Raw genomic sequence first — 114,107 nt, 5'->3', positions numbered from 1 at the left:
AGCCCAATTCACGGAAATAGGTCTAGAAAGTAGACTTATTATAGGCGCTCAACCCGCCAATTGGGCTTCCGGGCACTCCGCCAGCGATAATAGATCTAGAAACTAGATCTATTCCTCACCAACTAGCCCAATTCACGGAAATAGGTCTAGAAAGTAGACTTATTATAGGCGCTCAACCCGCCAATTGGGCTTCCGGGCACTACGCCAGCGATAATAGATCTAGAAACTAGATCTATTCTTCACCAACTAGCCCAATTCACGGAAATAAGTCTAGAAAGTAGACCTATTATAGGCGCTCAACCAGCCAAATGGGCTTCTGGATACCCCGCTAGCGATAATAGATCTAGAAACTAGATCTATTTCTCACCAACTAGTCCAATTCACGGAAATAGGTCTAGAAAGTAGACCTATTATAGCCGCGCAGCCCGCCAAATGGGCCTCCGGGCACTCCGCCAGCTGAAATAGATCTAGAAACAATGAGATCAAAGGTAGTATAAGTTTGGCGGTTGCAAAAGCGCGCATTCTCCGCCAAAATTAACCTATTAAGGAGGCGAGATCATGCTTCATATCGTTAACGGAGATTCGGTTGGCACAAAGCTCAAGGAGGGCGGCGCTTTAGGGGATATTCTCGTTTGGCGGGAAATCTATACGGTCGGACCCGTATTTGAACAGCCGAGCTTGCCGGCAAATCGAGCTGCCAGAGGGCAATATTTGGAGCAAGCGCTAGGCATTCCGCAGCAGCTTTGGCACGAAGGATTGGAAGCGCAGGAAAAAATGCTGGCAAGCTTCCAACAGCACGATGATATCGTGCTATGGTTCGAGCATGATCTATTCGATCAAACGATACTTTGCTGCTTGCTGCATGGGTTCGCGGGACAAGCCTTGGGCCATACGAGGCTGCATCTGCTAAGCATCAATCAATACCCCGGCATTCCATTATTTCATGGCCTCGGTCAGCTATCCGCGGAGCAGCTGTCCGGTTTGGTCGGTACATGGCATGAAATAAGCAAGGAGCAGCTCCTTTTAGGCAAAAAAGCATGGGAAGCGTATACGTCCCCGACTCCAGAGCCGATTGCTCGGCTGCTTCAGGAGGACACATCCGCCCTTCCGTACCTGCACGATGCTCTCGAGCTTCATTTAGCGCGTTTCCCATCCGTTCGGAACGGCCTAGGCATCGTGGAGCAAACTACGCTAGAGCTGCTATTGAGCGGCGTCGATACGCCCATGCAGCTCTTCTCTCAGGCAACCGACAAGCTTCATGTGCTCGGAATGGGCGATATTGAATATTGGCTTTGTCTGCGGCGCCTCTCGCAAGGCTCGCACCCGCTCATTACGATTGAGGGCAGCGAAAAGATCCCGACACTGAACGACTCGCCCCATGCCTTCTTGCACGTTAAGGTCGGCTTAACCGAATTAGGCGCTGAGGTTGCGGGTTATAAAGCCGATTGGATCAAGCTAAACGGCATTCATGAATGGTACGGCGGCGTGCTCCTCGAGGGCAGCACGCCGCCGTGGCGCTGGGACCGACAGCGCTCTGCTATCTCTCGACTATAACAACAGCCTGCCGGATTTATCCGGCAGGCTGTTCTGTTCTTGCCTAATATCGATTACCGCCACCAAGGCGAGGAAGGATACGCGGCAGCTTGAATGAATACGGTCTCGCCTATTTTCGGAGTGGAAATGCTCGCATTTCTCTCCTTCGCAGCTTTCACGGCGCGTTCCACCGGGTCGGTCCAATCATGCATGGCCAGCGTAAAGGCGCCCCAATGAATCGGAATCATAACCTTTCCCCGTACGTCCAAGTGAGCCTGAACCGTCTCTTCGGGCATCATATGGATCGCGGCCCAGCGCTCATCGTACTGCCCGCATTCCATTAAGGTCAGATCAAACGGACCGTATTTATCGCCGATTTCCTTGAAGTGTGAACCATAACCGCTGTCGCCGCTAAAAAAGATTTTGGTCCCGCGCCCCTGTATAACCCACGAGCACCAAAGCGTAGCGTCACGATCCGTAAGGCTTCTTCCCGAGAAATGTCTAGCAGGCGTACAAGCCAGCTGAAGCCCCTCGTAGGAAAACTCTTCCCACCAGTCATGCTCATCTATTTTTGAGGGATCGACACCCCATTTCACCAAATGCGGCGCAACGCCAAGCGGCACAATAAACTGTTTCACTTTGTCCTTTAGCTTCACAATTGAACCGTAGTCCAGATGATCGTAATGGTCATGGGAAATGAGCACGGCATCGATCATCGGCAGCTGCTCGATTTCGAAGGGAAGCTTGTCGCTGTATCTTTTTCCGCCAAAGAGAGGAAATGGAGAAGGCACGCTGCCAAACATCGGATCAAGCAATATGTTTTTGCCTTCAAGCTGAAGCAGTGAAGCAGAATGGCCGAACCAAGTCAGCTTAGGCTGCGGCTCCTTACCGAAATAAACCTCGCTAAGCGGCTCAATTACAACGGGCTTGCCCGGTCTAGCCTTCGGATTTCCCTTCACGAACTGGACGAGCATTTTCAGCTTCTCGGCTGTCGTTGTCTCCATCGTCGTCGGAACAGGGTTAATAAACTTTTTGCTGGCATATTGCCTCGAGCGGCTAAGCTTCTCTCTCCGCTCCTTTGACTGGCTTGCGCCAAGAGCAGGATAATAGCGCAGCATCAGGAAAATGAAAATGGCGAGAGCAGCGATGAGACCAATGATTATAAGCATTTCTTTCAACCTCTTTCATCTCAGCTTTTGAACGCAGAAAAACCGCTATTGAAGTATACGATACACCTTCAACAACGGTTTTATCAAGTTTACTTTGCGTAAAGCTTTAGGCTATGCCCTTCTTACTCCACGCATAATGGCGCTCAGCAGAAGCACAACTACTACGGCTCCAATAATCGCTTGAATAACGGCAAAGCCGCCGATTTCCGGACCCCATGAGCCTAGAAGAAGCGTACCCAGCCAAGCTCCGATGAAGCCGGCGATTATGTTCCCGATAATGCCTCCCGGAATGTCACGCCCTGCAATCAATCCGCCTAACCATCCTATAATACCGCCAACGATTAATGTCCATAATAAACTCATATTTATCTTCCCCTCTCTGAACTGTTATATAGCTATAATTAACCTCTTATGCCCTCTTTGAATCATTGCGGCGAGGTGTAATTTGTGGAAAGGGAGGGAAAGGTCACTGTTTTCTTTAAACGCTGTCGCTTGGCTGCGCCATAAAATGCGGCAAAACCACCTCGAAAGTCGAACCCTCTTGCAGCCGGCTCTCTACTCGTATTTCGCCATGATGCAGCTCGACAATTTTTTTCACAATCGACAAGCCAAGCCCGCTTCCGTCAGCCGTCCGCGTACGCTGCTTATCACCCTTATAGAAGCGCTCGAACATCCGAAGCTGATCCTCAGGCGCAATGCCGATGCCGGTATCCATGATCAGCACCTTTATTTCATTCTCCGCTCGCTTAAGCACGACCTTCACACTGCCGCGGGCAGGCGTAAACTTAATCGCATTATGAATGAGATTGACCCAAACCTGGCTAAGCATCTCCTCATTGGCCACGATTTCCGTTTCTTCCAGCGCGAGCTCCAGCTCCAGCTCCTTCTCCAGCCACTGCGGCTCGCAGGCCAGAACGATGCTCTCCAGCTGCGCATCAAGGCGGTAACGCCTCGGGTCAAGCTGCTGCTGCTCGGATTCGAGCGTCGTCAGCTTGAGCAGGTTATCGCTTATTTTGGATAGCCGTGTCGTTTCCTTCTCAATAATCGACAAATAATGCCTTTGCTCCTCCGGACTCAGATCCTCGCGCTGCAAGGTGCTCGCAAAGCCGCGAATCGATGTCAATGGCGATTGAATCTCATGCGATACGTTGGAGATAAACTCCTGACGAAGCAGCTCTACCTGCTTTAGCTCATGAGCCATATCATTTATGGACTCGATGAAAGCGCCGATTTGGCCATGATACTTTTTGTCGCGGTCGAGCGAGACATTGAAATCGCCTTTAGCCATCCGCTTCAGCGCATCCATCATTTCGGTCCAAACCGCCCTCTGCTTCGGACGAGTCAGCAAATTAATGACCGCAATCAGCATGAATAATAAAAAAATGCCCAATCCCCAGTTGATCAACTGCAGGGCATACTCTGGCAAACTCACTTCATGCCTTGCATAAAACCATTTCGTGAGCCAATAAGCCAGCGAAAAAGCGAGTCCGCTAATTACAAATACCATGGACACCGACCCTGCGAAGCGCAGCGCAATCTCGAATTTCGATAAGCGCCGCTTCATAGGAGCGCCTCCAGCCGGTAGCCGAGCCCGCGTATCGTACTGATCTTAATCGAAACATGCCATGCCTCAAACCGCTCACGCAAGCGGTTGATGTGAACATCAAGCGTCCTCTCGTTGCCGTCAAAATCATAGCCCCAGATCGCCTCGATCAACTGATTCCGCGTTAACGTGCGGCCCAGATGGCTAACGAGCATGAACAGCAGCTCGAATTCCTTCGGAGGAAGCGTCATATATTCCGCATGAACCTTCACTTCATACGTCTGGCGATCCAGCATCAGCTCCGCTACGGATACCTGCTGGGACACCGCGATCCGGTAACGTTTCAGCAGCGCCTTAACCCGAACGGTCAGCTCGGCGGGATCGAACGGCTTCACCAAATAGTCGTCCGTTCCCAGATTGAAGCCGCGCACCTTATCGCCCATCTCGCCCTTGGCTGTCAGCATGAGCAGCGGAATATCGTAATGCTTGCGAAGCTCCTGGCACAGCTGCCAGCCGTCCATGTGCGGCATCATAATGTCCAATATAACCATGTCAGCAGGCGAAGCTTCCATCCGGGCAAGCGCCGCTTGACCGTCCGGCGCTTCCTGCACGCTTAGGCCTTCCTTCTGCAAAATAACGCAGACAAGCTCCCGTATATGCGGATCATCGTCCACAACTAGCACATAGCCCATCTCTCTACCTTCTTCCCCTGGTTAAGAAGCCGTTCTATTCATTCGAAGCTGACCATTGGCGAATTCGCGATACATCGTATGGCTCGCATACAGCTGCTCATGCGTTCCGACGCCGGTGATGACGCCCTTCTCTAGAAATACGATCGAATCGGCATCTACCACGGTCGACAAGCGGTGTGCGATCACGACCGTTGTGCGGCCGACCATCAGGTTTTTCAGCGCGTCCTGCACCACTTCCTCCGACTTGCTGTCTAGGTTCGACGTTGCTTCGTCAAGCATCAGAATATGCGGGTCGCGCAGCAGCGCCCTTGCAATGGCAATCCGCTGCCGCTGACCGCCAGAGAGCTTAATGCCGCGCTCCCCGACCTCCGTTTCGTAGCTTTCCGGCAAATCCTCAATAAAGCCATCTGCATAAGCCATTCGAGCAGCCTGCTCGATCTCCTGCTGTGATACCTCGCGGTCCAGCCCGTAGCATAGATTTTCTTTGATGGTTCCCGCTATAATCGGACTCTCTTGCGAGACGTAGCCGATCTGGCTTCTCCACGAGCGGAGTGAAGCGTCCTTAATGTCCGTCTTGCCAAGCCTTATCGCGCCTGAGGTCGGATCGTAGAATCGCTCCAGCAGCGAGAACAGCGTTGTTTTGCCGCTTCCGCTCGGGCCTACGAGCGCCGTTACTTTGCCCGCTTCAATCGTGAGACTCACATCCCGAAGAATCGGCTCCTCCGGCTTGTAGGCGAACGATACGTTTTCTACCTGCAGCGTCTGATTCATTTCCGTAACCGCTTTGCCGCTATCCTGATCTTCCTCTTTCGCTTCCAATATTCCAATAATGCTGTCGGTCGCTCCCATCGCCTTCTGAAATTGCGTAAAGAACTGGGCAATTTGCGTAATCGGCAGCATGATCTGGAACAGGTACATGATGAATGCGACCAATTCACCCGCCGTCATCGCCCCTGAGGATACCTGCACGCCGCCAAAGCCGATCAAGCAAACGAGCAGCAGTATAATAATAAACGATACGAGCGGTGAAATAAGCGCCTGCATGCGGGCTTCCTTCAAGCCAAAGCCAAACAAATTTTGAATGCCCGTACGGCCTTGTTCATATTCGACAGGCTCGGAGCCGGATGCCTTCACAAGGCGAATCTCCGATACAACACGATTCACGACAGAGGTAAAGCGCGCATTCTCCGCCTGCGTCTCCTTGGAGATGCCGTACATTTTACGGCCGATCGGCACCATAATCAATGCGGCAACCGGGAACACGGTAAGCATAATAAGCGTCATTTGCCAGTTCATGTAGAACAAAATCGACAATGCGCCAAGAATGGACAAAATGCCTGTAAAAAATCCGGTCACATGCTCGGTAATAAGGCCCTTGAGCAGCGCTGTGTCATTCGTCAGTCGGCTAATGGTATCGCCTGATGCCTTGTTGTCATAATACGGAACCGGCAAGCGCAGCATCTTGCTCCACAGCCTCTCGCGAATGGACGATACGATCTTATTGCCGCTGTAGTGCAGCAGATAGACCGACACGCCGCCAGACACCACTTGAGCAATAAAAGCAACCGCCATCCCTACGATCTGCGCCGTGCTTAACGAACCAAGCGAGAATCCATTCACCATATTTTTTGTAAATAGGGGGATGGTTAGTCCTACGAGCGTCGTAATGACGCTAAGGACAATAGCTATCGTTAACATAACCTTCGGAGGATTCGTCTCCATGATTAGTGCAATGAACCGCTTAACATTGCTATTTTGTTTATCTTTCATCGGTTTTCACTCCTATTTCTCTATTCTCTATTCTCTCCGCCACGTTTTCTACTTTACCTTGCCTTTTTAAACGCAGTTTAAACGATGGGGAGAAATGAACGCCGCTCTTGTTTCATCACTTGGGAATAAACAATGATACCACCTAACAAAGCATCTATTTTCATTTGGTAAATTGAGGTAAAATATAGCAGTTACGGATTAACGGTTTGTTTGATTGCGTTCCATCATACCACCAGTGGGAGGGCTTCACATGAATGCGGAGCATGTTGTAATTGGAATAGACGGCGGCGGGACGCACACCCGCGTCATGGTCTGCGACCTTTGGGGCCATGTGCTTGCCTACGCGGAACGAGGCTCTGCCTCCTTTTATAAAGACGAGCAGGCTTCCCAAAACGTACAAGGAGCAATAGCAGAAGCACTGCGCCTGGCAGGCAGAACGACCGAGCACGTACTGGCGCTTGTTGCCGGAATAGCCGGGTTCGATAAGCCGTCCGATCTCGAATGGATCGCTCCCTTAACCGAGCTGCCAGGGCTCACATGTCCAAAGTGGCATGTGAATGATGCTGTATCTGCACACTCCGGCGCTTTGATGGGGAGAACCGGCATTATTGTCATAGCAGGAACCGGTTCAATCATCGTGGGGATCACAGAGGACGGGCAATTCATACGCAATTATGATTTTCATCATTATGCAGCCAGCGCAGCAAGGTTTATCGCTTACGATGCCGTATATGAAATGCTGGCAGGCAGCTTTGGCGATACGGATGATAAGCTTCTTCATGCCATGCTGAAGCATTGGGGCGTCTCTTCCATCAGTGAGCTGGCAGCCGCAGCCAAAAAAGGGTTCGCCGAGGATCGCAGAGAACGCGATAAGCAATTTGGCGAGTTTGCCCCTGCCATTACAGAAGCGGCTGAGCAAGGAAGCTCCGCGGCGATCCGCGTTTGCAATCGCGCCATCGATCAAATCAAGGTCGGCATCGAGCTGCTTGCTGCCTCCTTCGCTAGCGATGAGGTGGAAGTCGCCTTCATAGGCAGCGTCGCCAACAGCCCTTACTTCTCGAAAGAGCTAAGCATGCAACTTCTGCATGGAAACAATAAGCGTTATTCCGTCGTGCAACCGCAATTCCCCCCCGTTATCGGCTCTGTATTGCTAGCGTTAAAACATATCGAAATTCCCATAGATGATGCTCTTATCGAGAATCTTTATGCTTACAATCATCAGCGTCAACATTAGCCAAGCTCTGATCTCTACACCTAAAAGCCTGTTGCATCCACCGTATTGGTGGATGCAACAGCTTTTTTTCTGTTTTAATGCCTGCCAATTACGAATTTTTCTAATAAACGATTTAATTATATTGACTTGATATATATCGAAGTGATATATTGTGAATCGAGTTATTAATTTGGAAAAAAATACCGGAGGACGCCCATCCTTAGGAAACCGACACGGAGGATGCTTCAATGAACAGTCAAGATGTTATTTTAGGCATGCTTATGAAACGCTCGTTATCAGGTTACGAGATAAAACAGTTGTTCGAGGATATATTCTCTTATTTCTATAGCTCCAGCTATGGAACGATTTATCCTATGCTGCACCGGTTGGAAAAGGAGGAGCTGATAACGAAGGAAAATGTGCTTCAAGAAGGCAAGCCTAACAAGAATGTATTTACGATAACGGAGAAAGGCAAAAGCCAGTTTAGCAACTACTTGCATAGCCCTGTAGAACCCGATGCGATCAAGTCTGATTTTCTGATGCGGCTTTATTTTGGCCAATTTGTAGAGCCTGACGTCGTTATTCATTGGTTGAATAAGGCGCAGGAGCAGACACAGAAGCAATTGGATGAGCTGAGCGAGAAGTACGCCATTTATAAAGACGACATGCATCCGGCACATATGATTTGCATAGAAATTGGGATCAAGGAGTATCGAGCCAAGTTGGATACGATTCAAGAAGGATTAACGCGTATTGAGAAACTATAATCGGGAGAGAAGGTTTGGCATGACTGGATCACGTTCTAATAATAAGCTCGTCATTCTTGCGATGGCGCTAGGGCTTCTGATGTCATCGCTGGATAATACGATTGTCGCTTCGTGCATCAATAAATTAAGCGAGGATTTTAACGTTTTCGATAAAGTAAGCTGGGTATTTACCGCCTATATGCTTGCGGCTACCAGCACCATGCTCGTCTTCGGCAAACTATCTGACTTATTCGGCAGAAAAATGTTCTATCTGATCGGAATCGGAATGTTTCTGCTTGGTTCTGCCTTATGCGGGCTTGCGCAAAGCGCCGACCAGCTCATTTGGTTCCGCGTCATTCAAGGCATAGGCTCGGGCGCTTTGATGCCAATCAGCTTCACTATTATCTATACCATCTTTAAAGATCCGAAGGATGCAGCAAAAATGTCAGGCGTATTCGGAGCGATCTTTGGCCTCTCCTCCGTTGCAGGCCCCCAACTTGGCAGCTTTATTGCCGAGCATCTCGGCTGGAGATGGAATTTCTATATCAATGTGCCCATCGGGCTAGCATCCATGATTGTATTAATGTTTGCCTTGAAGGAGACTCGTTCAGACCGCAAGCCGAAAATCGATTATTTGGGAACGTTATTTCTTATTATCACGACAGTTTCCTTAATGCTTGCGCTTGAATGGGGCGGTAAAACGTATGCTTGGAACTCATGGCAGGAAATTAGCTTATTCGCGACATCCTTAGTCGTTGGTACCTTATTTATTTTCGTTGAGCTGCGTGCTGCCGAGCCTGTGCTTCCCCTTAGCATTTTTAAAAATAAAATGGTTCTCGGAACAAGCATTATTTGTTTCTGCCAGGGCGTCATTATGTTCTCGGCGATTACGTACCTGCCCAGCTTTACTGTAGGCGTATTAGGCCATTCCAATTCCAACGGCGTGCTGACTCCTATGATGGCTTCACTCATTGCGGGTGCAATTCTATTCGGCTACTTACAGTCTAAATTCGCCTTCCGTACACTGATGCTGTTCACGATGCTGATGACCATTGTTGCCGCTTCGCTGCTGTCTGTCGTAAGCTCTCATGCTTCTAACGGGTATATGATTGCCCTTATGATTCTGCTTGGCTTAGGCGCGGTCGGGCCTTTAATGAGCGTAGCGCAGAGCGCGATTGCCGCAAACGTTGATCCCAAATACATGGGCGTTAGCTCCTCCATCGTAGGCTTCTGGCGCAACATTGGCGGTATAATGGGCGCTACCATCATGGCGACGATTGTGAACAACAATTTAAATCAATTAATTACGGAGGGAGCGGATAAGGCTGGGATTCCTTCTGATAAAATCAGCACGCTAGCGAACCCAGAGCTGCTCATGCGAGCAGGCGGTCAATTAGATCCCCAGATCCGCAGCTTCCTTCAAGAGGCGCTAGGTACAGCCATTAATCACGGTTTTATTCTCAGCATTTGCATCGGCGGCATTGGCCTCGTTACGGCGATGTTTGTAGGGGCAAGCAGGCTTGGCTCCACGAAGAAACAAGCCAGCGCTGCGCATATATAAATCGAATAAGGGAGGCAGCGCTCATATTAGTGCTGCCTCCCTCTTGCCTTGAAGTTGCAAGCCGATTACCGGCTCTTGCGTTGATCAGAAAGAACAAGCAAACTATCCCTACAGGTTTCGCCCCATTGCTTCATTTGGAGAATAAAAGGACCCCATTGGCCAGAGACTCTTGACCTTGCCGTTACGGATACCTTTATGCTAGTTGAGTGAATGAAAAACTTGAATAAGGAGGAAGTAACGATGCCGGATCATGATGCCATTTATGCCAATGAAGCAGAGCGTTACCATCAATTAATTGCGAAGCAGCCGGATTTAAAGGAAGTTATTGAAGAAATACGGCCCATTGAAGGGCTGGATGTGGTAGACCTTGGGGCAGGCTCGGGAAGGCTGACTTCCGTGCTGGCTGGGCTCGCCAGATCGATTATCGCGCTGGATGCGAATGAGCCCATGCTGCATCTTGCGGCCGAGCGGCTTACACAGGCTGGCCATACGAATTGGCGTACACAAGCAGCCGATCACCGGCAGCTGCCGCTTGCGGATCATAGCGCAGATTTAGTCGTGTCGGGCTGGAGCATTTGTTATTTGGCTAGCGACGAGCTTGCTGACTGGGAACAGAACATTCGGCAGGTCTTGGCTGAAATAAAGCGGGTTCTACGCCCTGACGGGACCGTAATCATCTTCGAGACGATGGGTACCGGCTATGAGACGCCTAATCCGCCCAGCTTCTTAAAGCCGTACTACGCTGCCTTAGCCGGGCAATACGGCTTCTCGCACAAATGGATACGAACCGACTATTCGTTTGACAGCGCAGAACAAGCCGAGCAGCTAGCCCGCTTCTTCTTCAGCGATGAATTGGCTGACAAGATCGCGCGGGATAAGCTCGCCCATCTTCCCGAATGCGCGGGCATATGGTGGCTGCATCTCCAAGAGGCATAGCAGCTAGTTCCCTTTTTGAATGCACCAGGTTGTCATGCAGCGCTTGCCGGACACGATGACGGTTTTGAGCGGCTCGAATAATTGGCCCTGAAGCCTCGCGGTAAGGGCCAAGAGCCGTTCGTCATCTACGAGAAAACGACTGCTTCCGTCAGGAAGCAGATAGCGCTCGTTCCCAAGCGGCTGTACGAGGGACTCCATTCCTGTCGAGGACGCAAGGCGAGCGAACAAGCGCCCGCCCGGCTTCAGCACGCGCCAAAGCTCTTGAACCATTTGGTCAAAATGCGCCTCATGCTCCGCGAAATGCAGCACCGCGCTGCTGATAATAAAGTCAAAGCTTTCGTCTGCGAAGCTCATTTGCTCAACAGCCTCCACACGTGCCTGCTCCTTGGACCAGACAGGCGCAATTGCTGCTGCTACACGCTGCACCTGCTGAACGGCAGCCTCTGAACGGTCAATGGCATACACCTTATAGCCGCTTCGCAGCATATAGGTTACATTCCGCCCCGAGCCGCAGCCTGCATCAAGGATTCGCATCTCCTTCGTGATACGTCCTTTCAACAGCTGGTCAAATAAGTAAATATCGATATCGCCAAACTGCTCCTTCAAATCTTCCATCATCAAGCCTCCCCCTATCCGCGAAGCCATTAGGCTGCATAAATATAAACCTTTGTCCGGTACATATCCCGGCACGTAATGACCTGCTCAGGCTCCCAATCCTGCAGCGCGAAGCAGACGCTTATAATGTGCGCACCAGGCGTGAGCTGGCTCCGCAAAATAATGCTTAAGCGCCGCATCGCCCCCGGATACAGATAACAGACGACTGTATCCACATCCCGGTAACAATATGTGTATAAATCGTCCTTAATGAACGATACATTCGTCTGATTATTAAGCTTTGCTGCGAGAAAAGATATCCACATGGGGATAACTGAATTTTCGATGCCAATAATTCGCCATCCCTTGCGGGCTCTTCCTGCCTGCAGCGCCAATGTCCCCCAGCCGGAGCCGGCTTCCACCATGATGCCGCGGCTTGGCAGCTTTCTCAGCGCAGCGACGACCGTTCGCCGCACGGACGCGGGAGAAGGCATCGGCGAGATGCCGTTGCGCCAGCTTGTATAAACGATCAAAAGGACGGCAACCAGCACGAATGCGGCAACCGCCATCAACATAATCTGATAGATGAGGCTTTCCATAATGCTTCCCTCACTTTTTTGCACGAGCTTGCTTCTGCTTTAAGCCTTGTTCCCTCTGCGAACCTTCAGCTGCTTGCCCTTAACGGTCGTATTCTTCATCACTTCAAGCACAAGCGACCCTTTGCCGTTCAAGATCTCTACATCCGTGACATTATCGAGTATCGTAATGATGCCGATATCATCAGCGGACACGCCTTCGATCTTCGCGATCGTACCGACAAAGTCGACGGCTCTAAGCTTCTTCTTCTTGCCGCCGTTGAAATTAAGCTTCATGATCTGCTTATTCAGCTGCTCCCGCTTGTCTTTTTTGAGAACGGGACCAACATTGATCTTTTGCTCAAATTGTTCCCTGCGCGCGTCAACCGCCTCTTCCGATGGAGCCTTCGATTTCTGAATAGCGAATCCGATATAGCTCTCGATTTCAGCAAGCCGTCTGCTGTCCTTTGGCGCTACGAAGGTGATCGCTTTGCCCGTCTTGCCTGCTCGTCCAGTTCTGCCCGTACGATGGACATAGCTTTCCTTCTCGAGCGGAATATCGAAGTTGATGACATGTGTAATATTCGTAATATCGATGCCTCTGGCTGCAACGTCCGTCGCTACTAAGTAGCGGAACTGCCCTCTGCGGAACGCATTCATCACTTCAAAGCGCTCGTCCTGCTCCATCCCGCCGTGAATGCGGTCGCATGGATATTCCTGCTCAGCCATTTGGCGGAACACCTGATCGACATTTTCCTGTGTTTTGCAAAAAATAATGCAGCTATCGGGATTTTCGACAATCATAACATCCTGAAGCAAAGCGAATTTGTCCGCTTCCTTCACTTCGATAACCGAATGCTCAATCGTTGCCGTCGTTAATCCTGCAGCCTTGATCTCCACATGAACCGGCTCATTCATATATTTCCGCGACAGCTTAGCCACGTCCTCCGGGAACGTAGCGGAAAACAGCATCGTCACCCTGTCCGTCGGAAGCTGCTGAATAATCGCCTGCACTTGCTCGATAAAGCCCATGTTCAGCATTTCATCAGCTTCATCGATCACCAAATATTTGATGCGCTCCAAAGCAAGCGTTCCCCGCTCAATATGGTCATGCACCCGTCCCGGCGTCCCTACGACCATATGCGTTCTTTGCTTCAGCTCTGCCTTCTGGATATGAAACGGCGCCTTTCCATAGACGGCCATTGATTTGATCCGCTTGAAACGGCCAATGTTCGTGATGTCCTCATTCACTTGCAGGGCAAGCTCCCTTGTTGGCGTGAGCACGAGCACCTGCGGCTTATTTTCATTCCAATCAACCAGCTCGCACAGCGGAATGCCGTAAGCCGCAGTCTTGCCGCTGCCGGTTTGCGATTTAACGACAAGATCCTTCTGCTCAAGCGCCACGGGGATCACCTCTCGCTGTACCTCGGTTGGCGTTTCGTAGGCTAGGCTTTCAAGTGCCCGTACGATTTCATTGCTTAAGGCATAATCCGAAAATGTTGTTTCACTCATCTATAGACCTCATTTGCGTTTTTATCGTTCATTTATTCGTACTCTTAAGAATAGCACACTACCTTGCCTTTTGATCTATAAACCTTATTATTTCGCTTCCGCACATGGTTAAACGATGAAACGGCGATTATTTTATATCCGCTTAACAAAGTGGAATTTGGGGTACAAGAGATAACAAACGGTACTACAAAAAGTGAGTACTAGTGGGCAATAGAATAGGTCATTATAATACAGACATACCAACATGAAAGGCATGTGAGTGCTATGCTTCGGTTAAACGTTACGCGTGTCGGCTTTCTAATGGGCGTGTCCCTGCTGCTTGCTGCCATCATCTACTTCTTCGCTGCCAACTGGGGCGGACTTGGCCGCGCCGATAAAATACTTGCCTCTGCAGGCATTATGGTGCTGTTCTACGGCGTAAGCTTCATTTTTTCCAAAATGAAAATCATGCTCGGCCATCACTCCTTTCTGTCCGCTATCTTTCTAGTGGGTGGCTGCATTTCGTTCGGCGCTGCCGTGGCGCTATTAAATCAAATCTATAATTCGCATGCCGACAATTACGAGCTTTTTCTCGTTTGGTCGATACCGGCACTGCTGCTTGCTTTTATAACCCGCTTCAATCCGTTCTACTTGCTCGCGTACGCATTGGTTCATCTCACCTTGTGGCAATATTTTTTCCCAACCTCCCTGCATGTCGTTCATACTGACAGGGAGATGCTGATGATCGGCTGCTTTTTTGCCCTAATCAATCTCCTCCTGTTCGTGCTCGTTGAAGCTAAGCTGATCCTATCGGCCCCGCTGAAGTACGCTAGCTTTATTGTGTTCCATATCGCCTTGCTCGTCTTGTCGAACTCCACCCTGTATGAGCTATATGGGCCATGGATGAATATCGCCTGCGTAGCTGCCATTGCGCTTGGATTCTACTATTTTACCCGCATTCATCTAAACAAAATCATGCTGACGCTTAATGCGCTTGCCGCATCCGCTTTCGCCGTATTCAAGTTTTTGGAGCTGATGTCGGAGCATGCGTCCACTACATTTTTTGTTTTTGGACTGGTCTTTGTTACGTTATTGCTTACAGGAAACGTCTTTTTCTTCCGTTACTTGAACAAGCTGGGCACGCATGCTGCAAAAACCGAGGAGCAAGAAGCCGGCAAGGAAGCAGAAGAGCATAAAAGCGCACTCGTTGGCAAAATTGTTTCCACCATCGTCACGATAATTGGCGTATTAATCGGCAGCATTTCTTTAATCGGCTTAGTCTTTATGGCATCCGATTCGGTGCCGCCAGAGAACGTGCTGCTTATTATCGCCTTCGCGTTCATTATTCCCGTTCTATTGCTGCGCCGCCTAAATGCCGTCGTTCGCTATACGGTGCTTACAATCGGATACGCTGCGGGAATGATTGCTATCGCTTGGATCGATTTAGCGGGCCTAACCTTGCTTTTCTTGGCCGTGACGATTGCCGGCTGGTTCAGCCTGCAAGGACGCGCACAGCATTTCTTCATCTATTCATTGATCAATATCAATATCGCCATTCTTCTGTTCCAGCTGTTCGAGTCGGCTTATCAAGCCGCTTCCTTCATCGTGTTCATCATGGCGAGCCTGAATGCGGTCATCTACGCTAGCCACCTTCTGATTAGGGAAGGCGCGCTAAGGCAAAATATAAGAGAATGCGGACTGTTCTTTACGCTGCTGCTTCTGTTCTGGCTTACGTTTATGGAAGATATTTTCCCTTATTCATACGAGCTGTTCAATATCGCGAACTTCATTGTCGTGACAGCGTTAGCCTTCGTGTATGTCCGAAGCAACCGCGTGCTCGAGGCTGCTGTGAGCTTAGTCTTCTGGTTCGTATTTCTCGCTTTCAAATATTACGACTTGTTCTGGACGCTGCTGCATAAGTCGATCACGCTTGCTCTGCTTGGACTAATCGCGATTGCGGTCACCTATGTTTTTGCCTACCGTACAAGGGCTGCTGTCCCTGAAGAGACCGATGCGTACAGCCGATTGCTGCGCAAAAGCCCCATTCTGATTGGCATTGTCATAGTGCTGCAGCTGGGTTATGTGGGCTATCATGCAGCTACTAGCGAGGCGTTGCTCTCGAATGGCACCTCGATTAAGCTGGCGATCGAGCCGATTGATCCGAGGTCCATCCTGCAGGGGGATTACGTAAGGCTGGGCTACAGCATTTCAACCCCTCCGGTTAATGTCGCTAAAGAAATCGAATCGCGCCGAAGCCTCAGCCGGATCAAGGTCGTGCTTCGTCCAGGTGATAGCGGGGTTTACGTATTTGATCGACTCTATACGAGCGGAGAAGCGCTTGCGGACAAGGAGATCGTCATCAATGGCACTTCGAGCGGCTGGCAAACCATTAATTACGGTATTGAAACGTATTTTGTTCCCGAGGGAACCGGCACCGAAACCGAGCAAAATGCTCGCTTTGCTTACGTAAAGGTAGGCAAGAGCGGCGATGCGATACTGGAGCGATTAAGCAAGGAGTAACCGTAAGCCTCTTGATAACAAAAAATAGCAGGATGAATGCCGCTAACCAAGCTGCATACATCCTGCTATTTTGATTAATTTGCCAACTTGCTGAGCTCGGGAAAATCCTCTAGATAACCGTTTCGCTCCAGCTCCATCAATGCCTTCCGAATGCTTTGCTCGTCTTCGCCGGATTGGTCAGAGAGCGCCAGAAGCTCGGACAGACTGATATCCTTATGCTCCTTGCAATAGGTTAACAGCCCTTTCGCTGCCCATGACAGACGATCATCCTGGAACTCACCGATCATTTTGCGGAACAATTTATGTGGGATTAGCTGCTCATCAACTAAGGCTTGCATTGCTTTAATGGCATATTTCGTTGTCATGCGGCCTTTCTTGGCAACCTCATCTATGGTGAGTGATGCTGAATCCGCGGTGCTTGAGCTAAGCACGATATAAATCATTTGCGAATAGATGTCCAAGCTCTGATTATAAAAAATTTCAGTGGAAACGGTAAAATTGCGTACATTGCTTGGTGAAAGTTCTGTTGTCATGATGATGCTCTCCCTTCCAATTGGTCTATACCATAATAAAGGTTCGGATACGGGGTTTCAAATAAGGCTTTATTAAAAAAAGTTAATTTCCTCAAAATCCAATTCCACCCATTCGCCACATTTTCCCTTTTACATCCGTCTTCCTTGTAAGTAGCTGCTGCGCGCATGCTCTACAAGACTAGAAAGGATGTTGCTCGATTGATAACCATTCAAAACTTATCCCATCAGTTCCATATCGGAAAGTCAGGCACCGAAAGGATCGTTCCCGTTTTAAGCCATGTCAATCTCGAGGTTGCCAAAGGGGAGATCGTGTCCGTTCTAGGCCGAAGCGGCTCAGGCAAATCAACGCTGCTTAATCTTGCAGCTGGCTATATAAAGCCGACTAGCGGCAGCATTAGCATCAACGGAACCAATGTTACCGCTTATTCAGAGGCGCAATGGGCAAAATTCCGTTTAGCCCATATGGGCTTTATTTTTCAAAGCTTTCAGCTGATGCCAGGCATGACCGCATTCCAGAACATCGAGCTTCCGCTTACTCTCAAGGGGATCGATGAGAAGGAGCGCGGAAAGCTGGTGAAGGAAACGATGGAGCTCGTCGGCATGAGTGAATATGAGCAATATTATCCAAGCGAGCTGTCCGGCGGCCAGCAGCAGCGGATAGGTATTGCCCGGGCAATGGTGCTCCGGCCGTCCATCATTCTCGCAGATGAGCCTACAGGAAGCCTCGACAGCGAGACGGAGCAGACGGTGCTGGCCTTTATCCGGCAATTAAATCAGCAGTGGGGCACAACATTTCTGATGATTACGCATGACGCCGAGGTGGCTTCGATCGCACATCGGTCGGTGACCATTCATAACGGACAATTGGTTATATAGGAGCGAGGGATACGCGTGAAGTGGAATGATAAGTATCGTTTTGTGAAGCAAAATATGAAAAAAAATAAATCGCGGCTGTTCATGACGATTTTAGCTACGGCTATGGGCTGCTGCTTCCTCGTCGTGCTTGCTTCAATCGGTTTCGGCTTTCAGAAGAGCTTGACTGAGCAAATTACGTCCTTTGGCAAAATTACTGAAATATCGATTTATGGTAAAAAAAATCAGACAGAAGCGACAACCGATTACACGTCTTCGCTCTATTCGATGGATCAGATCCATTTTTTTGAGGGCCTTCCTCATGTGAAAGCGGTAGTCCGGCAAAACGCGGTCAATCTCGCGTCTAAGTACGCTATAGGAGATTATGTTGCCGAAACCGATCGCTCGCCTGTTTTTACTTTCATGGAGACAGAAAAAAATGGAAAGCTTGAGCTGGCTGAAGGCCGATTCCCGGAAAAAGCGAATGAGATCATTGTCGGCTACAACTTTGCAGAAACCCTCCATCTGCCTTCAAAGCCTGAGCAAGCCTATAAAGGGAGCTTACTGAATGAAAAGATTAACATCACACTGCTTCAGCCTAGCGATCCGCAGCGAAAGACAAAGCAGCAATCGGTCGAGATCCAAGCAACCATTGTAGGCGTACTAAAGCAGCCGCCCAAAGAATGGCTGAAGGACAGCACCGTCGTCATGGATGAGCAAGCGCTCAAATGGGCAGCCTCCATCTTATCCGAGGAGGATCAGCTACTAATCGACCGCTACCAGAACGTTTTGGTGTACGCCGATGATATGCAAAATGTGAGCGGAATTGCAGACAAAATTAGAAATGCCGGCTACAATGTCTATTCCGTCGTCAATGAACTGAACAAAGTGGACGCCATCTTCTTGTTCGTGAAGCTTGGGCTGTTATTCGTAGGAGCAATAGCGGTGTTGATTGCGGCAATCGGCATTTATAATACGATGACGATGGCGGTAACAGAGCGTACCCAGGACATCGGCATAATGAAGGCCATTGGGGCGTCTCCCTCCTCGATTCGCAGCATCTTTCTTATGGAGAGCAGCTTTATTGGCGTGGTCGGCACGCTTATCGGCACGTTAGTTGCCTTTCTCGTGAGTCTAGCCGCTAATAAAATCATCCCTCTTATCCTAAGCAATCAAAATGAGAACAAAGAAGAAGCATTCGACTTCGTTTTCAGCTATATCCCTTTTACGCTGATCTGGGTATCGGCAGCGATCAGTGTCGGCATCGCTATTCTATCCGGCATGCGGCCGGCGCGCCGCGCAACGGAGATCGACGTCCTTCAAGCGCTTCGCAGAGATATCTAATTGCCTTTATGCATAACAAACCAGCCGATCCCTTATAAGAGGTCGGCTGATTCCTTTTTTACAACTATTGCTTAGGTGCTGCTGCATTATCTTCGGAAGTGACGATCACAATTTCAGCATTTGTAATGGCTGGCAGCGATTTCGTCATCATTTTGGAATGATAAGCGACAATTTTGGTTCCTTCTCTAAGTACGGTTTCTCCGGCAAGCAGCGGAATCACGGTTGTATCCTCGGAGATGTTCAAAATGATATCATTGTCTGTTGATTGGTCAGAGCCTACGTTGACATATACTTGGCCTTCCGTTGTACGGTCCGAAGTGACGACGGTGCCTTCAATTTTGCTCGTTTCCGTTTCTTTCACAACAATTTTGTCAGCCTTTGTTTGAGCCGGGTAGATCATCGTCATCACTTCACCGTAGCTCACTTCAACGCGAACATCATTTTTCAATGCATCCTTCGTTAAAGGGCTGCCGTCAAGACCGACAATTTGCGTCTTCTCATCCACGGTTAGAATGACATGATTCACTCCGCCCTTTGCCATCGGCTTGCCAATTACCGTATATTTATTATCCGTAATGCTCGTAATAATTCCGTCCGTGCCCACTGCATCTTGCTCGTTCTCGCCAGCCGTAGTGTCCACCACCACATATTTTGTAGTTGATTGAGGCGGAATGCTCATCGTAACGGCAGGCCCGTAAAATGCTTTGACGCTCATGCCTGGCTCGATTGCGCTAGCCTCAATCGTCTTGCCATTTTGGTCCAAAAGCTGAGCTTTGTCGGCAAAATGCAAAACGATAGTATCCTCGATCGAAGTATAAATATCTTTACCTTTTACGACGATCCCGTTTTCTTTCACTTCCGATACGGTGCCGTCAATTGCGGTAAAGTTTTGGTCTTGAACGACAAGCGTCAATGCAGTTCCTTGAGCTGGAATGCTTTTTGTAATCGCTCCGCCGTAAAACGCTTTAACAATCTTTTTCTCATCAATAATCGTTTTTAATGGAACTCTTTTCCCTTTTGCGTCAACAATCTTTGTATCCTTGGTAATGGCTAGAATGATTTCACTCTGATCGCCCACTGCAAGAGCGCGGCCAGTAACGGTTATGAATTTACCTGTTTTATCGTTCACGAAATTCGTAATTTGACCCATTGTCCCGGGAACAATCTTAAGCTGATTCTGAATATTGCCTTGCCCGTTATGGATCGTCTGCGGCGGAACGTCCTGTGCGCTTGCTGCCAGTGGCATAGCTGCCAACGCAAAAATAGACGCTGTTGCTAATACTTTGTACATCTTGTTCATTTGTCATTCCTCCAATTCTGAATCATGCTTCATGTTCGTTTATCGAATGGCCTACTCGATTTTAGACGAGGAGGTTTTTGGAATGTTGCACAAGCTTCATTTATGCATGGAAAATATTTACTTAGTTGTGTGCATTGTGTGAACATGCAATCTCATTCAAACGGGTAAAAATGTCCATCTCCTGCCTCGCAGCGGTGTCGATATTTGTCCAAATCGACATGTCCATCCTCGCTTGTTTCCACACCTTCTTGGTTTAAGTAGAACACCTGCATATCACGTGCTTCCTCATCCCGAATTGCGATTTCGCCCTTTGCATTAACGACCCTGTGCCACGGAAGCTGATGAATATCGCTTAGCGAATGAAGGATCCGTACGACCTGACGCGCTCCTCTGCGGCTTCCCGCCTGCTCCGCAATTTGTCCATAGGTCATGACCGTGCCTTCCGGGATGGCTTTAATGATGTTAATAACCCTATGAGTAAAGGGTTGCATATGTATCACCCACTCTCTAATGGAATTTGTAATCTCGCAAAGCATTAGGGATAATTCGCGTAAATTAGACAAAAATATAGTACTATCCGTCCATGATAACGCAACGCAATATTTTTTTGAAAAAAGTTATAAATTTCTTTTTAACTTTTGCCGAAAACGATGTAGAATAGAAGCAAAGGGTTCAAATCCGATTACGTCTACTCGCTATTGCATCTCCCTTCTTGAAGTGGGGATTAGACTGTTACGTGCACTCAAGCATTTTTTCGAAAAACTATGTGAAAAGTGTAACAATCTTCGACGGTGTATCCTTACCTTTAGCGGCTGACACAATTGAGACTAAAACTTACTTTCAACTTTACGTAAAGGAGGACATTCTATTATGTCACAACCATCTGCAGGACAAGAGATCGCAGCAAGCCTAGTCGATGAAAAACAATCGTTAGATGTACTTGATCAGTTAATGAAGCCGGAGGTTCAACAGTCGTTGACTGTGCTCGTGGACAATCTTCCGAAACTAGCTGAAATGGTCACGCTTATGACCAAAGCTTATGATTTTGCACAAAACATCGCTACAGACAAAGTTTTGATCAACGATTTCGCTCAAGGTATCGGTGAATTCGTCAAACCGGTCCAAGAGAAAGCAAAAGGTATCGCATCTGCAGCTATTGAAGCTGGCGAGCGCTCCCAAGAAGCTGCCGGTTCTACCGTTGGCCTATTCGCTATGTTGAAAATGCTGAAGGATCCGGAAGTTCAAAAAACGCTGCGCTTTGCGCAAGCTTTCCTTAGCGTGTTGTCTGAACGCAAAAACGAAAACGCATAATACACTGATTACGCATAGAACGAACGGAGGATGAACATGTCGAAGCAAATTTTAATTCTTGGTGGCGGTTATGGCGGTTTGCTTACTGCTCTAACAGCACGCAAACACTTGTCAGCAGCAGAAGCTAGCATCACAATCGTGAACCGGTTCCCCACTCACCAAATCATTACTGAGCTGCACAGACTTGCAGGAGACACCATTGCTGAGCAAGCGGTTGCTCTTCCACTTAGCAAGCTTCTAGGCGACAAACATGTCAATATCATCGTTGATTCGGTGAAAGAAATTAAACCAAACGAGAAGCAAGTTGTTCTTGCAAGCGGCCAAGTACAGAAGTACGATACGCTTGTTGTGGCGCTTGGAAGCGAAACGAACTACTTCGGTATCCCTGGTCTCGAAGAGAACAGCCTTGTCCTTAAATCTGTTGCTGATGCTAACCGCATCCGTAAGCATGTTGAGGATCGCCTTGACGCTTACAAAAAATCAGGCAACAAAGCTGACGCAACGATCGTTGTGGGCGGCGGCGGCTTGACTGGCGTTGAGCTTGTAGGCGAATTCGCTGACAGACTTCCTGAGATTTGCCGCAGCAAAGGAATCGACTTCAATGATATTTCGTTATATTGCGTAGAGGCTGGTCCAGCCGTTCTGCCAATCTTCCCGAAAGTATTGATCGATCGTGCTGTTTCCAGCCTTGAGAAACGCGGCGTTAACTTCATTACTAGCGTTGCGATTACAGAAGCTACAAAAAGCTCCGTATCGCTTAAAGACGGACGCACAATCGAGTCCAGCACAATTATCTGGACTGGCGGCGTAAAAGGCAACCCTGTTGTCGGCAGCAGCGGCCTTGCAGAAGACCGCGGCCGTTCACTCGTTACGCCAACGCTGCAATCAACATCGCATGCTGATGTATTCCTTGCTGGCGACTGCGCAGTTGTATTCCCAGAAGGCAGCGAGCGTCCTTACCCGCCAACAGCACAGCTTGCTTGGCAAATGGGCGAAACGGTAGGCTACAACCTAGCGGTTCAAATCAAAGGCGGCGTTATGGATAAGTTCGTACCGGTATTCTCCGGAACGCTTGGCAGCCTTGGACGCAAAGACGGCGTAGGTACGATCGGCGGAAACGCGACACAATTGAAGGGCTTGCCTGCATCCCTGATGAAGGAAGCGAGCAACGTTCGTTACCTTTCGCATATCCACGGTCTATTCGCACTTGCGTACTAATATACGGAAATAGGAAGAAGGAGGGCAAGCTGCCCTCCTTCTTTCTGTTTACATACTCGTTATCGTCTTAATCAATGGATGCGGCACTCGTAATTTTGTTCTTGCCTGAATTTTTCGATACATATAATGCTTTGTCCGCAAGCTGAAATAGCTCTTCAAAGGTCATTTCGCTTCTTTCCGAGTAAACGAGTCCGCCACTGGTCGTGACCGAAATGGACTTCTCCTCGGTTATCCACGTTTCGCTGCTTTCTATCATTTTTCGCAGCCGCTCGGCACGCTCTTGGCTATCTCTCTCGCTGCTGGTCCTTAGGAACACCGCAAATTCCTCGCCGCCTACTCTACCTACAAGGCCGCTATCTGCATATGCCTTAAGCAACAGGCTCGAGAAGGCCATCAATACCTTGTCTCCAGCCAAATGTCCATGTATATCGTTAACCTTCTTAAAATCATCGACATCCAGCAGCAGCAAGGAGCAGCCCGGGGTTGTCTCGTTCAGCTGCTCCCTTACTCTCTCTACAAAATGTCTGCGGTTGAATACGCCTGTCAGATCGTCAACTGTCGCTTGCGCGTACAACTTCTGCCCCGTTACTCTGGCAAGATTTGCTTCCTTTATTTTATAATCCATCGCTTGCCTTAGTCTATGAAAGACATATACGATTGCGATTAAGCTGGACATAAACAGCAGCAATACAAAGGTGTGTATGAGCATCGTTGTCGTAAATTGGTTATATGCAGCTTCGCCTGCCTCCAGCCTGTCTATATGAATGAGCTTATTCGCAATATATAATCCGTTCAGCAATAAAATAAGGGTACAAACGATGATCATAAACCAACGGTCGACGTAAAGGCAAAATAACGTCACAAGCGGGAACACGAAGGTAAAGGTCACCGATGTTGTAGCCGACAATAAGGTGAACACATACATCAAGAAGAAGCCGCTAAAGGTCGTGTATCGTACATATCTGGTGAGCGGATTTATTTTATAGAAGATCGTACCTGCAATAACAGACACCATTCCTCCCGTCAAAATAGACACCACAAATGCTATCGAACGAGTCCCCTTTACAAATTCGATCAAAAAGCCAGCCGATAGGATTAAGACCATAACCCAGCAAATGATGATTACTATAAAGTTTACAGCGCTTTCATAATAAAAAGCTTTCTGCTCTTTTATCTCGGATGCTCCTCTCTGCCGAATCCATCTATACGTATATCGTATAAGGAAATGGAGGCCTTGTCACTGAAAATTATTGGTCCGTAAACGGTGAATAGGTAGTGTTATATGCTCATCATAACACAAAACAATGCCAAGCACGGTAAAGCCATGCTTGGCATTGTTTTGTGTTATTGGGTATTTCTTGATAGTACTGAATGTCACTAGGTATTACTAAGTATGTCCTAAATAGCCTGTTATACGGTACTAGCTCCAAGCTTCAATATCATCATCATCTATTTCTTCTTCGGCCACCGGCTCAGGAGTAGACGCCGAAGGAGCTTTTTCGACTGCTACCGCTTCTTCCGAAGCTGCCGCCATTTGCTCTATGCCTGCAGCATAAGGCCGATATTCGCTTGCTGCTTGCTGCGCGGCAGAAGTGCCCTGCAGCATATTTCTCTCCATTGGTACGAATGCCTGCAGGTTGCGAACACCATTCAAAGAGATTTCATTCTCGACCAAATATCGTAGAGAATCCATCAGATTGGACTGCGAATTCAGCCATTGCATCACCAATGGATCCTCTGTTTTTTTGGTTTTCAAGCTAATGTTGTCGCCAGGAAGCTTCGTTTTTTTCATAACAATCACCTACCAGAATCCATTAGATTATGCCCAAGCTTGCATGATGAAAGCTTATGCAGGCTGAACCGCTTTATTTTTGAGCGCCTCGTAAATTTTGCCGCGCACAAAAGCGTCGAGCCCCATTGCATTCAGAAGCACGGCATAATCAGCCGGAATGTACAGCAGCTGCATTTCTCTTTCCGTGCACAGTTCCTTAAGCTGCGGATATAGGACCGAACGCATTAGAATGCTGCCGCCGCCATATACACAGATGAGATCGATCTCATTACGAGCCTTCGTGAGCTGTTTTTTGACATGCTGCACAATTTGTCTAACTTGGCTTTCAAGCGGCCTTTTTAATGTTTTCAATGCCCTTGCATGGTATTTATGCTTCGGATTTTTGATAACATCACTGAAAAACTGCCTTGGGCTATCCGGCAAATGAATGAGTCGGTTGAACTCCTGCAATGCTTCCTCAATCGCATATCCAGCGCCATGGTGGCTGCCGTGAACGAATTGACGCAAAAACTTATTGCCCTCGGTAATCGGATACTCCGTAGAGCCATCTCCGATATCGATATGAAGAATGCGCTTGTCTTTAAAATAACTGCCGTTAAATTTCTTCTCGATCCCATAGGATTGCAGGAAATCATCAAAGATTTCTCCTTCTCTCCAGCCACCAGCGGAATCCTTCTGCAATGTGAAAATAACCGGCGTCGCCTCTGGGACGACCTTAGCGAAAGGGAATACGATTTTTACGGCTACGCGCTGGATACCCAAATGTACGGTTACGTGATGCGTACCGGATGTAAACCGTTTCTCAAATTTGGCCGACGTCTCATCCGTATGCTGTGTCACCGGCAGCGCCGTTGCCATATCAACCTCTACGTCGATTTGCTCAGGTATTTTCTTCTCTTCCTCAAATGCCTTCTGAACGGCCATCGCTGCGATTTGTGCCAGCGTATTAATAATCGGCAAATCCATATCACTTTTTTGATCGATGCCGATTTGAAGGTTGTCCAATATTTCTCCGCTCTCAAGAGCAAACTTCCCAACATAGTACATGCCCGGTCTTGCGGCTGGCGAATCGATCGTGACGACCAGCTGGTCCTGTAAGTTTTTCACAAAACTTTCCGGCGATTGCTCTTCGCTCCATGGAAGCTCGTCCACCGTACAATTCACATTCGGCTGCTGAATCAGTTTACCGTCAATAATAAGATCATGCTCACTGTTTCCGTTATCGTTGCCTACAAAGAAATGATAATTCATAATTGCTCTCCTCCTAGAAAAGGTTTTAGGAAACAAACTAGCTGATGGCATATGTGTATAAACGTAAAACATTCCTTGGTATTACTTTGCCATACAAAGTGTTAGTATACATCAAGCTAGAGTCCCATACCCCATTAAACTTTTCTCATCTCTTTTTGTCGGAAAATGTGCATATGAAGCGGTTGGAAGGCGATGCTGTCGGATTTATATATTTTAGCAGCAAAAAAAAGCTAACCCGTCGTCAACGGATTAGCTCATGAGATGTCTATTCAACTATTGAAATGTTTTCGGAAATTGCTTGATAATCCCATCCGAGAGGATGTCCGCAAACATAATCATATGATCCAGGCCCTTATCGAAGGCAACAACATCAGCTTTCCAGTCCTTAGTAAGCCTTGCCATGACAGCATCGGTAATGAACTGCAAATGAACATATAACATCTCTTTTAGCTGCTTATCCGTCCAGTTCGGGTTGGCGCTGCTAAGAAAAGCCGCGATATCATCGGCATTTCTATGCCACTCTTTATTGTATTTATCTGCGTCTGCTTGATTTCCACTCTTCATCGCCGTTAATACTTGGCCTGCAATCGAAATATGCTCCTTCAAGAGCTCAGCCAGCTTATTGCCTGCTGCCTCGCCATAAAACGGCTTAACCGCATCCCCAATATCCTGCTGGTTTTTTAGCAGTCTATCCAGTACGGTCTGCTGATCCTCCAGCCCTGCAATCGCACTCACTATGTAGCTTTTTGTCCATACGACATGATCGATCCATAGCTTTCTCATATCTTCCTTCAGCTTTACGGCAGCAGGGCTCACATAGCCCTCATGACCATTTCGGTGATGTTTGCCGTTTGCTTCCGCGCTTAGCGGGGCAGCACTAAAAGCCATCATCATACATACTAGCGCAACGATAAGCAATCTGCTCTTCATGGATACCTTCTCCTTTAATGACATGAATGGAATAACGAATAGCCTGTCATAGTGTTTGCTATTCCTTTCATTTCATTCATAGAAGTTGGCTAAGCGGTGTAGGCATTCCATCAATACTTTTCGAATTTTTCTCTTTTCGATATTCCTTTAAGCCTTCTTCGCCTTTTAGAGCCGCCCAGCGCTGCAGCGTATCTCTTTCACCCTCGTAGGACATGAACGGGATCGAGTAGCCGCAGGAGGTCTGCACCTTGTGAACTTCGATGTCAATGATTTGCCTAGCGCCCGGAATCGGCGCGAACAGCGGATACAAGGCATCCCATTCCGCGGAGCCAGGAAGCACAACCGTACCTATACCGTACAATCTCAAGATGTTGGGCGCTCCTTCAAATGCGCAAAACATGATGGTAACTCTCCCATTCTCATCAAGATGCGCGCTTGTTTCATTTCCGCTGCCTGTCAGGTCTAAATAGGCAACGCGATTAGGGGATAAAATGGCGAAGGAGTCATGTCCTTTCGGAGAAATATTGACATGTCCCTCTTCCGACAACGGCGCCGATCCTACGAAAAAAATGTGCTGCTGGCGGATAAATGCTTCGTGCTGCGGCAGCATCGCATCAAATTGTTTTCCCATAATGCCCTCACCCTTCTTATTCCAAAATCAAATGCTTTATCCTATGCACTTCTGTCGTTAGCTATTAATGTATAAGCAACCTTCCCCTTTTGTCAATTCGTTCCAAAAGTAATATGGCGGCACTCGTAAAAAATTGTTTTTTATGTGCAATACGTATGCGGGGTTATATTGCAGAGGTGGATGAGGCTGCGTTCGAGGCTTATGCGATGCTTGTTCGATGCTGATGGGAGCTCATGGACGCAAGTGGCAAGAGTTAACGGGAAAAACTCCCGTTATTTCAAGCCATTTTGGGTAGAAATCAGATATAGATGGATTTTCTCCCGTTATTTTTTCCTTTTTGAGCGGATTGGTGGGATTGTGCCAGTATTAACGGGAGATTTTCCAGTTAAACGGTCTAAATCGTCTCATTTCGAGAAAATAGCAGGAGCTTTTCCTGTTGTTTTATTCGATTGTAAAGTTTTGAATTGGTTTGAGGAAGGTTTGAGGAAGGTTTGAGGAAGGTTTGATGGGTTGGGGTTGGGGTTGGGGTTGGGGTTGGGGTTGGGGTTGGGGTTGGGGTTGGGGTTGGGGTTGGGGTTGATGGTTGGTGATTGGTGATTGGTTATTGGTGATTAGTCGGAGTTGGTGATTAATGGTTGGTGATTGGTCGGTGATCGGTGATCGGAGATTGGTGGTTGGTGGTTGGTGGTTGGTGGTTGGTGGTTGGTGGTTGGTGGTTGGTGGTTGGTGGTTGGTCGGTGGTCGGTGGTGGTTGGTGGTTGGTCGGTGCTTGGTCGGTGCTTGGTCGGTGCTTGGTCGGTGGTGGTTGGGAGTCTGAGCAAGCTCGACTTGACCCGCAGGTGTAACAGTCGAGTGCCGCAAAGCCTTTATTGGGATACGTATGTATCGACATATGGCTCTCTGACAATAAATTTATTTAATTTCTAACGGTAATAGAATGAATGGGTAGCTTCAGGAAGAAAATCAGGAGGATGGCTTAACGGTGATGCATAAAAAAAACTGCAGCAGCTTAGTCAATTTCGACTTGGCCGCAGCAGCCCGGATTCGTGGAAGAATGATTACGTCGCTTTAATTTCAAGAAGCTCGTATTTAATAACGCCCATCGGCGCGTTAACGCTCACGATGCTTCCAACCTCTTTACCTAGCAGCTCCTTACCAAGCGGGCTCTCGTAGGAGATTTTATTTTCCGCTACGTCAGCCTCTTCCGTACCCACGATTTTATACTCAATCTTCTCTTTGAATTCAATGTCGTTGAGGATAACCGTCAAGCCAATGCTGACCTTCGATAGATCCAGCGCAGCCGATTCGATAACGCGAGCCTTCTTAAGCATTTTATCCAAAATAAGAATGCGCGTCTCCATAAACGATTGATCGTTTTTGGCGGAATGATACTCGCTGTTTTCCTTTAAATCACCGTAGCTGATCGCCAGTTTAATCCGTGCGGCAAGCTCCTTGCGCTTTACATATTTAAGATCGTCCAGCTCGGCCTGCAGCTGCGCCAAGCCTTCTTTAGTCAAAATCACTTCGTCTTTCGACATTTAAACAACTCCTATTTGCTTTCTTCCTTTAATCTTACCCTATATTCCAAAAATAAGCGAAAAGCGATCACTTCCAGCATCATCGGCTATCGGCTATTATACCGATCAAGCGCAGCCTTCTGAATTTCAATGGCGCGATGAATCTTCAGCGCCTTGATCTGAGCGACATAATCGTCGAAGCTGTCCACTGGCTCGATGCCCAAAATGATTTTCAAAGACATCTCGTCTACAAGCGTCGTGACGTCCAGCATAATCGCCGACAGCTCCGTACTCTCCTGCTCTGTCTTCGGAATTTGCGGCAGCATATGGGTATCGGCATCGGTGTTCGACCAAATTCGGACCGCATCTTTCTGCTCCTGCAGCAAATAGTATTGCTCAATGTAACGGGTGTCCTGGACGAAGGAACCAAAATAGCTGGCACGGCTATACATCGCAAGCGCCTGTGATGGAGCAAGCTTGTCAGGATTGCGCATAATCAAGTCGGTATAGGTGGGATAGCCATCGACCATGTCGTAGCTGACGCCTTCAATGCCGAAGTTAAAGAAGAGATGCCCCTCGGGACTATAGCCAAAATCAAGCATACGCGCCGCTTCTTCTACATTCTTGCTCTTGCTCGAAATCGCAACGCCGCCGCTTCCCATATACTTATAGCTTCTTTGCCCGAATTTCGGCCTCTCGCCCTTGTGCAAGACCGGATACGGAGCCGGTACGAACTGCGCTTGCGGCACCTTCTCCTTAACGACAGGCTGCCATGTGCCGATGCCCGCGCCGGCATTCCATATGCTCGCTCCGCTTCTGCCAGAAATCATATTGGAATCCAGCGTTTTCGTATCGACTGTCGCGATATTTTTATCGATCAGCCCTTCGGCATACCATTTGCGGAACAAAGCAAGAAACGCCTTATAGCCCGCTTCCAGAGGACCGTATTTAACCTCGCCCTGGTCGAGATAAAACCATTTTTTGATCCCGTAGGCACCGACGAAGCCCCCGCTTTCAATCCCAAATAACGGGTTAGGCACGCCAAGAAAGGTCAGCGGCGCTTCAATGCCCTTCTTCTCCTTGAATGCCTTAAGTACGGTATACCAATCATCAATCGTCACCGGCACCTCAAGCCCCAGCTCATCCAGCCAATCCTTGCGGACAATCGGGCCTTGGTAGGTGCGCAGCAGATCATCACCTTGTATGAACGGAAAAACATAATAGCTGCCGGCATCCGTTTTAATTTGTTTGTCGATCTCGGGATGCTCGCTCAAATATTTTTTCAAATGCGGCGCATACCGGTCAATCGCGTCATTCAGGCGCAAAATATAACCATCGCTAATCGCCTTCTCCGGACCGCCCGGGAAGCTTGCCCAATCGTATTCCAGCATATCCGGCAGCTCGCCAGACGCGAGTAGAACGTTGATCGCTTCTCGAGCCTGGTTCGCCGGCGGCTGAATGAAATCAAGCTTCACGCCTGTACGGCGCTGCCACTCCTGGAAGAAAGGAACCTCTTGAAAGCTCGGCTTAATGCTGCCGGCATTGCCGTTCAGCTCAGCCCAATACGTCAGTGTCTGATCTGTCTGAATTGGATATCCGTTGGCAGCTTGACTGCCCTTTGACTCTTCCGGCTGCTGCTTAATAGGCGCTTCCACTTCCGGGCGATTCGTATTTGATTTGGCACATGCGGAGCATAGAAGCGCTGCGATCAACAGCAGCCATAAGCCGGAAGCGAGCGTGCTCTTCGTTCTCATCGCCATGACCTCCTTCAATCTTTGATCGATTAATTCATTTCTTTGAATTTGCCTGGGGTAATCCCCTCGTATTTCTTAAATACACGGATGAAGGTAGCGACCTCATTATAGCCGACTTGCCTTGCGATGTCGGAGATGGAGTCCTGCTTCGACTTCATCATTCGCTTGGCTTGCTCGATGCGGTATTTATTGATGCAGTCCAGCAATCCTTCACCCGTCTGATTTTTGAACAGCTTCGATAAATAACTGCCCTTCAGGTCAAAATGCTCTCCGATCGTATTCACGTTCAGATTCGAATCCCGGTACTGCTCCTCGATATGGCTCGTAACCTTGAGTACGAGGTCGCGAAGCGATTCTGCGCGCTCTTGCGAGACGTTGCTCTCCAGCTTCGCAGCCGCGAAGGCGCAAACCTCCTTCAGAAGCGTTTGCAGCTCCTGCTTCATCTCCAGTATCGTATCGCATGCAATGATTTTGTCCATCCAAAGAGGGTTGTCCCCCAAAATGCTGCTTTCGCCGTCGCCAAGCTCGTTAATCGCCTTGACCATCGTGCCGACCAAATTAAAGATCAAGCATCTAGCAAGCGTCAGCGACATAATCGGCTTATTGAAGTTGCGGTCTGTGACATCCTCCATAAACTTGGAGGCCTGTTCATAGTCGCCAACCTTTATTAAATTGATTATCTGCTGCTCCACCTGCAGCGGATAATAGTAGCCAAACGCAAGATTGTCCGCCGAATCTCTGCGAATCTCGTCATACGTTATAATTTCCTGCTTGCCGAGCACCATCTTGTATGCCATCGCATCCACCGCCTCGCGGTAAGCCTCGGCAATGCCCGGCAGCGAAGCGTGGATGCCTCCGATAGAGACGGTCAAATCCATCTGGAAGCGGAGCAGAAACCGCTGCGCCTCCGTGGCTATCGCATGCAGCTCCTCCTTCAAACGAGCAGAGTCCGTCTCGCCAAAGTTGACCAGACATACCATCATATCATCGACCTCGGCCACATAGCCGGCATGGTGATAATGGCTGACGAGCTCCTCGACAACATTCGTAATAATAAATTGCAGAAGCTTGCGCCTCTCATTATCGTCGATGCCCGGCAATTTGGAGGAAAGGCTCTCATCATTTTCCACCACAAATAAAATAACGGCAAAATGATCCGAAAGCAGCTTCATATTAAACGACTTAAACGCCTCTTCATATGGGATAACGGTATCCAGCTTCCCTTTTAACAACCGATTGAGCATATTGGAGCGCAGCACGTTTTGATGGATTTGAAATTGCAGCGCGATTTTTTCTTTTTCGCTTCTCGTATTCGATATCGCCCGTTGGATAAAGCTCAGCTCATTCCAATCGTTCTGCTCCTCGTAGCTGTTTTTGTCGGAGAGCGACTGCACGAGCTGCTGGATCGGCGAATAGTTGCGGCGCATGAAAAACCAAGTCAGCACGCCCGCTCCCACTAGGCTGATTAGAATGCTGATATAGGTAAATCTCCGAACGTACTCCGCCTTCTCCCAATAAATGCTGCTGGGGATGACGAGCATGTACTTTAACTCGGATACGGAGGATTGGACATAGAACAGCTCCGAATCGCCGTCCCTCGTAGGCGTGTACATGACCTGATTGCCTTCTCTCAGCCGCTTCAATAAGAGATCCTGGTTGATCGACACCGGCAAATTGGACAGCAGCACTTGATTGTCCTCATTCAGAATAAGCACCTGCCCGCCGCTAAAGCCGGAAATGCTCTCAATCGCCTTTTGGAATCTGACCATGTCAGCCATGACCACGACCGTGCCTGTTTCCTTCCCGTTCAAATCCTTAGGCAGATGGGTCAAATAGGCAATCGACGTCTGGGGCTTAGCCGAATCCACATGAGGGAGCAGCAAAAAACGGTTATGCGGCGTATGGTGAATCGTGTCCGTCCATTGCTCATAATTCATCGTTCCGGTATCATGCATCGTCTTGAAAGCGGTTTCCACATCGCGCACGTTGCCAGAACGGAGCACGGCAGCCTCCTGATCCCATGTCACGTAAAACTCATCGATAGAAGCGTATGAGGTCTGATACATACGGAATTCCTTCACTAATTGGTAAGCGGTGAACTGGGCATCGCCTGCCGACTTGCTTGAATACATCAAATCCTGCAGCTTCGCATTCCACGTAATTTCCATCGTAAGACGCTTCATCAAATCGATTTGCGTATCAATCGTATATCGAACCTGCCTCAGCATCGAGTCGTTGGCACGATGAATCTCGCTCTTCAGCGCTGCGCTGGATTGCGAGTAGACAATTAAGCTGATAATCATAGGAACAAACAAGACGGCGCTGTAGGAGAGAAGCCATGTAAAAATAATGCTTTTTCGTTTTTGCCACAAAGAGTTGAACTTCAAACGGATCCCCTCATATCTGATTATGTTTTGAACGAATAGGGAATTGTCTTCACCGTATCCTTATTATAACCATCATGGCAAGCGGATGAATGTTCAAAAAGTTCAAAACGATTGACAAAAAAGCGATTTAGCATCATATTGCGCATGGAGGCAACGAAAATAGCCCGAATAGACAGCGTCCATTCGGGTGGGGAGAGTATTTATTAAAAAATACGATGCTTCCAGCCTGCAAGCTTCGCAATCGCTTCGACAAAGAAATAGTCGCCGTAAATTAACGACACATCTACATTTTGCCCGGCGGGCTTATGGCCTGTCCCATGAAGTAAAATCGCCTCATGCGCTTCGTTCTCCCAAGTTCCGTAATGCTCATAAAGGGATAACAGCACGCGCTTGGCCGCTTCCCGGTAGATTCTCCCTTCGGCATCCGGCAGGCTATCGGCAAGCTCCAGAAGACCAGATGCCGCGCATGCGCCTGCAGAAGTATCGCGCGGCTCGTCAGCGAGGCTCGCTCCTGCCCGGAAATCCCAATGAGGCACATGGTCCTCCGGCAAATGCGCGATGAAGAAATGCGCGACGCGCTGTGCGGCATGCAGGTATGCGATTTCGCCTGTATGGCGATACGTATTCGCCATGCCGTACAAGGCCCACGCAGCCCCCCTGCTCCAGCCGGAGTTCGGCGCGTAGCCTTGACCGCCCAACACCTCTAGCTTCTCGCCCGTGCTAGGATCGAAGTTTACAATATGATTAACGGACCCATCCTCGCGGATAAAATGCTTCAGCACCGTATCCGCATGCGCCCTTGCTACCTGTTCAAACCGCGGATCGCCAGACTGCTGGGTCGCCCAAAACAATAGCGACAAATTCATCGACGTATCGATGATCGACCACCCATGCTTATCGCTGTTCCACGCCCGGATGAACCTGCCCGCCAGGTTAAACCGCCCAGCTAGAAAGTTCGCCGCGAACAAGCCTCGGCGTGCCGCATCCCCATCCTGCGTCAGCATATGCTTCATGACGGCGGTCGGCAGAAACTGAAAGCCTACGTCATGGTCGAAGGAATTCGGCTCCAGCATCCGCTTCTCCATCCGCTCGTCCCAGCTCCAAGCCGCCTCCTTATAATGCGCCTTGCCCGTCATGTCATGCAGCAGCCACAGCATGCCCGGCCAGAAGCCGGAGGTCCACCAATCGATGCGCTGATCATCGTATATCCCATCAGCCTTAGCCACATGCGGCGATTTGTCGCCTATGAGAGCGATCATTCGGTTTACCTTGCATTCGATTTGCTCCCAGATCAAAGGAACATCCAGCTTTTTTTGCGATACAGTCATCATCGTTCTCCTTCCCCTTATCGAATTACCCTTTCAAAGAGCCTACCATTACGCCCTTCACGAAGAAGCGCTGAACGAATGGATAGATGCATAGGATCGGTACCGTCGCGACCATAATCGTCGCATACTTGATCGTCTCGCCGATTTGATGGCGATCTCCGGCGCTTGCGCCAGCAGACATACTCTCCGTCGAATTGGCGATTAGAATCTCTCTAAGCACAAGCTGCAGCGGGTAGAGTTCCCTGCTCTTAATAAACACCGAGGCATAAAACCAGCCATTCCATTTATCAACCGCATAATAAAGGATCATAACGGCGATAACCGGCATGGAGAGCGGAATGATAATGCGGAACAAGATCGTGAAATGATTCGCGCCGTCGATCTTCGCGGATTCCTCCAAGCTCTCGGGTATACCCATAAAGGCGGTACGCATAATGATCAGGTTGAACGTGCTGATCGCGAACGGAATGATCGTCGACCAGAGCGAATCGAGCAGCCCTACCCCTTTGACAACAAGATACATAGGAATAAGTCCACCATGGAAGAACATCGTGAAAATAATAAATACCATAAAGCCATTGTTAAGCAGCACGTTTCTGCGGGACAGCACATAGGCGCCCAGCGCAGTCATGACCAAGTTGACGGACAAGCCGGCAATCACGATAAACAGCGTATTGCGGTAACCGATCATAATGCCGGGGTTCGCGATGACGCTCTTGTAAGCCTCGAGGCTAAAGCCAAGCGGCTTCCACAAAATCCCCTTATGGACAATGAGCTGCCCCGCGTCGCTAAAGGATGCGAAGAGCACATAGAGCAAGGGATACAACGTGACTACCACAAGAAAGATGAGAACCGCATAAATGCCGCCATCGAAAATTTTATCGAATACCGTGGACTTCTGTTTCATTTGCTTCACCTCACCATAAGCTGCTTTTGTTAACCTTGCGGCTGATATAATTTGCAGTAATCAACAGAACCAGATTGATTACGGAGTTAAACAGGCCTACTGCCGAGCTGTAGCTCCAGCCAAATTCGAGGAGCCCCTTGCGGTATACGAAGGACGATATGACGTCTGCCGTCTCGTATGTGATCGGATTGTACAGCAATATAATTTTCTCAAAGCCGACATTGAGCAGATTGCCCATACGAAGAATGAGCATGATTGCGATCGTAGGCATAATGCCCGGCAGCGTAATATAGAACATTTGCTTGATACGACTGGCGCCATCCATGCGCGCAGCCTCGTACTGCTCCACATCAATGCTCATTAACGCCGCGATATAGATGATGGACTCCCAGCCGATGCGCTGCCAAATTTCAGATAAAATATAGATCGGACGGAATAGCTCCGGCTTCTGCAGCATCGCTTGACCATCATAGCCAAAGAGCATAAGCAATCTATTGATAACGCCGTCAGCATTCGTAAAGTCGGTAATAATTCCGCAAATGACGACGAGCGAAATAAAATACGGCATATACGTAATCGTCTGCGCCACGCGCTTGAACGATTTGCTGCGAACCTCATTTATTAGCAGAGCCAATATAATCGGTGCGGGAAATTCAAAGATCAAGGAATAGAGGCTGATGACGATCGTATTTTTAAGAATCCGCCAAAAGTAATAGCTTTGAAAAAAATCGGAAAAATGCTTTAAGCCTACCCAATCGCTCCCCAAAATCCCTTTCATCGGGGAATACTCCTTAAAGGCTATCAATGCCCCATACATAGGCGCATAGTGGAAAATAAGATAATACGCGATAACGGGCAGCATCATCATATAGAGGTACTTATTCAACATGAAATCGCGGACGTATCGGTTTGCAATTTTTTGCGTATTCGCCATATGGTTCTCACCTCAATCCAAATTGAGAAAGAGGGCTTGTATTCAAGCCCTCTCTCCTGAGCTCTTATCCCTTACCGTTTGTTGTAGCGATCCAAAGCGGCTTGCTGAATTTCAATCGCGCGGTCCAGCTTGAGCGATTTCATTTTTTCAACGTAGCTTTCGTACTGATCAACAGGCTCCGAGCCTAAAATAATTTTTAAAGTCATTTCATCAACGAGCGTGTTGATATCATTCATGATCGTTGCGTATTCCGAGCTCTCCTCCGGCGTTGGCGTAATCGGCGGCAAGCTGTATTTGTCCGCATCCGTCTTCTGCCAAATGCCCACTGCGTCGCGCTGCGTTTGCAGAGCAAAGAACTGCTCGGCGTAACGTTTGTCTTGAATAAACGGCCCGTTGTAGCTGCCGCGAGCGTAAAGCGAAATCGCTTGTGCCGGTGCCAGCTTATCAGGGTTTTTCAGAAGCAAATCCGTATATTTCGGATATCCGTCCTCCAGGTTGTAGCTGACGCCCTCCGTACCGAAGTTAAAGAACATTCTGCCTTCCTCGCTATAGCCGTAATCCAGCATTTTCACTGCGAGAACAGGGTCCTTTGCCGTTGCAGAAATCGCCACCGTACCCTCTGATGCGTAAGCTTTATGCTTTTGCCCGAATTTAGGCGTTTCCCCTTTGTTCAAAACCGGGTAAGGCGCAGCTACCAATACCGCTTTCGGGTCATTGCCCTCAACGAGCGGCTGCCACTTGCCGATACCGCCGCCGGCATTGCCGACCGACGCGCCTGTCGCTCCTGATGCCATATTGCCATCCAATGATTTGGTATCCGCCGTAGCGATGTTTTTGTCCAGCAGGCCGTCGCCGTACCACTGGCTGAACAAGCTCAAATAATCTTTAAAGCCGCTTTCGGCAGGGCCGAATTTGACCGTTCCGTCCTCCAAATAGAAGCCGCGCGTAACGCCAAATGCTCCAATAAAGGCACCGTTGCCGGATTCATTAAAGAAACGCGGCTTGCTCACGACTGCGAAAGGCGCTGCTGCCCCCTTCTTCTCCTTAAACGCCGTAAGCGTTTTTGTCCAGTCCTCAATCGTCTCCGGTACCGGCAGTCCTAGCTCATCGAGCCAATCCTTACGAATGATCGGACCTTGGAATACGCGCAAATACTCGTCTCCTCTAATGAACGGGAACGCATAGTAGCTGCCGCTGTCGGTTTTGACCATTTTGTCGATGTCGGGATTTTCTTGTAAAAACTTCTTCAAGTTAGGCGCATGCTTGTCTATCAAATCATTCAGCTTCAAAATGTAGCCGTCTTTAATCGCTTTCTCAGGCCCCCCTGGGAAGTCGCCCAAATAGTTGTACTCAATCATATCCGGCAAATCGCCGGAGGCCAGCATGACGTTAAGCGCTTCTTTCGTTTGACCGGTTGGCGGCGCCGTAAATTCGAGCGGCACGCCGGTTTTCTTTTGCCAATCCTGGAAAAAAGGAATTTCGTCGTGTGTCGGCTTTATTCCAATCAGGTTGCCGTTAATTTCTCCCCAATAAGAAAGCTTCTTATCGGTCTTGATCGGATATACGGTCGCTTCCGTGCTTGCTTCTGTGTTATTAGTCGTACCAGCGTTCGTATTGCCGCCTGCCTTATCCCCTTGTGAAGAACAAGCGATCAACGACGTGCCTATCATCGTAAAGATTAAAGCAGAAGTTAGCATTCTCTTCATTTCGTAACCTCCGTAAATATTATGGTGAGATGCATCTCTTCCACAGATTAACGAAAACGCCAGGCTGCCGATATGAGCAAAATCAGAGATTGCGTAGCGATTTCTTGCTCGGGACGTAACGATTTATCCAAAGCAATAGACAAAATCGCAAATTCCGGTCATTTTCGCATAAAAAAGGCCCCTTGATCGCGGAAGGATCAAGGAGCCGAAGCTCATTTATGCTATTTTGGATTATTTCGAAATATCGATAAAGCCTTCGCCAAACACGTCCCGCACATCATGGATCGTTATAAAGGCATTTTTATCGACGGACTTCACAATTTTCTTCAGCTGGCTCAGCTCCTGCTTGCTAATGACAATATAAAGAATCTCCTTCGGCTTTTGCGTATAATGCCCGCGCCCGTAAATGACCGTAACCCCACGATCCATCACCACCGTAACCTGCTCAGCGATTTTGGCCTGTTCCTCGGAAATAATCGTAACCGCTTTTTTCGGATTCACGCCTTCAATGATGAAGTCCATCGTCTTCGTTCCAATATAGAGCATGACGATCGTGAGCATAAGCGCCTCCGACCCGATAATGAAATAAGAGGAGAATGCGACAATCAAGTCAAAAAACAGAAGCGCATAGCTAATGTTCCAGTCCAAAAACTTATTCGCGATTCTAGCCAAAATCGTCGTGCCAGCAGTCGTTCCGCCGACTCTTATAATCATGCCTATCCCAATTCCTCCGAACAAGCCTCCGAATACGGCATTTACCGTTCTTTCATCCGATGCAACGCTCCAGTCCACGGTTAAATGAAGGAACAGGGAATGAAACATAACGGCCGCAACGGTATAAATAATCGCTTTCTTATCCAAGAAGCGATAGCCCACAATAAGCAGGAACGAGTTGAAGATCAAGCTCATCAGCCACGGCGCCCATCCGAACACATAATATAAAATAATCGTTATCCCGGTAACCCCGCCTTCGCCAAGCTCGTTCGGAATAACAAATAAATTGATTGATAATGCAAAAATAAACGCCCCTACCATAATCATGAGCATATCCAGTGATATCTTCTTCATATTCAAACACCCTTCTTAACAATAAATGTAACTTACAGCAAATCCATCTTATCAGATAATGTATAGAAGCAGAAGGCTATCACGTTAACGCAAAAAAGGACATATCCCGATTGGGAGATGTCCTTTGTATGCTAGAGCTATCCAAGCCTATCCGATTTGGAGCTCCTTGGATTTTTTGATTTGCTTGCTTCTCAGCTGCCCGCAGGCTGCGTCGATATCCGTACCGTGCTCGAGGCGTACGCTGCAGCTGACGCCTTGCTTCTTCAGCGTATCATAAAATGCCCGTATCGTTTCGCGATCGGTTCTTTGGTACTGGCTATGCTCATCAACCGGATTGTAAGGAATTAGGTTGACGTTAGCCAGACTGCGCCGGTCGCCAATCAGCTCTGCAAGCTCCAGAGCATGCTCCCGCTGATCGTTAACATCCTTCAGCAATATATATTCGAGCGTAATTCTGCGATTGGTTTTCTCCAAATAATAATCGATCGATTCCATCAATTTCTCGATTGGAATGGCCCGGTTGATTTTCATAATTCGCGTTCTCAGCTCATTGTTCGGCGCGTGAAGGGAAACCGCAAGGTTAACCTGCAAATCGGAATCGGCGAACTCTTCGATTTTTTTCGCAAGTCCGCTAGTTGATACCGTAATATGCCTAGCTGCGATAGCAAGCCCCTTCTGGCTCTTGATAATGCTGATAAAATCGGACAGGTTCTCGAAATTATCGAACGGCTCGCCGATGCCCATAACGACAACGTGACTGACATGCTCATCCTGCTGCGCCTGATCCAGATGGATCTGCACCTTCATAATCTGCTCGACAATCTCGCCGCCTGTTAAATCACGGCTCTTGGCAAGCAAGCCGCTTGCGCAAAAGCTGCAGCCAATGTTGCAGCCAACCTGGGTGGTGACGCAAACGGACAAACCAAATTTATGTCTCATCAATACCGTCTCAATTAAATTGCCATCGCTCAGCTTGAACAAAAACTTATTCGTTCCGTCCGCTGATTGCTGCCTAGTATGCTCGCTAAGCGTTTGAATGACAAAATGGTCGGACAGCAATTGAATGCACTCTTCCTTCACATCGATCATATCTGTAAATGCCGTTACCCGCTTCCGGTACAGCCAATCCCATACCTGCGATGCCCGAAATTTCGTATATCCATGTCCAATTAGCCATTCCGTCAGCTGATCAAACGTTAATCCATATATGGACGCTTTATTCATGTCTTACCCTCTTTTCAAAACTTCAATATGCCATGCTGCTCTGCCTTACTAGCCGAAACAAACAATCTGCTTATTATTGTCCCAAAATTGCCTCATTAAAACAAGGGGAGATAGGCAGTTATTTAGCCAATACGCCAAAAAAACGGCTGACAAACGTATATCAGCCGCCTTCTATGGGATTTTAGGCTATTACTTGGACTCATCAAAAATAATGACCATCTTTTTGCTCGATTCATATTCCACCGATGAATCGAGCTGCTCGGATATAAAGCGAATCGGCAGGAAGGTGCTTCCCTTCTTCAATCGCATAGGCGCATCGTAAGCGACCGTTTTTCCATTGGCTGCCACTTTTTTCTCGCCTACGACCCATTTTATCGTTTTGCTCTTTTTGATAATCGTCACTTCCTGCTTGCCCTGGTTCCAGCTTACCGCTGCGCCTAGCTGCGTAGCGATAAATCGAATCGGCATATACGTGCGGCTGGCTGAAATAAACGGCGCATTCGTGAGTCTGTAGCTCTTTTCGCCAACAAATGCAGTAGCGCTCCCTACGACAAGCCGCTGCGTCGGTTTTTGCGGAGCCAAATAATCAGGGTTTAGTTTTTGGACTATTTTTGAAGTAACCGTTCCGGCGCGATCATCCAAGTAGTTATCATTCAAAATCAAGCCATGCCTTGGCGCGCCGGTATCAAAATGGAAATCGAACTTAAGATTCTGAATCGGCGACAGATCCCACACCCGGTTGCTGTACAAATACAAATAATTGAGCTCGGTCATCCCGCTTAGCGCCTCTAAGTTATAGACGAGGTTCTCATTCAAATCAATCGAATACAGCTTCGTCAGTTTTTTCAGAGGGGTTATATCTTTAATCTGATTATTCGCCGCTTGTATCGATCTCAAGTTCGTTATATTTTTAATTGGGCTAATGTCACGAATTTGATTCCCTTCAATATTGAGATGGCCAAGGCCCGTTAGTGCGCGAAGCGGCGCCAATTGGCTAATCCGATTATGGGATAGATCCAGAAGCTGTATCTTCACAAGCTTGCCAATAGCATCAATATTAGTAACGGCGTTTACATTTATTTTTAGGAAAAGCATATTTGTAGCAGCCGAAAGCGCATCGATATTGGATATTTTGTTATCCGTAACCGAAAGCGTATGCAGCCTCGGGAAGTTCCGCACAACGTCCAGCGACGTTATTTGATTGCTGCTAACCAAGAGCTCTACCATATCCTTCATCGCCGCTAAGCCTTGAATGCTCGCAATGCTGTTGCCCGATAGATTCAAACCGCGCATGCTTGTCATTTGCTGCAAGGGCGATACGTCCGATATTTTATTATTCGATAGGTTCAAGTGAGTCAGATTGCTTGCGTGCTCCAGCCCGCTTAGATCAGAAATTCCTTTGTTCGACAAATCGACCACGGTGAGCTTTTGCAGATCCTCGGCGGTGAGCGATTCCCCGTTTTCTTTCTTTACGATTCCTTTCAGGCTATCCTCTAATAGCTTATCCTTAAAAACGACATCGGTTCCCGATGGCTCCATAAGAGCGTGTGGGGTATAGGCTAGGCATACCGCAAGAAGAACAATAACGCCTGTGAGAAAAAGCCTGCCGATTCTGTTCAATGTTCCAACCACCTTATACTTTATATGGATATAATCTTATATTTTCAGATATAAAAAGGCTACCATAGGCTGGAGCTGCAAACGAATTAGTATTTTCTCATGATTAGGCGTTATCCAAGCAAAAAAGCCTTCAAAACCGCCTCGATGAGCGGCTTTGAAGGCTATGTATTTCTAAAGGCTCTGCTTCTCCAAGTTCAGCTCGAGCCGTACCGTTAGATCGTTTTCGGTATCCAATACGACAGTATGCGGATTTTCCATGCCAAAATCAGAAAATTGCACGGTGGTTGTCCCCGATAGCTTGAGCGTATTATCGCTGTACAAAGCCTGTGAGGCAAACGTAACATCCTTAGTCTGCCCTTTCACCTCCAAAGTACCGGCAATCGTAAGCGGAACCGTCTCTCCTTCCTTCCAATCGCTCTTTACATTTTCGAATGACTTGACCTTAAAGGAAGCATCCGGGTAATTTGCGACGTCAAGAAACTTTGCTTCCTTTATATGTGAATCCCTAGTCGGGTTGTCAGAGGTAACGGACGCCAGATCAACGACCCCCTCCCCACTCATCACGCTCGGATTTTCGAGATCGACCAGCCAAGAGCCTTCCACGGCATTCATAGAGAAGTTGACTTCTTCCTTAGAGGTTTTGACGGAAAAATACACGTTAGATGGCTGTGCAATGGACCAGGTTCCATTTAATGCATCCGCAGATACGTCTACGCTTGCAGCTTGTGCTGGTGCACTAGCCGGTATGACCTCCTGAATCTCGACTCGGTTGCCGACAAAATAATCATACGCTATAAATCCCCCAATAAGCGCAACTACCCCAATGCTTGATGCAATAAGGACAATCCCTTTCTTCTTCAATTCTTCCACTCTCCTCCTCGTTTTTATCTTTCGACTGGCTCAGTATAGCAGAGCAATATGTCGATAACGTGTCCAAAAATTAGGCGAATTTTTCACTGTAAGCCGCATTATTTCCATTGTATAATGGGCGTAGCTAGGTGAGAGGAAGGGAAATCATGAAGTCTATTCTGGTCGTTGAAGATGAAGCACCTATCTATCGCGTGCTTGCGGCATATTTAAAAAAAGCGGGCTTCGACGTCATCCATGCTACAGACGGTCAGGAAGCGCTTGATCTATTCGGGAGCGCACAGCCCCAGCTCGTTCTGCTTGATGTCATGATTCCGGTCCTCGACGGATGGAGCGTGCTGAGGCGCATTCGCGAGCAAAGCAGCTGCCCGATTATAATGCTGACGGCACGCGGCCATATCGATGAAAGGCTGAATGGGCTTAATGAAGGGGCTGACGATTATATGTCCAAGCCATTTGTGCCCGAGGAAGTCATCGCGCGCGTGCAGGCCGTGCTTCGCAGGCCATCGCGCTGGCTCGTCGCAGAGAGCAGCCGTCTGTTCGGCACGCTGCATGTGGACTTTGCTGCAAGGCGCGTATGCTTAACAGGCGTAGAGATCGCACTTATGCCAAGAGACTTGCAGGTGCTGCTATTCCTTGCGGAAAACCCCAACCGTTCCTTTTCCAGAGAGCAATTAATAGAACATATTTGGGGTATGGATTATGAAGGCAGCGATCGGGCCGTCGATCTTTCCATCAAACGATTGCGTCAGGCGCTTACCCATTGGCCGGAGTCCGAGGGGGAAATCCGAACGTTAAGAGGAACGGGGTACCAGTTTTGGATAAACGAATAAAACAAACCTCGATTCTTACCTATTGGACTTTACGGTACCTGATCATTCTGTTTCTAGGGCTGCTCTTTGTCGCTACGGTCTCCTTCTACCTGCTCCATCAGACGACCAAAATGAACAACCTTCAGATGACACGTCTGTTCGGACAAGCAATAGCGCTTCAGGCTGTTGGGCCTGAGGGCAATTTGCGGCTTTCCTCGGATATCGACCATGTCATTGATTACCGCAAGAAGAACTATAATTTGAATGAGTTAAATGTCATCCTAATAAATGCCGAAAATGACGTTTGCTTTACGCAGCCGAAGCTTAGCCCCTACGAGATCAAGAAGAAGCTCTCCGATGATCTTTTGTCGGCTAGGCAAGAGAGCTACTTTACGGTGGTCACGCCTATCATGTATGGCACAAAAGTGATTGGCCAGGTCATCATCCTTCAATCCCAGAAGGCTTTGTCCTTCTCCGCTAAGGAATATACGATGCTGGCAGCACTGCTCATTGGGCTAACTGCATTTGGGTGGCTGACGATCTACCTGCTCTCTCGAAAGCTGTCGCGCCCGATCCGGGAGGTTGCCGCTGCCGCTCGCCTTGTCAGCCATGGACAGTATGATATCCAACTGGATAATCGGGCCAAGGAAAAGGAAATATCCGATCTTATCGTTTCGTTTAAAGAAATGGCGGTTCGGCTCAAGCAGTTGGAGGAATGGAAGGCTCTTCTGCTCGCCGGAGTAACCCATGAGCTGAAAACACCGGTTACCTCGATTAAAGGCTTGCTCCATGCCGTTCGCGAGGAAGTCGTAGAGAAGAAGGAGTCCGAGGAATTTCTTGATATCGCTCTGCATGAAACCGAACGGATGCAGATTATGATTGAGGATTTGCTGGATTACAACGCATTTGCAACCGGCTCTATCGAAGTGCGCAGCGACGTCTTGAACGCCAATCAATTGATTACAGAGATTGCCTTCCAGTGGAAGATCGGACGGATGGAGGACGAGGTCGAGCTCGAGCTTGTCTTGCCGGAAAACGAGGTTTTTATAGTCGGAGACACCTCGCGCATTCAGCAGATTCTGATCAATTTGTTCAATAATAGCCTTCAAGCCAAAAAACCGAGCCTTCATGCGAGCATCCTTGTTACGCTTCGCGCGCATGGAACAGCTTGGGCTGAAGTGGAGGTTAAGGACAACGGAGTGGGCATCCCTCTCACGGAACAGCCCTTTGTATTCGAGCGTTATTTTCGAGGAGAGCTTAAGAAGCTCAAAACTCGCGGATTAGGACTCGGGCTGACCTTCAGCAATATTTTGGCGCATGCCCTTGGCGGTGAGATTCAGCTGAAGGAAAGCTCTGATGAGGGCACAACCTTTGTCTTGCGATTAAGGATGGACGATAGACAAGGAAAATAGGATGGGCATGGAGCAAAGCTCTGCTCTAGCTTCCCCCGAATAAAGAGGAGCGTCAAGGACCGGGTATGCGTCCTTGACGCTTTTTTTGTTTGATTACAGTTGCCGATGTGTATATTTTCAACCTGATAAAGTTGATTTTTTAACGTTTACGAAAGCGCTTTCGATTGCTATACTGTGGATGAAATTAACAAATATAGCGATTTAGGAGAAAAATCGAAAACCCATTTCCCGATTTATGAATACGCTTACAATGGAGGGAAACCCTTCTTTTGTAATAGACTATACCAAGCGAAGAGGAGGGGATTTATTTTTAGAATTGCGTGATGGAGCAAGAAAGAAACAAACTCCGTATTCTGCTGGCTTCTTTACGAATCACCATCATTCATTCAACTTAAGGAGTGACGATAACATGTTAACCTCATTCAAAAAAAGCTATGCCCTCGCTTTATTAGCTCTTATTATGGTTGTACAAATGACTCTGCTTCCCGCCGGCCGCGCCGAAGCCGCTGCTGATTACGCGCTTGCTTCCGACCGAGCCTATACTTGGCTGAAGGCGCAGCAGGATTTGACCGCGGGCTTTGCTGCTGACGGCATGGTTGACAGCTTCGACGATTGGTGGAATGCAAACGACCGCGTTCAGATCGTTTATACTTACGACCAAGCCGTTGCGGCAATTGCGTTCATGCTGAAGAATGACCGCGTGCGTGCAGAGAAGCTCTTGAACAAAATGGCCCAATTCCAAGATGCGGATGGCTCCTGGATTAATTCCTATTGGTGGAACGGCGCAGGCGAGGAAATCCGGAAGCATGTCGGACCCGTCGCTTGGATGGCAATGGCCTTTATGGCGCATGAGAAAAAATATGGCTCCACGACATACCGGCCTTATGTGAAGAAGGCGCTCGATTGGATCGTTACCTTCCAAAAGGCAAATGGAGGCATTTCCGGAGGCACGACGACATGGGATGTGCCAGGCACGGTGACAAACGAGGTATGGACCTCCACTGAGCACAATCAGGATGTATACAATTTGCTGAAATATTACGCGAACATATTCCCGGATCGTACGGCTTCTTACAACAATGCAGCGACTGGGGTCAAATCGTTTTTGGACAATGTCGTTTGGAATGACACGCTAAAGCGTTGGAATGGCGGCTGGAAAAACGATACGAACCTGATTGATCCTGCCGTTCCGATGGACGTAAACCCTTGGGGCGTACTCGCTTTGGGACTGTCGGGCACACGCGATTACAAGCAATCGCTTGCGTACGTTGACAATGCAAACGGAACGGGCACGACTTCAAGTCCAAAGTACGTGCAAACGCTGACTTATGACGATGCAGGCAACTTAATGACCGCTTATGATTTCGACTGGCAATATGACTGCGCGGCAGCAACTACGCAGACAGGCGCGCCTAACGGACAGAAATGCGCGGATATTTGGCTCGAAGGCTCCGCCTTTATGTCAACGGCGCACTTTATGAACGGCAATACAGCGAAAGCGGATTCGATTCTAGACGAGATGATCAAGAAGCAGGGCACGAGCGGTACGCTGCTTGGCGGCTTGCCCTATTCGCTTAAAGGATCTAACAATAACTACTGGAAAATGAGCCAGCAAAACTGCGTATCCAGCACAGGCTGGCTAATCCTTGCCATAGCACGCTTCAACCCATTCACGGGCGATACGATAACAGGCGGTGGTGGTGGCGGAGTCGTAACGCCAAGCATAAGCAATCTTAGCCCAGCATCGGGTGCTGCCGGAACGAGCGTGACGATAACTGGCTCAAACTTTGGCGCGACTAAAGGGACGTCAACTGTGAAATTCGGCGCAGCAACAGCGACAACAACAGCTTGGTCTGCGACATCCATTACCGCGACTGTACCGGCTGGTCTTGCCGCAGGCGCAGCTAACATCACGGTAACGGTTAACGGAACGGCAAGCAATGCTGCTGCTTTCACAGTGACGACCGGCTCAGGCGGCATTTCATCTAATGTACTGTATATTCGTTCAGGCGCAGCTCTTAGTTTTACTGCTGGCACAGGTACGGCTAATGATGCCATTACGAGCGCAGGCGGCACGAACCACGATGGCTCGCCGGCAAACGAGCGAACTTATACGATTAGCGGCATCAACGGAACTTACGATTCTTCCAAGTCGACCGCATTCGATTTGTTTGTAGATGCGGGCACGACAGTAGGCAACGGCGTACAAGTGCAGATCATTTTTGACTTCAACGGCAACGGGACAGCGCTTCGCACCGAGACCTACAACTATTTTGCGACCAATCCGGTAACCGACTGGGAGACTTACACGCAGACGAAAGGAATCAAAACGACATCCGGTTCATTCGCCAATATGGTAAACGGCAGGATTACGATTAAAGTATGGAACGCTATCGGCAATGGAGGCTCCTCCCTGCGCGTAGATGCATCGACAGCGAATGGACAGCAGTCTAAGCTCAGCATTCCGTTTCATTAATTTTTCTATATCGAATACAATCCAAACAAAATAAAGGCAGCCAACATCCACGCGGATGTTGGCTGCCTTTTATTTGCCTGCTGTACGATTAAACATCTCCGGCTATTTAGACGGGTTCGTTCTCTGATACACCCTCTCCGGCCTTCCGACTGTCCCGTATGAAATATCTGCGATCATTTCTCCTTTGCCTACAAAATATTCCAAGTAGCGCCTTGCGGTCGTACGGCTAAAGCCGGCCCTCTTGCCAAGCTCCTCCGCCGTCAGCACCTCGGGGCAGCTCTGAATGATGGCCAGGATCTTCTCGCTCGTTATTTTATCGATGCCTTTAGGAAGATACGCGTCCTTGTCGCCTCTCTCGTTCGTGCCCCATAGCAGCTGATCGATGCCTTCTTGATCCACTTGTTTATTGGCTCCTCCGAGAAGCTGCATCTGCTGATGGTATCGCTGATAGGTTTTAAGCTTCTCTTGAAACCGCTCGAAGACGACCGGCTTAATCATAAAATCGTACACGCCTCCGCGAATGGCTTCACGCACCGTATCGAATTCCTTCGCAGCCGTAATAATAATGACATCGGTTAGCGGATTATTCTGCTGAATATGCTGCAGCAGCTCAAGGCCATTCATATCGGGAAAATAAAGATCGAGCAGCACAAGATCCGGCTCCAAAATGTCCAAATGCTCATCCGCCTGCTGCTTATCCGTAGCAATGCCCACCACCTCGAAGCCCTCGATCTTTTCTACGAAACGGCGGTTAATTTGTGCAATGCGAAGATCATCCTCAATGATGAGTACTCGTATCATAGCTATCTCCCCCTATCTTAGGAATTACGACGATAAAAGCAGCGCCCCCCTCTGGGCGGTTGCGGAAGCCGATCGTTCCCCTTAACTGCTGCACCGACTGCTGCACATTCGATAAGCCAAAGCCGCGATGCGACTCCCGCTTCGTGGAAAATCCAACCTCGAAGAGGCGACCTGCATCCTCCTCCGCAATGCCAGTGCCATTGTCGGAGATTTCAATGGTCAAATGAAGGCCTGCATCGCTGAGCAGCACCGTAATCTGCTTCGCTTGAGCGCTGGAAGCAAGCACGGAATCAAACGCGTTATCGATTAGATTGCCGATAACCGTGACGAGCTGATTGCGGCTGACTGCGCTGGGAATCGATCTGAAGGAGCTCCTTCTGTCGATTTCTAGATTTACCTTCAGCTCATTGGCGCGGTTGAATTTGCCGATTAGAATGCCCCCAATAATGGGATCTGGAATTTCGTGAAGCAGAAATTGAATCAGATTCTGATGCACATCCGTTTCATGGGTAATGAGATCCATGGCCTCTTGATAGGATTCCAGCTGGATGAGCCCATAAATCGTATAGAGCTTATTGGAATATTCATGCGACTGTGCGCGCAGCGCCTCCGTATAGCGCTTCACTTGGGTCAGCTCCTCGGTTAAGCGAAGCAGCTCCGACTTATTGCGGAAGCTTGATACCGCCCCGACAACCTGCTGCTGATGATTAAATATCGGCAGTCGATTCACCACCACGATATTTTCATTAATGACCATCTCTTGATCTCTCTCCGCCTCGCCTGATTTGATCACCTCGAGCAGCCGCGACTCCGGTATGATGTCTTTCACATGCCGCCCGGTAATCTCCAGCCTTTCATCCGGATCGATGAGCTTTAATGCCGTTTGATTGACAAGCGTAACGGTTCCTTCCGTATTAACGGCGATAATGCCCTCGTGAATGGTTTCAAGAATAGCTCTTTTCTCCTGATACAGCATGCCGATCTCCTTGGGCTCAAGCCCATGAATGGATCGTTTCACGCTATTGGCAATCGCGATCGCGCCGCCGCAGCCAACCATCAGCGCGATAGCCGCAAATAAGATCATCGCGTTGCGATAGGCTTGTGCCGAAGCTTCTATGTCTTTGACTAGAATTCCCACCGATACGATTCCTATAATTTGATTTTGATCGTTATAGATCGGCGTCTTCCCTCGCAAGGAGGGCCCCATGGACCCTACTGCTTTGGAAATAATCGATTGGCCCTGCAGCACAGGCCCATTGTCCCCGCCAACCATTTCCTTGCCGATTCGATCCGGTATAGGGTGCGCATAACGGATGCCCTCCTTATTCCCGATTACGATGTACTCGGCATCGGTCTCCATCCGTATTTTTTCTACAATCGGTTGGATGGTCGCTGATGGGTTCTCATCCTCAAACGCATCCACAATGACATCCATTAACGCTACCGTCTTCGCTATTTTTAAGGCGGAGGAGCCTACACTCTTCTCCAAGTTATTCACGAGCATTCTTTCAAAGCTGAAGGTCAATGCGATAATAATGATGAATAACAGACTGCCTATCAGCAAAATAAGCCTTGTTTGTAATCGCATACATTTTCCTCCTTGGCAAAACATTTATCTGATCGAGGATTCAGTTTCTCTATTGTAAGCTACATGCTTGCCGGAATATAGACCTTAGTGTCCCTTGTGCCCATAATTTATATGAACAAAATTAACAATATAATTGTTTTTCAACTTATATCGTTATTCTTCTCAAGCCAAATACGCGATGCTAATATGAATGCATAGATCAGGTAAGCGCTTTCATAAATCTGGCGTTACCTGTTTGACTCCAAAGGAGGAATAGAAATGAGACTGAAATCTGCTCATTGGAAAACGATAGTAGCGTCCGCATTAGTCGCGGTTAGCCTTACAGCTTGCGCATCAAATGGCGGGGGCGGGAGCTCAGCTGATTATCCGAAAAAGCCATTTATTATAACAGCCCCTTCAGGAGCCGGCGGCGGATGGGACAAAACGGCAAGGTCTCTAGCCAAGGTGCTGGGCGAAACGAAGCTGATCGAACAGACAATAACGGTTGAGAACAAGCCCGGCGGCGGCGGCACCGTATTTCTCGGAGAATACGTGGCGAAAGACAGCGACGACCCTTACAAGCTGTTTGTAAGCTCGCCTCCGCTTCTCATCAACAATCTCAAAAAAGAAGGAAACAGTCCTTACGGATACAAGGATGTTACTCCTTTAGCGCAAATCACGAAGGACTTTGGCGCAATCGCGGTAAACGCTACTTCCAAATACAATGATCTAGCGGCGCTGATTGCCGATATCAAGGCAGATCCTACAAAGGTTACGCTTGCAGGCGGATCGGCTCCGGGCTCCATGGACCATTTGATCAGCGTGCTGCCAGCCTTCAAATCAGGCGTTGATCCGAAAACGGTGAAATACTTGTCCTATGACGGAGGCGGCGAAGCCATTGCCGCTTTGCTCGGCAACAATGCCGATGCGATCGGCACCGACATTTCCTCGCTCGGCAGCTACTTGAAGGCCGGCAAGATCAAAATTCTTGCGGTTACCTCCAACGAGCGATTGGGCGGCGACTTTAAAGATATTCCTACGCTAAAAGAGCAAGGGCTTGATGCGGAATTTACGATATGGCGCGGCGTATTTGGCCCGAAAAACATGACTAAGGAGCAGGCAGCATTTTGGGACAGCAAGCTGAAGGAGCTTTCTGAGAATGAAACGTGGCAGAAAGAGCTCACGGCAAACGATTGGGCAAGCGACTACAAAAATGCCGCTGACTTCAAAGCCTTTCTCGATGAGCAAGAAGGCGATGTACAAGAGCTGCTGACGGCGCTCGGCATGCAAAAATAATCGAATCAACAAGGGAGGAGGCTGGTCTTCCTCCCTTTCCGTTTCCTTAACTTCATTACAGGAGGTGCGCATCATGAATAAAGTGTTCGATCGCTATGCCAGCATCCTTTTTCTGCTGCTAGGTATCGGGTTTATGTGGAAAAGCACGGAAATTAGCGCAGCAGCCTACGGCAGCACGGTAGGCCCGAATATTTTCCCCTTTGCCCTTGGAGCACTGCTCGTCATTTTAAGCCTGCGCTTATTTTATGAAGTATTGAAGGCTAAAGACTCGGGCAGACGGGAGGGGAAGCTCGACTACAAACGATTTCTAATCATCTTTGCTGCAGCATTCCTGTATGCCTTTTTCTTAGAAACGATCGGCTATCTCATTGGAACATTCCTCTTCCTGCTAATCAGCTTTCAAGTGCTCGAACGAGGAAAGTGGATCAAATCGATTTTGATCTCCGGACTTTTTTCCGCAGGTGTATATATCATCTTTGTCGTCATACTGGAAGGCTCCATGCCGGGCTTCCCGTCTTGGCTATCGTGAATTCGGAGGTGGATGAATGGAAACATTACAATTACTAGCGGATGGCTTTGCTACCGCCTTTCAATGGCATAATCTATTGTTCGCCTTCGTAGGCGTCTTAATTGGCACCGCTGTCGGGGTGCTTCCCGGCATAGGCCCGATGAGCGGCGTTGCCTTGCTTATTCCGATAACCGCATCCATGACCGGCGGACTGCCGCCGGAAGCGGCGGCAACCAGCTCCATTATTCTCCTTGCCGGCGTTTATTACGGAGCGATGTACGGCGGCTCAACGACATCCATTCTGCTCAATACGCCGGGTGAATCCTCTTCGGTTGTGACCACCTTGGATGGCTATCAGATGGCGAAGCAAGGCCGTGCCGGTGCTGCCTTATCGATCTCCGCGATCGGTTCTTTTGTAGCTGGCGTATTTGCTGTCATCGCGCTTATCGTGCTGGCAGAGCCTTTATCGAATGTTGCGATTAAATTCGGCCCATCCGATTATTTCTCCTTAATGCTGCTTGGGCTATGCGCCGTCAGCGGCTTGGCGGGCAAGTCGATTACGAAAGCGTTAATTATGACGGTGCTGGGCTTGCTGCTCGCAACGATCGGGATGGATACGGTATCTGGCGTTGCCAGGTTTACGTTTGGCATGCCGCTGCTCTATTCCGGACTTGAATTTCTAACGATTGCGGTCGGACTGTTTGCTTTGGGCGAGGTGTTCAAGACCATCCTCGAGAGTGACTATACCGCTGGAGCAACGACAAAGATTGGACGTATTTTCCCGACGAGGAAGGATTTGAAGGACAGCGCCGGGCCGATTGCCCGCGGCTCGATTTTGGGTTTCTTTATTGGTATTCTGCCTGGCGCAGGCGCTACCTTGGCTTCATTCTTCAGCTACATTATGGAGAAAAAGCTAAGCAAAAACCCCGAGAGCTTCGGCAAAGGCAACATCGCTGGCGTAGCAGCTCCAGAATCAGCGAATAACGCCGCATCCGGCGGTGCCATGATCCCTTTGCTCACGCTTGGCATCCCTGGATCAGGTACAACCGCTATATTGATGGGTGCTTTGATTATGTATAACATTCAGCCAGGCCCTTTGTTATTTGAGGAGCATCCGCAGGTCGCTTGGGGACTGATTGCCAGCATGCTCGTCGGAAACCTGCTTCTGCTGGTATTGAACATGCCGCTTGTGAAGGTGTTCGCCAAAATCATTCAAACACCGGCCAAATATCTTATTCCGATCATTATTGCGATTTCGATCTTTGGCGTATATGCCGTTCAAGCCCAGGTATTTGATCTGATGCTGCTGCTTGGCTGCGGTGTTGCCGGCTTCTTTCTTGCTCGGAATGATTATCCGCTCGCACCACTTGTGCTTGGCCTTGTTCTAGGGCCGATGATTGAGAACAATATGCGCAGAGCGCTGACGACCTCTAACGGCGATTTTATGATTTTTGTACAGAAACCGCTTTCGCTCGTATTCTTAATCATCGCGGCGCTTTGGATTTTGATTCCCATTCTATTGAAGAAAAAAGGAAAAGAAGTTGTCCTCAACGAGGAAGGCTAACGCTAGATTGCCATAAACACACTTCAGATGGAGGTAGCCATGGAAAACAATAGGCACGGCGGGAAAAGCATTATTGTCAGGCTCGAAATGAACACGAATGAGGTACATTTCGGCCGAGTTGCATCGTCCATATTCGAAGCTGGCGGAGATATCGTGGCCATCGACGTCATTCAGACTAGTCAAACGGTTTCGGTCCGCGATATTACGATAGCCGTAACCGATTCGATCGATATCGATATTATTACAGACCGCATTAAGGATATGAGCGGCGTGCGGCTGATCAACCTATCTGATCGAACCTTTCTGCTCCATCTTGGCGGCAAAATCGAAACGAAGCTGAAATCACCGATCCAGAACCGCGATGACCTGTCCCGGGTATATACGCCTGATGTAGCCCGCGTCTGCATGGCCATTCACGATGAGCCTAGGAAAGCATTTACGCTTACCATAAAAAGAAACACCGTTGCCGTTATATCGGATGGGAGCGCTGTGCTAGGGCTTGGCAATATCGGCCCCTATGCCGCCATGCCCGTCATGGAAGGGAAATCGATGCTGTTCAAGCAGCTCGCAGACGTCGATTCCTTTCCCATCTGCTTGGATACACAGGATACCGAACAAATTATAGCCATTATCAAAGCTATCGCTCCCGGCTTCGGCGGCATTAATCTGGAGGATATTTCATCGCCCAGATGCTTTGAAATCGAGCAAAGGCTTCGCGAGGAGCTGGACATTCCCGTCTTTCATGATGATCAGCACGGCACTGCCGTCGTGCTGTATGCCGCTCTCATCAATGCCTTGAAAATCGTGAACAAATCCATTCATGAGATTAAGGTGGTGGTGTGCGGGATCGGGGCAGCCGGAATCGCCTGCAGCAAAATTTTATTATCGGCAGGCGTTAAAGACATTATTGGGGTGGACCGGCAAGGCGCTTTGGCTGCAGGAATCGACTATGACAACAAGATGTGGCAATGGTATGCGGAGAATACGAACCCGAATCGCGTGCAAGGCTCTTTGCATGAAGTGCTTCGAGGTGCGGACGTATTCATCGGACTTTCCTCAGGAGGATTGCTAAGCCGGGAGGATGTGATGACGATGGCGGACAACCCCATTGTTTTTGCAATGGCAAACCCCGTGCCCGAGATCAAGCCCGAGCAGGTTGAAGATATTGTCGCAGTGATTGCGACCGGCCGCTCCGATTATCCAAACCAGATAAATAATGTCCTCTGTTTCCCTGGTATATTCCGTGCCGCCTTGGATTGCAGAGCAACGACTATTAATGAAGAGATGAAGCTAGCCGCTGCTGAGGCCATCGCCTCTGCCATCTCCGATGAAGAAAGAAGCCGCCATTACATTATTCCAAGCGTCTTTAATCAGAATGTCGTGAAAGCGATCCGCGATCTCGTCATTCAAGCAGCTATTAAGACAGGCGTCGCACGAAGAATACCGCGTGAGTATAGATAATTCGCCAATCCTACATGTTGAACGGAGGTTATAGCATGAGCTCTAACATTCGAGCAATCGTCGATATTAATCAAACAGCCGCCGAATATAAATCAAGCATCGTACTCCGCATCAGCGACAACAAATACATCGATGTCAAAAGCATTCTTGGCCTAAGCTTCACCCTTTACCAAAACCATGAATATAAATTAGAAATTCACGGCCCGGATGAGACGGAAGCAAAACACGCCATGGTTGAAGCATTCAAGAAGCATCATCTTTATGTGCAGGTTAACGAGTAAGTGGCTTCTAATAAAAAAAAATAGCGGCGCTGCTCTCCAGAAGGAGAGCAGCGCCGCTCTACATTAAAACCGAAGCGGTTATGGCAGGTCTCGGATGCCTGTATTCGCTTTCACTAAAATCTCGTCGTATTTCGCATCATCCCGCTTAGAGGATAATAGCGTTCCAACTATCGCGCCTAAGAAACCTAAGGGAATCGAGATAATGCCTGGATTGGTTAGATCGAAAATCGGTTCGCCGACCAAAATCGCTTTCCCAGCTACAGGGTTCCATACGTTAGGGCTGATCGCCACCAAAATAATCGCACTTAGCAGTCCTGTCAGCATGCCGGTAACCGCACCCGCTGTGTTGAATCTTCTCCAGAAGACGGTGAAGATAAGGACCGGCAGGTTCGCGCTCGCTGCAACCGCAAACGCTAATGCCACAAGGAAAGCCACGTTCATTTTCTGAGCAAACAATGCGAGAATAATGGATAGGACCGCAACGCCAACGGATGCCAGTCTAGCCATGCGCACCTGTTCTTTCTCCTTCACATCACCTTTTTTAATAATGTGGCTGTAAAAGTCATGCGCAAACGCAGATGCCGCAGAGAGCACCAAGCCGGCAACGACAGCCAGAATAGTTGCGAAAGCAACCGCTGAAATAAACGCAAACAGGAATTCGCCGCCTAGTGCCTTAGCTAGGAGAGGAGCGGCCATGTTGCCAGCAGCATTTACTTCTACAATCGCAGCCTCACCGACGAATGCCGCGGCGCCAAAACCGAGAAACAGCGTCATCACGTAGAACAAGCCGATAATCCAAGTCGCCACGACAACCGATTTTCTTGCCGTTGGCGCGTCTTTTACGGTAAAGAATCGAATTAAGATATGAGGCAATCCCGCAGTACCCAATACAAGCGCTATATTTAGTGAAATCGTATCCAAGCTGTTTTTGAATTTATTGCCTGGATTCAAGAAAGCTTCCTTGAGCGGCGTTGCAGTACGCATCTCATTAAACATATGGCCGATATTGAAGTCGAATTTGGAGAAAACAATCATGGAAATGATAAACGTACCACCTACCAGCAGCACGCATTTTATAATTTGTACCCAGCTTGTTGCGGTCATACCGCCAAAAACGACGTAGACCGTCATCAGCACGCCTACTATTAGCACCGCCGATGTGTAGCTAAGGCCTGGGATTAGAAGCTTGATGAGGGCACCCGCTCCGACCAGTTGGGCAATCATATAGAAAATGGATATCACAATCGAATTTAGTGCCGCGACTCCGCGAATCTTCTTGTTATTGAATCGCTCCGCGATCATGTCTGCCATTGTATACTTTCCCAAATTCCGCAGCGGCTCGGCTACGAGATATAGGACGACCAAATAGGCGACGAGAAACCCGATGCTATAGAAAAATCCGTCAAATCCATATAACGCGACCATCCCGGCAATGCCAAGGAAGGAAGCGGCGGACATGTAATCGCCTGCAATAGCTAGTCCATTCTGCCAGCCGGTCAATCCACCTCCAGCTGTGTAAAACTCACTCGCTGTTTTTGTTTTTTTGGAAGCATAATAGGTGATGACTAGCGTACCAAGCACGATGACCAAAAACAACAGGAATGCTGTATTCATAGATCAGCCGCCTTCTTTCCCCGTATGATGAACTTCGCTCTTGATCTGGTCACACATGTTGTCAAACTCGACTGACTTCCTGCTATAGAGAGAACATAAGACCCAAGTCATTATAAACTGGGCAAATGCAAATACCCAGGCCCAAGAAATCGAACCAATAGCAGCATTATTCAATACTTTAAAATAAGACGTTAAAATGGGAAGGGTAAAATAGAATGCGAGAAAAAAAACGGTGATTGGTACGATGAACCTTTTCTTCTTAGCCATCAGCTTGACGAACAGCTGAGATCGGGCGATATCGCTGTAAGTGAGTTTGCCCTTCTGCAAAAGAATCCCTCCCTGATTAAGGAAATTATGTTTTTGTAAGCACTTTAATTATATCTCGACTCTTGAATTAGCACATTATTTTGGCGTGAAATGTCGAATTTCATGCCCTAAATACAAAAAAACAGTCCTGAACGGACTGTTTCTCCAACTGGGATGTTATTTTCCCTGTAATAACAGGAGCATATCTTTAATCTCATTTCGGGATACGGGAATTTTTGTCTGCTCGGGAAGCTTAATAACAGCGTTGTATGCGCCGTTAAACCAGGGCTCGATCTCCTGAATGAAATTCAAGTTCAACAAATAACTGCGATGCGGTCTGAAAAATGCCGATCCAAGGCGGTGTCCCAGCTCATGGAGCGTTTGCTTCGATGTATATGAACGACCGTCTGCCATGTAGATACGGGTGTATTTCTCCTCCTTAACCGCATACACGATCATATCTGTATCCAGAACCATGATTCGATCATAGCCCTCAACAAGGAGCTTGCTGTGTGTTAAGCGGCAGCCCTCCTTCGCTGGAACAGCAGCATCTTCATTAAATTCGTTCTCCACTTGCTTTCTCGTACCCGATTTCCGCTCGCGGAGTCGATCTATGGTCTGACGAAGCCGCTCTTCCCCATAGGGCTTGAGCAAATAATCAATCGCGCCGATCTCGAAAGCCTCCAGAGCATATTGCTCGCTGGCTGTTGTAAAAATAACGAAAGGGTGAAAATCGAGGTCATGAAGGAGGCGTGCCGTTTGAAAGCCATCTATGCCCGGCATCTCGATGTCCAGGAATAGAGCATCCGGCTTGAAGTCCCGAACGTGCTTAACCGTCTCCATCCCGCTGGATGCAGTTGGCAAAAGCTCAATATCCAGCTCCTTAGATAACAAGCCAATGAGCTTTTCCTTTGCCAAATGCTCATCTGCCGCGATTAGGACCCGAAGCTTCATGCTGCATTCCCTCCGTTATCTCGTTTGATCACTATTCTGGCATTCGATTTTCAGACGCTTGGCGTTATTTAGTATTTCCGAAAAGGGCTCCATACATGACGATTCAGATGGTGCAAGAACGGAATCTTAGGGCATCCGATAGCCGATGCCCTATAATCAGTTGCTATTATAATTTGCGTTCGAACGTAAACTTGGCACGATCGCCTCTAAATATTTCATGTGAATATTCGACTGGTATATTGCCTGTCGAGTAAGTGACCGTATTCAGAAGAAGGCTTGGAGCCCCTATGGGAGCGCTCAAATGCTTGCTGATGGCTTCATCGATTAAGATAGGCTCAATCGATTCTACGCAGTGGGACAGCTGAATAGAAAATTTCTCTCTCATCAGCGCGTACAGAGAACCAGAGCATTCTTCCTTCGTAAGTCCCGGCGTCACCTTCCATGGGATATAGGTGATGGAGAATAATAAGGGGAGGCCATCTGCATATCGTATTCTTTCCAGCCGAAACACCGGATCATTTTCAGCAATTTCCAATTTTTTTGTTAATCGCTTGTCCGCAGAAACAACGGTAAGATCGACAACTTCCGTATCGATTTGTTGGCCGCGTCCCTTTAAATGCTCATTAAAGCTGCGGTAGGGGGCAACGGACTGCTCTATTTTGGGCAAAGAAACAAAGGTTCCCTTCCCTTGGATTTGATAAATATGACCTTCTAATTTAAGTTGGCTTAATGCCTGCCGGATAGTCGTGCGGCTTACGCCGAACTTCTCGCATAAATCGGATTCTGTAGGAAACTGCTCCCCAGGTGTATATTTTCCTTCGTCAATCATATCAAGCAGTTTTTCCTTCACTATATAATAAAGCGCTATGCCGTCCTTTTTCATGATTACGATTAACCTCCGAATATAAAATTACATCTAACATCATACCATGAAATTTGTCATTACAACAATATAAGCCATATAGAAAGCGCATTCATCCGGAATGCAAACTATTTTTTTAATCCATAATTTCAATCTCACGCTTAATCGTTGTTATAAAACATCACATTGAAAAGAAAATAAAAAAAGACACCGTTTTCATTATCTGCTAAAAATTATTAATGTTATGATAGTTGACACATTTTTTGAATCGTACTATACTCGGTTTATCAAAATACCGAACTTTCAGACTGTTGTATCTAAATTTGTCATTATAACAACATGAATTACAGAAATTCATATCAAATCATTTTGATAGCCTCCATGGAGATCCAAGGAAAATACAGGAAAATGGTTTCGTTCTCATTAAATTTGTTACTACAACAAAATGAATTAAATGAATTCGTATTGCATTGAGAGGGGGGATATTTGCAGCTAAGCCATATTTTTTTGTTCATTTTTATCTATCTAGGGGACTCATAACTTGCGGAGGTGTACGAATGAAGAAGAAATGGAAAGCGTTGATGGTTGCTACACTGTGCTTGGTACTGCTGGCTGGTTGCAGCGGTGCACCTAAAACGGGAACAACTGCAGCGGAAAACAACAGCAAAGGCAATAACGGAGAGACTGCGGCAGCAAGCGAATTGGATTGGAGCAAGACAGACGATCCCTCGTTGAAAGGCCAAGAAATCAATGTGCTTTGGGCGGTATCTAAAGGTGCTGAAAGCCCGCGCGTCGGCATGGTAAAGAAATTTACAGATAAAACAGGAATCAAAGTCAATATTATCGGCGTTGATTACAACTCCCTATACTCCAAAATTACCGTTTCCGCTTTGTCGAACTCAGCAGATCTCGATGTTGTAGAGATGGATACCATCTGGGCTGGTCAATTTTTAGAAGGGAACTTGGCTGAAGATTTAACGGATGTGATCCCTCAAGATGTACAAAGCCAGTTCACGCCATCGTCCCTAAGCTCCGTAACCTATAATGGACGGCTAGCTGCGATCCCTTGGTATTCAGGAACAAAGCATTTCTACTGGAACAAGGAGCTTTTGGCTAATGCCGGCATTACTCAACCTCCAAAAACATATGATGAGTTCCGCGAGGTTTCGAAGAAGCTTACAGGTAACGGCATCTATGCATCCGGTTGGTCCTGGAAGCAATCCGAAGCACTCATTACCGATTATGTCAGCTTGACCTATGCATTTGGCGGAAAATTCTTTAATGAAAGCGGCAAGCCTGCCTTCAATCAAGGCGGTGCACTTGATGCGCTGAAATATATGGTTGAAATTCTTAACACGGACAAGACGGTAGATCCAGCAAGCTTGCAATGGTCAGAGGAAGATGTAACGCGTGCATTCGCAGCCGGCAAGCTCGCTATGATCAGCTCATGGGAAGGCCGTTACCCTGATTTGAACGATCCAGCAAAATCCAGCGTTGTGGACAAAACAGATGTTGGTCTAATGCCTGGTCAAGGCGATGTCGTTTCCGCAGCAGTAACAGGCTCCGAGGGCCTGGCTATCATGAAGAGCAGCAAGCACAAACAAGCGGCTCTGGCTTTCTTGAAATGGATTGGAGAAAGAGAATACCAATTGGATGAATATGTAATCGAGGGCCAATATCCCGTTCTGCAAAGCTTGTACTCAGATCCCGAGCTTCTAGCGGCTGATAAAACAGGTACAATCAAGAAAATTTCCGAGCAGTACAACTACGGTCATGACCGTCCGAATGCTCCTGGTTACGTTCACTGGTCCGACCTTCTATCCGCTGAGCTTCATCAAGCGCTCTTGGGACAAAAGACACCGGAAGAAGCTTTAAATGCAGCTACAGAAAAAATCGAGAAAGCCATTGCAGAATCAACGAAATGATAAACGGAATTTGCGGGTTAGCTCTTTAAGAGAGCTAACCCGCAACATTCTTTAGAGGGAGGATCTATGAATAAAACCATCGGCAGCAACAAAAGACTTCTAAACCACGACCGGAAAAATATGCTATTGGCGCTTTTATTCATTTTGCCTACTGCTTATTTATTAATAAAAACGTTTGTTGTACCTGTATACGATACGATTATCTGGAGCTTCTATCATTACAATTTAATGGATGGCTCCACTCCTTATTATGTGGGATTTAAAAATTATTTGGACGTTCTAAAAAGCGCCGATTTCCAGATTTCGATGAACCGCACCCTTGTTTTTACTGTGCTATCCGTTTCGCTTGAGCTCTTCTTCGGCTTTGTCAGCGCCTTGCTGCTGAACCAGACGTTTAGGGGCAGATCGTTTTTCAGAGCCATCATTATTATCCCTTGGGCGCTGCTCACTCTCGTTAACGGTCTGACTTGGCAGTGGATTTTAAACCCAGGCTATGGCGGCTTGACGGTTTTATTGCATAAATTGCACATTCTAGCCCCGGATGTAAATCCGGTATGGCTGGCAGACCCAAGCCATCTGGTGTATTTCGTCGTGCTTGCGGACGCTTGGAAGATGACGCCTTTTATAACGATCATTCTGCTAGCCGGCTTACAAGCTATTTCCTCGGACCTATATGAAGCTTCCATGCTCGACGGGGCTAACTTTTGGAAAAAAGTATTTCATATTACCCTTCCGCAGCTTGCGCCTTCTATTATGATGGCTCTCGTCTTGCGGACAATGGGCGCGTTCAAAGTTTACGATGTTCTAACGGTATTTACCGGTGATGCGACAACCTCCGTCTCTTATTTAACCTTTAATAACGCGTTTCGCTATTTCTTTCTCGGGAAGGCATCTGCTATGGCGTGGATGACAGCAATCGTCATTCTGTTACTGGCTATCCTCTATGTTCGTTTGCTTAACAAAAAAGAATAATACTTCGCGGAGGTGAACCTATGCACTCGAAAAAAAATAAGTGGAATCAGATGTTCAAAGCGGCCAGCACCGATTTATTTCCGCCCTTTTATTTATGGATAGGCGTCATTTTGCTTGCCATTTTCACTTTAGTTCCTTTTATATACCTATTCTTATCCTCACTGTCTTTGGAAGTCGAGCTCATTAACGGACATCTGATCCCGCATTCGCCGACTTTGAAAAACTATATCGGCTTGCTCACGGGAAGCAATGCCATCGTGTTCCTTAGCGCATTAAAAAACAGCGTGGTCGTATCCGTACTGGTTACCGTAATCTCGATATTTGTTGGCGTATTTGCGGCGTATGCGTTCTCCCGAATTAATTTTCCATTTCGCAAAACGGGATTGTTTGTTGTGCTCGCGGTGCAAATCATGCCTTCGATCAGTATTATTACACCGTTATACATCCTTATTAGAGATGGGATCACACTCGATATTCCTTTTACAGGCATCGTATTGCTTCAAACGCCGCCCCTGCTCGACACGGTATGGGCACTGATTTTCTCCTATACCTCGTTCAGCTTGCCTTATGTGGTTTGGCTTCTGGCTGGATACTTCCAGACGATTCCGAAGGAGCTCGAGGAGGCCTCCTATGTAGATGGCTGCAGTCGAATTCGGACGATGTTCCGCATTATTTTGCCACTATCAATGCCCGGAATCGCGGCTACGGCGATTTTCGCCTTCTTGAACGCATGGGATGAATTTCTGTTTGCGAATGCCTTCACTCAGACCTACGCATCCAAAACGCTGCCCATCATGGTTGCTGAATTTGTCGGCAAGCACAGTATCGATTGGGGCTCCATGACAGCCGGCGGCTTCCTAGCTTCGCTGCCGCCAGTAATCATATCTCTCTTCTTATACAAATACATTATCGGCGGAGGAATGGCTGGCGGGGTAAAAGAATGACACAAAGCGCTTATATTCTTGGTGTCGACGGCGGCGGCTCTAAAACGTATGCAGTCATCGTCAATGGCAATGGCGATAAAATCAGCAGCGGAATATCCGGAGCTAGCAACCATCAAAGTATAGGGATAGACAAAGCTATCGCCCATATTAACGAGTCGATTGATCAAGCACTCCAAGCTGCCGGTCTGTCGCATTCGGATATTGCCTTTGCACAATACGGACTCGCAGGACTAGACCGGCAGCAAGATTACGGCATCGTCCGGCCCGCTTTATCCCAAATTCCTTTCGCCAATTGGGATATGGTATCCGACACTTTTGAAGGTTTGCGGACGGGAAGCACAAGCAACACCGGTGTTGTGCTCATCTGCGGTACCGGATCGAATGCAGCAGGCAGAAACGAAGCCGGCGAAACGGTGCAGGTCGGAGGCATCGGCTATTTGTACGGAGACAATCTTGGAGCAAATTATATGGCAACTACGATGTTCCGGGCGGCGGTCAGATCCTGGGAGGGCCGTGAAATCCCCTCGATTCTGCCGGATAAATTGCTCCAATACTTCGGCTTCCCTACGATGGGAGCTCTCATTAATGACTTCCTGGATCGGGACATCCAATACATTCGCGAAGGCAGATTGACCATATCTTTGCATGAAGCAGCGAGCGAAGGAGATACGCTTGCTATTCAACTGTTGAAAGAGGCAGGAAATGAACTGGGGATAACGGCGAATACCGTTATTCGCAAGCTCGGCGGCTTTAAAGGGAAAACGATTCCTATCGTTCTCGTTGGAAGTGTCCTTCAGAAGGGCCGCAGCCCTTATCTTCTTAATGAATTACGCAGAGTCCTGGAGCTGGATAATCCAAGCGTTGAATTGATTATTCCAGAGATCGCACCGGTATATGGCTCGATATTACTGGCTATGGATCATTTACAGATTCCAGCAACGGCTGAAACGATGAACAAGTTTAATGCAAACGGAGGATATGAATGATGAGAGAACCACATTTAAAAATAGCGGTCATTGGAGGGGGGTCTTCGTATACCCCGGAATTAATTGAAGGCTTTATTAAGCGCTACGAAGAACTGCCTGTTAAAGATTTGTATTTGGTAGATATTGAGGCAGGCCGGGAGAAGCTCGAAATCGTTGGCAGCCTAGCGAAGCGGATGCTCGAAAAAGCGAATGTACCGATTAACCTTCACCTCACGTTTGACCGCCGCGAAGCCATTCGTGATGCCGACTTCGTAACGACTCAAATGCGTGTAGGTCTGCTTGAGGCACGCGGTCGCGATGAGCGGATTCCGCTTAAATACAATTGTATTGGCCAGGAAACGACTGGCGCCGGCGGATTCGCTAAAGGCTTGCGCACCATTCCGGTCATTCTGGATATTTGCAAGGATATCGAGGAGCTTGCGCCTAATGCGCTCCTCGTCAACTTCACGAATCCAGCGGGCATGGTGACAGAAGCTGTGCTGAAGCACTCCAATGTGCGTACAATGGGACTGTGCAATCTGCCGATCGAAACCAAAATGCAAATCGCAAGCTTGATAGGTGTAGATGTATCCAGCATTGATATTGAAATGGTCGGCATTAACCATCTGAACTGGACGACTAAAATTTTAGTCGATGGCGTTGACAGAACCGACGATATTTTGTTCCAAGCTTCCGGCGATTCCAAATTTACGATGCAAAATATTCCCGGCTTCTCTTGGAGCCCCGAGTTTATCCAATCACTAGGCGCTCTTCCTTGCGGCTACCATCGCTACTTCTATATGAAAGAACAAATGCTTCAGAAGCAGCTGGAGGAAGTAAAAACGAAAGGAACTCGGGCTGAGATCGTGAAGCAAGTGGAAAACGAGCTGTTCGAGCTATACAAGGACCCAAGCCTTGCCGTGAAGCCAAAGCAATTGGAGCTGCGCGGCGGCGCTTATTATTCGGAAGCCGCTCTTAATTTGATATCTTCCATATACAACAACAAGAAAGACTGCCAGATTGTAAATGTAAAAAATAACGGAACCATCCCTTGCTTGCCTGACGATGCTTCTATTGAGGTCAATTGCGTGATTGGCTCGGAAGGCGCAAAACCTATTCCGCTCACAACACCGATGAATCCAAAAATACGCGGCCTTTTGCAAATCGTTAAGGCATATGAAGAGCTTGCCATCGAGGCAGCTGTTAAAGGCGACTATAATGCGGCTTTGCAAGCACTGACTATTCATCCTTTGGTTGGATCAGCAGATCTTGCGAAGCCTATGCTTGACGATATTCTTGCAGAGAACCGTGAATTTTTGCCTCAATTCGATAAATAATATAGGAAAGGGCGCAGCTCCTGTCGATGATCCATGACAAGAGCGTGCGCCCTTTCCGCCTTATTTCTTCCCGTTGTGCCTCATAAGTGATTGCTTCCTCACAGTAGAGGATCGCACATTCATTTGCTCTCTATACTTGGTCACTGTTCTACGTGAGATCAGCAGCCCCTCGCTTGTAAGAAGCGAGGCAATTTGTTGATCCGATAAGGGTGAATCCGGCTTCTCAGCCGCTATATATTCACGAATTCGCTCCTTCATATAAATAGCCGAGACCATTGTCCCGTCAGCATGCTTGATTGAGGATACGAAAAAATATTTGAGCGCATACAGCCCCCACGGCGTTCGAATATACTTATGATTGATCGCTCGGCTGACCGTTGATTCATGCATGTGCAGATCATCGGCAACTTGCTTCATGGTCATGGGGCGAATATGGGAGACGCCTTTCCTGCAAAACGCCGCCTGCAGCTCAAAAATAACGGCGGCAGCTTTCAGCAGCGTAACCTTTCGGCGCTCGATGCTGCCCATTAATTCTCTCGCCGCTTGCCAGTTTTTTTTCAAATAGCGGTGGACATCCTTTGAGACATTCTGCTCCATTATGCTTAAATAGGATGGATTGATGGTGATGTGCGGAAGTGTGGATGGGTCAAGAAATACTTCAAATTTCCCATCCACCTGCCTAAGCTGAAGATCGGGAATAATATATTGCGGCTTCTCCCTGCCGTATAATGCCCCTGGCCTTGGATGAAGCGAACTAATTTTCTCGATGGCTGCCTGAATGTCCGAAAGCTCTGTTCCGTAATTCTCGGCAAGCTGGCGCAGCTTTCCTTGCGCGATGGTGAGCAAATCATGCTGAATAAGGTTAATCACCAAAGAATCACTCTCCTGCTGCTGCCGCAATTGGAGAATCAGGCACTCTGCTAACGTCGATGCGCCCACACCATGCGGCTCAAAGCTCTGAATGATGCCGACAGCGTCGCTTACCTGCTTATAGGAAGCTCCCTTCAACGCGGCAATCTCCTCTTTGGAATGCAGGAGATAGCCCTTGTCATCCAAATTTCCGATCATCCATCTGCATAGGGAAAGTACAGCGCGATCAAGCTTCATGTATGCGAGCTGCTCAAGCAACACCGATTCCAAGGTCGTCTCGCTTGCATGCTCGACATTCAGCCACCAGTCTGGATTAGTGCTGCCTACATGGCGATTCATGGAAACTTCCTTCGACGGCTGCAGCTCGATAAAGGGATTATCCGTCGCTTGCTGCTTCATGAATTCATTTAATTCCAAGGAGGACATCTGAAGGATTTCCATAGACTGCCGCATTTGCGGCGTAAGCTGCAGCTTCTGCTGCTGTTGAGCAGCCAATGAGATGTCCACGCACATTCCTCCTCATTTTTTGTAAACGCTTACTAATTATTATATTCGCTTTTTTATCTCTATTTCCATCATAAAATAAACCCTGCTCTCTTCTACAAGAAAGCAGGGTTTTCATTATAGTGAATAAGTGCCTATCTTAAAGACCCAGCACGCCCCGCTCCTCTTCGGTGAACATCCTCGAGCGAGTCAGAAAACGCCGTCCTTCCGGCCCTTCCAGCGAGAACATCCCTCCTCTGCCGGGTACTACATCAATAATAAGCTGCGTGTTCTTCCAATAATCGTATTGAGCCTTGCTCATATAGAATGGGGCATCGCCTATGTCCCCAAGCCATACATCGCTGTCGCCGATCAGAAACTCTCCCTGCGCGTAGCACATCGGAGAGCTGCCGTCGCAGCAGCCGCCTGATTGATGGAACATGACCGGGCCATGCTTTGCCTTTACCAACTCAATGAGCTCCAGTGCGGCATCGGTAGCGACAACCTTGCTCACTTCTATCGTCATCGCAGCACTCGCTTAGAAGAAGCCCAGAGCGTCGGGGCTGTAGCTGACGAGCAGGTTTTTGGTCTGCTGATAATGCGAAAGCATCATTTTGTGATTCTCGCGTCCGATGCCTGACGTCTTATAGCCGCCGAACGCCGCATGCGCTGGATAAGCATGATAGCAGTTCGTCCATACGCGCCCTGCTTGAATGCCGCGTCCCATCCGGTAGGCAGTATTCATGTCGCGCGTCCATACGCCGGAGCCAAGCCCATAAAGCGTGTCATTGGCGATTGCGAGCGCCTCCTCCTGATCCTTGAATGTCGTGACAGATAGAACCGGTCCAAAAATCTCCTCTTGGAAGATTCTCATTTGGTTATGGCCCTTCAGCACGGTTGGCTGAATATAGTAGCCTTCGGAAATATCGCCCTCGAGCGCTGCGCGATTTCCGCCAATGAGGCATTCAGCCCCTTCCTGCGCGCCGATATGAATATAGCTCATAATTTTCTCTACCTGCTCAGTAGAGGCCTGCGCTCCGATCATCGTATCCGTATCAAGTGGATTGCCTTGCTTAATAGACGCAACCCGCTTCAATGCTCTTTCCATAAACAGGTCATAAATCGATTCCTGTATGAGTGCGCGGGATGGACTCGTACAGACCTCTCCTTGATTGAGCGCGAACATCGTAAACCCTTCGAGCGCTTTGTTGAAGAAGGCGTCATCACGCGCGACCACGTCCTCAAAGAAAATGTTCGGCGACTTGCCGCCTAGCTCCAAAGTAACCGGGATCAGATTCTGCGAGGCGTACTGCATAATTAAACGGCCCGTCGTCGTCTCGCCGGTAAAGGCGATTTTGGAAATGCGGCTGCTCGAGGCCAGCGGCTTGCCGGCTTCAAGCCCGAAGCCGTTCACGATGTTCAGAACGCCCGGCGGCAGCAAATCTTGGATAAGCTCCATCAGCACCAAGATGGATGCCGGCGTCTGCTCAGCGGGCTTCAGGACGACCGCATTGCCTGCCGCAAGTGCCGGAGCGAGCTTCCAAGTCGCCATGAGCAGCGGAAAGTTCCACGGTATAATTTGACCGACGACGCCTAGCGGCTCGTTGAAATGATAAGCGACCATATTGTCATCTAATTGGCTCAGTGAACCTTCCTGCGCGCGAATGCTCCCCGCAAAATAGCGGAAATGATCGATAGCAAGCGGCAGATCCGCTGCTAGCGTCTCCCGAACCGGCTTGCCGTTATCCCAAGTCTCGGCAACCGCCAGCATCTCTAAGCTTACTTCCATCCGGTCGGCAATTTTATTCAAAATGACGGCACGCTCCGCAACTGACGTGCGGCCCCATGCATCCTTGGCAGCATGCGCTGCATCTAATGCCAGCTCGATATCCTCTGAAGTCGAGCGCGGCACTTCACAAAAAACGCGGTTATTTACAGGCGACGGGTTGTCAAAGTACTGGCCTTTAACAGGCGCCGTCCATTGTCCGCCGATAAAGTTTTCATACCGTTTTTTAAACGCAAGCTTTGATCCGTTTTGTCCAGGTTGTGCATAAATCATATAGCTCAGCCTCCTTAAAATGGATTACGATAATTATATAAGCAAGAATCGTGCCAACTTATGGATTGGCGGCAAACCAGCCTTTTGTGTAAGCGCTTCATAATTGTTGTACCGCTTTGATACATGAGAAGTGTTTCATTTCGGAACATTCTGTCTTCTTGCTCTCCATTAATAAAAGCAACTATGGTATGATCGGGTTAGGATACCGATTGCGCCTGGAGGTGTATATTTTGCTATCAGTGGAAAATAACTTTTTATCCGAAGCGGCGGCGCTTTCTTGGAAGCGCTGTCACGAATTAGGTTTAAAGCCTACCGACCCCATTGACGATGACATCTTAACCGGAAGCCGCATTCAGCCTCTACTCAGGCAAAACGAGCAAACGATTCAATACACGGAGCAAGTATTCGAGCATATGCACGCAGCCATCAAGCAATCCGGCCAAATGGCACTGCTTATCGATCCGCAGGGAACGATCATTCACACCGTCGGAGATGCGGATTTCGCGCGCCGGGCGGTAGCCGTTCAGCTGCAGGTAGGGGCCAATTGGGCGGAGAAAAGAAAAGGTACTAATGCAATCGGCGTCGCCATCGCGGAGAAGAAGCCCGTGCGCGTACATGCCGAGGAGCATTATTTCAGCTCCAATCACTTCTTGACCTGTGCTTCTGCTCCCATCTTCAATGCAATCGGCGAGCTGATTGGTGTCATCAATATTAGCGGCAAGCAGGAGCATTACCACGCCTATACATTCTCGCTTGCCAGCATGGCTGCCCTCTCCATCCAAAACAAAATATTGCTGGAGGAGTCGAAGAAGGAGCATCTCATCACACTAAGAGAGCTAGACTACTCCTCACAAAATCATCCTTTGCCGCTGCTCTCCCTCAGCCGGGATAACCGTATCCTGCGGGCTAATCAAGCGGCCCTTCGCATCGTCGGAAGCGGCGCAATCGGCCAAGAGCTAACGAAGCTGGACGGCTTCTCGGTGGAAACCGTTCATAATGAGCATCAAAGGCTGTGGCAATCCGTCTCTATTCGGAAGCAGGAAGCAAGCGAGCATCGTTTGTATGCATTTCGAGATATTGTCGGCACATGTCCAGCGATCATACAGAAGAAGGAGCTCGCCCAGAAGGCGGCAGCAACCGATTTTCCTGTCCTATTGCTCGGCGAAAGCGGCGTTGGGAAAGAATTGTTCGCGCAGTCCATTCATACCGCAAGCAATCGGTCATCGGAGCCGTTCATTGCACTGAATTGCAGCGCGATCCCGGACAGCCTCGTTGAGAGCGAATTATTCGGTTATGCTCGCGGCGCTTTCACCGGCGCGAACAAGGATGGCAGCGCCGGGAAATTCGAGGCGGCGCATAAAGGCACTATTTTTCTAGATGAGATTGGGGACATGCCGATTCGCGCACAGGCTGCTTTGCTTAGAGTGCTTCAGGAGAGCATCATTACGCCGGTAGGCAGCACGAAGAGCAAAAGGGTTGACATTAGAGTCATCGCAGCGACGAATAAGGACTTGGCCGCGGAGGTAAAGGCGGGCAGGTTCCGCGCCGATCTCTATTATCGGCTGAAAGGGATACACATTACGCTGCCGGCATTGCGGGAAAGAAGCGATATTTTGACATTGGCTGTACATTTGCTCCAAAAGCATGCTTCGCCATGCCCCTTCCTATCGGAAGCAGCACAGCGTAAGCTTATTGCCTACAGCTGGCCAGGCAACATCAGAGAGCTTAACGGTATTCTTATGCAAGCGGTCTTTCTAGCGGACGGACAGGCGATTGACGCTGAGCATTTGGCGTTCGAAGAGCAGGACTCAGCTTCGCTGGCCGAAGCAAGCAAAGATCATCCGCTCACGCTAAGAGAGGCAGAAATCGCGGCTATTAAGCAGGCGCTAAAGGCCTCGGAGTGGAATCTAAGCAAGGCAGCTGGACAATTAAAGATCGGAAGAACGACTTTATATCGTAAAATCGAGGAGTACGGCATTACGATGTTTTAGCGCAAAGGGATTCTAGAGACAGCTATGGCAATCGTATCCGCCGCAGCGGTTTTGATGACTACAAAAACAGGGCTGTCCCCGAAATCCAAAAAAGGATTCGAAAACAGCCCCAATGTTAAACCTATTCGACGATCCTTTTGGATGCGAATGTGAAATAAATAAAAAACACACCGCAAACGACCCCAATGAAGCCATATCCGCCAAATACATCATATTTGGACGAGAAATATCCGAAGCCCAATCCTGTAAAGATGAGAAACGCATTTTCCCCTAAGGATTGAAAGGAACCCATCGTCGCCCTCATGGAGGAAGCGATCCGGTGATGCAAATAGCCGGCTGCCAGCGGCTCGATCATGCCGGCAAGCAAGCAGATGATGAACATCGCTGCCAATCCGCTGAAGTCTTTTATTACCGACAAATAGATGAAGCATAAAGCTAAAACCGCGGTTACTCCGGCCAACAAAAACCGGTAGTTAAATCTGTTCTTAAGCTTATAGGCCATCATACTGCCCGGAAGCCTGACTACAAACAGCGCTGCCGAGAACAGTCCGAAATAGATAACCGGAATGTCCAATCTATCCAAATACGTCTGCCAGAACTCATCGATGAAATTGATAGCCGCGCCTGTTACCATTCCCGAGAGCACAACGAGAAGCACGCCTTTGTTATCTCTAAAGAGGCGCAAGGATGCTGTCATATACACCTTTACCGGAATCTGCTCATCCTCTTCCTCCTGCTTGCCTCCGGCAGGCTCCACTAGCATTAGTGTGAAGCACAAGGAAACAAGCATGCTGACGAAGGATATCCAATAATTGAACGAGTACCCAAAGCGGCCTGCCAATAAGCTCCCGCACAAAGCAGCAATCATGATCGAGGAAATATCGAGCGCATTCATGCGGCCCACATATTTTTCGAACGATTGCGCTTTCCCCTCGGACGCCAAAGAATCGTAGAGCAGCGCACTCTCCGCACCGCTGCTTGCAGAGCTGCCAATCGCCGCCAAAAAAACAACAAGCGCGAAATGCCAAAACTCCGTTGCATACACCAAGATTAGAAATTCAAAGCAGCCTAATAGGGCTGACAATACGATCATGTGCTTTCGGCCCCACTTATCGGCCATAATTCCAGTCGGAATCTCGAGCAGCACAATCGTAACTGCAAAAATAATTTCCGTGAGGACGACCATCTGGATGGTCATGCCTCTCTCTTCCCAAAACAATCTCTCGATGACATAAGCAGGGATCAAATTGTAAAAGAATCGGATCGCGTAAAGCTTCCAAATATTTGGCATATAGCCCATGGCGCTGCTGCTCCTCTCATTAGAATGGCATGTTTCTCAACCATTAAATGGAGGTGCACGTGATCGATTTGCTGCTAAGGCTTAGCTGGGAGCTCTTGCATTGGCATGTGTCATTGCATCTTCCCCTTTTGATCGTATAGTTGTCGCTCATTCTTGCATGAATAACCTTATTATATCGCAAATCGAGGCAATCATCTCTTCTTTCATGCGACATGGCGAGCCGTTCAGCGCTATGAATAGAAATGATTTTCAGCTTTGCATCCGTTCCGATTCGTTATAGGTAATGGACATATGTATAATACCCCCGCTTTTAAAATCATGAATAAGAGCGTTGTATATCCTCATTTTGGATGCTGCCTCTTTTTGTATTATACTTTGTCATATAACTAATTGTACTGGAGCTGAGAATAACCATGAAAACGGAGATTATATCCCGATTTATCACTTACGCACAGGTTGAAACGCAGTCCGATGAGAGCGTCGATACTTGCCCCTCCACGCCAGGACAGCTGGAGCTAGGCCATATGCTGGTAGAAGAATTGAAAGCAATCGGCATGCAGGATGTTACGATAGATGCGAATGGCTATGTCATGGCAACTCTCCCGGCCAATACGGATAAGGATATCCCAACGATTGGCTTTCTCGCCCATGTCGATACCGCTACCGATTTCACCGGAGCTGGCGTAAAGCCCCAAATTATTGAGCAATACGACGGGCAGGACATCATCTTGAACGAAGCGCAGCATATCGTGATGTCGCCTAGCGATTTTCCGGAGCTGACCGGCTATAAAGGCCATACGCTGATTACAACGGACGGCACGACCCTGCTTGGCGCCGACGATAAAGCCGGCATTGCCGAGATCATGACAGCGATGGCCTATCTTATTAGCCACCCCGAGCTGAAGCACGGCAGAATTAGAGTTGCCTTCACTCCGGATGAAGAGATCGGCAGAGGACCTCATAAGTTTGATGTCGCCGCCTTTGACGCTGTCTATGCTTACACGATGGACGGAGGGCCGCTTGGCGAGCTTCAATACGAGAGCTTTAACGCGGCAGGCGCCACCATTACGTGCAAAGGCAAAAACGTTCACCCTGGTACAGCCAAGAGCAAAATGGTCAACTCTGCCAAGATTGCTATGGAGCTTCATGCGAAGCTGCCTGCGAATGAGGCGCCTGAACATACAGAAGGCTACGAAGGCTTCTACCACCTGAGCTCCATTCAGGGCGACGTCGAGCAGACGCAGCTGCGTTATTTGATTCGTGATCATGATCGCAACAAGTTTGACGAGAGAAAGCAAGAACTGACTCGCATCGTCGATGAGCTGAAGGCGAAATACGGGGAAGAGCGTTTGGAGCTCGTCATCAAAGACCAATACTTCAATATGGGCGAGAAAATTGAGCCTGTAAAAGAAGTCGTCGACATTGCCGAGCAAGCGATGAAAAATCTCGACATCAACCCGATTATTCAACCGATTCGCGGTGGTACAGATGGCTCCCAGTTATCCTATATGGGATTGCCGACACCGAATATATTTACAGGCGGAGAAAATTATCATGGCCGCTTTGAATACGTTTCGGTTGATAATATGGAACTGGCTGTTAAGACCATCATCGAAATCGTCAAGCTATATGAGCAAAAGGCTTAGAAGAAAATAAGGCATCTTGCATGCCGATATTTCATAACTCAGGCTGCCGCATTCTATTGCGGCGGCCTTATTTGCCATTGCACTTCACTCCGCCTTCTCGTTATAGGTGCAGATCGTATACAAGGAATCGGCATTATCGCGTGCCTAGTGCGTTAGAGCAGCACCCTGTTCTCTAATATATTTTTCATGCATATATGGGACTTTGAAGGGCCGATCTGGGCAAGCGAATCTTGAAAAACGGCGATTTCCTCTACCGTTGACGTTTGTATTTTGATGAGATAATTAAACTCGCCGCTAATGCGAAATAAGTCCGTTACCTCTCTGGCTGCCTCGCAAAAATCGACTAACTCTTGGCAATGCTCTGTCTTGATCAGAATAAACGTGGTGGTGCCCCGATTCAAATTTCGTAAATTAAATTGTGCCGCATACTCGGAGATAATTTTTTTATCCTCCAGCTTTAACATTCTTTCTTTAACCGAAGGCTGGGACATGGCGATTTCTTTGCTGATTTGAGCAATCGATATTCGCGCATTATGCTGAAGCAATTGCATAATTTTTTTATCTATATCGTCGATTTGATGATCCATAGCGTGAGCCTCCTGATCGGAATACATAAAGTAAGTTTTTTACCCCGAATTAACTTATATTCTATAATTACTTTACTACTAATTCCTCATTAATACTATGTAACCTGTCATTTATTGTCTTTATAATAAAGGCAGCTTAAATAGGAGGGGTGATTCGAGAATGAGCGTAAAAGGCCTAGCTCATGTGGCGATCCAAGCCCAGAATTATCAAGCAACCGTGGCATTTTATACGCAAGCGTTAGGGTTTAAAATGGGCATCATTGGAGCCTTCCATCCTTTCAGATCAAAGAAGCCTCGATGCTTATTTCGCCTGATCAAAGGACCTGCATTGAAATTTTTGATAACGAAGCGGTCATCCCTGCTCAAGGAAAAAAAGCTGCGTCAGAACAAGATATTGCGCATGGAGCATTATTGCATCTCGCCTTTTATGTCGATCATGTAGATGAAATGTACCAGAAAGCACTAGCTCATGGGGCGAAGCCCTTTATAGAGCCAGGTGAGCTCTCGCTTGGCGAGCCTCCGCTGCTCGTAAAGAACGCTGTCGTTTATAGTCCGAATGGTGAAGTAATCGAGTTTTTGCAAGAGGTTGATTTTGATCGGTCCATCTAGGAAAAAGCAAAGAAGAAGAAGATTACATCACCTGTTCGTGATCTCGTCTTCTTCTTTTCTCATGCTCAGATAAATATAGAGACCGACAGCTTTTCACTCAATCTTTAAAATAAATGTCTTGATTATACGACCAGGAAGCTAAATAATATGAAACAGGTCTAATTGACCTGCCTTGCATCATAGCTTACGATTGGTGCTTATTCATATACAGCAGAAAGGTTGACTTTTACATCATGGAGTTATCTCAACGTATTACCAGAAAGCAAGCCGTTAAGGAACCATTCCCCATCTCGATCCTATCCCTTACCGTTGGCGCCTTTGCGATTGGAATGACTGAATTTGTCATCATGGGTCTGTTGCCTAATGTCGCCGAGGATTTGCATGTCAGCATCTCCGCCGCAGGACAGCTCATTACGATGTATGCCCTCGGGGTAGCGATTGGCGCTCCGATACTGACCGTCCTCACCCACCGAATCCCGCAGAAGAAGCTGTTATGTCTGCTTATGGTGTTGTTTATAATCGGCAACGGCATTTCTGTTATCGCTCCAAGCTACGCCGTACTAATGGGAGCCCGCATTATTACCGCATTGACGCACGGAACCTTCTTCGGAGTTGGGGCTGTTATCGCCTCCAACCTTGTACGCCCGGATAAACGAGCCGGGGCCGTATCCATTATGATGGCGGGTCTAACTATCGCAAATATAATCGGCGTTCCTCTGGGTACGTTTATCGGCCAACATATGGGGTGGCGCTCCTCGTTTGGTGCGATTGCCATTATGGGAGTTTTAGCCCTCATCGGCATACTGATCTTTATTCCGAAGCTCCGGCAAGAAAAACCTGCGAGCATCGTTCAGCAGATTTCCGCTCTAATCAAGCCTAAGCTCATGCTGTACCTGTTAATCGGAGCGCTGGGCAACGCCGGCCTTTTCGCCGTATTTACTTACATTACGCCACTGCTTGTTCAAGTCGCCGGCTTTGCCGAGCATAGCGTAACTTGGATCTTAGTTCTTTTCGGCATTGGAGTAACCATCGGCAATATCGTCGGCGGGAAGCTTGCGGACTGGAAGCTAATGCCCTCAATCTTGGGACTTTACTTTGCGATATGTGTACTCCTTACCATTTTCACCTTCACCATTCATCATCCCATCGCTGCCGTGTTAACTATTTTCCTTTGGGGCGCTGCTTCCTTCGCTGTATTCCCAGGACTTCAGATACGCGTTATGAGCCTGGCAAAAGCAGCACCTGCACTTGCCTCTACCTCCAGCCATTCAGCCGGCAATCTAGGAAATGCGGCCGGCGCTTTCATCGGCGGATGGGTCATTACCCATTTGGCGATAACCGCTCTCCCATGGGTCGGCGCCTTGCTCGTTGGAGTCGCTCTTGCTTTGGGGCTGACATGCTACATTTCAGAACGCAAGCACACTGCGGTGTAATCCTATAGCATACAAACAGCCCCAGCTTCGCTTAGAAGCTGGGGCTTTATTTTATCGTTTACCATAATGATACTGGTTTTGTGGATAGTATTGTTGTTGGTGCTGAGGCATGACATTCGGTTGGTTAGCCATGTTGGGATGTACCATGTTGGGAAGTGGCATGTTAGGTAGCGGCATATGGCTCTGCTGCTTATGTGCTGCTTCTACCTGTGCTCCTGCCACACATTCATCTGTAGGCCCAATAATGATCGTTTGATTATTTAGTGGCTTAAGCGTTTCCCTTAATAATTCAGGATCCAAGCAATACGTATGGGCAAGAACTTCTATTGGCGTTTTCGTAAGTATATCTGAACCGAAAATATACTCTGGATATGGAGCATCAAAAATAGCGAGCAAGTGAGTATCATCGATTAGCGCTACTTCCCAATGCCACCAGCCCTCCGGAATATTGGCCACTTGTCCTGGCGTGATCGTAATATTGGAGAGTTGGTTGTTAAAAGGATTGATTAAGGAAACCGTCGCTTTTCCCGAAATACAATAAACGAGCTCTGCTGCATTTTGATGATAATGCGGCTCAACGACACGTCCTTTACTCAAATAAATATCAAGCAAAGAAACGTTGCCCAGCGTATTTAGGTTATCACGGCCCAAACGGTTAATAAAGTTTTCATTGTTTCTAGTCATTAAACGGTTCTTATTGATATCAAAAAAATACTGAACACCTGGTCTCGTATACTCCACAAAAGGGTTAGTCAAAGGTAACAACTCCAATTCCATCTTAATCAATATCCCTTTATGGTATGCAATGGATGATGATGCGTGACAGATGACCATTTTTGTGCCCTATTCCGTGTGAAAATTACCCTTTCCCGCAAACGCCGTAAAAGAACATATGAACCATGCCTTCGAGAAATTTATCCAAATCTCCGCTCTTTTGCGCCATATCGAGCAAGGTTTCATACTGATTCATATACAGCTGTATAAAGACCAGAACATTTTCAATCGAAACGTCCTCCGATATTTCGCCGCTTTCTTTCCCTTCCTTAATCATCTGAATCGTCAAAGGGATCGCTTTATTTTTGTATTGCTCTTCAATATATGCGGTTAGCTCATGATCCTCGCTTATAAGCTCCTTGATAACGCCAAGCGGCAGCTCTCTATAGGCCTCTTTCTCCAGAAAGATGATATACGCGATCTTTTCCTTTAAGGAGTGGCCCGCCTTCATATATGCCTCAAAATCAGCGGTTCCCTTATCCAAATAATCTTTGATCACTTCCCGAAGCAATGCTTCCTTGCTGCCAAAATAATTATAGATCGTGACCTGCGAGACGTTAGCCAGCTTGGAAATATCGGCAATCCGAATCCGCTTCGGGTCTGAGGCCTGCAGCATGCCCAAGGTCGTTTTCTTAATCTTCTCTTTGATTTGGTTAGCTCTTCTCTCAAAACCATTCATCACTGTTCACCCTAATTCCATCGGTTATTATGTAGTTTATGAAATAATACCACATATATATTTCATAAAACAATTGACGACGCGGATGGCCGGGTATATTATAAATATGAAATTTGATGTTATTAATATTTCATTTCTTTACTTCTGGAGGTGCCAACATGTTGACCGTTCAGCATTTGACGAAAACATTTTCAAACGGGAAAGGCATTTTTGATGTTTCATTTTCGGTGAAAAAGGGTGAGGTTTTCGGGTTTCTGGGACCAAACGGCGCGGGGAAATCGACAACGATCCGGCATATGATGGGCTTTATGAAGCCAGACAAAGGATATGTGCAGGTGAACGGGCTGGACACTTGGCGGGAACAGGGAAAATTTCAAGCTTGCGTCGGCTATCTGCCTGGCGAGATATCTTTTTTTGAAGGGATGACCGGCAAGACGTTTCTGGATTTCATGGCTAACATGCAGGGGTTAAAAGACTTCGCCAAGCGCTCTCGCTTAATCGACCGTCTGCAGTTCGACGTCAATACGCCTATTCGAAAAATGTCCAAGGGCATGAAGCAAAAGGTTGGCATCGTTGCCGCATTCATGCATAACCCTGTAGTGATCATTCTGGATGAACCGACTTCGGGCCTTGATCCACTTATGCAGAAGGTATTTATTGATATTGTGCTGGAGGAGAAGGCGCAAGGGAAAACCTTCCTGATGTCGTCGCATAGCTTTGCTGAAATCGAGAGAACCTGCGACCGGGCAGCAATCATCAAGGACGGCGTCATCGTTGCCGTGAAGGATATCCATGAGCTGCAGTCCATGCAGCGGAAGCTGTTCGAGATCACCTTCGAGAGCGATGAAGATGCGAATTCCTTCCTACGCTCCGGTTTGCTTATCGAATCGCATGACGGGAATCGGGTGAAGGTTGCCGTTCAAGGCAATTACGATACATTTATGGAAGAGACGGCAAAGTACAAGGTGCGCAATATCGATATATTTACTCAAAATCTAGAGGATATATTCATGAACTACTATGATCGCAAGGAGACGATGAAATGAATGTCACCTTATATAAACAGATGATGAAAGTGAACATGAAGAGCTTTATGAACTATTCCTTCGGCTCTGCGTTTTATATCCTTCTTATGCTTTGGTTATATCCCGGCCTTGCCAAAAACACGAAAGCGATCGATGAGCTGGTCAATTCGATGCCGGAGGGTGTAGGGCGCGCCTTTGGGCTAAATGGCTTTGGAAGCGCTGAAGCCTTCATCTCGGGGGAATACTACGGATTAATTTTGGTGCTCATCCTCGCTATCGTATGCGTCCAATTATCGACACAGCTAATGGCGAAGTTGGTGGATCAAGGCTCTATGGCCTATATATTGTCCACTCCGACGACAAGAGGGAAGGTCGCTTGCACGCAGGCAGCCGTTTTGACGACCGGACTGTTTCTCATTATAGCCATTACGACCATTGCGGGCCTTGTCGGGAGCGCATGGTTCCTGGGAAGTGCTTATGCATTTGATACGATCAAATTCATTCAGATGAATATCGCGGCGTTTCTGCTGTTCTTTGCGGTCGGCGGCATTTCCTTCTTGGTTTCCTCTCTCTCCAATGACGAGAAGAAGGCACTTTCTATTTCCGGATTGATTACGTTCGGATTCTTCAGTCTGGATCTGCTCGGCAAATTCAGCGAGAAGATCGAATGGATGCGTAATATTTCGATCTTCTCCTTGTATCAGCCCGGCGAAATCGTAAACGGAAATGCAGGTTTAGCTGCTTCCTCCATCATTCTCACCGTTATCGGATTGGTTTCGTTCGGTCTAGCTATCCTGCTATTTCAAAAACGCGACCTGCCTTTATAGCAACTGCGCTCCCGCTAAAACAAACAAGCTCCAAGTCCGCGTAGGGCTTGGAGTTCTTTTTTCTAATGAGACTTCTCAACCTTGGCATAAGCCTCGCGATCAACAAACAGATGTGCGTTCGAATGAAGCTGAAGCACGCTCGCAGGCAGCGTATTTACGACTGGGCCTTTGACGGCTTCAAACACAGCATCCGCCTTCTTCGGCCCGTTCGCGATCAATATCGCGCTATTCGCATTTAAAATATGCTTGATCCCTAGCGTGATCCCTTTCGATAACACACGCTGCTCCTTAAAATATTTTTGCCCCACCGTGCTGGTCACCGCGTCGAGCTCCGATACATGGGAGTGTGACTCAAAGGATACGCCTGGCTCATTAAATCCAAGATGCCCGTTCACTCCTATTCCCAGCAATATGAGGTCGAGGCCCCCATGCTCGTTAATTACCGCATCGATTTTGTCGCATTCGGCTTGAAGATCATCTTCTTTGGCATTGAACGCATGCACCTGCGAATCTGGAATGCCTGCCGGGCTATAAAATTGATTGTAGAGGAAATGAATACAGCTGCCTTCATCCTCACGACCAAGCCCTGCCCATTCATCAAGCCCGACGAAGGTGGCTTTGCTAAAATCTACTCGTTTGTCCTTTGCAGCCTGCACAAGCAATCGAAATATTTCTCTTGGCGTATCGCCGCCGGGGAAGCAGAGAAGGGAATCCGGCTTAGCATGGACGGCTTGGACGATCTGTTCGGCAGCCTGCTGAGACATTTCCTCGTAATCTTTGGACACTACAATATTCATGATTCATCCGCTCCTTATTCGCACTAAAATGAAGCAAAATGTGATTAATTCACTTCTTGCAGCTTTTGAAAAGCATAGGCGACTGCGCCGAGCCCGCCAGCATCCGTTCCAAGCACCGCTAGCTCGATATCTGCATGATTAGGCGTAAAGTTTAATACGTTCTTTTTAATCTCGGCCATCACGACAGGCATGGAATCCGAAACTCCACCGCCAATAATGATTTTCTCGGGATTGATTAAGCTGCATACATTGGCGAGGGCAATAGATACTTGTCGGATAAATTTTTCAATAATAGCTACTGCTTTAGGATCATGCTTTGCGTACTGCTTAAACAGCTCCTCAGGAGCGATCCCATGCCTCGAGAGACCAGTGCCGGAATTCTTATTCTCGAATGTTCCGAACTGCCCAGGCTGGTTGGTCAATCCGTTCTCTACATCGTCATTGTCGATAAAATATCCGATCTCTCCCGAGGAGAAGTTATGCCCTTCGATCAGCTGCCCATTATAAATAATGGCCGAGCCAACCCCCGTTCCAAAGGCGATAAAGTACATATTTGGAGACATGACCCCTGACCCTAGCCACCGTTCCCCAAGTGCTGCGCACCGAACATCGTTATTGATAAATACGGGGAAGCTGAATTGCTTTTGCATGATGTCCTTCAGCGGTACGTTCTGCCATCCTAAAGCTGGGGCATCGATCACTTCACCCGTAGCCGTGTTCGTCATTCCCGGGACGCCGACGCCCATTGCAATGATTAATTGCTGATTTACTCCTGATTTTAAAATTGCCTGATTAATGGTCGCTATAATTTCATCAATATCCGCTATCGTCTTCATTTTCTCTTTAAATACGATTTCTCCATCCAAATCCGTAATGACGATAAAAATCTTGGTTCCCCCAATATCCACTCCAACGCCGTAAGCCGATTTTGGGTTAAAACCGAGTTGAATGCCTCGGCGCCCACCCTCTTTTGTAGAGCTGCCGAAGCCTTTTTCAATCACGACTTCTTTATTTAATAGATCATCGACGATCGCTGATACGGTAGAGCGGGCAATGCCTAATTTTTTCGAAATGTCAGCTCTGCTGATGGGCTGCTCGGCACGAATTAACTGCACGACTTGCAAAAAATTAGAGCTCATTGTTAGTTGGGAAGTTGTATTCTTATCCATATTTCATTCCTTTCCAATTGCCAGTTTGTTTGTTCGACAATAAAACAAACTACTTTATAATGATAATGCAAACGATTTCATATTTCAACCCTCTTTTTTATGAAATAGAGGGGCGAGGGTTTGGAGGGTTTGCACATCTTCTCACGATAAAATATAAAAAAAGCCCGTAACGGCCTAAGTTGTAAGCGCCATTCGAGCTTTACTTTCTACGTGTCATCTTCATTTGCACCGAGAGAGTTTATATTTTTTTAACAAATTCGGATTTTAATTTCATAGCTCCAAAGGTATCGATTTTGCAATCAATATCATGATCGCCATCGATCAACCGGATATTTTTTACTTTCGTGCCTATTTTAATCACCAATGAGCTGCCCTTTACTTTAAGGTCTTTAATGACGGTTACAGAGTCACCATCGTTCAATACATTTCCATTGGCGTCTTTGACGACCTTTTTGTCTTCGTTATTTTCGTTTTCTGTTTGTAAGCTCCACTCATGGCTGCATTCCGGGCATATAAAAAGACTTCCGTCCTCGTACGTATATTCGGAGCCACATTCCGGGCAATTGGGTAAGCTAGACATGTTCTCATGTCCTCCATTCATAATTGTTCATTTTAAATGCAGTCCCAAGTATATCATTTAGTGGTCGTAAGATCATATCATCTCGTAGTAACTTTTCTTTCACTTACTATATAATATTTCAGCTCTTACGGAAGACTATATTTTCAGCTATACTTTCACTTGAATACCTTTTCATTGAGCCTCAATATTGCTGATAATGCGGACTATTGCTGCGGTGTATGCAATGAACTGAGTGAGATAAGGCGAACCACATCCCTATATGCGACAAAACCTTCAAGCCAGGTTAACCAATCACTAAGGAGGATTACAACCAATCATGAGAACAATTAAACTAGGAACCAGTACATTAGAGGTGCCTGTTGTAGCAGTCGGCTGTATGCGAATTAATTCGCTGGACAAGACCGAGGCTGAGCAATTTGTCCAAACCGCGCTAGACGAAGGGGCAAACTTCTTCGATCATGCGGATATATACGGCGGCGGAGCATGCGAGGAAATATTTGCGGATGCCATCCATATGAATGAGAGCATTCGTGAGCAAATCATCCTGCAATCCAAATGCGGCATTAGACAGGGCATGTTCGACTTCTCCAAAGAACATATTTTAGATTCCGTAGACAACATTTTGAAGCGGCTTAGAACCGACTATTTGGATATTCTGCTTTTGCACCGTCCGGATACGTTGGTCGAACCGGAAGAGGTAGCAGAAGCGTTCGATATTCTTGAGAGCTCGGGAAAAGTACGCCATTTTGGCGTTTCCAATCAAACTCCGATGCAGATCCAGCTGCTGAAGAAATTTGTGAAGCAGCCGATTGTTGCAAACCAGCTGCAGCTTAGCATCACCAATGCCAACATGATTTCTAACGGCTTCAACGTAAACATGGAAAATGATTCGGCTATTAACCGCGATGGCAACATTCTAGATTATTGCAGACTGAACGACATCACGATTCAGCCATGGTCGCCTTTCCAATACGGATTTTTTGAGGGCGTATTCCTCGGAAACGACAAGTTTCCGGAATTAAATCAACAAATCGATGAAGTGGCAACCAAATACGAAGTTAGCAACACAACGATTGCCATCGCATGGCTCTTGCGCCATCCTGCGAACATGCAGCCTGTCATCGGTACGATGAACATCGACCGTCTAAAAGATTGCATTAAAGCAAGCGACATTCATCTGACACGCGAAGAATGGTATGCGATCTATCGCGCGGCAGGCAACATACTTCCATAAGTGGTGTTTGACCTCTTGGAAACAACTAAAGCAACCTTAGGTCGTCATTGACCGAGGTTGCTTTTATTTTGGCTATGCCTGCCGGCTCCCGCCCATAATGAGCTCGCTCACAGCAGCATTCTTATTTTGAATGCGAAGATTCCTTCTCTGCGATATGAATATTGCGAAATAACCCAGCGCCGCAAGAATACAGATCATGACATCGACAGCGATCAGGTTCTGATAATTTTGAAAATAGTCGAAGGAAAGACCTCCAATTAACGCTCCCAATATGCCGCCTCCCTGATGGAAGAGAAGAAGGAAACCTGTTTGCTTCCCTTTGCCATTTGCCATTTCATTGATAATCAAGAGACCACCCGGAACCGCACTTAAATAAGTAATGCCGAACGTTATTGCAAAGATAATAGGTGAGCTGCCTAGGTGCATAAAAAGAAACGCAAAGCCCATAATGCGTATGCCATACAAAATGGTCATCATAATTAATTTATTATATCGATCCATAAAATAGCCAAAAATGAGCGAGCCTGTAATTTCCATAATGCCGAGCAGACTCATCGATAGGGCGATCATGCTCGGTTTTACTTCTGCTAATTGGTGGATGGCTACCAAATTCATTTCGACGGTTCCCATATTGAGGCCACAGGTGAACAGCGCAAACGCGACCACAACGAAGATCGGAGCATAAGCAAATCGTTTAGGCGATAGGGCAGTACCTTCTGGCTTATTTTGAGCTTGAGTCTCAGCATCGTTTTTTGACACGCCCGTCTGAGCTTTCTTCATATTGTTCCGCTGCGAGCTTTTAATCCCGAGCCAAATGACAGGGAATGTCACAAGAATGCCTAGGGCAAAAGAAGCCGTAAACGCATCCTTCCAAGTGAGCCAGCTTTCCGATACGAAGAGGGGGGTAATAACGGCTAATCCTACCGAGGAGGCGCTCGCCAGCAATGCCATCGCTTTAGCGCGATGATGACGGAACCATTCAAACATCAACATATAATTTGTACTCGACCCAATTCCAGCCAAACCAGAGATAACACCGTATCCGATAAAGAACACGAGGGGATGATGCCCTATCACGACAAGGCCAGTACCAAGCGTACCCATGACCGCTGCAAGCAGCATCACCTTCTTTGGGCCATAACGATCCACGAGCCAGCCCCCCAAAGGCGCACATAGCGCTGCAATCAATAAATTGGTTGACCATGCCATCGAAATGAACCCCCGGCTAATCCCTAAATCATCTGATATTTGCACTTGAAAAAAGGCCATGCTAAACCGAGTCAACGCACCAATAAATCCAATCATCCAGAGTGATCCGAGTCCAATCCAAGCATATTTGGATTCCTTGAACCATGTCGTGTCCATTATTCTATCCACCCCTGTCGCTCATAAAAGATACCAATTGGTATCTTTTATGATAACATGGATACGTTTTTTTGCAAGAGCGTAAATTCATTTGATATACTACGTGTACAAATACAAGGAAATAAGGAGGATGATGATGGAAAAAGGCGAGAAGACCCGCAAAGACATCATAGCTAAAGCCGCTGAACTTTTTAACCAGAAGGGATATTCCGGCTCATCCTTGTCCGATATAACAGAGTTAACAGGCATAAAGAAAGGCGGCATCTACCGTCACTTTTCCAGTAAAGATGAGATTGCTTATGAAGCCTTTAGTTATGCGGGCAGTATAGTCGGGGCTAAGCTTGCTCAAGCCATAGGTCAGCAAGAAACGGCCTCTGGCAAGCTGTTAGCCTATTTACATGTGTACGAGAACGTAGTAGAAGCGCCGCCATTCACCGGGGGATGCCCGCTCCTCAATACGGCAGTTGAAAGCGATGATTCTCATCCCGGCTTACGCGAGAAAGCCCAGCTCGCTCTAAAGCGTACGCTCGAAGTCAAAAAAAAAATTATATCCGAAGGCGTACAAAGCGGCGAATTCAAAGCAGACCTCGATATTGATGCGCTAGCTACTTTCTCCCTATCCATCATGGAGGGCGGCATCATGATGAGCAAGCTTGAAGGAAGCAATCGGCATATTCGGATGAATATTAAGAGCTTTGCTGCTTATTTAAAAATGGAGTGTCTTCGCGAACCCGGGTAACGTTGAACGATTCTTTCAAACGATCCATTTGCAAAAGATGATGGCGATAGTGCATTTCAATAAGCAAAAACCATTCATTCGCATTTAACATACCAAACCGCGGATGGGCAACCGTGTTTTGTTTATTTGCCATATCAAGCGTAGGCGCAACTTGTTTCATCCGGTGGATCACAGCGTGCAAGCCTTGGATCAGCTCCTCCTTGCTCTCCGGCTGCTTCGGTGTATATTGCGGGGAGGGCGGGACTTGGATACGGATGGGCGGGAAGCTACCTTGTTCAAAAATCGCCTCGCCCTCCTTTGTTTTTACTCCTGTTGATGGGATGGAATCATCGATTTCCGTCATGCAGCGTTCAATGTTTGGAAGCTGCATATACAGTGCCGAATTAATCAGATGCTGATACATTTGTCCAAGCGACCAATCGCTCTCACTTGGCTGATGCTTCAGCTGCTCCATGCTGAAACCCTCTAATTCGTGCAAATAACCATGTACACTTTGTTCAAATCGCAATAATGCTTCGGTTGCGTTCATCTTCTTCCAACAGCTCCTTTATGATCATCTGCTATGACTATACAAAAACGCTACTGACAACAGTATGTCAGTAGCGTTTTAACATTTTTTCAGCTTCTGCTCGAACGCGGCTTCGGAAAGATTCCGGCTCCAGCACAACGACGTCTGCACCCCAGCCGAGCACCCACTGCAATAACTCCTCGGGGTGGCGGACACGGAAGCTGATATGCAAGCCATCTGCCTGTTCCTCTGCTGCTTCCATGTAGTAATTGTTCGATTCCTTCACTTTATCCGCAATGTCACGATTGACCAAAATACGCACATGGATGTGGCGGTCATCCTCGGGCTTGTAATCCGCCAAATTAAAACCAGACGCAACCTCGAATCTGTCCTCTAGCACAGTAAGCTCCGTCATTCTCGACAACCGAAAATGGCGAATGTCCAGCCGCATCTCGCAATAGGCAATCAATATCCAAGACCCGTGAGTAAAAACAAGACCATAGGGAGCCGCGACACGTATACTTTGACGATTCCCATTCCATTCGGCTATTTTTTTCGAATAGCCAAATCTAATCTTCCGCTCATCCAGAATCGCTCGCCGGATCATATGAATATGCTCTTTCTCTTGCTTGCGCGTGACATCCTCTCTAGAAGTGAGCAGCTTCATCGTCTTACGCACCCGAGATGCTTCACTTCGTACTTGCTCCGGCAGGATGGCTTCAATTTTTCCACGAGAGGACTGAGCCTTGCTGCCATAGTCGGCATCGAATCTTTGTTCAATAAAGTCCGTCCCAATGAGCAGCGCAACGGCTTCTTCCGCTGTGAAACTGACTGGCGGCAGAAAGTATCCGTCCATTAATGAATAGCCCAGTCCCGGAGCACCTACCACGGGTACGCCCGCTTCGCTTAGTGCCTGTATATCCCGATAGATGGTCCGCACGCTCGTTTCAAATATATCCGCCAAATCCTCAGCCCGTAAAACCTCAGTGCGCTGCAGCTCAAGCACGATGGCCAACATACGGTCTGTTTTGTTCACTCGGCCGCAACCTCCTCTTGAGAAATCCTATTCTATTATTCTAGACCAAGAGGGAACTAAAAATCGATACCTTTATAATAGGAATCACTTATGTTTAATACCCATTTTGAATAAGTTCTGGCGTTCCCCCCTACATAAGGAGTTATTCGCGCACACTGAGATTATTGCACCTAAAGGGGTAAATCCAGCTTATCTGCTATTAGCTTTAAGAAATCAAGGAATGTATGCCGATTTATGCAACTTATTGTTAAGCCAAAAATAAAAAAAATGGTTGGACCGGATGCAAATTGCATTCGGCCCAACCATTTTCTCTTTTTTACTTATTACGCTTTATTGGAAGAACCAAACTCGCGCATTTTGCCCGCAACTGTTGATTTGATTGCGTCACGGCCTGGTGCCAAAAATTTACGTGGATCATATACTTCTGAATCAGAAGTCAAGATTTCACGAGCAATTTTTGTAAATGCGATTTGGTTTTCTGTGTTTACGTTGATTTTTGCAGTTCCCAGCGAGATTGATTTCTTAATATCAGCAGTAGGAATGCCTGTACCACCGTGCAATACCAATGGAAGCTTGATTGTTTGGCAAATTTCTTCCATTTCTTTGAAGCCTAGGTTTGGTTCGCCTTTGTAAGGACCGTGAACAGAACCAAGTGCTGGAGCAAGGCAATCAATACCTGTAAGCTCAACTAGCTGTTTGCACTCTTGTGGATCTGCATAGATAACGCCATCAGCGATTACGTCATCTTCCTGTCCGCCAACTGTTCCAAGCTCAGCTTCAACGGAAACGCCGCGCTCATGCGCGTATGCAACGACTTGTTGCGTCGTTTTTACGTTTTCTTCGAATGGGGAGTGGGAAGCATCTATCATAACAGAAGTAAATCCTGCATCAATGGCTGCTTTACATTTTTCAAAGCTTGAACCATGGTCAAGGTGAATAGCAACCGGAACCGTGATTTTCATTTCTTCGATAAGAGATTTCACGATTGCAGTTACAACTGTGAAGCCTCCCATGTAACGAGCTGCACCTTCAGAAACACCAAGAATAACTGGTGATTGCTCTTCTTGAGCTGCGCCCAAGATTGCTTGTGTCCACTCTAGGTTGTTGATGTTGAATTGACCAACAGCGTAACCTTCTTTTAAACCTTTGTTCAACATGTCTTTCATCGAAACCAATGCCATTTTAAATCCTCCTTCAAAATAATTGCAAGTTAATGATTAGACCTTTCAATCATACCCAATTCATCAGCAGTTTAAAATTGCGTTCATAAGCTGCAGTTGTACTGGCACGAACGGAATGGGTTTTGCCTCGTTCACGTTCCTCTTATAAGTCTACATTTTATCACAAATTTCATTATAAGACACCTATAGCGGGCTGATTACTTTATGTCACTTGTTTGATTATATCATATTCATAACCATATTATGGCCTCCGCATTATTTGCTATTCCATTCGGAGCAAGATATCTATTCTTTTTTCTCTGGAATTCGAACAAATCATACAAATAACCCTTAAACTATTTCTACTTCCTATAAACAGGCTTCATCCGAAAGTTAACGTAGAAAAAGGCACCTCCGCAGGTGCCTTCGTAACTAGAAACAGATCGTTCATTTTATGGTTGTTGTCATTCTAAGCATGGATAGTAACATGCCCTTCGTTATCCTCGTGCCGCGGCGTCGGCATAGAAAATAACCGTAAAGAAATGTATGGGTTCGGTACCGGAATTGCGATACCAATGCGGCCTGTTCGCATGGAAATGAACAGCGCTGCCCGCCGGCACCTCGTAGGATTCCTCGTCATGCTTAAGCTCCAATACACCCTGATGCACGAAAATATATTCCTCTACCCCGTCGTTATGCGGCTCTGAGCCGTGCACGCAGCCAGGTTCAATCGTGACCATGTAGGACTCGAGTTTCGTTCGCAAGCTGTAAGGAAACATCGGATAAGCGCGGTAAGCACCGTCTTCTTCCGAGAACAGCTCCAGATTGCCGGGTGTCGCTACGGTTACCTCCGAATCCACGTCTTCGATAAGCGTAGTAAAGGAGATTCCAAGCCCATTGACGATGCGCCACAGCACCGAGATCGTCGGATTCGAATCCCCGCGTTCGATCTGACCGATCATTGCCTTGCTTACACCGGTCATTTCGGCCATGTTATCCAGGCTTAAACCGCGTGATTTTCGAATGGCCAGCAGATTTTTTCCGACCTTTTTGTGTATCTGATCCATCTCTCGCAGCCTCTCTCTAAACCGTCATACAGCCAAAGTTAAGCGTATTATAACAGATTCGCACTTGTCTCGCTATAAGTCGACTTTTCTTTGAGATTAGAGAGCATATCGTCTGTCATCCGGTCTAAATCGTAATCTGCATGGAAATCCCATTCTTCGCGCGCCGCCGACGCATCTATCGCATCCGGCCAACCGTCCGCGATAGACTGCCGCAGAGGGTCAATGCCGTAGTCGAGCTCGAAGCTTGGCATATGTCTGCGGATGCTGGCGGCAATCCCCTCAGGGTCCACGCTCATTGCCGTCACGTTAAAGGCGTTTCGATGCTTAAGCCGGGATGCGTCCGCCTCCATCAGCTTAATCACCGCATGGATTGCATCAGGCATATACATCAGGTCCAGAAAAGTCCCTTTATCAATATACGATGTGAAGCGGCCGGTCTTCACGGCGCTTACGTACATGTCGACGGCATAATCGGTCGTCCCGCCTCCCGGAGGAGCGGCGTGGGAGATCAATCCGGGAAAACGAAGCCCCCTCGTATCCACCCTGTATTTGTGAAAATAGTAATCGCACAGCAGCTCACCCGCCACTTTATTGATGCCGTACATCGTCGCAGGGCGCTGCATCGTGTCTTGCGGCGTACCGAATCTCGGCGTCTCCATGCCAAAGGCCGCGATCGAGCTCGGCGTGAACAGCCGGCAATCAAGCTCTCTTGCCGCCTCCAGCGCGTTCAGCAGCCCTCCCATATTCAACTGCCACGCTTGCATTGGCAATGCTTCTGCCGTTGCGGACAGCAACGCCGCAAGATGGATAATCGTATCGGCCTGATGCGATTTCACCGCATGATAAAAGGCCTTGCCATCGGTTACGTCCAACGTACGGAACGGCCCGGACTGCGCCGTTTCACTGGAACTGTGCCGGATATCCGTTGTCATAACCGCATCCTGGCCATAGATCTGCCGTAGCCGAACCGCTAATTCGCTGCCAATCTGTCCAAACGCTCCGGTAATAAGAATACGCCTCATGTCGATTCCTCCTAAAGGATGATGCCAAGCTCGCGTCCCACCGTCTCATATACAGACAACGCACGGTCCAACATTTCTGTCGTATGGCCGGCAGTAGGCATGTTGCGAATGCGTCCCGCTCCCTTTGGTACGGTCGGGAATACGACTGCTTTGGCGTATACGCCTTCTTCATACAACTTCGCGCTGAAGCGCTGGGTGAGCTGCTCGTCGCCGATCATGCAAGGCGTGATTGGCGTCACCGTAGAGCCAACCGTGTAACCAAGCCGCTTCAAGCCATTTTGCAAATATACCGCGTTGCTCCACAGCTTCTCCTGCAGCTCTTTGCTGTCTTGGATGATACCGATCGCCGCAATACATGCCGCAATCGTTCCCGGCGGCTGCGACGTTGAGAAGAGGAATGGACGGCTGCGCGCTTTAAGCCAATCGACGACTTCCTGCGTTCCCGCCACGTATCCACCTACCACTCCAACTGCTTTCGACAGGGTGCCGATTTGAAAATCGATATGGTCGGAAAGACCGAAATGCTTCACCGTACCCGCTCCTCCGCCGAGCACTCCCGTACCGTGCGCGTCGTCCACATAGGTGATCAAATCGTAAGCTTCCGCAATCCGTACAATTTCGGGGAGATTCGCAATATCGCCATCCATCGAGAATACGCCATCCGTAATGACCATGATTTTATCAAATGCACCCGACTCCCTTGCTTCCTGAGCCTTGCTCCGCAAATCGTTCATGTCGGAATGGCCATACCGGATTACCTTTGCTTTCGTTAACCGGCAGCCGTCGATAATGGAAGCGTGGTTGAGCTCATCTGACAGAATGGCGTCCCCTGCTCCCATGATCGCTGAAACCGCTGCCATGTTACAGTTGAAGCCGGACTGATAAGCGACTGCCGCTTCGGTTCCTTTAAACGCGGCCAGCTTCTCCTCCAACTCGACGTGCAGCGATAACGTCCCGTTTATCGTCCGTACGGCTCCGCTTCCGACCCCGTACTGTAGCGTGGCCTTGACCGCAGCGTCCACCAATCTCTCGTCCGTCGCCAATCCCAAATAATTGTTGGACGAGAGATTCACAAGCTCCTTGCCTTTCAACCGAATAACGGGACCGTTCGGACCTTCCAGCGTGTCGATCGTCGGATACAATCCCCCGTGCTGAAGCTCGTCAAGTTCCCGACGTAAAACTGAAGATAATCGTTGGTTTCTCATTCGTATGCCACCTCGTATCAAATAGGTTTAAGTGTAAACGATGCCGTTGTCATCATAGTGTACAAAAGTACACGATAGTGTATGTATGTTATAATATAAAAAAATACGCTATAGCGCAACAAGTAATTTCCATGATCTTCAGATTTTTATTCGCTGCGTTGTCCTCCACGTAAAATCCCCCTGCCAAGGCAATGGCAGGGGGATCTGGTGTACTTCTAACAGAAAAAGGCTGCCCTTGCTATAAATCAGTCGTAAGGGCAGCCTCAACAATCAATGGCCTGAAATTGGATTTCAGGCCCGCTTCTTAATGCGTGATATCATTGGCGATCGGCGTTTCCATTATTTCTTTTACCTCATTGAGATCATGGGTCTTGCCTAATGCCCACATCAGCTTCGGTACAATCGCTTCTTTGTTCATATCCTTCGACGAAATAATCTGTTCTTTGGCTACTTTTCGCCCAACTTCGTAAAGCGTCAGATCGCCGCCCTCCTTCAGACATTGTGTCGTAATGACCACGGCGACTCCCGCTTCTACAAGCTCAATGATTTTTGGAAGCAGACTCCGCCCTTCGGTAGGAACCCCGCCTAAACCAAAGCCTTCGACAATGACGCCTTTGTAGTGCTGCTTCAGATAGTCGAAGAGCTCGGGCTTCGTGCCCGGATGCAGCTTCAGCAAAAAAACATCCGGACATAGCGATGTGTCTAGCTTTATCTCTTGCTTGGGCACAGGTAAAACAGGTACATCGTATTTAATTTCATCGCCCTCAAAGTAAGCAACGTACGGATGATTAATACTTTCGAAGGCATCGTAGCTTCGCGTTTTCACTTTCACCGCTCTTGTCCCGTTAATTGCCTTGCCATCAAAAACAACAAACACGCCACCAATGTCCTCACACGCAAACTGGGCCGCGTTACGCATATTATCGATGGCATCGGTATGAGCATTATGGATAGGAACCTGCGAGCCTGTAATAACTACTGGCTTGCTCAAATCCTGCAGCATATAGGAAAGCGCAGCCGATGTATAACTCATCGTGTCCGTTCCGTGCGTAATTACAAATCCATCATAGTCGTTATAATGGCTATACACGGCCTCCGCGATGGTGACCCAACATTCAGGCTGCATATTGGTGCTGTCTATATCCATCAGCACTTTATTGTCCACCTGATACATGTGATTTTGTTCGGGCAAATAGCTGATCAAATCATCGGCGGTCATCCCCGGGGCCAATCCATCCTCTCCATGCACAGAAGCGATAGTCCCGCCCGTAGCTAACAACAGTATCTTTTTCATAAAATATTCCCTTCACGTAGTTTCAGTTTCCATACAAAGACAATAGGCAGAAAACCTCTATCGAGGCGGTCAATATATCGGGTCTTATTGAAATTCTGATTCAGCGACTCTTTTTACATCCTCCAAAAATTTAACAACGACCTTCTCATTTGCAAATATCATAAACAACTTCGCATACCACTTTAATGCTTTATTGGTTGCGGTGTATCTAAGCTTTGTTTTCTGATCACTTACTCGTTGCAATTCATATAAAGCCGTGATCTCAAAGCAGTTTGCCAACGTGAATCCAATCTTTATTTTTTTATCGTTCAGAAGATTTGAATATTCTAAAGTATGGACATCATATTCCTCGATGCGTTTGCCTTCTTTATACTTTTGACGGTAGATGCTGCCGACAACCTCATTAGTCACGTGGACTGGTTTATTCTCTACCACTTGAGGCATAATCTTTTGCATCTGTTCTAACGAACCATCTAAATACGACCACACATGTTCAATCGGAGCGTTTATCTCGATTTCTCTTGACCATTGCTTCAATATAACGACCCCTTATTTGTTATTGTGCTGACTCGCCCAATGCAGTGTTTTTTCTAAAGCATCTTCTAAAGGCGTCGCAGCCATACCAAACCTTTTCGTAAATTTGGTGCTTTCTACGACAAAATCTTCTTCAAATTGGTACAGCATTTCTATGCTCTCTCTTGCTTCGGGTATAAATAATCCCCCTAATCGTAGCATACCTTTTCCCATTGTTCGAATGGCAGCGGGAAATCCCCCGATTCGGTACGCCATTTCTACAAATTCCCTTGTCGTAACCGTTTCTGGGTTCGGTACATGCCACACTTGGCCAAATGCGTCTTCATGCCTGCTAAGTACAACCAGTGCCTTTCCAAAATCGTCGATGAAGGTAAACGTGTGCTTTTTATCCGGATTACCCATTACTGTACAGGCTTTACCCTTCGCGATTGGGATAAACAGCCTTGATCCTACAGAGGAATGATGAACGTTTGGACCAAAAAAGTCAGACCCTCTTCCCATAGTCACCTGCAGAGTGCCATCTTGATATAATTTACTCAGCGTTCGAGACATTGCAGCGCGGACCTGACCCTTCTTCGTGACAGCGGAATAAGGGAGATTCTCATGCATGCCTCCTTTTACCTGCCCATACATATACAAATTTTCAGCTACAATAAGCCTTGCCCCTGCAGCAATTACTCCTGAAATAATATGATCCTGAAAAGGAATAAATCGTTCCGTCCACTTATGATACGGGGGTTGTGCACATTGAAAGACGGTCTTGGAGCCTTTCATGATTTCCCTTGCTTGCTCTTTATCCATAAGATCGGCTCTTCTTATCCTAACCCCCTGCGGGACAGACGCTTTTCCACCAAAGCTAACCATGCTCACCGGCTCTTCCCGTGCGATTAGCTCCCTCATCACTGACATTCCTAACGGTCCCGTTCCTAAAATTAAATTCATTATTATCCTCCTCTTATAAACGCTGGATAATAACAAAATAAACCCTATAGCAGCTATAGGGTCAATGCTTTTCTAACAGGAACTTGCAGCTCGACGATAAATTCCTCTGGCTTCATCATCTGAGCCATATCGACGATGTACTGCTCGATCGATGCGCCGTTCTCGACGTACCCATTGTTCCGGGTCCACTGTAGAAGCTTACTGTAGATCCGCTTGCAGGATTTATCGTTAGGAATTCCGCAATAGAGTGCAGTAATATAATCACCTTCAGGTATGATTCGCGTTTGAACGTTTTCCTGCGCCCCATTATCAAGAATGATACAGTATTCCAGGTCAGATTCCTCGCGGTCAAAGGTCATGATGTTCTCGTGATATACGGTCATGATTCGATTTTGGCTCGGCGCGAGGCCACTGGCATCAACCTTGCCAAATAGCTCTGTGAATCTTACGATCGAGGGTTCCATTCCGCAGGCGTACCGCCCACGGTCCGATACCACGAGCCGAGCCGGTATCCGCTTCAGCTCCACTAAAGCATCAAGATCCTTCAGACCATTTCCTAATTCCTGAAGCATCACGATTTGAGCTGTCCGCTGTTCAATCGATTTGACAGTCTGCTCCAATTTTTTAATCTCTTCTACCATTTCTTTTTGTTTGGATTCAAGCTTGATAAATAAGTTATCCAAGCTGTCGTTCTTCAACATCTCCCCAATGTCATCTAAAGAGAACTGCAGCATTTTCATATCCTGAACGATTTTGATATACAGGAGATCCCGATTAGAGTAATAACGGTAACCGGAGTGTTTGTCTGTATGGCTCGGCAGCACCAATCCGATTTTATCGTAGTAACGCAAGGTCTGAACGGATATATGGCAGATTCTCGCCGTTTGGCCTATGGAATAATATTGATCATGACTCATGATGCCTGCAACCCCTTTACTAGGAAAATAGCTGCCATAACTGATTTTAGTATTCGAAACGTGATAGGTGTATTTTTACTTCCAATCATGGAATATTACCTTAATAGGAATATTTTGCATGGAAAGGGGATGGATGTATGGATGCAGGTTTATGGTTGGAGTATGGCTGGGTATTATTAGTGTTGATTGCACTTGAAGGAATCCTCGCAGCCGATAATGCTTTGGTCATTTCGATTATGGTCAAGCACCTACCTCCAATAGAGAGGAAAAAAGCGCTATTTTACGGTCTCGCGGGTGCTTTTTTGTTTCGGTTCGGATCCTTATTCATTATTTCATTTCTGGCGGATGTATGGTACGTGCAGGCCATCGGCGCAGCTTACCTCATATTTATTTCGCTGAATCATATGGCCAAGCGTTTGTTCGTCAAGCAAAAGGAGCATAAGAAAAGAGCGGAGAAGAAGCCGGAAAATTTCTGGGTAACGGTCTTGAAGGTGGAGCTGGCTGACTTGGCATTCGCAATTGATGCCATATTGGCTGCCGTGGCTTTGGCCGTCGCATTGCCGCCAACCGGCTTGCCTCAGATCGGCGGACTTGATGGAGGACAATTCCTCCTCATTCTCGCAGGAGGCATAATAGGCCTGGTCATCATGCGTTTTGCCGCATCCTATTTCGGCAGCTTACTTACGAAGAAGCCGGGTCTAGAAACGGCCGCGTTTTTGATTGTAGGCTGGGTAGGCGTGAAGCTGGCCGTCTATACGCTCTCTCATCCCGACGTCGGCTTGCTGTCTGAATATTTCCCTAAGAGCGTGCTCTGGAAAACGATATTCTGGGGCGTCATGATCGCTATCGCAGTTGGCGGCTGGTTCCTTTCCAAGGAACAGAAACCATCTGAATCAGATACCGTTCATTGACCAAGTAAAAAGAAAAGGATGCATAAGAGGCTGCCCGAATCCAATACTTCCTTTAGGGTAGCCTCAATCACCGGAGCTTCTTTTTTCTCACTCCGCTTATGATATCCATCCACGTTCATGCGCTTTTTCAGTCGCCTGCTGCCGGGTCTCTACCCCCAGCTTTTGAATGGCAATCGACAAATAGTTCCGTACTGTTCCATCTGTCAGAAATAATTGCTTAGCCATTTCCTTGGTCGATAATCCCTGTTTGGACAATCGCAATACAGCCGTTTCCCGCTCGGTCAGCGGATTTTCTTCCTTCAGGAACAGAACCGCTGCCAAATCCGTGCTGATCACTCGATCACCAGCCATTACCTTGCGTATGGAATCGATTAAAAACTCAATCGGTTCATCTTTTAATAAGTAGCCCTCTACCTTCAATTCCATCGCTTTTTGCAAAAAACCGGGGCGTGCAAATGTAGTTACGATGATGATTTTCGAGGAACGTCCTTCCTGCCTGAGCTTCTCTGCAATTTCAAGTCCTGAAAGGAAAGGAATCTCGATGTCGAGCAAGCACACGTCCGGCTCATAATGCGCAATAGCCTCCCATGCGGTTTGCCCATTCTCGGCCTCCGCCACAACCTCGATGTCCTCCTCCATGGATAACAAAGCCGATAGCGTCCCACGAAGCAATTTTTGGTCTTCTGCAATGACTACACGTATCACCTTGCTACCCCCTTCCACTACTCGTCAGCGGAACCTTAAACGTAATGACCGTTCCTTTGCCTTGGCTCGACGTTATTTGAATATCTCCCTGCAGCATAGCCATTCTTTCCTTCATCGACTGCAAACCGTTCCCTTCTCCCTGCTTCAAGCTGCCATTCCCGTTATCGCTCACTTGGAGGCAGTAGTATTCAGACTCTATGTATGGTGTTATCGTACATTGATTGGCTTCGCTATGTTTAATAATATTGGTAATCGCTTCTCTAACGGAAAGTGCCGCCATCGTTTCGGCAACGTTGGATAGGTGGGGCAGGGATTCATCGTCATTCATAACGAATGCAATGCCAGCCTTTTGTAAAATATCCTTGGACAGCTCCATTTCCTTCTTAAGGGAAACAAATTTCATGTCGGTAACTAGCTCCCTCACCTGCTTTAGCGCATACCTTGAGGTGTTCAAAATATCCTGCAGCTCATGCTTCGCCTTTTCTGGGTTATTTTCCACCAATCGCATCGTTAGCTCACTTTTCAGTTTAATCATGGTCAACGTCTGGCCGAGCGTGTCATGAAGATCCCTGGCAATCCGGTTTCGTTCCTCCTCTTGAATATAGCGTTCAAGCTGAGCATTGGCGATAGCCAGCTTTTCTTTCAAGATATTCGCTTTTTCTCTCGCATTAACAACGATCGGTGCCACCAACTGAGCAATCATAATGGGGAAATACATCGTTGAAAAAAAGGCAAATGGACTGCCCTCATTTATCCAACCGTATAGCACAAACATAGCTGCGATTCCAGCCATGCCAGTGATCATAATCGCCTTCCGATTGGCTCTTCCCAGCAAATCAGCAAACACAAATCCGTACATCAGAATCCAACTGTCGACGTTAACAGCAAGCGCCACAAGCAGTGAGCTTCCCGCGAGACTGGCCATGAGCAGACGCCAGTCCCGATACCACAATCCTGCATAATGGGATACGAGCAACAATAGGAAAAGGATCATCTTCAAGGCTAGATTGACGGACCCATTTACGATGAAAACTTGATAAATTAAAAAGGAAACTGCGAAAGCATCAATAATAAGATATTTTTCGATCTGATCCGCGGGATACCATTTTTTCAGCATCGTTCATACACACCTTATCCGTTCATCAATCAGTCTATGCTTTTCCTAGGAGGCCTGAAGTGAATCTTCTCGCTGATTCCATAGGACCGTACTTGAATCGCTTCAGCCATATGGAAGCAAAGATGATTTGGAAGCAACAAATCAACATCCAGATCCATACAATGGTTACCGAATTCACCTTGCCGCCTAAGCCGAAGCCCCATCCATAAAAAATGACTGTTGAAATAACATTTTGCATCACATAGCAGCTGAGCGACATTTTGCCTACCTGTTCAAGCTTGTTCCACAGCCATAGCTTCTCGTTTGCTTCTACCAGTTTAGCGATTAACCCGATATATCCAAGAGATAGGATGGGCGCAAATAAATAGCGTACTGGCAAATCAAAGTAGCCGCCGGGCACAAAAATAAGCAAATTGAGCGGAATGCCTAAGCCTAATCCGATGTGAAGCAGTTTACTCCGTTTCTTCTTGCCATTCTCATCAAGAGCAAAAAAACCAGATCTCATCATACGTATGCCTAAAAGGAATAGAAAAATGTTCATGGGGATTACAAAAAAGGCCTCTAACCGCAGCGTTAAAAAAGAAGTAAGCCGGAAAACCACCTGCTGAAGCCAACTGCCGTCCTTATATAATAACACCGTTTCTTTCATATCGCCTAAGGACATATTGGCGCCTATCGCGCCGAGATAGATACCGAAACACAAAATAAGCAGCATAATAGCTCCATGCACGCCGCCAATGATCATCATCGCTCTGCGAATGGCGCGGTCTCCGCCTTTTATAATAAAAGCAGTCATGATTGCCGTGATGCCGTAGCTCATCAAAATATCATATTCCATCACTAGAGTGAAATGGATTAATCCTTCTGTTATAAGAATAATAGACGTCCATATATACACCCCAGGCCATGCGCTCCCTCTTCTTAATGCCTGTCGGTACTTCATCTCAAGTCCGATCCCGAACATAATGGTGAGCAAGCCAAGCAGCTTTCCATTGACCAAGAACAGGACAAAGACTCTTACAAACTCTTGGAAGGATGCCCACCACTCCATATGGTTAAAGGTGAATACATAATTCAAGTCTCCCATATGAGCAATAATCCAAATATTCGTCCCAAGTGTTCCCAAAATAGCAAATCCTCTTAAAATATCCAACAAACGTAATCTGCTGCCATTCTCATTCATAACGACCATCGTCCCTTTCCTTCTGTTCGGTAACTATATTTTAGCGCTGAACAGAAACAGGCGATATTCACAGCAGTCAGCTTCTGGATATGACAGTGTCATATGAAAACCCGTTCGTTTAAGCTGAAATTTATTTGCCTTCTGTAAAGGAATACCACCGGTACATGTCGAATAATCTGGCATTATGCGAATGAAGACAACCTCATCTACACTTAAAAATTTTACCATCATGATCCTATTTCTTTGCATGCTTCTTGGCTTAAGGTGGACTTGGACCACCATTTTTCCCACAATCGAACAGCCACATCCGGTCGATGGCGTACTTGACATGCGGGGCTGGGATTTTGAGCATTCCTCACCTATCTCATTGGATGGTGAGTGGGAGTTCTTTCCTTCAAGGCTAGTTTCTTATACCGACTCATCTAAGATGGAGGATGACGTTTTTACTTTCGTTCAGGTTCCGGGAGATTGGCAAGACGCTTTTCCCAAAGAGCATGACACTTCGTTCGGGTACGGTACCTACCGGCTGCGCATCCTAGTCGACCCGCTGGAGCAACCCGTATCGCTTTGGATGAAAAAAATTCAATCGGCTTCTTTCGTGGAAATAAACGGTTTCAGCGAAGGCGCAGCCGGCAAGCCTGCCGCAAATAAAAGGGATTATATCCCTAATAAAATCTCCTATACGAGTACTTACACTGTACAAGGCGTGGAAGAACTCGTCGTGCTCATTCAGGTAGCAAACTATGAAGACCCTTACAATGGGGGAATCATGTACTCCATTCGCTTTGGCTCCCAGGAATCACTCAACAATGAGCGCTGGTCCTCTATTGCTATCCAATTGATTACCTTTGTTGTCCTGCTGCTCCATGGTTTTTACGCATTCATCTTATATCTCTTTAACCGCCAAGAGAAGTCTTTGCTTATATTCTGCTCACTTGCGTTTATTGCAGGAATATCGGTTGTGTCCGATCACGATAATTTACTTTTGTTATGGCTGCCTATCAATTACGCTTGGTCTATAAAAATCAGATTGCTTTCGTATTTATGGCTGGCCTTTTTTATTCTTTATTTCTTTAGATGGTTTACTTTGAATAAGCGGGGCGGCAAACGGTTTCTCCTTTTTTTGGCCGCGCTTGCTTCCTATTCCATTTTTTTGTTTGCGGCACCGGCTTCGCTCGTCCATGAAACGTATCATTTTAGGGTTTTTAGTGTCCTTTATTTGTTTCCTTTTGCATGGTTAATCTATTTGATCGGAAAGATATACTTTACAACAAAACCCGATGAGGATGCCGTATTCCTGCAGCTCTCTGCCGCAGCCGTATTGTCCAGTGCGATCTGGGGGGCCTTAAGCTCTTACATCCCATTTCCTGTCGTTTATTATCCTATAGATATCATTGCGGCGATAGTAGGCTTCTCGACATACTGGTTCAAAAAATATTTCCGCAAGTCTCATGAAATTGTCCGTCTGAATCATCAGTTACAGGAAACAGACAGGCTAAAAGACCAATTTCTTGCCAATACGTCACACGAACTAAGAACTCCGCTGCATGGCATCATTAATATCGCGGAAACCGTGCTGTCCCATGAAAAAGAAAGGCTGCATCAGAAAGGTCTTAAGGACATGGAGTTGCTCGTCACGATAAGCCGCCGCATGTCCCATATGCTGAACGATCTTCTTGATGTTGCGCAGCTACGGGAACATCGCATTGCGTTGCAGAAGGAGCCTTTGCTCATTCAGTCGATCCTGCCGGGCGTAGTCAGCATGCTTCGTTCCATGAATGAGAGCAAGCCGGTTCAATTCATAGTTGACGTAAAGCTATCATTTCCTGCCGTAATGGCCGATGAAAAAAGATTGGTTCAAATTTTATATAACTTATTGCATAATGCCATCAAATATACGGAACGGGGTACTGTTACTATTTCCGCTGAATGGACGGCCGGACACGCCTTAATCCACATAATCGACACGGGTGTTGGCATGGACGAGGAGACGATAGCCAAGGCTTTTATTCCCTATGAGCAAGGGCCTCATGGCATCAACGAAGGAAGCGGAATCGGGCTTGGATTGAGCATTTGCAAACAATTGATCGAACTGCATAATGGTTCCTTAACGGTTCAATCGGAACCAGGCAAAGGGTCGGTGTTTAGCTTTAATCTGCCGCTCGCCGATTGGTCGGCCTCTTCTCTATCGATACCGCAACTGCGCTATGTACGTCCGGAGATAGAAACGATGGAGCTTGCAGCGGCCGATTGGGCTAACATTGGAAGCGTAAGCGGCTTGCCGGCGGCTGCCATTGAATCTAATCCAAGCCTGTCTGACAGCGATAATGTTAAAATTCTTGCGGTTGACGACGACCCCGTCAATTTAAATGTGCTGGTCTCGATCCTTTCCACGGAATTGTATACGATTACGACAGTGAATTCCGGTGAAGAAGCGCTACGGATTCTTGACGAGCAGCAATGGGATTTAATGATTATAGATGTCATGATGCCGCATATGTCCGGTTATGAGTTAGCGCGGAAAGTACGGGAATATTATTCCTTATCAGAGCTTCCGATATTATTGTTGACGGCACGTACACAGACCGCTGATATTTATACCGGTTTCTTGTCGGGGGCCAACGATTACGTGACCAAACCCGTGGATGCTCTTGAACTAAAGTATAGGATTAGCGCATTAACCGGGCTCAAACAATCCTTACATGAAAGCTTGCGGATGGAAGCTGCTTATTTACAAGCGCAAATCCACCCCCATTTTTTGTTCAACGCTTTAAATTCCATTCTATCATTAAGCGTGGTTGATATTGAGAAGATGCACAAGCTAGCCGAAGCTTTCACTGACTTTTTGAGAATAAGCTTTGATTTCTTAAATACGCAGCATTTTGTCGAGCTATCGCACGAATTAGAGCTGGTTAAAGCTTATCTTTATATCGAGAAGGAGCGGTTCGAAGACAGGTTAATGATTAAGTGGGAGGTTGAACCTCATTTCCAGCTTCAGCTCCCTCCTCTAACGATCCAGCCGTTGGTTGAAAATGCAGTGAAACATGGCATCCTTAGCCGATCGCAAGGCGGCACGGTTCTCATACGCGTTGTTCGCCAAGGCCATTCGGCATTAATCGAAGTGAAGGACGACGGAATAGGCATGAATCAAGAAACGGTTGATCAGTTGTTGACCCGGTCTGATAAGGGCAGGCAGGGTGTCGGTCTGTACAATACCAATCGCAGATTGAAGAAAAAATACGGTAAAGGCTTGATCATTCAAAGTAAGCCCGCCGAGGGAACAGCCGTTTCCTTTGAAATTCCACTATTAAGGATTTGATAAGAAATAGGACGTTACTTGAAATAAAAAGAAAAACCTTAGAAATGCAATTCGGCGCAAAGGGACATGGGTTCCCCGATATTCCCCTGAAGTTAAATAAAGGGGCTTTCCCAAAAGTAGTAAGCTCGTTGCAGAGATAGCTCACTTTGAATAGAAATATTGGAAAAAGCGAAAAAATAGCGGTACAGGGGGCTATTCCTGTACCGCTATTTTTCTATTCTGGTCTATGGCTGCTTGCTTAAGTAGATTATGGGCAAGCGAAAGCCACCCGACTTCTAGGCTTACTTTTGGCAAGCCTCGAAGCAGGAACCGCCGAAATCCCCGGTTATTCTTTATCTGCCCGAATACACTTTCAGGTTCAATCATTCGTCTAACCGACAGCGCATAGCCTTCCATCCGTTCACTGGTTACTCGCGAGCGATAGGTCTAGTTTCTAGACCTATTTCTGTAAATCTGGTTAGTTTGATGAGAATAGATCTAGTTCCTAGACCTATTTCTGCTAGCGGAGCGCTCACAAGCTCCGTTCGCAGGTACTCGCATACGATAGGTCTAGTTTCTAGACCTATTCCGCTGAATCTGGTTAGTTGACAAGAATAGATCTAGTTTCTAGATCTATTTCCGCTGGCTGAGCAGCCAGGAGCTCAGTTCTTAGGCTGCGCGCATGCGAGCAGCCCGAGCGCCAAGATGCCCATTTGGCGAGGGCACGCATTTAAAAAAGCTGTCTCAAAAGGTTAGATAACCTTTTGGGACAGCCCATTCAGGTTGTCTTGAGAAAGTCTCGAAAGATTTAGCTGATATCACGGTCTCACAATTCTTTCAATTTTGCTCCCTGTTTGCTATTTGCTCTTGAGCGAGACGAATCATTTCCCGAACCATGGTACCGCCAATTTTGCCACCGACATGGCCTACTGATTCCGTAGTTAGATGCCCGTTGTTTCCTTGTTGCAAAGGTACGCCAAGCTCCTTCGCCACTTCGTATTTTACGTCGTCCGGTTGATTCGGATTAACGGCATATCCTTCGCGTTTCATTACATCTGCTTTGAAAGCTTGCATCCCTTGCTCGACTCCTGGCACCGCATATTTTCTTCTTCTTCTAGCCATCATAAAGCACTCCCCTCGATGTTTTCCCTAACATGCCCGGATGAGCAGCATTTCATCCCTCCTCTGCTTCAGCGAGAGTTAATACGGGACATGGAGGCTGGCTGCACGCATGAAATAATTTTAAAATATATCAAGGAGTTGATAAACCGATGGAATTTATGCGTACGATCGCTGAGGAGAGAATTCTGGAGGCCATCCGCCGCGGGGAATTAGACAATCTGCCAGGCGCTGGCAAGCCGCTTCCCCCTGATGGTATAGAGAATGTCCCAGAGGAGCTTCGGGTCGGCTTTAAGCTGCTCAAAAATGCCGGGATGATCCCCGAGGAGATGCAGCTTCGCAAGGAAATGGTCACGCTTGGCGATCTACTCAGCGCCTGCCGAAACGATACCGAGCGTAAAAAGCTTCAAAGTCAGTTATCGGCTAAGAAGCTTCGCTATCAATCACTGATGTCCGCTCGCGGATGGGTGATGTCGGAAGCGTTCGCTGAATACGAGCATCAAATCCAACAAAAGCTAACCGAGAATGATTAAATAGATATGGAATTGGCTAACTCCCAACAGCCCCCTTGTTGCCGAATTATAATATTCCCAGGATTCAAATCCTCATGTGTTAACCGCGGACTGTCATATGTTGTGCCCATATCTATCAATAATTGTTGGAGGAAGCATTTTTAAAAATGTTGAGCAAAGAAACACCTCTACACATTACCCAGAATATACAGAAGCATAGGCATTTATCCCACGTATGCTTATTCTGACCAGCTTCGCGGAACCTGTAAATTTAGCGAACTAAGAATAAGCACAAAGGAGTGTTTCAGGTTGAGCGAAAAATCATCCCACTACTTTGCCCGCGGCAACACCGCGCACGGAGCGCATTTCTTGTACAATTCTACCTTTCAAGGGCTGAATAAAATATTCGTCCTTAAGGGTCCCCCTGGTACGGGGAAATCAACAGTCATTCGCAGCTTGGCGGATAGCCTGCTGGAAAATGGCCAGCACGTGCAATGCTTCCACTCCCCTCTTCGCCCCGACGAACTGGATGGCATCATTTCAACAGAATTGAAGGTTGGCGTTGTCGATGAGCGTGTCTGCGAGGGGATCCCGGAAAATGAGCCGAGTAAAATCGTTTATATCCATTTCGGGGAGGCAATTGACAACGGCCGGATTTCCCCGGAGCATCTGGGAACTATCGAAGAACTTAAAGCTAAGCTTGTTGATGCCTATACAAAAGCATATGAAACGTTCTTAAGCGCATTGCGGATTCATGACGAATGGGAAAAATATTATATCGAGAGCATGGACTTCACGAAGGCAGACCAGATTGCGCAGGAATTGATTCAACAATTTTACGCTGGTCATGAAAACGATACACCTATAACTGGACGTCACCTATTTTTCGGAGCTGCCACTCCGAAGGGGGCATTCGATTTTATTCAAAGCTTGACCGCTGAATTGGATAGGCGGATTTTCATCAAAGGAAGACCAGGGTCCGGAAAGTCGACGCTGCTAAAAAAACTTGCTGCCGCTGCCGAAAACAATGGAATCGAAGTTCAAGTGTATCATTGCGGCTTTGATCCAAACAGCCTTGATATGTTAATTTTCCCAAGGCTCAGCATAGCTATCTTCGACAGCACCGCTCCACATGAATATTTTCCTGATCGTGACGGGGATGAAATTTTGGATATGTATGCGCTTACCATGACCCCCGGCATCGATGAAGCATATGCAGCCGAATTAGCCGCTATTAAAGAACGCTATTCAGCGAAAATGAAGGAGGCCACCTCCTATTTGGCGTTAGCCGAGGCCATTGATTCCCAAATTAAGGCCTTCTATGTAGCGGCAACGGATTTTTCGATCGTAGAGGAACTCCGATTGCAATTACAGTCACAATTAAATGAACTGCTCGGCCCTAGTAGCTTATAGAATAAAGGCGCGGCCTTACTTTCCTAGCAGGGGGCTTAGCTGTCTCATGACAGCTAAGCCCCTCCAAATATAACATGGCGATTTAACCTAACATACATATTGAAGCACACTCAAAGTAGTAACGATTCATTTATTTTCAAACGATCATAGAAATACCAACACTCTTTTTCCAACATAAAGTTACAACACATTACTACATGAAGATCTCGATTTTTGTTTTAAATGCTTCAAACCATTCCAAGCTATTTACTTCCAGCGCGTCATCATTAATCGTTCGTGAAACATTATAAAGTCAACACTATCAAGCCTTTTCCTCATATTATTTGTTTCCTTTTGAAAGGAATCAACCTTGCTCCAGGGTTGACATTCGGGCAAAGATTTTTGTCTAAATATTTTTATGTATCTGGTTTACAACTCGACAGAAGTTCTATTGCAAGCTTGATATAATCTAGTTAACTCTTAATACTAGGTTGGGGGGAATAGAAGAATGGAAGCTATTTTATTGTTCATCTGGAATCTAATGATGGTAATCAAACGGGAAAATGCAAATCAGACCGATAAGGGTAAACCAGCCTGTCTTGGCATAATCTATTCGTTTGAAGCGTACTTGATTGAGAAGCAATCCATATTCGTCTTGCCGGATAGGCAAAAGAATAATGATCCACTGCAGCCATTCATCCCCATACAGAAAAGCCCGCAACGCAACCCGCGTACCGAATGGCAGATTTGGTGCGAGAATAATAAAATGTTGTTCCAGAGCTCCGCTTAGCGTTAACGTAAAGTTAGATCTCTCTAATAGCTGCATAATACGATATAGACTGGAATTGCTAGTGGTGTGCCTTTGTTAACCAATTTACAATTGAGAGGAATGGAAAAAATGAAAACCATTTTGTTCTTTTTCTGGAATCTTATAATGGGAATCAAACGAGTCCATATCAAACAGCTTCATAAGGAAACAACATGTCCCGTTTTAATCGATTCGTTTGAAGTGCATATGATGAGGAAACAAACGGCAGCCGTCTTGACGAGCAGGCGGAAGCAGCATCGCAATAAGATGCAGCAATCCTTCCCTATGCAGAGAGACTCTCAAAATAACCCCCGTGCCGAATGGCAGATTTGAAGCGAAAACAATAAGATGTTGTTCCAGAGCTCCGCTTGAGAAGCTGTATTCAGCGAAATATCTGTAGAACAAAATTGAGGAGCACCCGTTTAGGCGCTCCTTTATATTAATGATATATACAGATTTATTTTCAATAGCCATACGATAATAATTGAAAATTTTACTGAATTATTGTTTAGAGTAACATAAATAAAATTTCGCCTTATTTATGATAAGGCTCGGCGTATCATCAGTAGAGCGAAATAAAAGGGCACCCGACAGGGTACCCTTGGGTGCCGTTCATTCATCTAAATCTAGAAAACACTGATGCAACGTCTGCTCCTTGAACTCTTTTACACTGTGCTCCATCTCTTACATACAATTCATCATTGTACCAACTCGGCTCTTCACCACCAACAACTTCGATCATAATAACCATACTACCTCTGTAATTAAGTGGGTTCAATCTTGAAGTAATGTTGGATTTCAGATTATCGGGTAAAGAGGAGTTTGTGATTTTAGTAGTTAAAAAGGAGAAATACTGATCCAGACTCACACCTTTCAATTTTGATTCTCGTTCCAGCCCCACCACTCCAAAGTCGCCCACTCTTGGTGCCGTAATATTGTCTAATTGCTCTACCCTTAGAGTATGTGCCTCTCGATCAGATACACCCATGAAAATGTAACCCGTCCTACCCTTTCCAAGATTGGCCATTGCACAAATGTTGTGAAGGATTTTCTCGAAGCTTTCTTCGTCAAACGATCTGTCTTTTGTATCAAGAGTATAAAAACCTTGTTTAAAATCATAATGCGGTGGCTCAATTTTGGATAACCGTAGATAGTTCTCAAAATCGATTGCTAATACACCCGCACTACGTAATGTATGTGACGCTTTCTTAAAGTAAGGTTGTATTAAACCTACCGTAAGATTTATATTTGAAATTCTGTTTGCTGTTACAATACTTTTCGCAGACGCAAGTCTCGCCGCTAAATTATTTAATGCGGAAAAGATCGAGTCAATATTAAATGGTTCATTTTCACTAAATACAATTAATTGGTAAACTGCCATAAATAAATTGTAATACGGCTCTTTTACTGCGTTACTCCCTGCTGTTGGATTAAGGATGTTCTTCAAATAATTCTTTTCCCTTGATTTTGAAAGTGCCATATTTTGAATTGTATCAAATACAAGTTTTATATCGTTCTTTAAATTGTCCTTATTGTAAGTTGCGATGGCGGTCTCAATTTCAAGTTTCTTTTTGTCGTTTAAATAATAATCATCAAAATTATCCTTGCTCGCCTGGAAGGGCTCTTTCAAAGCTACTGACAAAATAATGTCTGCTATTAATTGCTCATCTTCACTATCACGTAATTGGGATACACGTAAAATACCTTGGTTACACCAAAAAGTATCTTCAGCAGCTACGCCGTATCCTAAAGCAATATTTTTCGAATCAATGCTAATTTCCGGCATTTCAGTTAATGGAAGAATACCTCTAGAAACATCACCTCGAATTTCAGAACTTAACTCTCTTACTAGCTCCGAAAACACAGTTGTTGTTCCTGCTTGTCTAACTTCCTGTGGAGATAAGTGTTTGCCATTGGAATTGATTCTACCAAAAACTTCGATGACTTCTCTTTCTGATCCTTGGAATGTTGAAATAGGAAGTTGATACTCTAGAAAAGAAGCGCATTTCTTTTGATTAAGACGTTTAATATGATCTCCATGAATTGGTGAAAATATTCCTTCTTTTGCTAAAGTATTTGCTGTTGGATGCTGTGATACATCGAAATACGATTCATTTACTGCAAATTGATTTTCAATAAAACCAAAAAGCGCATTTAATCTCTGCATTCCATCTATAATCTCATATGTAGTTTCGCCGTTATCATTAACCCCCTTCTCTGCCAAAAGAATGAGCGGAATAGGATACTGAGAAAGTACACTATCGATTAATGCTTCTTTCTCCTCTTTTGTCCAGACTAGCTTCCGCTGATATTTTCTATTTACAAGCAAGCTACTATTCCGATAAAGCTGGTATAAATTCATAACACTCATGCCTCTTGGCGTAATATTCAAAATTAATCACCCCTTGATATATTTACCTTTAATTGTATCATATCTTAGTGCCTACACGTATAGTTGAATGTACAACACCTTTCATGAAGCATCTAGAACATCCCTTGATCCTAGCAAAAATTTCACCTCACTTATGATAAGGCTCTCCGTAACATCTATAGGGCGAATTGATAAAGACATAGAATAAATAGTGTTAAATTAAATTAGGTTGGATTTTAGCTAACCTAGAGATATAATTGATAAAAAAGTGCCATCTAGTTGATAAGACTTAACTTAATAAAGATTGGTCAAGAATTGAGGAATTTTAATGAAGATAGATTTAGATAAAATGATAACAATTTCAAAAGTGAACCAAAATTTTTCGATGGCAGCAAGACTTACTGATGAGCTTGGTTTGCTTACAATAATGAAAAATAGCCAGCCTAAATTTGTATTGATGACATTTGAAAGATTTGAGGAATACGAATTAGAACGATCAAAGAAAACTAATACTGAATAATATACATTATAAGTAAAATAAGAGGATTGATTGAATGAATAAGAAGTGCCAGGTATTTACACCAAATGATATTGTCATAAAACTTTTAGATATTGTCAATTATACAGATAACTTATATGGTAAAAAGATCATCGAAAATGCATGTGGTGATGGAAACATTCTGAAGGTTATTGTGGATCGTTATATCACTGATTGTAAGAGTCAAGGAATTGCTAACGATAAAATTAAACTTGGATTGGAGGAAGATGTGTACGGAGCAGAAATTGACGAAGAACAATATTTAAAATGTATAACTAATCTGAATCAAGTGGCAGGGAAACATGGTTTATTCAATGTAAGATGGAAAATCCTTAATGTCGATATTCTAAAAGAAAATTTACAAATTAAATTTGACTTTATTGTTGGAAATCCTCCATACATTTCATATAAAGAATTAGATACTCAAACACGACAATTTGTTAGAGAAAATTTTTCAGTATGTCAGAGTGGAAAGTTTGATTATTGCTATGCTTTCCTCGAATCAAGCTTAAAGTCATTGAATGAGAATGGAAAAATGTCTTATTTGATACCTAGTAGTATCTTCAAAAATGTATTCGCTCAAAACTTGAGGAATTTCTTGATGCCTTTTATAAATCAAATTTATGATTATCAGTCGATTAAATTGTTTGATGCACTGACTTCCTCAGCAATTGTAGTTTGTGGAACCGGAGAAGTATTAAATAACACAATAGATTATCATTATGAGGATAAAGGAACTTCACTCGTTATCAATAAAGCGGATTTATTCGGTAAGTGGGAATTTAAACCAAGAATAATGAAAACGGAAATGACTGCTGCTAGATTCGGTGATTATTTCAATGCCTCTATTACAATTGCAACCCTATATAATAAGGCATTTGTTTTAGATCGTTATCAAGAACTTGAGGATGAAGAATATATTCAGGTTAAGTCCTCTTTAATAGAAAAAGATATTTTAAAAGTGGCTGCCAGCCCCAGATCATTGCATTTCAACAAAAGAGAAATGATTATTTTTCCCTATTATTATGTTAATGGATGTTTACACAGGTATAGTGAAGATGATTTCGAGAGGATTTTTCCAAGAACAAAGGAATATTTGAAATCATTTCTTGTTAAATTAAATGAACGCGATTCAGATAAAAGTGTAAATTGGTTTGAATATGGAAGGACTCAAGCACTTGCTCACCTTAACCAAGAAAAACTGTTATTATCCACCGTAGTAACCAAGCAAATTAAAGTTTACACACTTTCTAAAGATTGCATTCCTTATTCCGGTATTTACATAACAAAAAAAACAGATCTTAGTTTAGATTATGCTAAGGGGATACTGGAAAGTAAAGATTTTCATGAATATGTAAAAAGTATCGGCACTAATGCTAATGGCACTTCTTTAAGAATCACTGTAAAGGATATAAACAACTATATTTTTACAAAAGGGAGGTATCTAAATAATGAGTAAAATGAAATATAAAATCTCTTCAAGAGCAACAATACTTTTGGGAAGAGAAAGCGTTGCTAAAGTAGATGGAGCAATTATCGAAGTTGTTAAAAATACTTATGATGCCGATGCAAATTTGTGCTTTTTATGTTTTGATATTGAACATGGTTTCATTTACATATTAGATAATGGAATTGGTATGACTCAAGAAACTATTGAAAATTATTGGATGCTAATTGGTACAGATAATAAAAGATCAGAGTATAAATCAGAAAAAAATCGTATCAAATCGGGTGAAAAAGGAATTGGTCGATTTGCGCTAGATCGATTAGGAAGTAAATGTGAGATGTACACAAAGAATCAAAAGAGTCCCAAAGTAATTCTCTGGAAAACTGATTGGAGCAATTTTGAAGAACCCGGAAAAACTATAGATGAGGTAGAAGCAGATTTTGAATACTTGAATGGTAAGTTTATTGATATTATTCCAACAGAAATATTAGATGCTATCGAGGAAATAAATAAAAATCTAATGGAAGATGAAAAAATATTATTGGATACGGGGACTTTACTAAGAATAAGTGGACTACGAGATAGATGGAGTTCTAAAGATATATCAAAAATAATAAACTCGATGGGATTTCTAATCCCACCAGCAGAACAAAAAGATTATATTATTTGTACTAAGGCATCATTAGAAAGCACGTATACAATTATTTCAAACGAACTTTCTGATGAGTACGACTATAAACTGTTTTCTAATTTTGATGGTGAACAGTTCACTGTCACTCTTTTTAGAAATGAATTCGATCTTAATAAAATCCCAAACGAAGTGTTTGAGATGGAGGAATTCAAAAAGTATCCATATAGATATAATGATTTTGAAAAAGGTGTCTTTAAATTTACATACTCAATATCTGAAATAATGAATTCAAATGATACCGATCTTGTTGACAGTGTTAAAAAAGTTGGAAGTTTTGAATTTAATTACACATTTATGAAACTCTCCTTATCTGAAGACTCTAAGGAAACATTCTTTTATAAAGAAATAAGTAGAAAAAGGAACTTGTGGTTAGATACTCATGGTGGAATTAAGATATACAGAGATAATTTTTTGGTTAGACCATATGGAGATCCTTCATCAGAATCATTTGATTGGTTGGGACTGGATGCCAGAAGAGCTAAGAATCCTGCAGCAATATCACATCCTTCAGGAAATTGGCATGTCAGGAATAGACAAGGTCAGGGAACAATTTCAATTTCAAGAATTAGCAATGATTACATTATTGATAAATCCAGTCGAGAAGGAATTATTGAAAATGATTATTTCTCCATCTTTAAGAATCTAATCAAAAATATCATCTCTGTTTTCGAGAGAGATAGAGCTACTATCGGTCGTGTCATGAAAGAGTACAGTGATATCGTCAATGATAGAGAAGCAACCATGAAAGCGAGTAAGGACATTGCAGGTGAAATTTTAGATGAGCAAAGCAAAGGAAAAGAATCCACAGATAACGTAGCAAAAGGCAAGGAAAATGAAGAAGTTACTTCAAAAGAAAAAGTTGAAAAATTAGCAAAAGCCGTTCTTTTTTATGAAGAAGAAAGAGAAGAATTAATAACTGAAATAAAGTTGCTACGATCCCTAGCAACGAATGGATTAATCACAACATCTATCGTTCACGATCTAAAGGGAATTCATGCTGTTTTGATAAACCGCGTGGATGCGTTTGATTTTGCAATAAAACGACAGAATGAACAGTTGATTGATAGAAATTTAAGTTCTTTGAGGAAAAGTGATATATTTTTAAATTCATGGATAACTGTAATAACAAATCAAATTAAGAAAGATAAGAGGAAGAGACTAAAAAAGGAAGTTTATCAGACCATTGAAGAAATTATTGAAGTTATGTCCCCCATATTAGAACAAAAGAAGATAATTATAGAAGTAAAGGGAGATGAAAAAGAAGTATTTAAAAGCATCTTTGTTTCTGACTTTGAAAGTATTCTCTACAATTTAATTATTAATTCGATTGAAGCTTTTGAAAAATCTAGGGTTGCTGAAAGAAAAATTACTATTGAAATGGAAACTGATCAGGAATTTATATTACATTATAGAGATAATGGTAGTGGTTTGGGTGATTTCTACAAAAATCCGTACGATATTTTTAAATTCGGAGTAACAAATAAATATGACAAGGATGGAGCAGTCGTTGGAACAGGGCTAGGGATGTATATTGTTGCATCTACAGCAAGAGAATATAATGCGCGATATACAATTGTTGAGTATAAAAATGGATTTGCTTTGGATTTGAAATTTCCTGTGTGAGGTGTATTAAATGGAGGAAATACTTAAAATTGGTGTTGTTGACGATGATGAAATAAAAGTAACACAAATTATTACAAGATTGATTCAGGGGATTGATGGTGCTACTCCCGAAAAAAGAGCTAGGTATTCGCAGTATCAATTTGTTCCAATTGAAGTAAATATAAAAGATAATTTAGAAGAGATGATTAAGCATATTTTGGAACTGGAATTGGACTGTCTTTTGATCGATTATAAATTATCCTCTTATGAAAATGTTGATTATACTGGTACCGACCTTGCTAAAGCTGTTGATAAGGTTTTGTTTGAGTTCCCTTTGTTCATTCTAACTTCATATGATGATGATCTATTTTCAAATGAGATTTTTAATGCCTATCAGGTTTTTGATTTTTATAGATACTTAAATGAGGATCAAGAACGCGTAGAATTACACTTTAAAATGATTGAGCAGATATTAAAAACGCAAAAACAAAAAGAAGAATGGGAACGACAATTAAGAAAGCTTCTTCCATTAGCAGGGACTTCGGATGATATAGATTCCCGAATATTAGAATTGGATTCGAAACTTGAAAGATCGATGGATGGTGGGCATGCTTTAACCGATAAAGCAAGAAAAGACTTATCATCCAATAAGTTAAATGAACTACTGGAAATGATAGATAAATTGTTAGATAAGGAGTAATTGAATTGGGTGCAATAAAGGACAAAATGCCAACAAGAAGCCATACAGGAATAATGTGGCGTACTAACACCTCTAATAAATCTCGACTCGCTGTTGATTTTGATCATAAATGTGCATATTGTGATGACAAAGATATATATAGCGGGGGTTATAATTCATATCACGTTGAACACTTTGCTCCAAAAGAAAAGTTTAGAGATTTAGAATTTACATATGATAATTTATTGTACAGCTGCCCATATTGCAATATTGCTAAATCTGATAAATGGGTTGGCGGTGATGCCAGTGAAGCTATTGTTGGCGATAAAGGTTTTATAGATCCTTGTACTGATGAGTACTACACCCATTTGGAGAGGGATGAAAACGGTAATATTAAATACATATCTCCAATCGGTGAATACATTTATTTTGAATTGAAATTATATCTAAAGCGTCACTATATCCTTTATAATTTAGAAAAGGTAAGGGTTAAAAGAAACGCAATAAAAAAAGAAATTGACAGAAAGGCAGCAAATGGTGCTGATGTAGGCGAACTTACTAAAGTGCATCATCTTCTTTGCGCTGTGTTTTGTGAATACTTTGATCTAATATATTATGATAAATAAAATCAACTGATTTGATAGATATTGAGTCTTAGATTAATACAGTAATTATACTATGTGAAAAAGGGGAGGGGTTTGCCCACCTCTCCCTATTGATTCATTTCCACTCTATTAAGATGGCCCACATCCCTGCCTGTTCTTCACAAAGCGGTTTTCCGTTCCTCGTAATTAGCTAATGAAAATTTTCGCCCTACTTATGATACGGTTCCCCCCGATTTATCTTCACAGCCCGATAAATCTGCTCCACCAGCACCAGGCGCATAAGCTGGTGCGGCAAAGTCATGCGCCCAAAGCTCAGCTTCTGCTGGGCGCGCTTAAGCACAGCGGGAGCAAGGCCATTGCTCCCGCCAATAACAAAAGCCACGTGGCTCCGCCCATACGTGGC

102 protein-coding genes and 3 pseudogenes (1 of these 105 only partly in view) are annotated in these 114,107 nt (G+C 46.5%); 42 read left to right on the top strand and 63 right to left on the bottom strand.

Annotated features, from left to right (window positions below; genetic code table 11):
- Positions 1-558 precede the first annotated feature (558 nt).
- Positions 559-1,554: a DUF1835 domain-containing protein gene (locus tag HI950_RS26185; protein ID WP_169084183.1), complete on the top strand. Its 996-nt coding sequence runs from the start codon at positions 559-561 to the stop codon at positions 1,552-1,554.
- Between the two features lie 53 nt (positions 1,555-1,607).
- On the opposite strand, the gene HI950_RS26180 is transcribed toward HI950_RS26185, so the two are convergent.
- The 5 genes from HI950_RS26180 to HI950_RS26160 form a co-directional block, all read right to left on the bottom strand.
- Complete coding sequence (locus HI950_RS26180) at positions 1,608-2,537, bottom strand: MBL fold metallo-hydrolase (protein WP_411268147.1); 930 nt, start codon at positions 2,535-2,537, stop codon at positions 1,608-1,610.
- Positions 2,538-2,813: 276 nt separating this feature from the next.
- On the bottom strand, positions 2,814-3,065 hold the full coding sequence (locus HI950_RS26175) for a GlsB/YeaQ/YmgE family stress response membrane protein (RefSeq protein ID WP_169084181.1): 252 nt from the start codon (positions 3,063-3,065) through the stop codon (positions 2,814-2,816).
- A 115-nt stretch (positions 3,066-3,180) separates the two neighbouring features.
- Entirely contained in the window at positions 3,181-4,266 is a 1,086-nt protein-coding gene (locus HI950_RS26170) for a sensor histidine kinase (RefSeq protein WP_169084180.1), read from the bottom strand.
- The gene (locus HI950_RS26165) at positions 4,263-4,937 is read right to left on the bottom strand and encodes a response regulator transcription factor (protein WP_169084179.1); all 675 of its coding nucleotides are present in this window, start codon (positions 4,935-4,937) and stop codon (positions 4,263-4,265) included. Before HI950_RS26165 ends, HI950_RS26170 begins: the two co-directional genes overlap by 4 nt.
- Before the next feature lie 21 nt (positions 4,938-4,958).
- Positions 4,959-6,707 (bottom strand): ABC transporter ATP-binding protein, encoded by a 1,749-nt coding sequence (locus HI950_RS26160; protein ID WP_169084178.1) that lies wholly within the window; start codon positions 6,705-6,707, stop codon positions 4,959-4,961.
- 250 nt (positions 6,708-6,957) lie between these two features.
- Here HI950_RS26160 and HI950_RS26155 point away from each other — a divergent pair, with 250 nt between their 5' ends.
- The 4 genes from HI950_RS26155 (at position 6,958) to HI950_RS26140 (ending at position 11,163) form a co-directional block, all read left to right on the top strand.
- On the top strand, positions 6,958-7,941 hold the full coding sequence (locus HI950_RS26155) for a BadF/BadG/BcrA/BcrD ATPase family protein (RefSeq protein ID WP_169084177.1): 984 nt from the start codon (positions 6,958-6,960) through the stop codon (positions 7,939-7,941).
- Between the two features lie 227 nt (positions 7,942-8,168).
- Positions 8,169-8,687 carry a PadR family transcriptional regulator gene (locus tag HI950_RS26150; protein ID WP_169084176.1) on the top strand — a complete coding sequence of 173 codons (519 nt, stop codon included), beginning with the start codon at positions 8,169-8,171 and terminating at the stop codon, positions 8,685-8,687.
- A gap of 19 nt (positions 8,688-8,706) precedes the next feature.
- Positions 8,707-10,227, top strand: coding sequence for a DHA2 family efflux MFS transporter permease subunit (locus HI950_RS26145; RefSeq protein ID WP_169084175.1), 1,521 nt, complete (start codon positions 8,707-8,709; stop codon positions 10,225-10,227).
- A 240-nt stretch (positions 10,228-10,467) separates the two neighbouring features.
- On the top strand, positions 10,468-11,163 hold the full coding sequence (locus HI950_RS26140; RefSeq protein ID WP_169084174.1) for a class I SAM-dependent methyltransferase: 696 nt from the start codon (positions 10,468-10,470) through the stop codon (positions 11,161-11,163).
- 3 nt (positions 11,164-11,166) lie between these two features.
- Here HI950_RS26140 and HI950_RS26135 read toward each other — a convergent pair whose 3' ends face one another.
- From HI950_RS26135 to HI950_RS26125, 3 genes are read right to left on the bottom strand one after another with little or no spacing between them, the layout of a single operon-like run.
- Positions 11,167-11,781, bottom strand: a complete 615-nt coding sequence (locus tag HI950_RS26135) for a class I SAM-dependent methyltransferase (protein ID WP_169084173.1) — start codon at positions 11,779-11,781, stop codon at positions 11,167-11,169.
- A gap of 26 nt (positions 11,782-11,807) precedes the next feature.
- Entirely contained in the window at positions 11,808-12,380 is a 573-nt protein-coding gene (locus tag HI950_RS26130; protein WP_317618446.1) for a class I SAM-dependent methyltransferase, read from the bottom strand.
- Positions 12,381-12,395: 15 nt separating this feature from the next.
- The gene (locus HI950_RS26125) at positions 12,396-13,844 is read right to left on the bottom strand and encodes a DEAD/DEAH box helicase (RefSeq protein ID WP_169084172.1); all 1,449 of its coding nucleotides are present in this window, start codon (positions 13,842-13,844) and stop codon (positions 12,396-12,398) included.
- A gap of 264 nt (positions 13,845-14,108) precedes the next feature.
- Here HI950_RS26125 and HI950_RS26120 point away from each other — a divergent pair, with 264 nt between their 5' ends.
- Complete coding sequence (locus HI950_RS26120) at positions 14,109-16,343, top strand: GDYXXLXY domain-containing protein (protein WP_191297057.1); 2,235 nt, start codon at positions 14,109-14,111, stop codon at positions 16,341-16,343.
- A 74-nt stretch (positions 16,344-16,417) separates the two neighbouring features.
- Here the strand turns inward: HI950_RS26120 and HI950_RS26115 are convergent, their stop codons facing one another.
- Positions 16,418-16,876, bottom strand: coding sequence for a hypothetical protein (locus HI950_RS26115; protein ID WP_169084170.1), 459 nt, complete (start codon positions 16,874-16,876; stop codon positions 16,418-16,420).
- A gap of 198 nt (positions 16,877-17,074) precedes the next feature.
- On the opposite strand from HI950_RS26115, the gene HI950_RS26110 reads away from it, so the two are divergent.
- A complete protein-coding gene (locus HI950_RS26110; RefSeq protein WP_169084169.1) occupies positions 17,075-17,752 on the top strand; it encodes an ABC transporter ATP-binding protein in 678 nt (225 codons plus the stop codon).
- A gap of 15 nt (positions 17,753-17,767) precedes the next feature.
- A complete protein-coding gene (locus HI950_RS26105; RefSeq protein WP_169084168.1) occupies positions 17,768-19,072 on the top strand; it encodes an ABC transporter permease in 1,305 nt (434 codons plus the stop codon).
- Between the two features lie 64 nt (positions 19,073-19,136).
- Here HI950_RS26105 and HI950_RS26100 read toward each other — a convergent pair whose 3' ends face one another.
- Positions 19,137-20,372: a peptidase gene (locus tag HI950_RS26100; RefSeq protein ID WP_169084167.1), complete on the bottom strand. Its 1,236-nt coding sequence runs from the start codon at positions 20,370-20,372 to the stop codon at positions 19,137-19,139.
- Between the two features lie 152 nt (positions 20,373-20,524).
- Positions 20,525-20,863: an MGMT family protein gene (locus tag HI950_RS26095; RefSeq protein WP_169084166.1), complete on the bottom strand. Its 339-nt coding sequence runs from the start codon at positions 20,861-20,863 to the stop codon at positions 20,525-20,527.
- Positions 20,864-21,242: 379 nt separating this feature from the next.
- On the opposite strand from HI950_RS26095, the gene HI950_RS26090 reads away from it, so the two are divergent.
- Together HI950_RS26090 and HI950_RS26085 are read left to right on the top strand one after the other, a co-directional pair.
- Positions 21,243-21,683 carry a DUF1641 domain-containing protein gene (locus HI950_RS26090; RefSeq protein WP_169084165.1) on the top strand — a complete coding sequence of 147 codons (441 nt, stop codon included), beginning with the start codon at positions 21,243-21,245 and terminating at the stop codon, positions 21,681-21,683.
- Between the two features lie 36 nt (positions 21,684-21,719).
- The gene (locus HI950_RS26085; protein ID WP_169084164.1) at positions 21,720-22,901 is read left to right on the top strand and encodes an NAD(P)/FAD-dependent oxidoreductase; all 1,182 of its coding nucleotides are present in this window, start codon (positions 21,720-21,722) and stop codon (positions 22,899-22,901) included.
- Positions 22,902-22,968: 67 nt separating this feature from the next.
- Here HI950_RS26085 and HI950_RS26080 read toward each other — a convergent pair whose 3' ends face one another.
- From HI950_RS26080 to HI950_RS26060, 5 genes are all read right to left on the bottom strand, one after another.
- Entirely contained in the window at positions 22,969-23,916 is a 948-nt protein-coding gene (locus HI950_RS26080; RefSeq protein ID WP_169084163.1) for a GGDEF domain-containing protein, read from the bottom strand.
- Positions 23,917-24,321: 405 nt separating this feature from the next.
- On the bottom strand, positions 24,322-24,693 hold the full coding sequence (locus HI950_RS26075) for a hypothetical protein (RefSeq protein ID WP_169084162.1): 372 nt from the start codon (positions 24,691-24,693) through the stop codon (positions 24,322-24,324).
- Positions 24,694-24,747: 54 nt separating this feature from the next.
- Positions 24,748-25,944 carry a ParM/StbA family protein gene (locus tag HI950_RS26070; protein WP_169084161.1) on the bottom strand — a complete coding sequence of 399 codons (1,197 nt, stop codon included), beginning with the start codon at positions 25,942-25,944 and terminating at the stop codon, positions 24,748-24,750.
- Positions 25,945-26,217: 273 nt separating this feature from the next.
- Entirely contained in the window at positions 26,218-26,874 is a 657-nt protein-coding gene (locus tag HI950_RS26065) for a glycosyltransferase (RefSeq protein ID WP_169084160.1), read from the bottom strand.
- Positions 26,875-26,950: 76 nt separating this feature from the next.
- Entirely contained in the window at positions 26,951-27,505 is a 555-nt protein-coding gene (locus tag HI950_RS26060; RefSeq protein ID WP_169084159.1) for a pyridoxamine 5'-phosphate oxidase family protein, read from the bottom strand.
- Positions 27,506-27,748: 243 nt separating this feature from the next.
- Between HI950_RS26060 and HI950_RS26055 the strand changes: the two genes are divergently transcribed.
- Positions 27,749-28,000 (top strand): hypothetical protein, encoded by a 252-nt coding sequence (locus tag HI950_RS26055; protein ID WP_169084158.1) that lies wholly within the window; start codon positions 27,749-27,751, stop codon positions 27,998-28,000.
- A 331-nt stretch (positions 28,001-28,331) separates the two neighbouring features.
- Here the strand turns inward: HI950_RS26055 and HI950_RS26050 are convergent.
- From HI950_RS26050 to HI950_RS25995, 12 genes and pseudogenes are all read right to left on the bottom strand, one after another.
- Positions 28,332-28,415: pseudogene (locus HI950_RS26050) on the bottom strand (S-adenosylmethionine decarboxylase); the annotation flags it as partial.
- Between the two features lie 148 nt (positions 28,416-28,563).
- Positions 28,564-29,043 (bottom strand): transcription elongation factor GreA, encoded by a 480-nt coding sequence (gene greA / locus HI950_RS26045; RefSeq protein WP_169084157.1) that lies wholly within the window; start codon positions 29,041-29,043, stop codon positions 28,564-28,566.
- A gap of 86 nt (positions 29,044-29,129) precedes the next feature.
- Positions 29,130-30,776 carry an extracellular solute-binding protein gene (locus tag HI950_RS26040; RefSeq protein ID WP_169084156.1) on the bottom strand — a complete coding sequence of 549 codons (1,647 nt, stop codon included), beginning with the start codon at positions 30,774-30,776 and terminating at the stop codon, positions 29,130-29,132.
- Between the two features lie 29 nt (positions 30,777-30,805).
- A complete protein-coding gene (locus HI950_RS26035) occupies positions 30,806-33,163 on the bottom strand; it encodes a helix-turn-helix domain-containing protein (protein WP_223285506.1) in 2,358 nt (785 codons plus the stop codon).
- Between the two features lie 203 nt (positions 33,164-33,366).
- A complete protein-coding gene (locus HI950_RS26030; protein WP_169084155.1) occupies positions 33,367-34,494 on the bottom strand; it encodes a glycoside hydrolase family protein in 1,128 nt (375 codons plus the stop codon).
- A 22-nt stretch (positions 34,495-34,516) separates the two neighbouring features.
- Positions 34,517-35,398: a carbohydrate ABC transporter permease gene (locus HI950_RS26025; RefSeq protein ID WP_169084154.1), complete on the bottom strand. Its 882-nt coding sequence runs from the start codon at positions 35,396-35,398 to the stop codon at positions 34,517-34,519.
- A gap of 10 nt (positions 35,399-35,408) precedes the next feature.
- On the bottom strand, positions 35,409-36,332 hold the full coding sequence (locus HI950_RS26020; protein ID WP_169084153.1) for an ABC transporter permease: 924 nt from the start codon (positions 36,330-36,332) through the stop codon (positions 35,409-35,411).
- A 71-nt stretch (positions 36,333-36,403) separates the two neighbouring features.
- Complete coding sequence (locus tag HI950_RS26015) at positions 36,404-38,038, bottom strand: extracellular solute-binding protein (RefSeq protein ID WP_169084152.1); 1,635 nt, start codon at positions 38,036-38,038, stop codon at positions 36,404-36,406.
- 231 nt (positions 38,039-38,269) lie between these two features.
- A complete protein-coding gene (locus tag HI950_RS26010) occupies positions 38,270-39,106 on the bottom strand; it encodes a YitT family protein (protein ID WP_169084151.1) in 837 nt (278 codons plus the stop codon).
- A 147-nt stretch (positions 39,107-39,253) separates the two neighbouring features.
- Positions 39,254-40,330 carry a dual-specificity RNA methyltransferase RlmN gene (gene rlmN, locus HI950_RS26005; RefSeq protein ID WP_169084150.1) on the bottom strand — a complete coding sequence of 359 codons (1,077 nt, stop codon included), beginning with the start codon at positions 40,328-40,330 and terminating at the stop codon, positions 39,254-39,256.
- A 189-nt stretch (positions 40,331-40,519) separates the two neighbouring features.
- Positions 40,520-41,950 carry a leucine-rich repeat domain-containing protein gene (locus HI950_RS26000; protein WP_169084149.1) on the bottom strand — a complete coding sequence of 477 codons (1,431 nt, stop codon included), beginning with the start codon at positions 41,948-41,950 and terminating at the stop codon, positions 40,520-40,522.
- Between the two features lie 171 nt (positions 41,951-42,121).
- Positions 42,122-42,811, bottom strand: a complete 690-nt coding sequence (locus HI950_RS25995; protein ID WP_169084148.1) for a YceI family protein — start codon at positions 42,809-42,811, stop codon at positions 42,122-42,124.
- A gap of 155 nt (positions 42,812-42,966) precedes the next feature.
- Here HI950_RS25995 and HI950_RS25990 point away from each other — a divergent pair, with 155 nt between their 5' ends.
- The 3 genes from HI950_RS25990 to HI950_RS25980 all read left to right on the top strand — a co-directional run bounded on the left by HI950_RS25990 (position 42,967) and on the right by HI950_RS25980 (position 47,517).
- Positions 42,967-43,650: a response regulator transcription factor gene (locus tag HI950_RS25990; protein WP_169084147.1), complete on the top strand. Its 684-nt coding sequence runs from the start codon at positions 42,967-42,969 to the stop codon at positions 43,648-43,650.
- Entirely contained in the window at positions 43,635-45,041 is a 1,407-nt protein-coding gene (locus HI950_RS25985) for a HAMP domain-containing sensor histidine kinase (RefSeq protein WP_169084146.1), read from the top strand. The genes HI950_RS25990 and HI950_RS25985 overlap by 16 nt, the downstream gene beginning before the upstream one ends.
- Before the next feature lie 409 nt (positions 45,042-45,450).
- Positions 45,451-47,517, top strand: coding sequence for an IPT/TIG domain-containing protein (locus tag HI950_RS25980; protein ID WP_169084145.1), 2,067 nt, complete (start codon positions 45,451-45,453; stop codon positions 47,515-47,517).
- A 102-nt stretch (positions 47,518-47,619) separates the two neighbouring features.
- Here HI950_RS25980 and HI950_RS25975 read toward each other — a convergent pair whose 3' ends face one another.
- The gene (locus tag HI950_RS25975) at positions 47,620-48,318 is read right to left on the bottom strand and encodes a response regulator (protein WP_169084144.1); all 699 of its coding nucleotides are present in this window, start codon (positions 48,316-48,318) and stop codon (positions 47,620-47,622) included.
- Positions 48,296-49,906, bottom strand: coding sequence for an ATP-binding protein (locus HI950_RS25970; protein ID WP_169084143.1), 1,611 nt, complete (start codon positions 49,904-49,906; stop codon positions 48,296-48,298). The genes HI950_RS25975 and HI950_RS25970 overlap by 23 nt, the downstream gene beginning before the upstream one ends.
- A gap of 258 nt (positions 49,907-50,164) precedes the next feature.
- Here HI950_RS25970 and HI950_RS25965 point away from each other — a divergent pair, with 258 nt between their 5' ends.
- The 5 genes from HI950_RS25965 to HI950_RS25945 all read left to right on the top strand — a co-directional run bounded on the left by HI950_RS25965 (position 50,165) and on the right by HI950_RS25945 (position 54,995).
- A complete protein-coding gene (locus tag HI950_RS25965) occupies positions 50,165-51,181 on the top strand; it encodes a Bug family tripartite tricarboxylate transporter substrate binding protein (protein WP_169084142.1) in 1,017 nt (338 codons plus the stop codon).
- Positions 51,182-51,254: 73 nt separating this feature from the next.
- Positions 51,255-51,710 (top strand): tripartite tricarboxylate transporter TctB family protein, encoded by a 456-nt coding sequence (locus HI950_RS25960; protein ID WP_169084141.1) that lies wholly within the window; start codon positions 51,255-51,257, stop codon positions 51,708-51,710.
- Between the two features lie 16 nt (positions 51,711-51,726).
- Positions 51,727-53,253, top strand: coding sequence for a tripartite tricarboxylate transporter permease (locus tag HI950_RS25955; RefSeq protein ID WP_169084140.1), 1,527 nt, complete (start codon positions 51,727-51,729; stop codon positions 53,251-53,253).
- Positions 53,254-53,292: 39 nt separating this feature from the next.
- Positions 53,293-54,714, top strand: coding sequence for an NAD-dependent malic enzyme (locus HI950_RS25950; protein ID WP_169084139.1), 1,422 nt, complete (start codon positions 53,293-53,295; stop codon positions 54,712-54,714).
- A gap of 35 nt (positions 54,715-54,749) precedes the next feature.
- Positions 54,750-54,995 carry an HPr family phosphocarrier protein gene (locus HI950_RS25945; protein ID WP_169084138.1) on the top strand — a complete coding sequence of 82 codons (246 nt, stop codon included), beginning with the start codon at positions 54,750-54,752 and terminating at the stop codon, positions 54,993-54,995.
- Positions 54,996-55,073: 78 nt separating this feature from the next.
- Here HI950_RS25945 and HI950_RS25940 read toward each other — a convergent pair whose 3' ends face one another.
- From HI950_RS25940 to HI950_RS25925, 4 genes are all read right to left on the bottom strand, one after another.
- Positions 55,074-56,609: a solute symporter family protein gene (locus tag HI950_RS25940; RefSeq protein WP_169084137.1), complete on the bottom strand. Its 1,536-nt coding sequence runs from the start codon at positions 56,607-56,609 to the stop codon at positions 55,074-55,076.
- A gap of 3 nt (positions 56,610-56,612) precedes the next feature.
- Complete coding sequence (locus HI950_RS25935) at positions 56,613-56,936, bottom strand: DUF485 domain-containing protein (protein ID WP_223285505.1); 324 nt, start codon at positions 56,934-56,936, stop codon at positions 56,613-56,615.
- A gap of 156 nt (positions 56,937-57,092) precedes the next feature.
- The gene (locus HI950_RS25930) at positions 57,093-57,869 is read right to left on the bottom strand and encodes a LytR/AlgR family response regulator transcription factor (protein WP_169084136.1); all 777 of its coding nucleotides are present in this window, start codon (positions 57,867-57,869) and stop codon (positions 57,093-57,095) included.
- A 166-nt stretch (positions 57,870-58,035) separates the two neighbouring features.
- Positions 58,036-58,752: a GntR family transcriptional regulator gene (locus tag HI950_RS25925; RefSeq protein WP_169084135.1), complete on the bottom strand. Its 717-nt coding sequence runs from the start codon at positions 58,750-58,752 to the stop codon at positions 58,036-58,038.
- A gap of 536 nt (positions 58,753-59,288) precedes the next feature.
- On the opposite strand from HI950_RS25925, the gene HI950_RS25920 reads away from it, so the two are divergent.
- From HI950_RS25920 to HI950_RS25900, 5 genes are all read left to right on the top strand, one after another.
- Entirely contained in the window at positions 59,289-60,656 is a 1,368-nt protein-coding gene (locus HI950_RS25920; protein WP_169084134.1) for an extracellular solute-binding protein, read from the top strand.
- 66 nt (positions 60,657-60,722) lie between these two features.
- Positions 60,723-61,628, top strand: coding sequence for a carbohydrate ABC transporter permease (locus HI950_RS25915; protein WP_169084133.1), 906 nt, complete (start codon positions 60,723-60,725; stop codon positions 61,626-61,628).
- 20 nt (positions 61,629-61,648) lie between these two features.
- Complete coding sequence (locus HI950_RS25910; protein WP_169084132.1) at positions 61,649-62,572, top strand: carbohydrate ABC transporter permease; 924 nt, start codon at positions 61,649-61,651, stop codon at positions 62,570-62,572.
- Positions 62,569-63,558: an N-acetylglucosamine kinase gene (locus tag HI950_RS25905; RefSeq protein ID WP_169084131.1), complete on the top strand. Its 990-nt coding sequence runs from the start codon at positions 62,569-62,571 to the stop codon at positions 63,556-63,558. Before HI950_RS25910 ends, HI950_RS25905 begins: the two co-directional genes overlap by 4 nt.
- Positions 63,558-64,874 carry a 6-phospho-beta-glucosidase gene (locus HI950_RS25900; RefSeq protein WP_169084706.1) on the top strand — a complete coding sequence of 439 codons (1,317 nt, stop codon included), beginning with the start codon at positions 63,558-63,560 and terminating at the stop codon, positions 64,872-64,874. Before HI950_RS25905 ends, HI950_RS25900 begins: the two co-directional genes overlap by 1 nt.
- Positions 64,875-64,934: 60 nt before the next feature.
- Here the strand turns inward: HI950_RS25900 and rpoN are convergent, their stop codons facing one another.
- The 3 genes from rpoN to adh form a co-directional block, all read right to left on the bottom strand.
- Entirely contained in the window at positions 64,935-66,251 is a 1,317-nt protein-coding gene (gene rpoN / locus HI950_RS25895; RefSeq protein WP_169084130.1) for an RNA polymerase factor sigma-54, read from the bottom strand.
- 136 nt (positions 66,252-66,387) lie between these two features.
- Positions 66,388-66,753: a DUF779 domain-containing protein gene (locus tag HI950_RS25890; protein WP_169084129.1), complete on the bottom strand. Its 366-nt coding sequence runs from the start codon at positions 66,751-66,753 to the stop codon at positions 66,388-66,390.
- 12 nt (positions 66,754-66,765) lie between these two features.
- The gene (gene adh / locus HI950_RS25885; RefSeq protein WP_169084128.1) at positions 66,766-68,286 is read right to left on the bottom strand and encodes an aldehyde dehydrogenase; all 1,521 of its coding nucleotides are present in this window, start codon (positions 68,284-68,286) and stop codon (positions 66,766-66,768) included.
- Positions 68,287-68,525: 239 nt separating this feature from the next.
- Between adh and HI950_RS25880 the strand changes: the two genes are divergently transcribed.
- On the top strand, positions 68,526-70,277 hold the full coding sequence (locus HI950_RS25880; protein ID WP_317618448.1) for a sigma-54-dependent Fis family transcriptional regulator: 1,752 nt from the start codon (positions 68,526-68,528) through the stop codon (positions 70,275-70,277).
- 121 nt (positions 70,278-70,398) lie between these two features.
- Here HI950_RS25880 and HI950_RS25875 read toward each other — a convergent pair whose 3' ends face one another.
- Entirely contained in the window at positions 70,399-71,577 is a 1,179-nt protein-coding gene (locus HI950_RS25875; protein WP_169084126.1) for an MFS transporter, read from the bottom strand.
- Positions 71,578-71,990: 413 nt separating this feature from the next.
- On the opposite strand from HI950_RS25875, the gene pepT reads away from it, so the two are divergent.
- Positions 71,991-73,223: a peptidase T gene (gene pepT / locus HI950_RS25870; RefSeq protein WP_169084125.1), complete on the top strand. Its 1,233-nt coding sequence runs from the start codon at positions 71,991-71,993 to the stop codon at positions 73,221-73,223.
- Between the two features lie 152 nt (positions 73,224-73,375).
- On the opposite strand, the gene HI950_RS25865 is transcribed toward pepT, so the two are convergent.
- Positions 73,376-73,810 carry an Lrp/AsnC family transcriptional regulator gene (locus HI950_RS25865; protein WP_169084124.1) on the bottom strand — a complete coding sequence of 145 codons (435 nt, stop codon included), beginning with the start codon at positions 73,808-73,810 and terminating at the stop codon, positions 73,376-73,378.
- A gap of 160 nt (positions 73,811-73,970) precedes the next feature.
- Between HI950_RS25865 and HI950_RS25860 the strand changes: the two are divergent.
- Both HI950_RS25860 and HI950_RS25855 read left to right on the top strand, forming a co-directional pair.
- Positions 73,971-74,419: pseudogene (locus HI950_RS25860) on the top strand (VOC family protein).
- 233 nt (positions 74,420-74,652) lie between these two features.
- Positions 74,653-75,852, top strand: a complete 1,200-nt coding sequence (locus HI950_RS25855) for an MFS transporter (protein ID WP_169084123.1) — start codon at positions 74,653-74,655, stop codon at positions 75,850-75,852.
- Positions 75,853-75,903: 51 nt separating this feature from the next.
- Here HI950_RS25855 and HI950_RS25850 read toward each other — a convergent pair whose 3' ends face one another.
- Complete coding sequence (locus HI950_RS25850) at positions 75,904-76,629, bottom strand: cupin domain-containing protein (RefSeq protein ID WP_411268143.1); 726 nt, start codon at positions 76,627-76,629, stop codon at positions 75,904-75,906.
- An 82-nt stretch (positions 76,630-76,711) separates the two neighbouring features.
- Positions 76,712-77,305, bottom strand: a complete 594-nt coding sequence (locus tag HI950_RS25845; protein WP_169084122.1) for a TetR/AcrR family transcriptional regulator — start codon at positions 77,303-77,305, stop codon at positions 76,712-76,714.
- A gap of 158 nt (positions 77,306-77,463) precedes the next feature.
- Between HI950_RS25845 and HI950_RS25840 the strand changes: the two genes are divergently transcribed.
- Together HI950_RS25840 and HI950_RS25835 are read left to right on the top strand one after the other, a co-directional pair.
- Positions 77,464-78,351 (top strand): ABC transporter ATP-binding protein, encoded by an 888-nt coding sequence (locus tag HI950_RS25840; protein ID WP_169084121.1) that lies wholly within the window; start codon positions 77,464-77,466, stop codon positions 78,349-78,351.
- Positions 78,348-79,157 (top strand): ABC transporter permease subunit, encoded by an 810-nt coding sequence (locus HI950_RS25835; RefSeq protein WP_169084120.1) that lies wholly within the window; start codon positions 78,348-78,350, stop codon positions 79,155-79,157. Before HI950_RS25840 ends, HI950_RS25835 begins: the two co-directional genes overlap by 4 nt.
- A 62-nt stretch (positions 79,158-79,219) precedes the next feature.
- On the opposite strand, the gene HI950_RS25830 is transcribed toward HI950_RS25835, so the two are convergent.
- The 3 genes from HI950_RS25830 to HI950_RS25820 all read right to left on the bottom strand — a co-directional run bounded on the left by HI950_RS25830 (position 79,220) and on the right by HI950_RS25820 (position 81,703).
- Complete coding sequence (locus tag HI950_RS25830; protein WP_169084119.1) at positions 79,220-79,954, bottom strand: glucosamine-6-phosphate deaminase; 735 nt, start codon at positions 79,952-79,954, stop codon at positions 79,220-79,222.
- 44 nt (positions 79,955-79,998) lie between these two features.
- Positions 79,999-81,069 carry an ROK family transcriptional regulator gene (locus HI950_RS25825; RefSeq protein ID WP_317618447.1) on the bottom strand — a complete coding sequence of 357 codons (1,071 nt, stop codon included), beginning with the start codon at positions 81,067-81,069 and terminating at the stop codon, positions 79,999-80,001.
- A gap of 292 nt (positions 81,070-81,361) precedes the next feature.
- Complete coding sequence (locus HI950_RS25820) at positions 81,362-81,703, bottom strand: zinc ribbon domain-containing protein YjdM (protein ID WP_169084117.1); 342 nt, start codon at positions 81,701-81,703, stop codon at positions 81,362-81,364.
- 316 nt (positions 81,704-82,019) lie between these two features.
- Between HI950_RS25820 and HI950_RS25815 the strand changes: the two genes are divergently transcribed.
- Positions 82,020-82,937 (top strand): aldo/keto reductase, encoded by a 918-nt coding sequence (locus tag HI950_RS25815; RefSeq protein WP_169084116.1) that lies wholly within the window; start codon positions 82,020-82,022, stop codon positions 82,935-82,937.
- A 72-nt stretch (positions 82,938-83,009) separates the two neighbouring features.
- Here the strand turns inward: HI950_RS25815 and HI950_RS25810 are convergent, their stop codons facing one another.
- Positions 83,010-84,302: an MFS transporter gene (locus HI950_RS25810; protein WP_169084115.1), complete on the bottom strand. Its 1,293-nt coding sequence runs from the start codon at positions 84,300-84,302 to the stop codon at positions 83,010-83,012.
- Positions 84,303-84,432: 130 nt separating this feature from the next.
- Here HI950_RS25810 and HI950_RS25805 point away from each other — a divergent pair, with 130 nt between their 5' ends.
- Positions 84,433-85,041, top strand: a complete 609-nt coding sequence (locus tag HI950_RS25805) for a TetR/AcrR family transcriptional regulator (RefSeq protein ID WP_317618445.1) — start codon at positions 84,433-84,435, stop codon at positions 85,039-85,041.
- Here the strand turns inward: HI950_RS25805 and HI950_RS25800 are convergent.
- The 10 genes from HI950_RS25800 to HI950_RS25755 form a co-directional block, all read right to left on the bottom strand.
- Positions 84,989-85,570 carry a DinB family protein gene (locus HI950_RS25800; protein WP_169084114.1) on the bottom strand — a complete coding sequence of 194 codons (582 nt, stop codon included), beginning with the start codon at positions 85,568-85,570 and terminating at the stop codon, positions 84,989-84,991. The genes HI950_RS25805 and HI950_RS25800 overlap by 53 nt on opposite strands.
- 67 nt (positions 85,571-85,637) lie before the next feature.
- Positions 85,638-86,585, bottom strand: coding sequence for a helix-turn-helix transcriptional regulator (locus HI950_RS25795; RefSeq protein WP_169084113.1), 948 nt, complete (start codon positions 86,583-86,585; stop codon positions 85,638-85,640).
- Positions 86,586-86,908: 323 nt separating this feature from the next.
- Positions 86,909-87,766, bottom strand: coding sequence for a class II fructose-bisphosphate aldolase (locus HI950_RS25790; RefSeq protein ID WP_169084112.1), 858 nt, complete (start codon positions 87,764-87,766; stop codon positions 86,909-86,911).
- Positions 87,767-88,242: 476 nt separating this feature from the next.
- Entirely contained in the window at positions 88,243-88,812 is a 570-nt protein-coding gene (locus tag HI950_RS25785) for a helix-turn-helix domain-containing protein (RefSeq protein ID WP_169084111.1), read from the bottom strand.
- 47 nt (positions 88,813-88,859) lie between these two features.
- The gene (locus tag HI950_RS25780; RefSeq protein WP_169084110.1) at positions 88,860-89,834 is read right to left on the bottom strand and encodes an NAD-dependent epimerase/dehydratase family protein; all 975 of its coding nucleotides are present in this window, start codon (positions 89,832-89,834) and stop codon (positions 88,860-88,862) included.
- Positions 89,835-89,845: 11 nt separating this feature from the next.
- Positions 89,846-91,039, bottom strand: coding sequence for a glycine C-acetyltransferase (locus tag HI950_RS25775; RefSeq protein ID WP_169084109.1), 1,194 nt, complete (start codon positions 91,037-91,039; stop codon positions 89,846-89,848).
- Positions 91,040-91,343: 304 nt separating this feature from the next.
- Positions 91,344-92,333 carry an asparaginase gene (locus tag HI950_RS25770; RefSeq protein WP_169084108.1) on the bottom strand — a complete coding sequence of 330 codons (990 nt, stop codon included), beginning with the start codon at positions 92,331-92,333 and terminating at the stop codon, positions 91,344-91,346.
- A gap of 84 nt (positions 92,334-92,417) precedes the next feature.
- Complete coding sequence (locus HI950_RS25765) at positions 92,418-92,870, bottom strand: SRPBCC family protein (RefSeq protein ID WP_169084107.1); 453 nt, start codon at positions 92,868-92,870, stop codon at positions 92,418-92,420.
- A 12-nt stretch (positions 92,871-92,882) separates the two neighbouring features.
- Complete coding sequence (locus HI950_RS25760) at positions 92,883-93,809, bottom strand: NAD-dependent epimerase/dehydratase family protein (protein ID WP_169084106.1); 927 nt, start codon at positions 93,807-93,809, stop codon at positions 92,883-92,885.
- Positions 93,810-93,862: 53 nt separating this feature from the next.
- Positions 93,863-94,726: a MerR family transcriptional regulator gene (locus HI950_RS25755; protein ID WP_169084105.1), complete on the bottom strand. Its 864-nt coding sequence runs from the start codon at positions 94,724-94,726 to the stop codon at positions 93,863-93,865.
- 137 nt (positions 94,727-94,863) lie between these two features.
- Between HI950_RS25755 and HI950_RS25750 the strand changes: the two genes are divergently transcribed.
- Positions 94,864-95,637: a TerC family protein gene (locus HI950_RS25750; protein WP_169084104.1), complete on the top strand. Its 774-nt coding sequence runs from the start codon at positions 94,864-94,866 to the stop codon at positions 95,635-95,637.
- 96 nt (positions 95,638-95,733) lie between these two features.
- On the opposite strand, the gene HI950_RS25745 is transcribed toward HI950_RS25750, so the two are convergent.
- Genes HI950_RS25745 through HI950_RS25735 form a run of 3 tightly spaced genes read right to left on the bottom strand, consistent with a single transcriptional unit; the run spans position 95,734 to position 98,642 of the window.
- Complete coding sequence (locus HI950_RS25745; RefSeq protein ID WP_169084103.1) at positions 95,734-96,342, bottom strand: response regulator; 609 nt, start codon at positions 96,340-96,342, stop codon at positions 95,734-95,736.
- A 4-nt stretch (positions 96,343-96,346) separates the two neighbouring features.
- Positions 96,347-97,459 carry a sensor histidine kinase gene (locus tag HI950_RS25740; protein ID WP_169084102.1) on the bottom strand — a complete coding sequence of 371 codons (1,113 nt, stop codon included), beginning with the start codon at positions 97,457-97,459 and terminating at the stop codon, positions 96,347-96,349.
- Between the two features lie 34 nt (positions 97,460-97,493).
- Positions 97,494-98,642, bottom strand: a complete 1,149-nt coding sequence (locus tag HI950_RS25735) for a DUF418 domain-containing protein (protein WP_169084700.1) — start codon at positions 98,640-98,642, stop codon at positions 97,494-97,496.
- A 328-nt stretch (positions 98,643-98,970) separates the two neighbouring features.
- Between HI950_RS25735 and HI950_RS25730 the strand changes: the two genes are divergently transcribed.
- Positions 98,971-101,961: an ATP-binding protein gene (locus HI950_RS25730; RefSeq protein WP_223285502.1), complete on the top strand. Its 2,991-nt coding sequence runs from the start codon at positions 98,971-98,973 to the stop codon at positions 101,959-101,961.
- A 192-nt stretch (positions 101,962-102,153) separates the two neighbouring features.
- On the opposite strand, the pseudogene HI950_RS25725 reads toward HI950_RS25730, so the two are convergent.
- A pseudogene (locus HI950_RS25725) lies at positions 102,154-102,381 on the bottom strand (transposase); the annotation flags it as partial.
- Positions 102,382-102,777: 396 nt separating this feature from the next.
- Positions 102,778-103,065 carry an alpha/beta-type small acid-soluble spore protein gene (locus HI950_RS25720; RefSeq protein WP_169084100.1) on the bottom strand — a complete coding sequence of 96 codons (288 nt, stop codon included), beginning with the start codon at positions 103,063-103,065 and terminating at the stop codon, positions 102,778-102,780.
- A gap of 146 nt (positions 103,066-103,211) precedes the next feature.
- Here HI950_RS25720 and HI950_RS25715 point away from each other — a divergent pair, with 146 nt between their 5' ends.
- The 3 genes from HI950_RS25715 to HI950_RS25705 all read left to right on the top strand — a co-directional run bounded on the left by HI950_RS25715 (position 103,212) and on the right by HI950_RS25705 (position 105,753).
- The gene (locus tag HI950_RS25715; RefSeq protein ID WP_169084099.1) at positions 103,212-103,592 is read left to right on the top strand and encodes a DnaJ family domain-containing protein; all 381 of its coding nucleotides are present in this window, start codon (positions 103,212-103,214) and stop codon (positions 103,590-103,592) included.
- Between the two features lie 288 nt (positions 103,593-103,880).
- Complete coding sequence (locus tag HI950_RS25710; RefSeq protein ID WP_169084098.1) at positions 103,881-104,984, top strand: PRK06851 family protein; 1,104 nt, start codon at positions 103,881-103,883, stop codon at positions 104,982-104,984.
- A gap of 487 nt (positions 104,985-105,471) precedes the next feature.
- Positions 105,472-105,753 (top strand): hypothetical protein, encoded by a 282-nt coding sequence (locus tag HI950_RS25705; protein WP_169084097.1) that lies wholly within the window; start codon positions 105,472-105,474, stop codon positions 105,751-105,753.
- A gap of 201 nt (positions 105,754-105,954) precedes the next feature.
- Here the strand turns inward: HI950_RS25705 and HI950_RS25700 are convergent, their stop codons facing one another.
- Together HI950_RS25700 and HI950_RS25695 are read right to left on the bottom strand one after the other, a co-directional pair.
- The gene (locus HI950_RS25700) at positions 105,955-106,176 is read right to left on the bottom strand and encodes a hypothetical protein (RefSeq protein ID WP_187768165.1); all 222 of its coding nucleotides are present in this window, start codon (positions 106,174-106,176) and stop codon (positions 105,955-105,957) included.
- A gap of 211 nt (positions 106,177-106,387) precedes the next feature.
- On the bottom strand, positions 106,388-108,163 hold the full coding sequence (locus HI950_RS25695) for a GmrSD restriction endonuclease domain-containing protein (protein ID WP_169084095.1): 1,776 nt from the start codon (positions 108,161-108,163) through the stop codon (positions 106,388-106,390).
- Positions 108,164-108,470: 307 nt separating this feature from the next.
- Here HI950_RS25695 and HI950_RS25690 point away from each other — a divergent pair, with 307 nt between their 5' ends.
- From HI950_RS25690 to HI950_RS25670, 5 genes are read left to right on the top strand one after another with little or no spacing between them, the layout of a single operon-like run.
- Complete coding sequence (locus HI950_RS25690; protein WP_169084094.1) at positions 108,471-108,662, top strand: type II toxin-antitoxin system Phd/YefM family antitoxin; 192 nt, start codon at positions 108,471-108,473, stop codon at positions 108,660-108,662.
- 34 nt (positions 108,663-108,696) lie between these two features.
- The gene (locus HI950_RS25685; RefSeq protein WP_169084093.1) at positions 108,697-110,139 is read left to right on the top strand and encodes an Eco57I restriction-modification methylase domain-containing protein; all 1,443 of its coding nucleotides are present in this window, start codon (positions 108,697-108,699) and stop codon (positions 110,137-110,139) included.
- Positions 110,132-112,441 carry an ATP-binding protein gene (locus HI950_RS25680; RefSeq protein WP_169084092.1) on the top strand — a complete coding sequence of 770 codons (2,310 nt, stop codon included), beginning with the start codon at positions 110,132-110,134 and terminating at the stop codon, positions 112,439-112,441. The genes HI950_RS25685 and HI950_RS25680 overlap by 8 nt, the downstream gene beginning before the upstream one ends.
- Positions 112,442-112,451: 10 nt before the next feature.
- Positions 112,452-113,120: a hypothetical protein gene (locus tag HI950_RS25675; RefSeq protein WP_169084091.1), complete on the top strand. Its 669-nt coding sequence runs from the start codon at positions 112,452-112,454 to the stop codon at positions 113,118-113,120.
- Between the two features lie 5 nt (positions 113,121-113,125).
- Positions 113,126-113,725, top strand: coding sequence for an HNH endonuclease (locus tag HI950_RS25670; protein WP_169084090.1), 600 nt, complete (start codon positions 113,126-113,128; stop codon positions 113,723-113,725).
- Between the two features lie 187 nt (positions 113,726-113,912).
- On the opposite strand, the gene rlmH is transcribed toward HI950_RS25670, so the two are convergent.
- Positions 113,913-114,107, bottom strand: the 3' end of a protein-coding gene (gene rlmH, locus HI950_RS25665) for a 23S rRNA (pseudouridine(1915)-N(3))-methyltransferase RlmH (protein ID WP_053373454.1). Its footprint extends 285 nt past the window's final position; 195 of the gene's 480 nt are visible here — the last part of the coding sequence; its start codon lies off the right edge, out of view — the gene reads right to left on this strand; the stop codon is at positions 113,913-113,915.

It is taken from the genome of Paenibacillus sp. PL91 (genome assembly GCF_012935325.2).
Taxonomy (GTDB): domain Bacteria; phylum Bacillota; class Bacilli; order Paenibacillales; family Paenibacillaceae; genus Pristimantibacillus.
The sequence above is the reverse complement of the archived record's forward strand: the minus strand, read 5'-3'. Positions and strand labels throughout refer to the sequence as shown.

What these genes read in the sequence shown, in the direction of transcription:
- HI950_RS26185 (WP_169084183.1), top strand. Translation starts at nt 559, where the DNA reads ATGCTTCATATCGTTAACGGAGATTCGGTTGGCACAAAGCTCAAGGAG.
- HI950_RS26180 (WP_411268147.1), bottom strand. Translation starts at nt 2,537, where the DNA reads ATGGAGACAACGACAGCCGAGAAGCTGAAAATGCTCGTCCAGTTCGTG.
- HI950_RS26175 (WP_169084181.1), bottom strand. Translation starts at nt 3,065, where the DNA reads ATGAGTTTATTATGGACATTAATCGTTGGCGGTATTATAGGATGGTTA.
- HI950_RS26170 (WP_169084180.1), bottom strand. Translation starts at nt 4,266, where the DNA reads ATGAAGCGGCGCTTATCGAAATTCGAGATTGCGCTGCGCTTCGCAGGG.
- HI950_RS26165 (WP_169084179.1), bottom strand. Translation starts at nt 4,937, where the DNA reads ATGGGCTATGTGCTAGTTGTGGACGATGATCCGCATATACGGGAGCTT.
- HI950_RS26160 (WP_169084178.1), bottom strand. Translation starts at nt 6,707, where the DNA reads ATGAAAGATAAACAAAATAGCAATGTTAAGCGGTTCATTGCACTAATC.
- HI950_RS26155 (WP_169084177.1), top strand. Translation starts at nt 6,958, where the DNA reads ATGAATGCGGAGCATGTTGTAATTGGAATAGACGGCGGCGGGACGCAC.
- HI950_RS26150 (WP_169084176.1), top strand. Translation starts at nt 8,169, where the DNA reads ATGAACAGTCAAGATGTTATTTTAGGCATGCTTATGAAACGCTCGTTA.
- HI950_RS26145 (WP_169084175.1), top strand. Translation starts at nt 8,707, where the DNA reads ATGACTGGATCACGTTCTAATAATAAGCTCGTCATTCTTGCGATGGCG.
- HI950_RS26140 (WP_169084174.1), top strand. Translation starts at nt 10,468, where the DNA reads ATGCCGGATCATGATGCCATTTATGCCAATGAAGCAGAGCGTTACCAT.
- HI950_RS26135 (WP_169084173.1), bottom strand. Translation starts at nt 11,781, where the DNA reads ATGATGGAAGATTTGAAGGAGCAGTTTGGCGATATCGATATTTACTTA.
- HI950_RS26125 (WP_169084172.1), bottom strand. Translation starts at nt 13,844, where the DNA reads ATGAGTGAAACAACATTTTCGGATTATGCCTTAAGCAATGAAATCGTA.
- HI950_RS26120 (WP_191297057.1), top strand. Translation starts at nt 14,109, where the DNA reads ATGCTTCGGTTAAACGTTACGCGTGTCGGCTTTCTAATGGGCGTGTCC.
- HI950_RS26115 (WP_169084170.1), bottom strand. Translation starts at nt 16,876, where the DNA reads ATGACAACAGAACTTTCACCAAGCAATGTACGCAATTTTACCGTTTCC.
- HI950_RS26100 (WP_169084167.1), bottom strand. Translation starts at nt 20,372, where the DNA reads ATGAACAAGATGTACAAAGTATTAGCAACAGCGTCTATTTTTGCGTTG.
- HI950_RS26095 (WP_169084166.1), bottom strand. Translation starts at nt 20,863, where the DNA reads ATGCAACCCTTTACTCATAGGGTTATTAACATCATTAAAGCCATCCCG.
- HI950_RS26090 (WP_169084165.1), top strand. Translation starts at nt 21,243, where the DNA reads ATGTCACAACCATCTGCAGGACAAGAGATCGCAGCAAGCCTAGTCGAT.
- HI950_RS26085 (WP_169084164.1), top strand. Translation starts at nt 21,720, where the DNA reads ATGTCGAAGCAAATTTTAATTCTTGGTGGCGGTTATGGCGGTTTGCTT.
- HI950_RS26080 (WP_169084163.1), bottom strand. Translation starts at nt 23,916, where the DNA reads ATGGTGTCTGTTATTGCAGGTACGATCTTCTATAAAATAAATCCGCTC.
- HI950_RS26075 (WP_169084162.1), bottom strand. Translation starts at nt 24,693, where the DNA reads ATGAAAAAAACGAAGCTTCCTGGCGACAACATTAGCTTGAAAACCAAA.
- HI950_RS26070 (WP_169084161.1), bottom strand. Translation starts at nt 25,944, where the DNA reads ATGAATTATCATTTCTTTGTAGGCAACGATAACGGAAACAGTGAGCAT.
- HI950_RS26065 (WP_169084160.1), bottom strand. Translation starts at nt 26,874, where the DNA reads ATGAAGAGCAGATTGCTTATCGTTGCGCTAGTATGTATGATGATGGCT.
- HI950_RS26060 (WP_169084159.1), bottom strand. Translation starts at nt 27,505, where the DNA reads ATGGGAAAACAATTTGATGCGATGCTGCCGCAGCACGAAGCATTTATC.
- greA (WP_169084157.1), bottom strand. Translation starts at nt 29,043, where the DNA reads ATGTCGAAAGACGAAGTGATTTTGACTAAAGAAGGCTTGGCGCAGCTG.
- HI950_RS26040 (WP_169084156.1), bottom strand. Translation starts at nt 30,776, where the DNA reads ATGAGAACGAAGAGCACGCTCGCTTCCGGCTTATGGCTGCTGTTGATC.
- HI950_RS26030 (WP_169084155.1), bottom strand. Translation starts at nt 34,494, where the DNA reads ATGATGACTGTATCGCAAAAAAAGCTGGATGTTCCTTTGATCTGGGAG.
- HI950_RS26025 (WP_169084154.1), bottom strand. Translation starts at nt 35,398, where the DNA reads ATGAAACAGAAGTCCACGGTATTCGATAAAATTTTCGATGGCGGCATT.
- HI950_RS26020 (WP_169084153.1), bottom strand. Translation starts at nt 36,332, where the DNA reads ATGGCGAATACGCAAAAAATTGCAAACCGATACGTCCGCGATTTCATG.
- HI950_RS26015 (WP_169084152.1), bottom strand. Translation starts at nt 38,038, where the DNA reads ATGAAGAGAATGCTAACTTCTGCTTTAATCTTTACGATGATAGGCACG.
- HI950_RS26010 (WP_169084151.1), bottom strand. Translation starts at nt 39,106, where the DNA reads ATGAAGAAGATATCACTGGATATGCTCATGATTATGGTAGGGGCGTTT.
- rlmN (WP_169084150.1), bottom strand. Translation starts at nt 40,330, where the DNA reads ATGAATAAAGCGTCCATATATGGATTAACGTTTGATCAGCTGACGGAA.
- HI950_RS25990 (WP_169084147.1), top strand. Translation starts at nt 42,967, where the DNA reads ATGAAGTCTATTCTGGTCGTTGAAGATGAAGCACCTATCTATCGCGTG.
- HI950_RS25980 (WP_169084145.1), top strand. Translation starts at nt 45,451, where the DNA reads ATGTTAACCTCATTCAAAAAAAGCTATGCCCTCGCTTTATTAGCTCTT.
- HI950_RS25975 (WP_169084144.1), bottom strand. Translation starts at nt 48,318, where the DNA reads ATGATACGAGTACTCATCATTGAGGATGATCTTCGCATTGCACAAATT.
- HI950_RS25970 (WP_169084143.1), bottom strand. Translation starts at nt 49,906, where the DNA reads ATGCGATTACAAACAAGGCTTATTTTGCTGATAGGCAGTCTGTTATTC.
- HI950_RS25965 (WP_169084142.1), top strand. Translation starts at nt 50,165, where the DNA reads ATGAGACTGAAATCTGCTCATTGGAAAACGATAGTAGCGTCCGCATTA.
- HI950_RS25960 (WP_169084141.1), top strand. Translation starts at nt 51,255, where the DNA reads ATGAATAAAGTGTTCGATCGCTATGCCAGCATCCTTTTTCTGCTGCTA.
- HI950_RS25955 (WP_169084140.1), top strand. Translation starts at nt 51,727, where the DNA reads ATGGAAACATTACAATTACTAGCGGATGGCTTTGCTACCGCCTTTCAA.
- HI950_RS25950 (WP_169084139.1), top strand. Translation starts at nt 53,293, where the DNA reads ATGGAAAACAATAGGCACGGCGGGAAAAGCATTATTGTCAGGCTCGAA.
- HI950_RS25945 (WP_169084138.1), top strand. Translation starts at nt 54,750, where the DNA reads ATGAGCTCTAACATTCGAGCAATCGTCGATATTAATCAAACAGCCGCC.
- HI950_RS25940 (WP_169084137.1), bottom strand. Translation starts at nt 56,609, where the DNA reads ATGAATACAGCATTCCTGTTGTTTTTGGTCATCGTGCTTGGTACGCTA.
- HI950_RS25930 (WP_169084136.1), bottom strand. Translation starts at nt 57,869, where the DNA reads ATGAAGCTTCGGGTCCTAATCGCGGCAGATGAGCATTTGGCAAAGGAA.
- HI950_RS25925 (WP_169084135.1), bottom strand. Translation starts at nt 58,752, where the DNA reads ATGAAAAAGGACGGCATAGCGCTTTATTATATAGTGAAGGAAAAACTG.
- HI950_RS25920 (WP_169084134.1), top strand. Translation starts at nt 59,289, where the DNA reads ATGAAGAAGAAATGGAAAGCGTTGATGGTTGCTACACTGTGCTTGGTA.
- HI950_RS25915 (WP_169084133.1), top strand. Translation starts at nt 60,723, where the DNA reads ATGAATAAAACCATCGGCAGCAACAAAAGACTTCTAAACCACGACCGG.
- HI950_RS25910 (WP_169084132.1), top strand. Translation starts at nt 61,649, where the DNA reads ATGCACTCGAAAAAAAATAAGTGGAATCAGATGTTCAAAGCGGCCAGC.
- HI950_RS25905 (WP_169084131.1), top strand. Translation starts at nt 62,569, where the DNA reads ATGACACAAAGCGCTTATATTCTTGGTGTCGACGGCGGCGGCTCTAAA.
- HI950_RS25900 (WP_169084706.1), top strand. Translation starts at nt 63,558, where the DNA reads ATGAGAGAACCACATTTAAAAATAGCGGTCATTGGAGGGGGGTCTTCG.
- HI950_RS25890 (WP_169084129.1), bottom strand. Translation starts at nt 66,753, where the DNA reads ATGACGATAGAAGTGAGCAAGGTTGTCGCTACCGATGCCGCACTGGAG.
- adh (WP_169084128.1), bottom strand. Translation starts at nt 68,286, where the DNA reads ATGATTTATGCACAACCTGGACAAAACGGATCAAAGCTTGCGTTTAAA.
- HI950_RS25875 (WP_169084126.1), bottom strand. Translation starts at nt 71,577, where the DNA reads ATGGGCTATATGCCAAATATTTGGAAGCTTTACGCGATCCGATTCTTT.
- pepT (WP_169084125.1), top strand. Translation starts at nt 71,991, where the DNA reads ATGAAAACGGAGATTATATCCCGATTTATCACTTACGCACAGGTTGAA.
- HI950_RS25865 (WP_169084124.1), bottom strand. Translation starts at nt 73,810, where the DNA reads ATGGATCATCAAATCGACGATATAGATAAAAAAATTATGCAATTGCTT.
- HI950_RS25855 (WP_169084123.1), top strand. Translation starts at nt 74,653, where the DNA reads ATGGAGTTATCTCAACGTATTACCAGAAAGCAAGCCGTTAAGGAACCA.
- HI950_RS25850 (WP_411268143.1), bottom strand. Translation starts at nt 76,629, where the DNA reads ATGGAATTGGAGTTGTTACCTTTGACTAACCCTTTTGTGGAGTATACG.
- HI950_RS25845 (WP_169084122.1), bottom strand. Translation starts at nt 77,305, where the DNA reads ATGAATGGTTTTGAGAGAAGAGCTAACCAAATCAAAGAGAAGATTAAG.
- HI950_RS25840 (WP_169084121.1), top strand. Translation starts at nt 77,464, where the DNA reads ATGTTGACCGTTCAGCATTTGACGAAAACATTTTCAAACGGGAAAGGC.
- HI950_RS25835 (WP_169084120.1), top strand. Translation starts at nt 78,348, where the DNA reads ATGAATGTCACCTTATATAAACAGATGATGAAAGTGAACATGAAGAGC.
- HI950_RS25830 (WP_169084119.1), bottom strand. Translation starts at nt 79,954, where the DNA reads ATGAATATTGTAGTGTCCAAAGATTACGAGGAAATGTCTCAGCAGGCT.
- HI950_RS25820 (WP_169084117.1), bottom strand. Translation starts at nt 81,703, where the DNA reads ATGTCTAGCTTACCCAATTGCCCGGAATGTGGCTCCGAATATACGTAC.
- HI950_RS25815 (WP_169084116.1), top strand. Translation starts at nt 82,020, where the DNA reads ATGAGAACAATTAAACTAGGAACCAGTACATTAGAGGTGCCTGTTGTA.
- HI950_RS25810 (WP_169084115.1), bottom strand. Translation starts at nt 84,302, where the DNA reads ATGGACACGACATGGTTCAAGGAATCCAAATATGCTTGGATTGGACTC.
- HI950_RS25805 (WP_317618445.1), top strand. Translation starts at nt 84,433, where the DNA reads ATGATGATGGAAAAAGGCGAGAAGACCCGCAAAGACATCATAGCTAAA.
- HI950_RS25800 (WP_169084114.1), bottom strand. Translation starts at nt 85,570, where the DNA reads ATGAACGCAACCGAAGCATTATTGCGATTTGAACAAAGTGTACATGGT.
- HI950_RS25790 (WP_169084112.1), bottom strand. Translation starts at nt 87,766, where the DNA reads ATGGCATTGGTTTCGATGAAAGACATGTTGAACAAAGGTTTAAAAGAA.
- HI950_RS25785 (WP_169084111.1), bottom strand. Translation starts at nt 88,812, where the DNA reads ATGGATCAGATACACAAAAAGGTCGGAAAAAATCTGCTGGCCATTCGA.
- HI950_RS25780 (WP_169084110.1), bottom strand. Translation starts at nt 89,834, where the DNA reads ATGAGGCGTATTCTTATTACCGGAGCGTTTGGACAGATTGGCAGCGAA.
- HI950_RS25775 (WP_169084109.1), bottom strand. Translation starts at nt 91,039, where the DNA reads ATGAGAAACCAACGATTATCTTCAGTTTTACGTCGGGAACTTGACGAG.
- HI950_RS25770 (WP_169084108.1), bottom strand. Translation starts at nt 92,333, where the DNA reads ATGAAAAAGATACTGTTGTTAGCTACGGGCGGGACTATCGCTTCTGTG.
- HI950_RS25760 (WP_169084106.1), bottom strand. Translation starts at nt 93,809, where the DNA reads ATGAATTTAATTTTAGGAACGGGACCGTTAGGAATGTCAGTGATGAGG.
- HI950_RS25755 (WP_169084105.1), bottom strand. Translation starts at nt 94,726, where the DNA reads ATGAGTCATGATCAATATTATTCCATAGGCCAAACGGCGAGAATCTGC.
- HI950_RS25750 (WP_169084104.1), top strand. Translation starts at nt 94,864, where the DNA reads ATGGATGCAGGTTTATGGTTGGAGTATGGCTGGGTATTATTAGTGTTG.
- HI950_RS25740 (WP_169084102.1), bottom strand. Translation starts at nt 97,459, where the DNA reads ATGCTGAAAAAATGGTATCCCGCGGATCAGATCGAAAAATATCTTATT.
- HI950_RS25735 (WP_169084700.1), bottom strand. Translation starts at nt 98,642, where the DNA reads ATGAATGAGAATGGCAGCAGATTACGTTTGTTGGATATTTTAAGAGGA.
- HI950_RS25730 (WP_223285502.1), top strand. Translation starts at nt 98,971, where the DNA reads ATGCGGGGCTGGGATTTTGAGCATTCCTCACCTATCTCATTGGATGGT.
- HI950_RS25720 (WP_169084100.1), bottom strand. Translation starts at nt 103,065, where the DNA reads ATGATGGCTAGAAGAAGAAGAAAATATGCGGTGCCAGGAGTCGAGCAA.
- HI950_RS25715 (WP_169084099.1), top strand. Translation starts at nt 103,212, where the DNA reads ATGGAATTTATGCGTACGATCGCTGAGGAGAGAATTCTGGAGGCCATC.
- HI950_RS25705 (WP_169084097.1), top strand. Translation starts at nt 105,472, where the DNA reads ATGGAAGCTATTTTATTGTTCATCTGGAATCTAATGATGGTAATCAAA.
- HI950_RS25690 (WP_169084094.1), top strand. Translation starts at nt 108,471, where the DNA reads ATGAAGATAGATTTAGATAAAATGATAACAATTTCAAAAGTGAACCAA.
- HI950_RS25685 (WP_169084093.1), top strand. Translation starts at nt 108,697, where the DNA reads ATGAATAAGAAGTGCCAGGTATTTACACCAAATGATATTGTCATAAAA.
- HI950_RS25680 (WP_169084092.1), top strand. Translation starts at nt 110,132, where the DNA reads ATGAGTAAAATGAAATATAAAATCTCTTCAAGAGCAACAATACTTTTG.
- HI950_RS25675 (WP_169084091.1), top strand. Translation starts at nt 112,452, where the DNA reads ATGGAGGAAATACTTAAAATTGGTGTTGTTGACGATGATGAAATAAAA.